The 103730-nt window shown below is 63.9% G+C and carries 70 protein-coding genes (1 of these 70 only partly in view); 39 read left to right on the forward strand and 31 right to left on the reverse strand.

Annotated features, from left to right (window positions below):
- The 3 genes in view from CVS27_RS03535 to CVS27_RS03545 are tightly spaced (at most 59 nt apart) and all read right to left on the reverse strand, a layout consistent with a single transcriptional unit that may run on beyond the window.
- Window positions 1–638: the start of an FAD-dependent oxidoreductase gene (locus CVS27_RS03535; RefSeq protein ID WP_103464353.1), read on the reverse strand. The gene continues 877 nt to the left of window position 1, outside the view; only the first 638 of its 1515 coding nucleotides appear in the window; the start codon lies at window positions 636–638; its stop codon lies beyond the left edge, outside the window.
- A 32-nt stretch (window positions 639–670) separates the two neighbouring features.
- Window positions 671–2755 (reverse strand): molybdopterin oxidoreductase family protein, encoded by a 2085-nt coding sequence (locus tag CVS27_RS03540; protein ID WP_103464430.1) that lies wholly within the window; start codon window positions 2753–2755, stop codon window positions 671–673.
- Between the two features lie 59 nt (window positions 2756–2814).
- The gene (locus CVS27_RS03545; RefSeq protein WP_103464354.1) at window positions 2815–4221 is read right to left on the reverse strand and encodes an MFS transporter; all 1407 of its coding nucleotides are present in this window, start codon (window positions 4219–4221) and stop codon (window positions 2815–2817) included.
- A 316-nt stretch (window positions 4222–4537) separates the two neighbouring features.
- Between CVS27_RS03545 and CVS27_RS03550 the strand changes: the two genes are divergently transcribed.
- Window positions 4538–5947, forward strand: coding sequence for an MFS transporter (locus CVS27_RS03550; RefSeq protein WP_103464355.1), 1410 nt, complete (start codon window positions 4538–4540; stop codon window positions 5945–5947).
- A 157-nt stretch (window positions 5948–6104) separates the two neighbouring features.
- On the opposite strand, the gene CVS27_RS03555 is transcribed toward CVS27_RS03550, so the two are convergent.
- The 14 genes from CVS27_RS03555 to CVS27_RS03620 all read right to left on the reverse strand — a co-directional run bounded on the left by CVS27_RS03555 (window position 6105) and on the right by CVS27_RS03620 (window position 25049).
- Window positions 6105–7907, reverse strand: a complete 1803-nt coding sequence (locus CVS27_RS03555; RefSeq protein WP_103464356.1) for an acetyl/propionyl/methylcrotonyl-CoA carboxylase subunit alpha — start codon at window positions 7905–7907, stop codon at window positions 6105–6107.
- 134 nt (window positions 7908–8041) lie between these two features.
- A complete protein-coding gene (locus CVS27_RS03560; protein WP_103464357.1) occupies window positions 8042–8389 on the reverse strand; it encodes a winged helix-turn-helix domain-containing protein in 348 nt (115 codons plus the stop codon).
- Complete coding sequence (locus tag CVS27_RS03565; protein ID WP_103464358.1) at window positions 8386–8829, reverse strand: hypothetical protein; 444 nt, start codon at window positions 8827–8829, stop codon at window positions 8386–8388. The genes CVS27_RS03560 and CVS27_RS03565 overlap by 4 nt, the downstream gene beginning before the upstream one ends.
- A gap of 186 nt (window positions 8830–9015) precedes the next feature.
- The gene (locus CVS27_RS03570) at window positions 9016–9630 is read right to left on the reverse strand and encodes a Maf family protein (protein ID WP_103464359.1); all 615 of its coding nucleotides are present in this window, start codon (window positions 9628–9630) and stop codon (window positions 9016–9018) included.
- A gap of 92 nt (window positions 9631–9722) precedes the next feature.
- On the reverse strand, window positions 9723–10133 hold the full coding sequence (locus tag CVS27_RS03575) for a DUF779 domain-containing protein (protein ID WP_103464360.1): 411 nt from the start codon (window positions 10131–10133) through the stop codon (window positions 9723–9725).
- Window positions 10134–10252: 119 nt separating this feature from the next.
- Complete coding sequence (gene adhP / locus CVS27_RS03580) at window positions 10253–11263, reverse strand: alcohol dehydrogenase AdhP (RefSeq protein ID WP_103464431.1); 1011 nt, start codon at window positions 11261–11263, stop codon at window positions 10253–10255.
- Window positions 11264–11439: 176 nt separating this feature from the next.
- Window positions 11440–12963: an acetaldehyde dehydrogenase ExaC gene (exaC, locus tag CVS27_RS03585; protein ID WP_103464361.1), complete on the reverse strand. Its 1524-nt coding sequence runs from the start codon at window positions 12961–12963 to the stop codon at window positions 11440–11442.
- Between the two features lie 1923 nt (window positions 12964–14886).
- Entirely contained in the window at window positions 14887–16116 is a 1230-nt protein-coding gene (locus CVS27_RS03590; protein WP_103464362.1) for a sigma-54-dependent transcriptional regulator family protein, read from the reverse strand.
- 226 nt (window positions 16117–16342) lie between these two features.
- Window positions 16343–19012, reverse strand: coding sequence for an MMPL family transporter (locus tag CVS27_RS03595; RefSeq protein ID WP_103464363.1), 2670 nt, complete (start codon window positions 19010–19012; stop codon window positions 16343–16345).
- Window positions 19013–19085: 73 nt separating this feature from the next.
- On the reverse strand, window positions 19086–19727 hold the full coding sequence (locus CVS27_RS03600; protein WP_243400033.1) for a TetR/AcrR family transcriptional regulator: 642 nt from the start codon (window positions 19725–19727) through the stop codon (window positions 19086–19088).
- A 193-nt stretch (window positions 19728–19920) separates the two neighbouring features.
- Window positions 19921–21348 carry a dicarboxylate/amino acid:cation symporter gene (locus tag CVS27_RS03605; RefSeq protein WP_103464364.1) on the reverse strand — a complete coding sequence of 476 codons (1428 nt, stop codon included), beginning with the start codon at window positions 21346–21348 and terminating at the stop codon, window positions 19921–19923.
- Window positions 21349–21478: 130 nt separating this feature from the next.
- On the reverse strand, window positions 21479–23224 hold the full coding sequence (locus CVS27_RS03610; protein WP_103464365.1) for a DUF885 domain-containing protein: 1746 nt from the start codon (window positions 23222–23224) through the stop codon (window positions 21479–21481).
- A 38-nt stretch (window positions 23225–23262) separates the two neighbouring features.
- Window positions 23263–23469: an acyl-CoA carboxylase subunit epsilon gene (locus CVS27_RS03615; RefSeq protein WP_103464366.1), complete on the reverse strand. Its 207-nt coding sequence runs from the start codon at window positions 23467–23469 to the stop codon at window positions 23263–23265.
- Window positions 23466–25049, reverse strand: coding sequence for an acyl-CoA carboxylase subunit beta (locus CVS27_RS03620; RefSeq protein ID WP_103464367.1), 1584 nt, complete (start codon window positions 25047–25049; stop codon window positions 23466–23468). Before CVS27_RS03620 ends, CVS27_RS03615 begins: the two co-directional genes overlap by 4 nt.
- A gap of 271 nt (window positions 25050–25320) precedes the next feature.
- On the opposite strand from CVS27_RS03620, the gene CVS27_RS03625 reads away from it, so the two are divergent.
- Genes CVS27_RS03625 through CVS27_RS03635 form a run of 3 tightly spaced genes read left to right on the forward strand, consistent with a single transcriptional unit; the run spans window position 25321 to window position 28013 of the window.
- Window positions 25321–26355, forward strand: coding sequence for a biotin--[acetyl-CoA-carboxylase] ligase (locus tag CVS27_RS03625; protein ID WP_165788245.1), 1035 nt, complete (start codon window positions 25321–25323; stop codon window positions 26353–26355).
- Window positions 26348–26893, forward strand: a complete 546-nt coding sequence (locus CVS27_RS03630; RefSeq protein WP_103464369.1) for a PH domain-containing protein — start codon at window positions 26348–26350, stop codon at window positions 26891–26893. The genes CVS27_RS03625 and CVS27_RS03630 overlap by 8 nt, the downstream gene beginning before the upstream one ends.
- A 40-nt stretch (window positions 26894–26933) precedes the next feature.
- The gene (locus tag CVS27_RS03635; protein ID WP_243399657.1) at window positions 26934–28013 is read left to right on the forward strand and encodes an adenylate/guanylate cyclase domain-containing protein; all 1080 of its coding nucleotides are present in this window, start codon (window positions 26934–26936) and stop codon (window positions 28011–28013) included.
- Here CVS27_RS03635 and CVS27_RS03640 read toward each other — a convergent pair.
- Both CVS27_RS03640 and CVS27_RS03645 read right to left on the reverse strand, forming a co-directional pair.
- Window positions 28010–30043: an HNH endonuclease signature motif containing protein gene (locus tag CVS27_RS03640; RefSeq protein WP_103464371.1), complete on the reverse strand. Its 2034-nt coding sequence runs from the start codon at window positions 30041–30043 to the stop codon at window positions 28010–28012. The two genes, CVS27_RS03635 and CVS27_RS03640, sit on opposite strands and share 4 nt — an antisense overlap.
- A gap of 113 nt (window positions 30044–30156) precedes the next feature.
- Window positions 30157–31548, reverse strand: coding sequence for a reverse transcriptase family protein (locus CVS27_RS03645; protein WP_103464372.1), 1392 nt, complete (start codon window positions 31546–31548; stop codon window positions 30157–30159).
- 287 nt (window positions 31549–31835) lie between these two features.
- Here CVS27_RS03645 and CVS27_RS03650 point away from each other — a divergent pair, with 287 nt between their 5' ends.
- The 15 genes from CVS27_RS03650 to CVS27_RS03720 all read left to right on the forward strand — a co-directional run bounded on the left by CVS27_RS03650 (window position 31836) and on the right by CVS27_RS03720 (window position 64583).
- Window positions 31836–32240: a VOC family protein gene (locus tag CVS27_RS03650; protein ID WP_103464433.1), complete on the forward strand. Its 405-nt coding sequence runs from the start codon at window positions 31836–31838 to the stop codon at window positions 32238–32240.
- A 269-nt stretch (window positions 32241–32509) separates the two neighbouring features.
- Window positions 32510–34444, forward strand: coding sequence for an Ig-like domain-containing protein (locus tag CVS27_RS03655; RefSeq protein WP_103464373.1), 1935 nt, complete (start codon window positions 32510–32512; stop codon window positions 34442–34444).
- A 59-nt stretch (window positions 34445–34503) separates the two neighbouring features.
- Window positions 34504–38664 (forward strand): Ig-like domain-containing protein, encoded by a 4161-nt coding sequence (locus tag CVS27_RS03660; RefSeq protein WP_133162871.1) that lies wholly within the window; start codon window positions 34504–34506, stop codon window positions 38662–38664.
- 168 nt (window positions 38665–38832) lie between these two features.
- Window positions 38833–44943: an Ig-like domain-containing protein gene (locus CVS27_RS03665; RefSeq protein WP_103464375.1), complete on the forward strand. Its 6111-nt coding sequence runs from the start codon at window positions 38833–38835 to the stop codon at window positions 44941–44943.
- Window positions 44944–45048: 105 nt separating this feature from the next.
- Window positions 45049–46020 (forward strand): AAA family ATPase, encoded by a 972-nt coding sequence (locus CVS27_RS03670; RefSeq protein ID WP_103464376.1) that lies wholly within the window; start codon window positions 45049–45051, stop codon window positions 46018–46020.
- Window positions 46021–46081: 61 nt separating this feature from the next.
- The gene (locus CVS27_RS03675; protein ID WP_103464377.1) at window positions 46082–47413 is read left to right on the forward strand and encodes a DUF58 domain-containing protein; all 1332 of its coding nucleotides are present in this window, start codon (window positions 46082–46084) and stop codon (window positions 47411–47413) included.
- Complete coding sequence (locus CVS27_RS03680) at window positions 47410–49857, forward strand: transglutaminase domain-containing protein (protein ID WP_243400034.1); 2448 nt, start codon at window positions 47410–47412, stop codon at window positions 49855–49857. Before CVS27_RS03675 ends, CVS27_RS03680 begins: the two co-directional genes overlap by 4 nt.
- Window positions 49858–49883: 26 nt before the next feature.
- Window positions 49884–51365 carry an RDD family protein gene (locus tag CVS27_RS03685; RefSeq protein WP_503092323.1) on the forward strand — a complete coding sequence of 494 codons (1482 nt, stop codon included), beginning with the start codon at window positions 49884–49886 and terminating at the stop codon, window positions 51363–51365.
- Complete coding sequence (locus tag CVS27_RS03690) at window positions 51362–52360, forward strand: PP2C family protein-serine/threonine phosphatase (protein ID WP_103464378.1); 999 nt, start codon at window positions 51362–51364, stop codon at window positions 52358–52360. Before CVS27_RS03685 ends, CVS27_RS03690 begins: the two co-directional genes overlap by 4 nt.
- A complete protein-coding gene (locus tag CVS27_RS03695) occupies window positions 52353–54434 on the forward strand; it encodes an FHA domain-containing protein (protein ID WP_103464379.1) in 2082 nt (693 codons plus the stop codon). Before CVS27_RS03690 ends, CVS27_RS03695 begins: the two co-directional genes overlap by 8 nt.
- A complete protein-coding gene (locus CVS27_RS03700) occupies window positions 54431–56134 on the forward strand; it encodes a serine/threonine-protein kinase (protein WP_103464380.1) in 1704 nt (567 codons plus the stop codon). The genes CVS27_RS03695 and CVS27_RS03700 overlap by 4 nt, the downstream gene beginning before the upstream one ends.
- A gap of 42 nt (window positions 56135–56176) precedes the next feature.
- Entirely contained in the window at window positions 56177–56881 is a 705-nt protein-coding gene (locus tag CVS27_RS03705) for an FHA domain-containing protein (protein ID WP_103464381.1), read from the forward strand.
- The gene (locus CVS27_RS03710) at window positions 56878–61314 is read left to right on the forward strand and encodes a type VII secretion EssC family protein (RefSeq protein WP_103464382.1); all 4437 of its coding nucleotides are present in this window, start codon (window positions 56878–56880) and stop codon (window positions 61312–61314) included. The genes CVS27_RS03705 and CVS27_RS03710 overlap by 4 nt, the downstream gene beginning before the upstream one ends.
- Window positions 61315–61446: 132 nt before the next feature.
- The gene (ligA, locus tag CVS27_RS03715) at window positions 61447–63744 is read left to right on the forward strand and encodes an NAD-dependent DNA ligase LigA (RefSeq protein ID WP_103464436.1); all 2298 of its coding nucleotides are present in this window, start codon (window positions 61447–61449) and stop codon (window positions 63742–63744) included.
- A gap of 2 nt (window positions 63745–63746) precedes the next feature.
- The gene (locus CVS27_RS03720; RefSeq protein WP_103464383.1) at window positions 63747–64583 is read left to right on the forward strand and encodes an inositol monophosphatase family protein; all 837 of its coding nucleotides are present in this window, start codon (window positions 63747–63749) and stop codon (window positions 64581–64583) included.
- Between the two features lie 24 nt (window positions 64584–64607).
- Here CVS27_RS03720 and ppgK read toward each other — a convergent pair whose 3' ends face one another.
- From ppgK to CVS27_RS03745, 5 genes are all read right to left on the reverse strand, one after another.
- Window positions 64608–65378, reverse strand: a complete 771-nt coding sequence (gene ppgK, locus CVS27_RS03725; RefSeq protein WP_103464384.1) for a polyphosphate--glucose phosphotransferase — start codon at window positions 65376–65378, stop codon at window positions 64608–64610.
- Between the two features lie 168 nt (window positions 65379–65546).
- A complete protein-coding gene (locus CVS27_RS03730; RefSeq protein WP_103464385.1) occupies window positions 65547–67220 on the reverse strand; it encodes a glycoside hydrolase family 13 protein in 1674 nt (557 codons plus the stop codon).
- 66 nt (window positions 67221–67286) lie between these two features.
- On the reverse strand, window positions 67287–68207 hold the full coding sequence (locus CVS27_RS03735; RefSeq protein WP_103464386.1) for a carbohydrate ABC transporter permease: 921 nt from the start codon (window positions 68205–68207) through the stop codon (window positions 67287–67289).
- Between the two features lie 11 nt (window positions 68208–68218).
- Window positions 68219–69151: a carbohydrate ABC transporter permease gene (locus tag CVS27_RS03740; protein WP_103464387.1), complete on the reverse strand. Its 933-nt coding sequence runs from the start codon at window positions 69149–69151 to the stop codon at window positions 68219–68221.
- Between the two features lie 19 nt (window positions 69152–69170).
- Entirely contained in the window at window positions 69171–70442 is a 1272-nt protein-coding gene (locus tag CVS27_RS03745) for an ABC transporter substrate-binding protein (RefSeq protein ID WP_103464388.1), read from the reverse strand.
- Between the two features lie 156 nt (window positions 70443–70598).
- Between CVS27_RS03745 and CVS27_RS03750 the strand changes: the two genes are divergently transcribed.
- Both CVS27_RS03750 and CVS27_RS03755 read left to right on the forward strand, forming a co-directional pair.
- The gene (locus CVS27_RS03750; protein ID WP_103464389.1) at window positions 70599–71822 is read left to right on the forward strand and encodes an ROK family transcriptional regulator; all 1224 of its coding nucleotides are present in this window, start codon (window positions 70599–70601) and stop codon (window positions 71820–71822) included.
- A gap of 39 nt (window positions 71823–71861) precedes the next feature.
- Window positions 71862–73208: a CoA transferase gene (locus CVS27_RS03755; protein WP_103464390.1), complete on the forward strand. Its 1347-nt coding sequence runs from the start codon at window positions 71862–71864 to the stop codon at window positions 73206–73208.
- 174 nt (window positions 73209–73382) lie between these two features.
- Here the strand turns inward: CVS27_RS03755 and CVS27_RS21205 are convergent, their stop codons facing one another.
- Complete coding sequence (locus CVS27_RS21205; protein WP_243400035.1) at window positions 73383–74306, reverse strand: hypothetical protein; 924 nt, start codon at window positions 74304–74306, stop codon at window positions 73383–73385.
- Window positions 74307–74602: 296 nt separating this feature from the next.
- Here CVS27_RS21205 and CVS27_RS03765 point away from each other — a divergent pair, with 296 nt between their 5' ends.
- Both CVS27_RS03765 and CVS27_RS03770 read left to right on the forward strand, forming a co-directional pair.
- A complete protein-coding gene (locus CVS27_RS03765) occupies window positions 74603–75100 on the forward strand; it encodes a GNAT family N-acetyltransferase (RefSeq protein ID WP_103464391.1) in 498 nt (165 codons plus the stop codon).
- 141 nt (window positions 75101–75241) lie between these two features.
- Window positions 75242–75619 (forward strand): RidA family protein, encoded by a 378-nt coding sequence (locus tag CVS27_RS03770; protein ID WP_103464392.1) that lies wholly within the window; start codon window positions 75242–75244, stop codon window positions 75617–75619.
- Between the two features lie 30 nt (window positions 75620–75649).
- Here the strand turns inward: CVS27_RS03770 and CVS27_RS03775 are convergent, their stop codons facing one another.
- Window positions 75650–78130, reverse strand: coding sequence for a bifunctional lysylphosphatidylglycerol flippase/synthetase MprF (locus tag CVS27_RS03775; RefSeq protein ID WP_243400036.1), 2481 nt, complete (start codon window positions 78128–78130; stop codon window positions 75650–75652).
- 126 nt (window positions 78131–78256) lie between these two features.
- Between CVS27_RS03775 and CVS27_RS03780 the strand changes: the two genes are divergently transcribed.
- From CVS27_RS03780 to CVS27_RS03825, 11 genes are all read left to right on the forward strand, one after another.
- Window positions 78257–79591 (forward strand): LssY C-terminal domain-containing protein, encoded by a 1335-nt coding sequence (locus CVS27_RS03780; RefSeq protein ID WP_103464393.1) that lies wholly within the window; start codon window positions 78257–78259, stop codon window positions 79589–79591.
- 86 nt (window positions 79592–79677) lie between these two features.
- Window positions 79678–79974 carry an Asp-tRNA(Asn)/Glu-tRNA(Gln) amidotransferase subunit GatC gene (gene gatC, locus CVS27_RS03785; RefSeq protein WP_103464394.1) on the forward strand — a complete coding sequence of 99 codons (297 nt, stop codon included), beginning with the start codon at window positions 79678–79680 and terminating at the stop codon, window positions 79972–79974.
- A gap of 3 nt (window positions 79975–79977) precedes the next feature.
- Window positions 79978–81516, forward strand: a complete 1539-nt coding sequence (gene gatA / locus CVS27_RS03790) for an Asp-tRNA(Asn)/Glu-tRNA(Gln) amidotransferase subunit GatA (protein WP_103464395.1) — start codon at window positions 79978–79980, stop codon at window positions 81514–81516.
- The gene (gatB, locus tag CVS27_RS03795) at window positions 81516–83024 is read left to right on the forward strand and encodes an Asp-tRNA(Asn)/Glu-tRNA(Gln) amidotransferase subunit GatB (RefSeq protein ID WP_103464396.1); all 1509 of its coding nucleotides are present in this window, start codon (window positions 81516–81518) and stop codon (window positions 83022–83024) included. The genes gatA and gatB overlap by 1 nt, the downstream gene beginning before the upstream one ends.
- Window positions 83025–83372: 348 nt before the next feature.
- Window positions 83373–86450, forward strand: coding sequence for a glycoside hydrolase domain-containing protein (locus tag CVS27_RS03800; protein ID WP_103464397.1), 3078 nt, complete (start codon window positions 83373–83375; stop codon window positions 86448–86450).
- Between the two features lie 441 nt (window positions 86451–86891).
- Window positions 86892–87770, forward strand: coding sequence for an ABC transporter permease (locus CVS27_RS03805; protein WP_243400048.1), 879 nt, complete (start codon window positions 86892–86894; stop codon window positions 87768–87770).
- A gap of 38 nt (window positions 87771–87808) precedes the next feature.
- Window positions 87809–88747, forward strand: coding sequence for a carbohydrate ABC transporter permease (locus tag CVS27_RS03810; RefSeq protein ID WP_103464399.1), 939 nt, complete (start codon window positions 87809–87811; stop codon window positions 88745–88747).
- Between the two features lie 36 nt (window positions 88748–88783).
- Window positions 88784–89356 (forward strand): twin-arginine translocation signal domain-containing protein, encoded by a 573-nt coding sequence (locus CVS27_RS21210; protein WP_243400037.1) that lies wholly within the window; start codon window positions 88784–88786, stop codon window positions 89354–89356.
- Entirely contained in the window at window positions 89298–90470 is a 1173-nt protein-coding gene (locus CVS27_RS03815; RefSeq protein WP_243400038.1) for a type 2 periplasmic-binding domain-containing protein, read from the forward strand. Before CVS27_RS21210 ends, CVS27_RS03815 begins: the two co-directional genes overlap by 59 nt.
- Before the next feature lie 100 nt (window positions 90471–90570).
- On the forward strand, window positions 90571–91569 hold the full coding sequence (locus CVS27_RS03820) for a LacI family DNA-binding transcriptional regulator (protein ID WP_103464400.1): 999 nt from the start codon (window positions 90571–90573) through the stop codon (window positions 91567–91569).
- A gap of 88 nt (window positions 91570–91657) precedes the next feature.
- Window positions 91658–92824 carry a Gfo/Idh/MocA family protein gene (locus CVS27_RS03825; RefSeq protein ID WP_103464439.1) on the forward strand — a complete coding sequence of 389 codons (1167 nt, stop codon included), beginning with the start codon at window positions 91658–91660 and terminating at the stop codon, window positions 92822–92824.
- A 141-nt stretch (window positions 92825–92965) separates the two neighbouring features.
- On the opposite strand, the gene CVS27_RS03830 is transcribed toward CVS27_RS03825, so the two are convergent.
- Window positions 92966–93973 carry a LysR family transcriptional regulator gene (locus CVS27_RS03830; protein WP_103464401.1) on the reverse strand — a complete coding sequence of 336 codons (1008 nt, stop codon included), beginning with the start codon at window positions 93971–93973 and terminating at the stop codon, window positions 92966–92968.
- 115 nt (window positions 93974–94088) lie between these two features.
- Here CVS27_RS03830 and tdh point away from each other — a divergent pair, with 115 nt between their 5' ends.
- The 3 genes from tdh to CVS27_RS03845 all read left to right on the forward strand — a co-directional run bounded on the left by tdh (window position 94089) and on the right by CVS27_RS03845 (window position 97377).
- Window positions 94089–95138, forward strand: a complete 1050-nt coding sequence (tdh, locus tag CVS27_RS03835) for an L-threonine 3-dehydrogenase (RefSeq protein WP_103464402.1) — start codon at window positions 94089–94091, stop codon at window positions 95136–95138.
- 82 nt (window positions 95139–95220) lie between these two features.
- Window positions 95221–96429, forward strand: a complete 1209-nt coding sequence (locus tag CVS27_RS03840; RefSeq protein WP_103464403.1) for a glycine C-acetyltransferase — start codon at window positions 95221–95223, stop codon at window positions 96427–96429.
- A gap of 165 nt (window positions 96430–96594) precedes the next feature.
- Window positions 96595–97377 carry a hypothetical protein gene (locus tag CVS27_RS03845; RefSeq protein ID WP_103464404.1) on the forward strand — a complete coding sequence of 261 codons (783 nt, stop codon included), beginning with the start codon at window positions 96595–96597 and terminating at the stop codon, window positions 97375–97377.
- 84 nt (window positions 97378–97461) lie between these two features.
- On the opposite strand, the gene CVS27_RS03850 is transcribed toward CVS27_RS03845, so the two are convergent.
- Window positions 97462–98442 carry a formylglycine-generating enzyme family protein gene (locus tag CVS27_RS03850; protein ID WP_103464405.1) on the reverse strand — a complete coding sequence of 327 codons (981 nt, stop codon included), beginning with the start codon at window positions 98440–98442 and terminating at the stop codon, window positions 97462–97464.
- Window positions 98443–98560: 118 nt separating this feature from the next.
- On the opposite strand from CVS27_RS03850, the gene CVS27_RS03855 reads away from it, so the two are divergent.
- Complete coding sequence (locus tag CVS27_RS03855; RefSeq protein ID WP_103464406.1) at window positions 98561–99649, forward strand: NAD(P)/FAD-dependent oxidoreductase; 1089 nt, start codon at window positions 98561–98563, stop codon at window positions 99647–99649.
- A gap of 3 nt (window positions 99650–99652) precedes the next feature.
- Here the strand turns inward: CVS27_RS03855 and CVS27_RS03860 are convergent, their stop codons facing one another.
- Both CVS27_RS03860 and CVS27_RS03865 read right to left on the reverse strand, forming a co-directional pair.
- Window positions 99653–100297: a LysE family translocator gene (locus CVS27_RS03860; RefSeq protein ID WP_103464440.1), complete on the reverse strand. Its 645-nt coding sequence runs from the start codon at window positions 100295–100297 to the stop codon at window positions 99653–99655.
- A 111-nt stretch (window positions 100298–100408) separates the two neighbouring features.
- Window positions 100409–100963 (reverse strand): isochorismatase family protein, encoded by a 555-nt coding sequence (locus CVS27_RS03865; RefSeq protein ID WP_243399652.1) that lies wholly within the window; start codon window positions 100961–100963, stop codon window positions 100409–100411.
- Between the two features lie 112 nt (window positions 100964–101075).
- On the opposite strand from CVS27_RS03865, the gene CVS27_RS03870 reads away from it, so the two are divergent.
- Window positions 101076–102296, forward strand: a complete 1221-nt coding sequence (locus CVS27_RS03870) for an amidohydrolase family protein (RefSeq protein ID WP_103464441.1) — start codon at window positions 101076–101078, stop codon at window positions 102294–102296.
- Between the two features lie 191 nt (window positions 102297–102487).
- On the opposite strand, the gene CVS27_RS03875 is transcribed toward CVS27_RS03870, so the two are convergent.
- A complete protein-coding gene (locus CVS27_RS03875) occupies window positions 102488–103453 on the reverse strand; it encodes a type IV toxin-antitoxin system AbiEi family antitoxin domain-containing protein (RefSeq protein WP_103464408.1) in 966 nt (321 codons plus the stop codon).
- Between the last annotated feature and the right edge of the window lie 277 nt (window positions 103454–103730).

Raw genomic sequence — 103730 nt, forward strand, 5'->3', positions numbered from 1 at the left:
CCGCTGCTGCGCAGGGCTGCGGCCAGGGTGTGCCCGGCCCCGGCGTCGATGCTCCGCGCCAATGCGTGCGTGCCGTGGTGAACGACAGTCACGCTGGCGCCCTCATCCTGCGCCGCCAGCGCCGCCTCCAGGCCCAGAATTCCACCGCCCAGCACCACCACTTTTGCCTTGCGGTCGACGGCGTCGCTCAGCTGGGCGGCGTCGGCCAGATCCCGCAGCGCCGTGACGCCCCGGGGCAGCGCAACCCGGGCGGCCGGGTCAGGGTTGAGACCGTGCAGGGGTGGCACCACGGGGCGCGCGCCGGTGGCGAACACCAATTTGCTGTAGCGAAGGGAGGTGCCGTCCGCCAACCGCACCTGTTGGCGGGCCCGGTCCAGGCGCAGCACCCGCGTGCCCAGGTGAACGTTGACGCCCGCCGCCACAAGTTCCGCGGCATCCGAGAGCGCAATGGCTGCAGCGGTGGTGCGCCCCACGCCAAGATCGGCCACCAGCACGCGGTTATAGGCGGCGGCAGATTCCTCGCCGATGACGGTGAGCGCCACAGCGCCGCTGCGGACGGCGGGGAGCAGCTGGTCCACGAACCTGGCGGCAACAGGCCCATAGCCCACAACAACTATGTGCAGGGGTGTGTTCGTCATGGCTCCTCCTTCAGTAGTGCTTCGGTGGTGCTTCAGTTTTGCGACAGTGCTGTGACGGTGACTGCGCTTGCCTTGAATTCGGGCATCCCCGAGATGGGGTCGATGGCCTGGCTGGTCAACAAATTCGCGTTCTCGTCCTGGGCAAAATGAAAGGGCAAAAAAACGGTGTCGGAGCGGATGGCAGTGCTGTGTTTGGCCTGGCACCGCACCGTTCCGCGGGTGTTGGCAACGGTGACCATGCCGCCGTCGGAAATTCCACGGGACGCCGCAGCCAGGGGATGGATGAGCAGTTGGGCGCGGGGCACGGCGCCGGCCAGCTCGGCCACGCGGCGGGTCTGGGCCCCGGATTGGTAGTGCTCCAGCAGCCGCCCCGTCACCAGGGCCAGCGTTGCACCGGTGAAAAGCGGGTCCCGCGCCGGGTCCGCGGAGGGGGAGACGGGCGTCAGCACCGCGCGGCCGTCCGGGTGGGCAAAGGCGTCCAAAAATAGCCGGGGCGTGCCCGTGCTGCCGGCGGGGTAGGGCCAGTAGGCAGGCTCACCGGAATCGAGCAGCGCATAGTCAATGCCGGAGTAGTCGGCCAGACCCCCGGCGGAAGCGGCCCGCAACTCGGTGAAGACGGTTTCGGGGTCGGCGCTGAAGACGGACGGCGCGTTGAGCCTGCAGGCCAGTTCAGCCATGATCCACAGCTCCGAACGCGCCCCCAGGGGCGGGGTCAGCGCGGCCCGACGGCGCAGCACCCGGCCCTCCAGATTGGTCATGGTGCCCTCCTCCTCGGCCCATTGCAGGACCGGCAGCACCAGATCCGCCTCCTGCGCCGTCTCCGACATGAAGAAATCACACACCACCAAAAAATCCAGGGCACGCAAGCCTTTCAGCACCTGGCTGGCGTTGGGGGCCGACACAGCCACATTGGCCCCGTGAATGAAGAAGGTGCGCACCCCGTTTGGCTTGCCCAGCGACGCCAAGAGTTCGACGGCGGGAAGTCCCGGCCCCGGGATCAGCGCCGGATCCACGCCCCACACCTTCGCCACATGCTTCCGGGCTGCGGGATCGGTGATCTTGCGGTAGCCGGGGAGCTGGTCGGCCTTTTGGCCATGTTCCCGGCCGCCCTGTCCATTGCCCTGACCCGTCAGCGTGCCGTAACCGCTGTTGGCGGAGCCGGGCAGGCCCAGGATCAGGGCCAGATTGATGGCAGCCGTGGCGGTGTCCGTGCCGTCGACGTGCTGCTCCACGCCGCGCCCGGTCAGGATGTAGCTGCCGCCGCCGCGTGCCCCTTGTGCCAACAGGCGTACTGTTTCGCGCAGCAGGTGCACGGGAACGCCGGTGATCGATTGGACTCGTTCCGGCCACCACTGGGCCACGCTGCGGGCCACGGCCTGGTAGCCCGCAGTTCTGCTGGCAACGAAGCCTGCATCCGCAAAACCGTCGTGGATGGCGATGTGGCTCAGGCCTAGCAGCAGGACCAGATCCGTGGCCGGGACGGGCGCCAGGTGCAGGCCGGCGCCGTCGGCCGTGAAATCTGCAGTGGCCGTGCGCCGGGGGTCCACCACCACCAAGCCGCCGGCAGCGCGGGCACCCTGGAGGTGCTGGATGAACGGGGGCATGGTCTCGGCAACATTTGAACCAAGCAGCAATACGGCGTCGGCCCTGTCCAAGTCCTCGAGCGGAAACGGCAGGCCCCTGTCCAGGCCAAAGGCCCTGTTGCCGGCGGCGGCAGCCGAGGACATGCAAAACCGGCCGTTGTAGTCGATCCTTGAGGTGCCCAGGGCCAGCCGGGCAAACTTGCCCAACTGGTAGGCCTTCTCATTGGTCAGCCCGCCACCGCCAAACACACCCACGGCATCCGGGCCATGGCTTGCGCGGGTCCGCTGCACCTGGTCCGCAATCAGGTCCAGTGCCAGTGTCCACGGCACCGGGCGGTGAATTCCGTCCCGGCCCCGGAGCAGGGGAGTGGTGACCCGTTCGGGATGGCCCAGCAGGGCTGCCGCTGTCCACCCCTTGCGGCACAGCCCTCCGCGGTTGGTGGGGAAGTCACGGCCCGTGATGACGGGCCCCGGCGTGGCTGGTGTTGGGGCTCCCGCTCTTGCTGGTCCTGTCGCGGCCGGCGTCACCGTCATGGCGCACTGCAGTGCGCAATAGGGACAGTGGGTGTCCGTGGCGTTCGAGGGCACCGTCACTAGACGCTTCCCAGCTTGGCGGCGGAGGAGGGGCGCAGGTACACGGCCCAGGTCACTGCCATGAGCACCAGATACGCGGCCACAAAGGCGAGGAAGGCGTTCTCGTAACCACCTGTGGCCTGGCGGGAGGCGTTGAGGACCTGCGGAACCAAGAATCCGCCGTAAGCGCCAATCGCGGAGATGATGCCCAGCGCGGCCGACGCCTTGCGGGCGGCACTCATTTTGCCGCCGTCGTCCGACTTGGACCGCAGCGCGAACACCATGGGGATCATGCGGTACGTGGAGCCGTTGCCGGCGCCTGCCGCGGCGAAGAGCACCAGGAACAGGATCAGGAACAGCCCGAAACTGCCCAGCGGGAGGGTGAGGAGCTGGGCCAGTGCCGTGAGGGCCAGGACGCCGAAGCAGGCCACTGTGACCCGGGCACCGCCCCAGCGATCGGCCAGTTTCCCGCCAAAGGGACGGGCCAGGGAACCCACCAGTGCGCCCAGGAAGGCCAACGAGATGATGGCCGGGCCAATGGGGATGCCCACGCCGGAGCCAAAGGAATCCACAATCAGTTTCGGGAAAACGGCCGCAAAGCCAATGAACGAGCCAAACGTGCCAATGTACAGCAGTGCCAGAATCCACAGGTGCGGTTCGCGCAAGGAGGCCAGCGAACCGGCAATGTCCGACTTGGCGCTGGCCAGATTGTCCATGTACCTCCAGGCACCCCACGCGGCGATCAGGATCAGCGGCACCCACATGAGCCCGGCAAGCGGGAGTCCAAGGGTGCCGGCGGCGAGGAAGGTGACTGCCAGCGGGACCATGAATTGTGCGACGGCGGCGCCCAAGTTCCCGCCCGCGGCGTTTAGTCCCAGCGCCCAACCCTTTTCGCGGGCCGGGAAGAAGTAGGTGATGTTCGCCATCGAGGAGGCGAAGTTGCCGCCACCCAGGCCCGCCAGTGCCGCAACTGCCAGCATGGTGCCGAACGGAGTGGTGGGATCGCTGAGGCACCAGGCCATGCCCAGTGTGGGTATGAGCAGGAGCAATGCCGAGATGATGGTCCAGTTGCGCCCGCCAAATTTCGCCACCATGAAGGTGTACGGGATGCGCAGGGTGGCTCCCACCAGGGATGGGATGGAGATGAGCCAGAACAGTTCTGCAGAGCTGAAGGTGAAGCCTGCGCCGGGCAGGAACACCACCACTATGGACCACAGCTGCCACACCACGAAGCCCAGGAACTCGCAGGCGATGGACCACCAAAGATTGCGCCTGGCGATGGCCCGGCCCGCGGTTTCCCATTGCGCCGTGTCCTCGGCGTCCCAACCGTGCAGCCACCGTCCCGGTGTGCCCGTCAGTGCCGCGCCGGTGGTTCCGGCGCTGGTTCCGGCCTGAACCATTGAGCCGTTCATGTTCTCTACAGACATGACATGCCTCCCTCTTCGCTTCGCTGTGTGATCGTCGCTGTGTTTCCAACCCTGTGTTTCCAACCCTGTGTGATCAACGTTAGGGAGGCGGCGTTTCGGGGGCCGTCACCGGGTGTGAAATCGTTGTGACATTTCCCTATCCACGCGCGGCCCGGCGTTGTTAGGCTGCGTCTGCAACGCACCCGAATGTCCAAATAGTGGCGCTAGTTGTCCAATGGGTGGACGCTACCTATAGAGTTGACGGTCGCACAAAGTATCGCCAACGCCTTGTATCGGTTCACAAATGTCTGACAGGGCCCTTAGAGAAAGCCGAACCATGAGCACTCCCCAAAAAGCGGAGACAGTGGAGATTCCACAAGCGAATAGCCGAGGACGGGTCATCGTGGCCAGCCTTATTGGCACCACTGTTGAGTTCTACGACTTTTATGTTTATGCCACAGCAGCGGTCTTGGTCTTCCCGGCCCTGTTCTTCCCCAATGCCGAGGGCTCCGTTGCCCTGCTGAGCTCCTTCGCCATCTTCGGTGTGGCGTTCATTGCCAGGCCGCTGGGATCCATTGTGTTTGGCCACTTCGGTGACAAGTTTGGCCGCAAGGGCACGCTGGTGGCGTCCCTGCTGACCATGGGCATTGCCACCTTCCTCATTGGCTGCCTGCCCACGGCTTCGGTGCCGGGTTGGACTTTCTGGGCACCGGCCCTGCTGGTGGTCATGCGATTCATGCAGGGCCTGGCCCTTGGCGGCGAGTGGAGCGGTGCAGCGCTGCTGGCCACCGAAAACGCCCCCGCGGGCAAGCGAGCCATCTACGGCACGTTCCCGCAGCTGGGCGCACCCATTGGCTTCATCCTGGCCAACGGCATCTTCTTGGCCCTGAGCCTTGGCCTGACCACTGAACAGTTCACCTCGTGGGGCTGGCGCATTCCGTTCCTGCTCAGCGCCGTCATGGTCATCATTGGCCTGTACGTCCGCCTGAAGCTGGTTGAAACCCCGGCCTTCCAGAACGTGATCGACGCCGGCGAAGTGTCCAAGCTGCCCGTTGGCCGGGTCTTCAAGACCAGCTGGCGCCCCCTGATCATTGGCACCTTCGTCATGCTCGCCACGTACGTGTTGTTCTACCTCATGACAACCTTCACGCTTTCCTACGGCACAGCTCCCGCCACCCTTGAGGCCGCCAAGGCCAAGGCCCAGGCAGCCGGCAAGCCCATGAGCGCCGACGCCATCGCCGCCTGGGTTCCCGGCCTGGGCTACACCCGCAACGAGTTCCTGATCATGCTCATCATTGGCGTGGTGTTCTTCGGCATCTTCACCCTGGTTTCGGGCCCGTTGGCTGAGAAGTTTGGCCGCCGCAAGACCCTGCTCTGGGTCACCGGAGGCATCCTGGTCTTCGGTCTGACCTTTGTGCCGCTGTTCGGTGCCGGCATGGTGGGCGTCATGGCCCTGTTGATCATCGGCTTCACCTTGATGGGACTCACCTTTGGCCCCATGGGTGCCCTGTTGCCTGAACTCTTCCCCACCAATGTGCGCTACACGGGATCGGCCATCAGCTACAACATGGCCAGCATCCTGGGAGCGGCCGTGGCCCCGTTCATCGCCGTTGCCTTGTGGCAGAGCGCCGATGGCAGCCCCGTGCTGGTAGGCGTGTACCTCTCCTCCATGGCAGTGCTGACCTTGATAGCCCTGTTCATCATGAAGGAAACCCGCGACCTGGACTACACCACCAACGTCAGCTGACCCCTCCTCCGATTCCAACGCTCCTGCAATAGTGGGGGTGTTTTGGCAGACGCTCCTTCAGAAAAGGGGCACAAATGCGAAACGCTCGCTCACCAATTTCCATTGGTGAGCGAGCGTTTCGCATTTACGCCCCATATGTGAGCGAGGGTTGGTCTGGTTAGTCCTCGATGGTGGCCAGGACTGCTCCTGCGGCGACGGTGTCACCGGCTGCTGCACTGAGCCCGGTCACGGTACCTGCCTTGTGGGCCGTGAGGGGCTGCTCCATCTTCATGGCCTCCAGCACCACAATAAGGTCACCCTCTGCCACGACGTCCCCATCAGCGACAGCCACCTTCACGATGGTGCCCTGCATGGGGGAGGCCAGCGCGTTGCCGTTGGCGGCCGCCGGGCCAGCACTGCGGTTGCGACCGGCCTTCTTGGCCTTCTTGGCGCCACCACCGTTGGAAACGCTGCCCACAGCGAACTGTGCCGGCAACGTCACTTCAAGCCGCTTGCCACCCACCTCGACGGTGACGCTTTGGCGCGTTCCGGCGTCGTCCGCGGCACCGGAAACACCTGAGAGGTCGAAGGCGGGGATGGTGTTGTTGAACTCGGTCTCGATCCAGCGGGTGTGCGTGGTGAACGCGGCGCCGTTGGCCGGGGCGAAGGCGGGGTCAACGACCACTGCGCGGTGGAAGGGCAGCACGGTGGGCAGGCCGCCGACCTGCATTTCCTCCAGTGCCCGGCTGGAACGCTGGAGCGCCTGTTCGCGGGTGGCCCCGGTGACAATGAGCTTGGCCAGCATGGAGTCGAAGTTGCCGCCGATGACCTCGCCGGCGGTGATGCCGGAATCGACGCGGACACCGGGGCCCGTGGGCAGTGTCAGCGTGGTGACGGTGCCGGGGGCCGGCATGAAGCCGCGGCCCGGATCTTCGCCGTTGATGCGGAACTCGAAGGAGTGGCCGCGGACTTCGGGGTCGCCGTAGCCCAGTTCCTCGCCGCGGGCGATGCGGAACTGCTCGCGCACCAGGTCAATGCCGGTGACCTCTTCGGAGATGGTGTGCTCCACCTGGAGGCGGGTGTTGACCTCGAGGAAGGAGATGGTGCCGTCGGTGCCCACGAGGAATTCGCAGGTGCCGGCGCCAACGTAATTGGCTTCCTTCATGATGGCCTTGGACGCTTCATAAAGGCGCTTGTTCTGGTCATCGGTAAGGAACGGTGCGGGGGCTTCCTCCACCAGTTTCTGGTTGCGGCGCTGCAGGGAGCAATCCCTGGTGGAGACGACGACGACGTTGCCCGCCGCATCTGCCAGGCACTGGGTTTCCACGTGGCGGGGGGCGTCGAGGAAGCGCTCCACGAAGCACTCGCCGCGGCCAAAGGCTGCGACGGCTTCGCGGACTGCCGACTCGTACAGTTCGGGGATTTCTTCACGGGTGCGGACAACTTTAATGCCGCGTCCGCCGCCGCCATAGGCTGCCTTGATGGCCAAGGGCAGGCCGAACTCTTCAGCGAAGTCCAGGACTTCCTGGGTGGAGGCCACCGGGTTCTTGGTGCCGGGCACCAGGGGTGCGCCAACCTTTTCGGCAATGTGGCGGGCCTGGACCTTGTCACCCAGCGCGGCGATGGCTGCGGGGGAGGGGCCAATCCAAATCAGGCCGGCGTCGATAACCTTCTGGGCGAAATCGGCGTTTTCGGCCAGGAAGCCGTAGCCGGGGTGGACGGAGTCGGCGCCCGACTGCTTTGCGGCGTCGAGGATCTTCTCCATGACCAGGTAGGAGTCTGCTGCGGTTGACCCGCCGAGCGCGAAGGCTTCATCGGCCATGCGCACGTGCAGTGCGTCCCGGTCCGGCTCAGCGTAGACAGCAACGGAGGTGATGCCTTCGTCGCGGGCCGCCCGGATGATGCGGACGGCAATTTCACCGCGGTTGGCGATCAGGACTTTGCTCAGCTTTTGCGCACTGGCGGACTGTGAAATGCTCACACGAGACTCCTTCTATTCTTCACAGAGCCTAGCGTGACTATGTGGAATTTCCTCACACATCATGCCTATTATGCGTGTGCGTGACGGTTCTTTTGTGGAGAACCTACAAAATGGTCTTAGTTAGTCCCCGGCCATTAGTCCCCGGCAATGAGGCGCAGTGTGGCGATGTGGTGTTCCCATGCCTGATGCCCGACGGCGGTCAGCTTCACCGAGGTGCGGGGAAACTTGCCCACAAAGGCCTTCTTGACCTCAATGAAGCCAGACTTTTCAAGCGTGGAGAGCTGCTTGCTGAGCACGGAGTCGCTTACCTGGATGGTGTTGCGCAGGTCCTTGAAATCCATGGTTTCGGTCCTGGCCAGGGCCGCGGCAATGGAAAACCTGACGGGCTGGTGCAGCACTTCACTGAGTTCGTGGCGGGGGTGCTGGGTTCCCTGCTGTTCCTGCGGGGCTGGGCTCTCTGCTTGGGCTGGCTGCTTACTCATGCGCGCAACTCGCGGAATGCTGCGGCGACGCCGGTTGCCGCGAGGATGACTGCGGCACTGATGTAGTAGGCCAGGCTGCCGTTGGGAAACGCCAGGGCTCCCGTGGCGATGGCGGCTACGTAGAGCGCGAAGTACGCGATGAGCGATGTGGCGAATCGCTTGGAGAAGCCGGCCTTGGTGGTGCGCAGCATAAACGTCCAGGTGAAGGCTGTGATCATGGCCCAGACGCCCACGCTCATGGCCAGCAGCGGGGCCCCGTAGTCGGTGTGGGCAACAATGTGAAAGCCGATCATCATCATGGAGCCGATGATGGCCAGCGAGTTGAACACCATGGCGGTTGGCCAGCCGGCGGCACTGGTGGCCGTGCTGCCGATGCCTTCGGCCCGGGCGAGGAGCTCGCGGGCTTCTGCGGCCGAGGGGGAGCTGTTCTGCCGAGTCATGGACATGCCTTTCGCTGACGTTGTGTTGCCTGATGACACAACTATATGAAAGTACTTTCCATTCCGTCAAGTAGTTTCTGTGGCGTCCCTGAAATTATGCGTGAAACCCGCTGTGGGTTCTGCGCATAAATGCGTATGCGCAGAACTCACGGTGGGTTCCACGCCTACGTTCATGATTTTGGCCGCTCAGGCCCACAGCTCCGTGATGGAAACGCCCGTTTTGGCCAGCAGCCGCCGCAGCGTGGAAATGGACAGCCCAACCACCGTATGTGGGTCACCATCCACGCCGCTGATGAACGCCCCGGCCAGACCGTCAATCGTGAATCCGCCCGCCACCTGCAGGGGTTCGCCCGTGGCAACATAGGCGAGAATTTCGGCGTCGGACACGTCCTCAAAGTGGACCACGGCGCTGTTGATCTCGCCGTGCGCAACTGATTCCCGGCCGGCAGCGTTGATGAGCCAGTGGCCGGTGTGGAGCACGCCCGACTTGCCGCGCATGAGCTGCCAGCGTTCAAGGGCGACGGCGGCCTCCCAGGGTTTGCCGTACGGCTCGCCGTCGAACTCAAAGACCGAATCGCAGCCCACCACGAGTCCGTCGGACATGCCAGCGGCCACGGCCTCGGCCTTGGCACGGGCCAGGAGCAGCGCTGTTTCGGCGGGGGTCAACGGGCCGGCGGCGGCACTGACGGCGTCCTCATCCACGTCCGAGACAAGAATGCTGTGCACAATTCCGGCGTCGGAGAGCAGTTTGGTGCGGGCGGGGGACTTGGAGGCCAGAACAAGGCGTGCGGGTGTGGTCATGATTCAAGCTTAGGCTCGGTTGTTGCGCGGAACGTTTGAAAGAGCGCCTGGCACTGATTTTGGCGGTTCAACAGCTGTGCCACAGATCGGAGTTACTGCTGGGAGGCGGGCACGAAGCCGTCCACCAGCCGGGAGCGGATCAGGAAACGTTTGCCCTCCGGCACCTCGACGGAGAAACCGCTGCCCCGGCCGGCCACCACATCCACCGTCAAGTGGGTGTGCGACCAATAGTTGAACTGTTCCTTCGACATCCAAAACTCCACGGGCCCGCACCCGGGGAGCTCAAAGAGGCCCAGCAGGATGTCAGCTTCTGCCGTGATGAACTCGCCCGCCGGGTAGCACATGGGGGAAGAGCCGTCACAGCAGCCGCCGGACTGGTGGAACATGAGCGGGCCGTGGATGCCCCACAGTTTTTGCAGCAGTTCCACGGCCGTGCCGCTCAGGGCAACCCGGGACTGTGTTTCGCCCGGGATGGTGATGGCGGCATCCAAAACTTGGCTCATGGTGTGGCTCGATTCGGCAATTGCATTCGACGGGCAAACTGGGACAAATGGGTGCGCCGGGCACCTGCGGAAGGTGCCCGGCGTCGTGCTTGGTAAGGCCCTAAGGTGAGGGAGCGTGCCTAGTAGGCGATGACCACTCGACCGTCAATCGCACCGGCCTTCATCTCCTCCAGCACCTCGTTGATTTCGCCTAAGCTGCGGGTGGAGACGGTGGGGTGGATCAGGCCGCGGGCGTAGAAGTCGATGGCCTCGGTCATGTCCTGGCGGGTGCCCACGATGGAGCCGCGGATGGTCAGGCCCTTGAGTACCACTTCAAAGATGGGCGCCGGGAAATCGCCCGGCGGCAGACCGTTGAACACGATGGTGCCGCCGCGGCGGGTCATGCCGATGGCCTGGCCAAACGCTGCCGGGTGGACCGCCGTGACCAGCACGCCGTGGACGCCGCCGGTTTGGCGCTGGATGGCCTCCACCGGGTCCTCATCCCGGGCGTTGACGGTGATTTCGGCGCCGTGCTTGCGGGCCAAGGCCAGCTTGTCCTCGGCAATATCCACGGCTGCAACACGCAGGCCCATGGCCACGGCGTACTGGACAGCAATGTGCCCCAGCCCGCCAATGCCGGAGATGACAACCCACTGGCCCGGGCGGGCCTCAGTCATCTTCAAGCCCTTATAGACAGTGACGCCGGCACACAGTACTGGCGCAATCTCCACGGGGTCGGCGCCCTCGGGGATGCGCGGGGCGAACTCGGCATCGACCAGCATGTACTCGCCAAAGGAGCCGTCCACGCTGTAACCTCCGTTTTGCTGGGACTCGCACAGAGTTTCCCAGCCGGTGCGGCAGAATTCACAGTCGCCGCACGCGCTCCACAGCCAGGCGTTGCCCACACGGTCGCCAACCGCCAAGGAGGTGACGCCGTCGCCCAAGGCAACCACTTCACCCACGCCTTCATGGCCGGGCACGAACGGCGGGCTGGGCTTGACGGGCCAGTCACCTTCGGCAGCGTGCAGATCCGTGTGGCAGACGCCGCTGGCGATCAACTTCACTAGAGCTTGGCCCGGCCCGGGGGTGGGCAGCGGGTATTCCTCAATTCTGAGGGGTGCGCCGAATTCCTTGACAACTGCTGCATGCATCGTGGTCATGTGGTTCTCCAATGAACGTGGTGATGACGGGCGTGCGCCGGGCACCTGGGGCAGGTGCCCGGCGTCGAGCGTGGAAAAGGTGCAGGAGCGTTCCCGAAAAACGCCCCGTTAGTGAGCGAGCGTCGGTGAAAACAGCCCCGTTAGTGAGCGAGCGTCGGGAGGGGGTTTTAGAAGAAGCCGAGTTTGTCCTCGCTGTAGCTGACCAGCAGGTTCTTGGTCTGCTGGTAGTGGTCCAGCATCATGGCGTGGTTTTCGCGGCCGATGCCGGAGGACTTGTAACCGCCAAACGCTGCACCGGCGGGGTAGGCATGGTAGTTGTTGACCCAGACGCGCCCGGCCTGGATCTCACGGCCCGCCCGGTAGGCCACATTGCCGTTGCGTGACCAGACACCGGCGCCCAGGCCGTAGAGGGTGTCGTTGGCGATGTGCAGCGCGTCGGCGTAGTCGTCGAACTTGGTCACCGCGAGCACCGGGCCAAAGATCTCCTCCTGGAAGATGCGCATGTCATTGGTGCCTTCGAAGATGGTGGGCTTGACGTAGTAGCCGCCGGCCAGATCTCCGGGCAGGATGTTGCGCTCGCCGCCGGTGAGCAGCGTGGCGCCCTCCTGCTTGCCAATGTCCATGTAGGAGAGGATTTTCTCCATCTGGTCGTTGGAAGCCTGGGCGCCGATCTGGGTGTCGGTGTCCAGTGGGTTGCCCTGGATGATTGCCTCGGTGCGGGCCACGGCGTCGGCCATGAACGCCTCATACATGGAGGCCTGGACCAGGGCGCGTGAGGGACAGGTGCAGACCTCGCCCTGGTTGAAGGCGTAGAGCGTGAAGCCTTCAAGGGCCTTGTCGTAGAACGCGTCGTTCTTGTCCATGACGTCGTCGAAGAAGATGTTGGGGCTCTTGCCGCCGAGCTCCAGCGTGACAGGGATCAGGTTCTGCGACGCGTACTGGCTGATGAGCCGGCCCGTGGTGGTCTCACCGGTGAACGCGATTTTGCGGATGCGCTTGCTGGAGGCGAGCGGCTTGCCGGCCTCCACACCGAAGCCGTTGACCACGTTGATGACGCCGGCGGGCAGGATGTCGGAGAGGAGTTCCATCAGGACCAGGATGGAGGCGGGTGTTTGCTCCGCTGGTTTAAGCACGACGGCGTTTCCCGCGGCGAGTGCCGGGGCCAGCTTCCATACGGCCATCAGGATGGGGAAGTTCCAGGGGATGATCTGGCCCACCACGCCGAGCGGCTCATGGAAGTGGTAGGCCGTGGTGTTGTCATCGAGCTGGGTCAGGCGGCCCTCCTGGGCGCGGACCACGGAGGCGAAGTAGCGGAAGTGGTCTGCCGCGAGCGGGATGTCGGCGTTGAGGGTTTCGCGCACGGCCTTGCCGTTGTCCCACGATTCGGCCACGGCCAGGAGCTCAACGTTTTCATCGATCCGGTCTGCCACCTTGTTCAGGATGGCTGCACGTTCGGCGGCCGATGTCTGCCCCCAACTCGGGGCCACCTTGTGGGCTGCGTCCAGGGCGAGTTCAATGTCCTCGGCCGTACCGCGGGCCACCTCGCAGAACACCTTGCCGGTGACGGGTGTGATGTTTTCAAAGTATTCACCCTTGACGGGGGCAACCCATTCGCCGCCAATCCAGTTTTCGTAACGGTCCTTGAAGGTGACCTTTGAGCCTGGCTGGCCGGGCTGTGCATAAACAGTCATTGTCTAAACTCCTCTGCGTGGGGGACGTCGATGTCCTTGCCCAGAACAGTACGGGGAGTCACGTTGCAAGCACGTTGCAAGGTCCGGGGCCCACTAGTCTGGGATGCTTCTATAACTGTCAAGGGTTGACCGGGTCATGCCATAGGGGACTAGCCCGGTAGCCGGCTACTGATCCCGGGAGTTTAAAGAAGAAGTGGCCAACCAATCAAGGCGGTTAGCCACCTCCCAGAAAAGAGAATACACACACGCACTGACACGCAACATATACCCACCGTTCGCGGCCACCACCAGGCAACCCCAGTGAAAGGTTCCCTGACCGCGTGACACCACCAACTCACCCGGCCCGGCACCCGGACAACCAAATATCTCCTCACAAGAACCACCGCGGCCTAGAGGCACACACAAAAATTTGCACCAGATCCCCAGCAACGTCTTAAGCGCCGCGTGTCCGGCCAGCAGCGATCACTAAGGCAGATGACTACGATGACGTGCCGCTAAACCAATGCGAGCCACAAGGTAGATCCCGAGCCAACCGCAAAAGGCGACCAAACTCAACCGTCCGAAGACGACTTGACGAGATTTCGGAGAGTGGCTATATTTTTTCTCGTAAGAAAAAGAGAACGGAAGTTCCCCCGCCCAAAGTAGTTGAAGTTGCTTGTCTAGGGGGAAGCGCCGTTGCAGCAAATCTGGCCGTCAAGCAGTAGGAGACGGACACAAGCAACACCAGCAGTATGTGGTTGTCGACAGCTTGAGATGACCACAGCAGTACCAGCAGTACCGGACCGTCAAACAGTAGGAGACGGACACAGCAACACCAGCAGTATGTGGTTGTCGACAGCTTGAGATGACCACAGCAGGACCCGGAAAGCGTGGTCGTCGGACAGCTTGAGACGACCACAGCAGGACCAGCAGTACCGGACCGTCAAGCAGTAGGAGACGGACACAGCAACACCAGCAGTATGTGGTTGTCGACAGCTTGAGAAGACCACAGCAACACAAGTAATGGCAATACCAGCATTATGAGAAGTGCCCGTAGTACCGGACCGTCAAGCAGTAGGAGACGGACACAGCAACACCAGCAGTACGTGGTTGTCGACAGCTTGAGACGACCACAGCAGTACCGGACCGTCAGGCAGTGGGAGACGGACACAGCAACACCAGCAGTATGTGGTTGTCGACAGCTTGAGACGACCACAGTAACGCACCTTATGGGGCGGGCAAAGCAAGTGCATCGGTATGCATTCCTTGCCCGCCCCGCACCTTTTTTGCTATGGGTTGCGTCGCTACTCGGTCGGCATTCTCAACAGGGGTGGGTAGGAACTGAACCCCCAATTATGGGCGTTGCCAAAGCCGCTACCTGGCGATTGAACAGGTCCAGAGCAACGATGCTCATGTCTCCTCCAATATCGACGGTTACTGTCAGTCATGTGACGCATCGAAAGGGTTACCGCTTGGCAGGTCTGTAATGAGCCACGCCAGTGTTCATGGCGGGCAGGCTTCTTATCAAGCCAGGGCAGTAGACAGAACCGATGCTGAACTTGGCCCGGGCGGACATATCCAAGACAGCGCACTCACCCCAAGCGGAGGAGGCAATTCCATGGGGAATGAGACTGTTGTTCTGGTGCTGGGTTCCATCGTGGCAACTGTGGTGGTCGTGCTGGCCGGCTGCGTGCTGCTGAAGAAGATGGCCGGCGTCCGCACCTGGCGGATGTAGCTGGCCGTGGTTCCGGTGGCGACGGCACTCATGCTGTGGGCCAGCCTGAAGCTCTGGTGGATGTGGGACTTGGGGTGGGCGCCCGCGAAGGACCGTGCCGCGCAGATGCAGCCCGCCATCCCATCAAACTGACCCGCAGAAAACGGCGAAAAAAGCCGATTTGGTGGCGATTTTCGGCGTTTTCTGCGGGTCAGTTGGAAAAAGGGAGGCTACCGCGCCAGGGCTTCCAAATGAGCCACGACGGCGGAGCGCTTGGGTGAGCGCGGCGGCAGGACACGCAGGGCACAGCGCCAGGCTTCGACGTCGTCCGCTGCCTCGGGAAGCTGCAGGTACGTCAGCAGGACTTCGGGGCTGGCGTCGTTGAGAATGGCTTCGCGGAGCTGGATGGCCAGCCGGGTGCGCAGGCCCTCGATCTCCGGGGCCGCCGAACGCGGCATGACCTCGCCGCGGTAAATGTTCAGCGCCAGCCGGTGCGCGCCGCGGTCCAAGTAGTTGTGCACCTGCTCGGCATCCACCACGAGCGTCCGGGGCAGCCGGTACGGGCGGGATTCCGGCACAAGCGTGGGGGCCTCCGCCGCCAAAAGCTTGCGCAGGCGCACCATCTCGGCCCGGATGCTGGTCAGCGAGGTGCCCTCGGGGTAGACCTTGTCGGAGAGTTCCTCAGCGCTGAGACCCTCGGGATGCAAGGCCAGCACGGCAAGGATTTCGGTGTGGCGTTCACTGAGGGTCAGTGCCTGGCCGGAAACATGCAACAGGCCCTGGTCGCGACCCAGGACCTGCAAGCTGTCACGGTAGAGCGGCTTGTTGGAATTGCCGTGCTTAGGAGCCGGATGCTGCACCCGCTGTTCCAGCCGCTCGATGCGCAGCTGCGCCTGTGCTGCAGCCACGGTTGCCTGCACCAGGGACAGCGTGTTGGCACCCACGGCGTCGGGCCCGCCCGTGATGTCCACGATGCCCAAAATGGCCCCCGAATCCGGGTCGTGGACGGGAACTGCGGTGCAACTCCAGGAGTGGACGGCGGGATTGAAGTGTTCCTGGCCAACAATTTGCACGCTCCGGCCCAGCACCAGGGCCGTGCCCGGGGCGCTGGTGCCAACAACGGTTTCTGACCAGTCGGCGCCCATGGCGAAGTTGATGTGCTCCCCCTGGCGGCGGGCTGAGGGATCGCCTTCCACCCACAGCAGCCGCCCGTGCTCGTCGCCCACAGCGATCAGCAGGCCGGTGTCGCGGCTGGGTTGGACCAGCAATTTGGAGATGACGGGCATGATCGCGGCCAGCGGGTGATCGCGGCGGAATTCGGCAAGCTCCCGGCTCTCCCACACCACCGGAGGAGTGAGGCCGGCGGGCGTGCTCAGGGCATCCATGGAGCGCTGCCACGACTCGCGCACCAAGGGCCGCAAGGCTGGCAGATCGGCAAGCAGGGGGTGCGTCGGGGGCATCAACTCTCCAAAACCACAGCGTCATTGGTAGGAACAGCGTCATTGGTGGGAACAGCGCCATTGATGGGATACGGCCCGCAGATTTGCGAAGATGTGCCGCAGATCACCAGTCTAGACCAGCTGGCTGGGGACGGGTCCGCCGTCGCATCGTCACTGGACAGATAATGCCGCTTCCACGGTGGGAAGCGGCATTATCTGTCCAGTGACGCGTTGCGGTGCCAGCGAGCTAGCGCGAGGGTTCCCGATCCCCGCTCAGTTCCCGCGCATCGGCAGGGGCGTCGGTGAGCGTGGCCAGCTTGGCGCCCTCCACATCCACATCCGGCAGGATCTTATCCAGCCAGGCCGGGATCCACCAGGCAGTTTTGCCCAGCAAGTGCATGGCGGCCGGAACAATGGTCATGCGCACCACGAACGCGTCAATCAGCACGCCAAACGCCAGCGCAAAGCCCAGCGGCCGCACCATGGTCAGGTGGCTGAAAATGAAACCGGAGAACACACTGATCATGATGATCGCGGCCGCCGTCACCACCGGGGCAGCATGCTTGAACCCGGTGCGGACAGCCTGCTTGGCGTCCTGGCCGTGGACGTACGCCTCACGCATGCCGGAGGCAATAAACACCTGGTAATCCATGGCCAGCCCGAACAGCACGCCAATCAAAATAATCGGCAGGAAGCTCAGCACGGCTCCCGGGTTCTCCACACCAAAGACGCCAGAGAGCCAGCCCCACTGGTACACGGCCACTACGCCACCAAACGCAGCAACGAGCGAAAGCAGGAAACCGGCGGTTGCCAGCAGCGGCACCAGGATGGAGCGGAACACCAGGATCAGCAGAATCAAGGAAAGTCCGACGACGATGGCCAGGTAAGGCGGCAGCGCCGCTCCCAGCTTCTCCGAGACATCAACGTTGGCGGCCGTCTGGCCGGTCAGGCCGATGGTCACGTCAAGGTCGGACTTGATGGTGGAGCCCTGCTCACGCAGTTCATGGATCACCTGGACGGTGCCTTCACTGGCAGGACCCTCGGCCGGGATGACCTGGTACACGGCCGTGCGCAGGTCCTCGCTGAGCATGACGGGAACGGCAGCCTTCACATTGGGAACCTGGCGCAGCTGATCGGCAACATCGAGGTTCAGCGTGGTGGCGCTGGTCTTGTCCAAGCCCGCTGGCAAAGAGCCGACCACAATGATGGGCCCGTTCATGCCTTCGCCAAAGTTCTTGCCGGTGATGGAGTACGCCTGGTAGGCGCTGGAATCTACGGGCTCCGAACCGCCGTCGGGCAGGGCCAAGCGCAGACCTGTAGCCGGTATGGCTATGACAGCCAAGGCCAGCACAGCGCTGATGAGGGCAACCACGGGGTGCTTGGTGACCAGGCCACCCCAACCGCGGGCGCTGCGGGCAACATCTACGGCTTCATCGGCGGCAGCCTTGCCACTGGCATCCAAACCTGCCAGCTTGGCGTCGTGCGCAGCAGTAGCGGCCGCATTCTTGACCCAAACACGCTTGGAGATGAGGCGGGTGCCAATCAAGGACAGCAAGGCAGGCGTCAGGGTCAAGGCGATGAGGACTGAAACGGCAACGGTTGCGGCCGCGGCCAAGCCCAGAATGGCAAGGAAGGGCAGTCCCGTGACCGAGAGTGCCGCCAAGGCAATGACAACCGTCAAGCCAGCAAAGGTCACTGCGTTGCCTGAGGTGCCGGTGGCCTTGGCGATGGATTCACGCATTGCCAAGCCGGCGAGGAGCTGCTGGCGGTGCCTGTTCACGATGAACAGCGAGTAGTCAATGCCAACAGCCAAGCCAAGCATCAGGGCCAGCATGGGGGAGATGGAGGACATTTCAATGACTGTTGTCAGGGCCATGGTGCCGCCCACACCAATGCCCACGCCAATAACGGCCATGAGCAGCGGCAGGCCGGCGGCAACAAAGGTGCCCAGCATGATCAACAGGACAGCTGCTGCCACGGCAATGCCCACAACCTCTGAGACTCCGAACAGCGAGGAGACGTCCTCGACAATTTCCTTGCTGTAGGAGACAGTGATTCCGCTGGAATCCAGGGTGTTGAGCTTTTCCTGGACCAGTTCACGGTTTGCAGGTGTCACGGCGTTCATTGACTCGGAGAACTGGATCTGGCCGATGGCGGCCTTGTTGTTTTCAGAAACAAAGAGCACTCCCGCTGCTGCGTCTGCCATGCGCTGGCCAGCCGTGAGCTCGGCCTTCGTGGCGGCCAGGGTGGCCTGCCCGGCGTCGAACTTGGCCTTTCCAGCCAGGTAGGCATCTTGGCCGGCCTGCCACTGGGTTTTTTGGGCGTCCAGCTGGGCCTGGCCCGCGGCGATTTGCGCGGCGGCACCGGCTGCTTCCGGAGAGCCGGCCGGCAGTGCTGCGGCTTGGGCCTTCTGCGTGTCCAACTGGGTCTGGGCTGCGTCCAGCTGGGCCTTGCCGGCGGCCAACTCCGCGGCTGCGGCATCCAGTTTGGGCTTTTCGGCAGCGGCCTGCGCCTCGCCGGCAGCCAACTGCTTGGCGCCGTCGGCCAGCTGTGCAGCGCCTTCAGCCTTCTGGGCAGTGGTCAGGAAAGGGTCAATGACGCCCTTGACGGTTGGCACGGTTGTCACTGTTTCCAGTGCCCCCGTGATGGCTTCTTCCTGGGCCTGGGTGAACGGTTCGCCGTTGGTGGTGGTGAACACCACCGCGCCGGTGCCCCCGGATGCCTCCGGCAGGTCAGCCTGCAGCTTATCTGCCATCTGCTGAGTTTCGGTGCCGGGAATCTGGAAGTTGTTGGACATGGGGCCCATGAACAGGGCCGCGGCACCGCCCACCATTCCCATGATGAGAGCCCAGGCGGCAATCACCAGCCAAGCGCGGCGGGCGGAGAACCGTCCAAGTTTGTAGAGCCAGAGGGCCATGATCGTTCCATTCTCTAAAGGTGCCGGCGCGGGCGGGGCGCAGGCTGTTGTGCTGTGCGGAGCGCAGAAAAGACTAGCTGCTGAAGCCGTTGCGGATGTGGGAAATGGTGCTGTCCAAGAAGGCACGCAAATCAGCCAACGATTCGTCGGTGATGTTGGTTCCATGCTTGTGGAACCAGACTTGGAACGCCGCCCGGCAGCTGCCGGTAACGGCGCCCACTAGGGCGTAAAGGTAAAGTTCATCGGTATCCGGGGGCAGGCGGTGCCTGGCAACTTCAGTGATTTTGAGGCTGCATTCCTCCCAGGCCTGGAGCTGGAAGCGGCCCAGCTGGGGGTCCTGAGTCAGGGCGAAAGTCTCGGCCAGAATGGCCAGGTTGCGGGCGCTGCCCACGGCTGACAGGGCGATCTGGGCGGATTCGAGCACCGGTTCGTCGGCTGGCCGGGCTTCCAATTCCAAAATGACCTGGTCCAGGTAATTTTGGGTGAAGCTGGCAACGGCCGCTTCCACGGAGGAAAAGTAGTTGAAAAAGGTGCGCCGGGAGACACCGGCTGCCACGGCAACGTCGTCAACGGTGAAGGAGCTGAGGTCGCCGCTGCGCAGGAACTCGAGGGCGGCATTGGCAATCGCGTCCCGGGAGGCGGCCTTGTTCAGTTCGCGGCGGGAAGGTTGCGGATCAGCCAGCGGCTGTTGGGTGGGAAGCGCAGAAGAACTCACATCTCTACACTAAGTACAAGTTTGCACTTAGTGCAAACTGTTTGGCGGGCGGTCTGCAGGAACCTGTCCGCCACACTGTCTTCGGCGAACACAAAAATCCCGCCCAGGTGACGATCTGTTGATCGGCTCCGGGACGGGAGTTCTGTACTGCCAGCTAGCGAGCTGTTACACATCAGGTGCTGCTGCCAAACGGTTAGGCGTTGGCAGCCTGACGCTTGGGATCGACGTCGTCGGCGCTGTTGGCTGCGTTCAAGTCGGCCAGCAGGTCATCGCTGTCGTCGGCAAAGGGGTTGCCGTTGCGGGGGGCGTTGTACAGTTCCTCATTCAGGATGCCCTGGCGCTTGGAGACGATGGTGGGGACCAGCGCCTGACCGGCCACGTTCACTGCCGTGCGGCCCATGTCCAGGATGGGGTCAACGGCAAGGAGAAGTCCGACGCCGGCCAGCGGCAGTCCCAGCGTTGACAGCGTCAGCGTGAGCATGACGACGGCGCCGGTGGTGCCTGCTGTTGCCGCTGAGCCCAAAACGGAGACCAGAACAATGAGCAGGTACTGGCCCAAGTCCAACTGGATGCCGAAGAACTGTGCCACGAACACGGCCGCGATGGCCGGGTAGATTGCCGCGCAACCGTCCATCTTGGTGGTGGCGCCCAACGGCACCGCGAAGGAAGCGTAGGCGCGGGGCACGCCCAGGTTGCGTTCTGTCACGCGCTGGGTCAGCGGCAGCGTGCCGATGGAGGAGCGGGAGACGAAGGCCAGCTGAACTGCCGGCCAAACACCTGAGAAGTATTGCTTGATGGACAGGCCGTGGGTCTTGATCAGCACCGGGTAAACCACGAACAGCACCAGGGCCAGGCCCACATAGATGGCCAGGGTGAACTTGCCCAGCGAGCCAATGGTGGTCCAGCCGTAGGTGGCCACCGCTGTTCCGATCAATCCGACCGTGCCGATGGGAGCCAGGCGGATGATCCACCACAGCACCTTCTGGATGACGGCCAAGGCTGAACCGTTGAGCTTGAGGAACGGATCCGCTGCCTTGCCAACCTTCAGTGCCGCAATGCCAACCACAATGGCAATGACAAGGATTTGCAGGACGTTGAAGCTGACGCTGGTGGTCAGGGCGCCCGATTCGGCGGCCTTCGTGGACGCGCTCAGGCCCAGGAAGTTGGAGGGGAACAAGCCGATGAGGAAGGCCCACCAGTCGCCGGACTTGCCGGTGTATTCCTTGGGCGTTGCCGTTCCAGTGCCGGCACCGGGCTGGAAAAGCACCCCGAGGGCGATGCCGATGGTCACGGCAATCAAGGAGGTGATGGCGAACCAGAGCAGGGTGTTCCATGCCAAGCGGGCGGCGTTGGTGACTTCACGCAAATTGGCAATGGAGGAAACCACTGCCGTAAAGATCAACGGCACAACGGCCGCCTTGAGGATGGAGACGTAGCTGTTGCCAACGGTGCTCAGCGTTGTGACCAGGCCGTTGGGATCCGTTTTGGGATCCCCGCCGAGCTGGCGGGCAATCAAGCCCAGGATGAGGCCGGCGAGGAGGCCGGCAATGATTTGAACGCCGAAGGAGCTGGCCCACCTGGGCAGCTTCGACACTTTGTTGGTGCTCGCTGTGGAAGTCATGGTCCAACGGTAGGCGCGGGACAATATCACTATGAAATTTGTGTGTCCTCTTGTTACGCATAGCAATTTCAATTGTTACGCGCGTTACCCACGTTGCCCGAACGCCGTCCTTTTTGGCCCAAGGTCGCGGCTAGCCGTGAAGCAGCGCCATCTTGAGGGTGTCCAAACCCACTGAGCCAAGATTCAAGGCTTGGGTGTGGAAGTCGCGCAGGGAGAAGGAAGCGCCGTCGCGCTGGGCACGGGCGTCGCGGATGTCCTCCCAGAGGCGCTGGCCAATCTTGTACGACGGCGCCTGGCCGGGCCAGCCGAGGTACCTGTTGAACTCAAAGTCCAGCTGGCCGGCGGAGATGTCGAGGTTTGCGCGCAGGAACTCCAGCCCCTTCTCAGGGGTCCAGTTCCCGGTTCCCCACGGGGCAGGAATGGGCAGTTCCAGGTGGACGCCAATGTCAAAGACCACCCGTGCGGCGCGCATCCGCTGGCCATCGAGCATGCCCATCTTGTCGCCCGGATCGGCTAGGTAACCCAAGTCATCCATGAGTCTTTCGGCGTACAGGGCCCAGCCTTCGCCGTGGCCGGACACCCAGCACACGTTCCGCCGCCACTCGTTGAGAAGCCCCGACTGGTAGATGGCCGTGGCCACCTGGAGGTGGTGGCCGGGAACGCCCTCATGATAAACAGTGGTTGTTTCGGCCCAGGTGGTGAAGGAATCCTCGCCAACGGGGACCGACCACCACATCCTGCCCGGACGGGAGAAATCTTCCGACGGGCCCGTGTAGTAAATGCCGCCGTCCTGGGTGGGTGCAATGCGGCATTCCAGGGTGCGCATGATGTCCGGGATGCTGAACTGTGTGCCGGCCAGCTCAGCCATGGCCGTGTCGGAGAGTTTCTGCATCCACGCAGTCAATGCCTCGGTGCCCTGGAGCGCCCGGGCGGGGTCGGAATTCAGTACCGCCTTGGCTTCCTCGATCGAGTCGCCCGGCTTGATCTGCTCCGCAACGGCTTCCTGTTCGGCGATGACGCGTGCCAGCTCCGCCACACCCCACGTGTACGTTTCCTCAAGGTCAATGCTTGCACCCAAGAATTGCCGGGAGGCCAGTGCATAGCGTGCCCGCCCCACGGCATCGGCCACGGGTGCCGAAGGGAGCAGTTCCTCACGCAGGAAATCCACCAAAGTTCCGTAGGCGGTTCGCGCCAATTCCGCGTTGGCGAGCAGCGCGGTGGCGAGACTGGCAGGGAGGGAAGGTCCGGCGTCGTGCGGGGATGCAGAGTCCGGGGATGGGGTATCCGGGCCCGCGGGATCGAGGGCAGCCTCACGGGCCAGGGCAGCAAAGTAGCCCTCGGTCCCGGCATGCCGCTCACACTGCTCAATGACTGTCAACACCTGCCGCCGGGCGGCCACCAAACCGCGCCGTGCACCGGCCCGCAGGGATGCAAGGTAACCGTCAACGGCGCCCTGAACATTGGCCAGGCGGGCGGAAATATGCTCCCAATCGGCCACAGTGGCAGTGGGCATCAGGTCAAAAATGGCCCGAATCTCCTGCGCGGGGGAAGCAATATTGTTCAAATCCGCCAGCAACCAGCCGCTGCTGTGGAGCTCCAAATCCAGGCCCAGACGCTCATTCATGGCGTGCAGTGTCACCTGGTCCACGGAATCGGCCGGTTCCAGCGCTGCCAACGACGCCAGGGCAGCCCGCGTTGCCTGCTCAGCCGCCGCCAAACCGGCGGGGGATTGGTCGCGATACTCACTTTCACGCCCCGGCCGGCCCAACGAGGTGGCAAAGCCCGGGTCGAGCTCCAGCAGCGTCTCGGTGTAGGCGTTGGCAAGCTGGTCAATGGCAGTGGCGGCCCTGGTGACGGGCTGTGCGGGCAAAGTCATGCCCCGAGCCTACCGCCTTGTTGCTTATCAGCTGGCAGTTAGCGCCCCGAGCGACGCCAGGCACCAGCGCCGGGTTTGGGCGGCAACTTCAGGAGTGTCCGCCGGGCCCAATGCCGGCTGGGAGTTTTGGCTTCCGACTCGCCGGCGCCAACCTGCAAGGCAAGCACGACGGCGGTAACGGCCGCGAGTTCCTCGGGCGTGGGATCGCCCTTGGTGACGGTAAGCAACGGCTCGGCCGGGATCACAGCGGGATGTTCCCGTGCTTTTTGGCGGGCAGGCTGGCACGCTTGTCACGCAGCGCGCGCAGGCCCTTGATGAGCTGGATGCGGGTGTCGGAGGGGGCGATGACGGCGTCCACGTAGCCAAGCTCGGCGGCCTGGTAGGGGTTCAACAGCTCGTCCTCGTAGTTGCGCACAATCTCGGCACGGCGGGCTTCAACATCGCCACCCTCTGCTGCCACTGCTGCCAGGTCGCGGCGGTACAGGATGTTGACGGCACCCTGGGCGCCCATGACGCCGATCTGGGCTGTGGGCCAGGCCAGGTTGAGGTCTGCGCCGAGCTTCTTGGAGCCCATCACAATGTACGCTCCGCCGTAAGCCTTGCGGGTGATGACGGTCAGCTTGGGCACGGTGGCTTCGGCGTAGGCGTAGAGCAGTTTGGCGCCGCGGCGGATGATGCCCTGGAATTCCTGGTCCTTGCCGGGCAGGAAGCCCGGCACATCCACCAAGGTGATGATGGGGATGTTGAAGGCGTCACAATTACGGACAAAACGGGCCGCCTTTTCCGAGGCGTTGATATCCAAGGTGCCGGCGAACTGCATGGGCTGGTTGGCCACGATGCCCACGGTGTGGCCCTCGATGCGGCCGTAGCCGATCATGACGTTGGGCGCGTACAGGGCCTGCATTTCCAGGAAATGGGCGTCGTCCACGATCTGCTCAATCACTGCACGCATGTTGTACGGGTGGTTGGCCGAGTCAGGGATCAGCGAATCCAGGGCGAGGTCGCCGGCGTCGAGCTCCAATTCCTGCTCATGCTCGGTGACAGGGGCCTCTGCGAGGTTGTTGGAGGGCAGGAAGTCAAGGAGTTCGCGGACAAACTCAATGGCGTCGGCCTCGTCGGTGGCGAGGTAGGTGGAGGTGCCCGTGGTGCTGTTGTGCTGGCGCGCGCCGCCCAGGGTTTCCATGTCCACGTCCTCGCCCGTGACGGTCTTGATGACGTCGGGGCCGGTGATGAACATGTGGGAGGTCTTATCCACCATGACAACGTAGTCGGTCAGGGCGGGGGAGTACGCTGCACCGCCGGCGCACGGACCCATGATGAGGGAGATCTGGGGGACAACGCCGGAGGCGTGCACGTTGTTGCGGAAGATGTCTGCAAACATGGCCAGCGAGGCCACGCCTTCCTGGATGCGGGCGCCGCCGCCGTCGTTGATACCCACTACCGGGCAGCCGTTCCGCAGGGCAAATTCTTGGACCTTGACAATCTTTTCGCCATTGACCTGGCTCAGCGAGCCGCCGTAGACACTGAAGTCCTGGCTGTAGACGGCGATGAGGCGGCCATCCACTGTGCCGTAACCGGAGACGACGCCGTCGCCCAGGGGCTTCTTCTTCTCCATGCCAAACGCCGTGGAGCGATGCACGGCCAGGGCGTCGAACTCGACAAAGGAGTCCGGGTCAAGGAGCAGGTCAATGCGTTCCCGGGCAGTGTTGCGGCCCTTGGCGTGCTGCTTCTCAATGGCAGCTTCCCCTGAGGGCTTTTCCGATTGGGCCATCCGGTCGCGGAAATCGGCAATTTTGCCTGCTGTCGTTGAAAGGTCGTGGCTCATTGGTACTCCGGCTCAGTAGGTGGAAGCTGGCAGCCCTCGCAGTAGGAACCGCACAAAAGGGCAAACTCTTAGTTCATTCTAGTAACGTATTCCGGCCTTGCGTGTGTAGGAACCCTACAAAGTCGACAGTTAGCAATGGCAGGTTCCTCCACCCCATGGCACCTTGCACCCCGTGATGCCGTGGCGTCTGCCCGCCAGCTGTCCGCAGCTCGGCTGGAGGCTGCCAACCGCGCAGACATGAATGTCAGTGGTGCCGGATAAGATTGAGGCCATGACCGGCGCGCCACAAGCACTTAACCAGCCTGCACTGAAGGCTGCTTTGTTGCGCCCCCAGGGATACTTCGGGCGGGTGGAGATTGTGGGCACCACCGGATCCACCAACACCGACCTGGCCGGCAGTGCTGGCGACCCACATCAGCTGTGGCCGGATTTGAGCGTTTTGATAGCCGACGCCCAAGAAGCCGGCAAGGGCCGGTTGGGCCGGACATGGGTGGTCCCAGCCGGGGCGGCCATGATTTCAAGCGTGTTCCTGCGCCCGGGTGACCGGGCGCCGTCAGCTGCGGGCAGACCCGGATCAGGCGCAGGCAGTGCACCCACTTCTGATGCACTCAGTTTTGGTGCACCTGCCGCTGGCCAACCCGCAGGCGGTGCGCTCCCCTTTGACGCACATACTTCTGGCGCATCGGCTTTCGCCCTCACCGGCTACGCCTGGCTATCCATCCTGGCCGGCGTGGCACTGTGTGAAGCGCTGCGGGTGCACACCTCCGTCCCCGCGGCACTGAAGTGGCCCAATGATGTTGTGGTGAACGGGCGTAAACTTGCCGGCATTCTTGCCCAGCTGGTTCCGTTCACCACGGGTGGGCCCGGCGTGGTGGTTGGCGCAGGTGTGAATGTCAGTGCCGACGCCCACCAGCTCCCAACGGATCGTGCCACCTCGCTGCTTCTGGAAGGCGCCATCCCGGAAGCCCTGGACAGGAATGTGCTGCTTCCGGCGTATCTGAACACTTTTGCCGCCCTGTACAACGAATTTGTTGCGGCAGCCGGTGATGCGGCAGCGCCCCTTATTGGCGGTGTGGGGGGTGGGCGCAGTCTGCTGGAGCTGGCAGCACAGCACATGAGCACCTTGGGCCAGGAAGTTCGGGCGGAACTGCCAGGTGGCGCAATGCTGCACGGTACTGCGACGGGGCTGGGCAACGACGGCAGTTTGTTGATCCGTGACGCCGCAGGAACATTTCATACTGTCAGCGCCGGTGACGTTATTCATCTGCGCCGCACAGAAACCGATGGCACGCTGAACTATGCGTAGTAGCTGGTTGGAGCAGGGGGAGCAGGTTCTCATCGACACCCGGCCCCATGCCCGGGTTCTGCTCTGGCCCATCACGGTGGGGTTGATGATGATCCTTGGCGCGTCCGCCACTCTGGCCAAGTTGCAGCCGGGGCCCTTCGCCGAATGGGCTCCGCAGTCCGGGCCGGTGCGCGAACCAGCCATTGTGCTGCTGGTGACGGCTGTGGTCCTGCTGTTGTTGGCCTATCCGGTGCGGCGCACGCTGAGGTGGGCCTCCACACATATTGTCCTCACCAATCAGCGGCTGGTGGTTCGCCATGGACCGCGGCGCCGAAAGGCCCACTTCCATGTCTTGGCACACATTCAGGAAGTGCGTCCCGTGCAAAATTGGCGGCAGCGGCTGGTGGGCTCGGGGGACCTGCAACTGCATATGTACCGCGGTCAGATGCGGACAATAAAGGAAGTACCTGTCGTCAAAGAGTTCAATAGTGAAACTCAACAGGCCTGGACGGCAGTATTTAGGGCATCCATTCAGCAAACACCCCAGCAAGGGGACTAGGCTATTGACGAACTTACAAGAGAAAAGGAGCTGCGCCAGCTTGGAAGAGACCACTGACCGGCCCGAGCCGCTGTTGCCTCCTGCCTCACGCAACCAAACCAAAGCCCTGGAAACTCAGCTGTTGGGCGGCGAGCGGACACTCAAACGCCGCGACGTTGCTGCCGGAGTTGGCGTATCACTGCTTTCTGCACGCAAAATTTGGCGTGCCATGGGCTTCCCCAATATTGGCGATGAAGACGTGGCCTTCACCGAGCGCGATCAAGAGGCGCTGCAGATCGTTGTCACCATGGTCCGTGAAGGCTTGTTGACGGAAGAAACAGCCATCTCCGTCACCCGTTCCATCGGTCAAATGACTGACAGGATGGCTGTCTGGCAGATTGAGGCGCTGGTTGAGGATTTGGTGGCGGAGCATGGCGTCAGTGACGCCGAGGCCCGACGCGCAGTGGTGTCCGAACTGCCAAGCCTGATTGCCCCGCTGGAAGAACTCTTGATTTATTCCTACCGGCGCCAGCTCAACGCAGGCGTTCAGCGCCTGGCCGTGCGTGCCGAGTCGGGCCTGGCTGCCAGCGAGTTGGGGCGCGACGGCGATGAAGACGACGCGCCGCTGCCCCTGGCCCGAGCCGTGGGTTTTGCCGACCTGGTCAGCTACACCTCACTGTCTCGGCGCATGAATGAAAAAACCCTGGCCAAGCTGGTGCAGCGTTTTGAGAACGTTTGTGCCGAGATCATCAGTGTTGGTGGCGGCCGGCTGGTGAAGACCATTGGCGATGAGGTCCTGTTCAACTGTGAAACACCCGTTGCAGGCGCCCAAATTTCCTTGGCTCTGGCCGAGGCCATGGCGGCTGATGACTTCCTGCCCGAAGCCCGTGTGGCCATGGTCTGGGGCCGCGTCCTGTCACGCCTCGGCGATATTTATGGCCCCACCGTGAACCTCGCTGCCCGCCTGACGTCGTTGGCTGAACCGGGCACCGTGTTGGTTGACTCCGTGACAGCCTCGGCGCTGACCAACGACGACAGGTTCATCCTGACCCAGCTGCCCGTGGAGAACGTGCGCGGTTTTGGTGAAATTGCCCCCGTGCTGCTCCAGCGTGGCAAGGGCCAGGGCCTAGTAGTCGACTAAGCAGCCTTCTCCGGCGGCTCAGATGGCCCATTCCGCGACAGCCCGTGGTGGTAGTTGTTGCGGCGGGCGCGCTGAGTGGGGTCGAGCCGAAAGCTGGGGATGTACCACGGCACACCCTCGTGAAACTCGATGGTCCAGTGGCCGCGGTGCACAAGCTGGTGATGCAGGCTGCACAGAAGGGTGCCATTGGAGATGCTGGTCTCGCCGCCGTCCTGCCACGGGATGATGTGGTGGGCGTCGCACCAACAGGCGGGGGCTGTGCAGTCAGGGAAGGTGCAGCCCATGTCTCGGGCCAGCAGGATCTTGCGTTGCGCCGCAGTGAATAAGCGTTGGGTGCGCCCCACATTGAGGATGTCCTGGCCGTTGCCCAGAACCATGGTGGTGACATCGGCGTCGCAGAGTTCCACCTTGAAGAGTTCCAGCGGCTGGGGCCCGCCATAGGGCAGAAACGCTATTCCGCCTGCACCGCCAGCTGCGGTTCGTCGCTGAAGATCGGCCTCGGTGGTGCTGATGAAAAGTTGGGATTTCAGACCGCCGTTCAGCGGCAGTTTCCCCGTGCGGGCTGCCAGTTTGACGCAGTCGATCAGCCCATCGAGGAGTTTTTGCCCGTGGCTGCGCCTGTCCGCCACCGCCGAGTCGGTGCTGTTGGGATCGATCGGGTCCAGCCCGGGGAGGTCTTGCTCGTAGCCGGGCTCGGGCACAGGGATCCCGTTGACAAGGTGCGGCCACGATTCCGGAGGCGTGCCATCCGCGCTGGCAGTTTCGCCAGACGCCCAGGCGGGGACTGGGCCCTGCGGTGGTGGCCAGCTATTGGACGGAGATGCCTGTCCGCCTCCAAACGCCGCGGACATGGTGGAGATGAAGCCCTGCAGTTCCATTTGGCCGGGCAGCTCCTGCACGCCAGTCGTCATTGCCGAGCCGCTGGCCGAGCCGCTGGTTGCACCAACCCCGCTGGCCGAGCCGCTGGTTGCACCAACCCCGCTGTCCGCACCGCTGGCTGTGCCAACCCCGCTGTCCGCGCCACTCCCGCTGGATGCGCCACCTCCGTTGGCGGGGGCGCTGGCCGCACCACCCGCCGCGCCCGCCGCTTCAGCTTGATCCGTGAGCGGGTCCACAGTGCTGATGTCCACGGTGTTCGTGTTCACAGAGTTGATGTCCCCATGGGTGTTGGGGTTGGTGGCCCAGCCTATGGCGGACATCAGGGTTTCGTATTGGGGGACGCTCAGGTGCCCGTCAAAGTGGACCAAACCGCGGCGGGGATGCCGGAAGAAGATGCCCTGCTTGGCCAGGAGTTCACCGTCGCTGGGTTGCTGTCCATCCGGGTCCAGAAGGTTCACTGCCCTGGTGCCGATGCGGCGCAGGAAATCCGGTGGCTCATCCTTGGCGTAGTTGGTGAGGGTGGTTTCGAGGTCGTGGGCGCTTTCCTCGGGAATTAGACCGGCAGCCGAGAGATGGCGGGCGTCGTCGGCGAAACCGGAAACCACCAGGGCCTGCTCCACGGAGAGCTCCCCGCTGAAGAACGCCGATCCCAAGATGGGCTGAGTGGGTGGGGTGATCACCGTGGTGAGGACATCTGTGACAGGAAGAAAGTGCTCGGCCAAGCGCAGGCGGCGCGAGGCCTCGGCGGCACCCAGTTTCAGGGAGCTGGTGAGCAGGGCAACGGGCTTGGTGAATCCGGCGTCGCTAAACCGGGACGCCCGGGTGCGTGCGGCGAGCTCTCCGGCCACCTGTACTTGCAGGGCGGAGAGGATATGGTCCAGCTGCTCCAAGGATTGTCCCCAGCTGATGGTCTGGGTATCGGTGAGGCCCGCCAAATCCACGCCCAGCGGCACCTCAACCAACCGAGCCTCAACCAGTGGCGTCCCATGCAACGGTGCCTCAACCGTGGATCCCTCAGGAGCGGCGGGAGAACAGGCGGGAGAATCGGCCAGCGCGGCGGCAAGGCGGAGAAGCTGGTGGATGTGCTGCCCCACCGCTCTCTGAGACCTTGTGGATCCGGGATTTCCCGGCGTCCTTGCCGTTGCTTCCATACCTTAATTTTAGGGCAAGGCACCGACATTCTTGAAAGATATATACGAGTGTGTGGATAAACTATGCCACTTACCCGTACTGTGTATGACTGAAAACCGCCCAGACGGCCGGGCTACCAAACAATCCGCTCAAATAGGGCACGCAACGTGGCCCCTCGGCCGGGATTGACGCTTGAAACCCAAGCCACGCGCCCCATCAGGTGTGCCCGGAAATTCGCCTGGCCGTCACGGTTCTGGCCCTCGGGCCCAAGAGATACGCAGTTGTGCAGCACGGCTTTCAAGGCATCGAAGTCACCCCGGGTGACGTTGGTGTGCTGGTTGACCACCACCCCTGTCACGCTCTGCCGCACCCCGGCCCTGTGCACCCGGGTCTTCAAACGGTTCAGCGCGTGGCCCTCATCGGCCACAATCCGGGCAGCCCCTCGGACAAACGCATCGGCGCGCCGGGCCAGTTCAGAACCCCCGCTGAAGGCGAGGTCGTCGGCGTAGCGGGTGTAGCCGGCGTCGAACGCGCCAGCCCATCCCGACAGTCTCGAATCCAGCCGGCGCAGCGCCAAGTTGGCCAGCATGGGCGAGGTGGGCGCGCCCTGCGGCAGGTGCGGCAAGGCCAGGGCCTTGCGCAGCGCAAAGCGGTCCGCGGAGTCGCCGCCGGGTGGCATCTCGGCGATGACGCCACCTGGCACCGCATGCGTGCACAGCCCCGTCAGCCGGTGTGCCACCGCCTCCGTGAATCCGGCTTGGCGCAGCACGCCAAACACCTTGCCCGGGGTGACATGGGCAAAGAAGGCAGCCAAATCCAGGTTCACCACCACCTCGGCGCCGGTATGCGCCCGGGCACCACTCACGGCGCTGCGTCCGGGCACGAAACCGTGCGCGGCGTTGTGCAGCGGGATGGGTGCAAGCAGCTCGTGCAGCACGGTACGTTGGAGCGCGCGCAGCCGCGGCTGCGGAATTTCAAGAAGCCTGGGCACCTTCCCGGGACGGCTGCGCCACTGGTACCTGTAGTGCTGCAGCCGCTTGCTCGTGGCCGTCCGGTTCCACTGCCGCGGATCGGCAAACCACTCAAGTTCACCGATGCTCAGGCCCAGTAGCCCGGCCAGCCCGGCCAGCGTGTCGAGGTGGGGCACCCGGGCCTCGCGGGCCACAGCAGGTTGCACCACGTAGTGGGCCACGATGATGGGCTTGCGCGCCTTGGCGGCCTTTTCAACTGCCGTTTCAAACGCTTCGCTGTGAAGCACGACGGCGACCAACTCACGTGGGGCGTCTGCCGGGCGCCGGTGGTAGAGGCCCAGAATGTGCTCGGCCAGCGGCCCCAGCCAACGCCGTCGAGCACCCAAAACGCTGGCCGCTGCGCTGATAAGGGAGGGCTTGGACCAGTCCTCGGCTGCCAGGAAGGCATGGGCCAGCGCCGTGGCAATCGCCTGGGGCGTGGGCCGAGGATTGCGCGCCAGAACGGCGGCGGAGAGGGTGGGGATCATGGCTGCGACGGCTTCGATGATGACCAATCTGTCTGTTTGGGCGCTGCGCTTCGCGGAGCGTAGCGGCGCGCCCAAGGCGCATGCTGGAGGTACGTCTTCGTCCCCCGGGGTAGCCCCGGAGAGGGTGGGTCACCAAGGTGACTCCCCATCTCATCGACGAAGCCGTCGCATCCTGACACACTAGCGCAGCGGACGTGTGCCGGGAGCAATGTTGCGGGTCTGTTTTTGAGTTGATGTGTGCCGCCAAAACGGTGCGGATCTGATGGCCCCGGCGTAGAATGGGTGCCATTCCTCCTCTAAAGGCGATGATTGCAATGTCCCTTGCATCCAGTCCCGCAACAACCGTTCTGCCAGTGGCCAATGGGGCCCGTTCCCGAGACTATTATGCCGAGTCCCTCGGCTTGGAATTCCGTGGGCAGTCGGCCGACGGAAACCTGATTTTTGCTCTGGAAGGCTCTGCCACCCTGGCGCTCATGGAAGATCCTGCCGCGGCCCCCTCAGTGCACACTGTCATGAGCTTCGAGGTTGCGGACATTGAGGCCTCGATTGGCGACCTGGGCACCCGCGGCGTGGTCTTTGAGGACTACGACCTGCCCGGGCTCAAAACAACTGACCACATCTGCATCCTCGGCGCCGAAAAAGCCGCCTGGTTCAAGGACCCCGATGGCAACATCCTGTGCCTGCACGAAGGCACGCCGGCCGAACTGACCGGCAAATAGCGAGCTGACCGGCACGTGTGCGGCACGAAGGCGCCGCCCACCCCTAACTCTTCGCTGCCCGCTTCCCACGGCCTACTGCCGCTGCCCACTGCCGCTGCCCACTGGCCCCGCCCGCAGCCCGCTTCCTACTGCTCTCTGCCTCGCCCGACATGTTTAGCCCATCATTTGGATCAATCCGATAGGATTCTAAGGGCGCCTCCCTTTGCGTAGGCCCAGAGTCAGTTTGGACCCGCATTCTGGCTTAGGAATCGGATGAATAAAGGCTATTCATGGCATTGAGCGATCTCTTCACCAGGTCAAGCAACAAAAAGCAGGTCTTCACGGCGTCGGCTGCGATTGTGCTCTCGGCCGCAGTGGTGACTGGGGCAGTGGTGTACCCGGGGTTCACCACAGCCGATGTTGACCTCAATGACGGCAGCGTCTGGGTCACCAACCGTGTTGACGGCCTGGTGGGCCACCTCAATGACCAGTCCAAGGTTCTTGACGGCGGGTTCACGGCCACCACCACGAGCTTTGATGTGGTCCAAAACGCCGACAACGTCTTCATGAGCGCCGACGGCGGCAATCTCCTGAATCCCGTGAACATCCCCATGATGGCCATGGCCTCGGAGACAAGTCTTGGCGGCGGCACGGCAGTGTCCCAGGGCACCGGCATGGTTGCCTTGACCGACGCCGGCACCGGCAAAGTGTGGGCCGTGGCCAACTCGAACGTTCCCAGTTTTAATGACAAGAGCACCGTCCCCATCCTCACGGGCCTGCGCAACCCGGTTTCCGTGACGGCCCCGGATGACACCATCTACACGGTTGACGCGGAGTCCGGTGAGCTGATTTCCACGGTGCTGGACGACGCCGGCAAGGTCGCCTCCCAGGAGCGGGCCAAAGTTGAGGGGCTGGCTGGGGCAAAGGACCTCCAAGTCACCGTGGCCGGTGGCAAGGCTGTTGCGTTCTCGCCCGAATCCGGAAAGCTGTTCCTGCCCGGCGGCAAAACCGTGGACATCCCGGACTCTGCCGGCGCACGCCTGGCCCAGCCCACGGACCAAGGCAACTTTGTGGCGCTGGAAACCTCCACTGCCTTGTTCACCCAGCCGCTGGACGGCTCTGCTGCCCAAGTATTGCAACTGGGCAGCACCGGAAAAGCCGTGGCACCCGTGGTGCAGGACGGGTGCGTCCACGCAGCCTGGTCCGGCGCCAACAAGTACGCCCTGTCCTGCGGGGGAGCGGGCGATCTTATTGACATTCCCAAGGCCGGCGGCACATCACTTTTCGTCTTCCGCAAGAACCGTGACGTGGTGGTCCTGAACGACATCAACTCTGGAAACGTCTGGCTGGTCAACCAAAACATGCTCCTGGTGAACAACTGGGATGACCTCAAAACTGACCTGAAGAACGCTGACAACGCCGACAAGGATTCAGCCGACCCCAACGTGGTCAGCACACTGCCGGACCGGACCAAACCCAACCGCCCGCCGGAAGCTCTGCCGGATGAATTTGGTGTGCGCGCAGGAAAAACAACCATCCTGCCGGTGCTGTTCAATGACTCCGACCCTGATGGTGACGTGCTCACGGTGGAGGCTCCCGCCGTCGACCCTCCCATGGGCGCCGTCCAATCCATTTATGGCGGGACCGGGCTGCAGATCAACGTTCCCCAAGAGAGCACGGGTTCGGGCCAGTTTGGCTACATCTCCAATGACGGCCGCGGCGGTACCTCCCGTGCCAGTGTCAATGTGCGCGTTGTGCCGGCTGGCGAAAACACCCCGCCCAAGGTTTTGCGTGATTCCACCATGGTGGTGGAGCTTGGCCAAACCATGAGCCAAAACGTTCTTACCGACTGGATTGACCCCGACGGGGATGACATTTTCCTCACCGGTGCCGTCTCCGACGACAAAAGCGCCGTCATCAAGACCACCCCCGACGGCGAACTGAAGTACACCGACGACGGCGAAAAAGACGGCCTGAAGTCCATGACCATCACCGTTTCCGACGGCATGGACAGCACGGAGAAGAAGGTAAAGGTCAACGTCAAGACACCCGGCACGGTGCCTCCTGTGGCCAACGCTGACTTCTTCCGCGCCGTGGTGGGCCAGCCCATTGCGCTCTCGCCGCTCAAAAATGATCAGGACCCCTCCGGCGGCACGCTGCGCCTGGCCAGTGTGTCCAAACCGGCCAATGCCACCGTCTCCAAGATTGCCGACAACGGCACCTGACCTTCACACCCAGTGCCGCCGGGCCCGTGTACCTCGATTACCAGGTGACCAACGGCCCCATGAGCGCCACCGGCCTGATCCGCGTTGACGTGGTTCCGGCCGAGCAACAGGGCCTTCCTGTAGCCGTGAAGGACCTGGCCATGCTGCCCGCCGGCGGTTCGGTGCTGGTGGACGTGCTGGGCAATGACATGGATCCGGCAGGAGGTGTGCTGGTGACCCAATCCGTGGATGTCCCCGCCGGAGCGCCCGTGACTGCCACCATCATTGACCGCAACGTCATCAAGTTGAGCGATGTGCGCGGCCTGAACTCCACCTTGAGCATCAAATACACCATCTCCAATGGCGCAGGCAGTGCAGTGGGTGAGATAGCCGTGATCCGGATCCCGGCGCCCGACAAGCTGCTTCCTCCGCGTGCCGAGGATGATTCTGCCGTGGTCCGGGTGGGGGACATTGTCAGCATTCCCGTGCTGGCCAATGACACCGACCCCAACGGTGAAGTCCTCAAGGCACCTGTGGTGACGGAGACGGGGGATCCGGAAGCGGGCAAGTTGTTCGCCGACCAAAACCAGCTGCGCTACATAGCGGGCCAGACACCCAAAAAGGTCACTGGCATCTACAAGGTGGCCAACAGCTCCGGGCAGTTTGACTCCGCCACGGTGAATATCACCATCGTGGCTGCCGATCCCGAGCACAACCTGCCGCCGGCACCGAAGAACATCACGGGACGCGTGATCGCCGGGGATACTGTCAAGATCCCCGTCACCCTGAACGGTATTGACCCTGACGGCGATTCCGTGGAGTTGGTGGGCATCGACAAGGCACCCAAGCTGGGCACCGCTGAGACCGGCAACGGCTACATCTACTACACGGCCGGTGGAAGCTCCGCCGGCACCGACACCTTCACTTACCGGGTGCGGGACAGGCTGGGTGCCGAGGCCATGGCCCGCGTTGACGTGGGCGTGGCCCCGCCGCTCACCATGAACCACCCGCCGGTCACCGAGGATGACTTCATCACCATGCGTCCGGGCCGCAAAGTGGCACTGGATGTGGTGCTCAATGACTCAGATCCCGACGGCGGCCAGCTGGGACTTGTCAAGGACGGCTTCAAGGGCCCCGAGGCCATGGCGCCCTCCATCACACCCAAGGGCAAGGTGGTTCTGACAGCGCCGCAGGAACCGGGCATTGCCACCACGATGTACACCGTGGCGGACAAATTCGGGGCCAGGGCCACCGGCAACATTCGCATGACGGTCACCCCGGACGCCCCGCTGAAGGCGCCGCTTGCGCGCGATGACAGAGTGACTGTCAAGCAGATGCTGGGTAAAAACACCGTTGACGTGCCGGTACTGGACAACGATGCTGACCCCGACGGCGTGACCGAGGCACTGGCGGTGGCCGTGGAGTCCGCTCCCGGCAAGCCGAACACCACTGCATCCGTCACCTCCGCCGGTGCCGTGCGCGTGGTGCTCGAAGCCGGGGAACAAATGATCCCCTACACCGTCACCGACCAGGACGGGCTCAAGGCAACGGCCGTGATCTGGGTGCCGGGGTTGGACAAGCAATACCCCGTGCTGAAGAAGAATGACGTCATCCGCGTCACCGCCGGGCAAACCGCCACCATGAAGCTCGCCGACTACGTGCAGGTTCGCGAAGGCCGCAAGGCGCGCCTCACCGAAGCAGCCAAAATCTCCCTGCTGGGTGCCTCGAACGAGAACGTCATCATCGGCGACGGTGAAGGCATCACCTACGCGGCGGACATTAAGTTCTACGGCCCCGGTTCCATCACCTTTGAAGTGACCGACGGCGCCGGTCCCGACGATGCCGCGGGCCTGAAATCAACCCTGACAGTCATGACCCTGGTTGACCCGGCACCGGCCAGCCAAACTGACAAAAAGGAACCCGAAAAGAAGAAGAACACCCCTCCCACCTTCACCGGTTCCACGCTCGATGTGCCGCAGCAGGAAAAGGCCAGCCTGGACGTGGGGCCCATGGCCTTCGACATTGATCCGGGCGACAAGGACAAATTCAAGTACGCCCTGGTGGGTGGTGCGCCGGCTGGCTTCGCCGTCGACTTCAAAGGCACCGTCTTGACGGTTTCCGCCAATGATGACACCCCTGTGGGTGCTACAGGAAACCTCAAGGTGCAGGTGAGCGACGGCAGCAACGACCCTGTTGCGGCCGACGTGGTACTGACGGCAACGTCCTCTTCCGAACCCTTGGCGGTGGCCAATGAGGACATTGTGGTGGACGCCCATGCGGGCCGTGCCGAGGTCGTCAAGGTCCTGACCAACGATGTGAACCCGTTCCCTGACGCTCCACTGAAGGTGATGGACACCTCGGTCGAGACGGGGAGCGCCGGAATTATTGTCACCCACGTTGACGACTCCGTCACTGTCAACACCGATCCCGACTACAAGGGAACTGTGGTGGTGCGCTACACCGTCGCGGATAAGACCAAGACCCAGGACAGGTATGTCAACGGCCGCATCCGCATCACCGTCAAGGGTAAGCCCGACGCTCCGAGCAAGCCGCAAATCGTTGAAGAAAAAGATGAAGCCGTCCTGCTGACGTGGGACCCGCCGGCGGACAACGGGGCACCCATCACCAAATACGCGGTGGCCTGGGCGGGTGGGGCGCAGGACTGCCAAACCAACACCTGCACCATCACCGGACTGAACAACACCACGCCGTACAAGTTCAAGGTGACGGCCACCAACGGCGTCGGCACCTCAGCGCCGTCGCCGGAGTCGGTCACGGCGACACCGGACCGGATGCCCGACGCGCCAGCTGCACCGTCCACGGTTTTCGGTGACAAGAAGGTGGACGTCAGCTGGGTTACCCCTGTGGGCAAGTTCTCCGCCGTGACCAAATACAACGTGGAAATCTCGCCGGTGCCCGCCGGCCAAAACGGCCAAAAGACGGGCGTCACGGGGAATACCTTGCCTTGGTCGGGACTGGAAAATGGCACTGAGTACCAATTCAGGGTTCAGGCTGTCAACAACGCACCGAAACCCTCCGAGTGGGGCGCGTACTCGGCATCAGTGATTCCTGCTGGACTGCCGGGCGTTCCCGCCACGCCAACAGTTCAAACGCAGCCCGCCGTGGGCAGCAACAGTCAGGTCAGCGTCAGCTGGGGCGCATCCTTTGAAAACGGTGACGCCATCAGCAAATATGACGTGGAACGCTCAGGCGGCGGACAAGGCGCCATCACGCAAACTGTGACGGGCACAAGTGCCACATTCTCCGTGGGCACCTCCACCCAGGGCTACCAGTACCGTGTCCGTGCCACCAACAAGGCGGGTACCACTGCCTTTGGTGGAATGTCGGAACCGCAACGGGCGGTCGGTAAAATTTCGGCAGTTCCGCCCGCACCCGGTATGACGCTGGTGGGAACCGGCGGCGCCGGTGGCCAGGTCCAAGTGACGTATCAGGCGCTGGCGGAGTCACAACTCAACGGGTACGCAAGCTCCGAAGTCGAATACTGCATCACCTTGTCCACGGCGGGCCTCAGCTGTGGTGTGTCCTCTGGGGTTACGCTCGCTGCGCCCAACGGGCAAGCCGTTTTTGCCAACGTATACGTGCGGCCAGTTTCCAATACCAATGACAGGGGCCCGTCCTCGGGTGCCTCAGCGACCATGACACCGTACGGTGTGCCAAACCAAGTGGGCGTGAATGGCAGCACGGCCGGCCAGGGCGACAAGACTGTGCGCTGGAGCTGGAATGTGCCCAACAACAACGGCAGCGGAATCACCCATTTTGAAAGCAGGCTCAACGGTGCCGGCTGGGAGAGTCGTGGCATGGCCACGAGCTACTCCACGGGAACCGGCGGCTACGGTGACACGGCAACATTGAACGTGCGGGCCTGCAACGCCGGTGGTTGTGGCGCCGGCTCCGGACCCGTGACATCCAGGGCCGGTGCCGCCCCGGACCCGCCCGTGACCGAAGTGCGGGTTGAGGCTGGCACCTGGCACTCCTGCACCATGGGTCCGAATGGTGGAGGAGTGTTCACGAACGATCCAGCCACCTGCGATGGATCTGTGTCGCCCGGTGGCAACGTCAACCTTGGTGGGAACTGGCTGGACTACGCCGACGACTGGGTGCAGGTCTCCGGTTGCCGCGGCAGTTGGTATGTCATGTCAAATGGTCCTGTTGCTGGCCGCTGGGTCCGTAGCGACACCGTTGATGTGCGTGACCGCAACGGCGGCAACATCCGCTGCTAGCAGTTGCCGGGAGCAAGGGGGAGCGTGCCGGCACGGGCACAACTCCCCATTGCTGTCAGTGCTGCCGTCGGCAACACTGACAGTGGTTCACTAGACTTTTTCCTGGTCCACAGTTTCCACAGTTTTATCCGGCTGACTCCAACAAATCGGCCGAGCTAAGGGTTTGTCATGGCTTTAAACGTTTTTGCCCGCAAGAATTCCCGCGTCTTCTCCGTCTCCGCCGCGGCCACCGTTGCTGCGGCAGTGGTCACCGGCGCGTTGATCTATCCCGGATTCAGCACCGCCGATGTTGACCTTAACGACGGCGGTGTGTGGGTGACCAACCGCAGCATCAACATGATGGGCCACCTCAATGTCCCCTCCAAGGTTTTGGACGGTGGCTTCACGGCCACCTCCCAGGGCTTCAACGTGCTCCAGGACGCCGGAACAGTCTTCATGGACAACGACTCCGGCACCCTCCTGAACCAGGTGGACGTGCCGGCCATGACCCTGACCCAGGACACCGCCCTGGGCGCCGGCAAGGCAGTGTCGCTGGGCAGCGCCATCACCGTCATAACCGATGCGGCAGCCGGCAAGGTGTGGGCTGTGCCCACCTCAGCGGCAGCAACGTTTGATGAGAAGACCACCAAGCCCATCCTGACGAAAATCACCAACGCCAAGGCCGCCGTCGCCCTTTCCACGCACGACGGCGTGAGTGACGTCTTTGTCCTCGACCCGGGCAAGGCACAGCTCACCCACGCGAAAATTTCCTCCGACGGCAAGGTGGTGGACGCCGCCGAGGAAGCCATGGAGGGCGTGCCGGATTCGGGCAAGCTGGTGCTGAGCGTGGTGGGGGACAAGCCTGTGGTGCTTGACCCTGACACCGGCACGGTGTTCCTGCCCGGCAACAAGCGCGTCACGGTGCCCGAGGCCAAGGGGGCCAGCTTGCAGCAGCGCAGTGAAAAGTCGGATTTTGTGGCCCTGGAAACGGGCAACGCCCTGGTGCTCCAGCCGCTCAATGGTGGCTCGGCAAGCAGCACTGATGCCGGATCCCTGGGCCGTCCCGTGGCCCCTGTGCAGCAAGACGGCTGTGTCCACGCCGCCTGGAATGGCTCCAACACCTACCTTTTCCACTGCCCCGGTAGTAACTCCAAGCCCATCAGCGTGCCCAAAGCCACGGCGGCCTCGGATCTGGTGTTTAGGAAGAACCGTGACGTGGTGGTGCTCAATGACATGGCCGGCGGGGACGTGTGGCTGGTCAACCAGAACATGCTGCTGGTCAACAACTGGGATGACCTGACGGTGGATCAAAAGAACGCCGAGAACGCTGACAAGGACTCCTCGGATCCCAACGTGGTCAACACGCTTCCGGACAGGACCAAACCCAACCGGCCGCCCCTGGCCGAGCCGGACCAGTTTGGGGTTCGTGCCGGCAGCACCACGCTGCTGCCTGTGCTGTACAACGATTCCGATCCCGACGGCGACGTGCTGACGGTGCGGGACAGCGCCGCCTCCATCAAGGCCGGCACCCTGCAAACCGTCTACGGCGGCACAGGCCTGCAGCTGGTGGTGCCCGAGGGTGCCCCCGCGGGAACGGAAACCTTCGGCTACACCAACGACGACGGCCGCGGCGGCACCGCCAAGGGCTCCGTCAGTGTGCGCGTGGTGCCCGACTCTGAGAACACCGAACCCATCTCCATGCGTCCCACCACCATGGTGGTGGCACAGGGGCAGACCATCAGCCAGAACGTCCTGGCTGACATGATTGACCCCGACGGCGACAGCATCTTCCTCGTCGGCGCCACCTCGGGAGAGGAAACCGGGCAGGTCAAGTTCACCCCGGACGGCGAATTGAGCTACACCGACGACGGCTCCTCCAACGGTCTGCGCACAGTAATCATTGAGGTCTCCGATACACGTTCCATCGTGGAGAAAAAAATCAACATCAGCGTGAAGCCGGCCGGGGGAGTGCCTCCCGTAGCCAACGCCGACTATGTTCGTGTGGTGGCGGGCCAAAAAGCTATTGTGGCACCCCTGAAGAATGACCAGGATCCGCTGGGCGGGGAACTGCGCCTGGCCAGTGTGGACAAACCCGCCACCGGCAGCGTTTCCGCCATTGCTGACAACGGCACCTTCACCTTCAGCTCCGACACCCTGGGCGCCAGCTATTTGACGTACCAGGTCACCAACGGCCCGCAAAGCGCCACGGGGTTGATTCGCATTGACGTGGTCCCGGCCCAGGCCGAGCTGGCACCCATTGCTGTGAAGGACATGGCGCTGCTGCCAGTGGGCGGGACCACGCTGGTGGATGTGCTGGGCAATGACACCGATCCGGCTGGCGGAGTGCTGGTGGTTCGCGGCGTTGACGTGCCGGAGGAAGCCGGCGTCTCAGTCACCGTGCTGGAACACAACGTTATTAAGATGACAGATGTGCGCGATCCCCAACTCCCTGTCACCATCCACTACTCGGTCTCCAACGGCCAGGGCACCTCCGTTGGTGCCATCTCGGTGGTGCGCATTCCGTCAGCGCCAACCCTGCAGCTCCCGGTGGCGCGCCCCGACGTGGTCGATGTCCGGGTGGGTGACGTGGTTCGCATCCCCGTGCTGGCCAACGATTTTGACCCCAATGGTGACACCTTGAAGCACCCGGAAATTGTCGAAAGCCCTGCCGCAGAAACAGGCAAGCTGTGGGTGGACCAAAACGCCCTGCGCTTCCTCGCTGCTGACACACCCGGGTCCGTGACAGCCATTTACAAGGTCACCAATGAGTCCGGCCAGTCGGACTCGGCCACGGTGACCATCAACATCATTGCCCAGGACCCCGAACGCAATCTGCCCCCGGCACCGAAAAACGTTGAGGGCCGGGTCATTGCCGGCGGCCAAACCAAGATTCAAATCCCGCTGGACGGCATCGACCCGGACGGCGATTCGGTGCGCCTGGCCGGGATCGACATTCCGCCCTCGCTAGGTACCGCCGTGGCAGGCAATGGGTTCATCCTTTACACGGCGGCGGGCAACGCGGCCGGGACTGACACCTTCACCTACAAGGTCAAGGACCGTCAGGGCGCGGAGGCCATCGGCACCGTTGAGGTGGGCATTGCGCCGGAGGACTCCAACAACCGGCCGCCCAAGGCTGCCGACGATTTCATCACCCTGCGCCCGGGCCGCGCCGTGGCACTCGATGTGGCGCTCAATGACAGCGATCCCGATGGCGACAAGCTCTTTGTTGTCAAGGACGGCTTCAGCGGGCCCGAAGAAATGAAGCCCTCGGTCACCGACCTGGGACGCGTGCTGCTGACCAGCCCGGCTGCGGCGGGCATCGCCACCATGGGCTACACGATCGGTGATCAGGCCGGTGCCACGGCCACCGCCGACATCCGCATGAGCGTCATCCCCGATGCGCCGTTGCGTGCGCCCATTGCCCGCGATGATGAAGTAACGGTGCAGGAAGCGCTGGGCAAAAACACCGTGAACGTGCCCGTGCTCAAGAACGACGAGGACCCGGATGGGGTTGCGGAGAATCTTAGCGTGAGCCTGACGCTGCCCAACCCGAACATTTCCGTGAACGCCGACGGAACGCTGCGCATTGCCCTCACGGCCGTGCCGCAAATGGTGCCCTACACGGTCACCGACCAGGACAAACTGCAATCCACGGCCATCGTCTGGGTGCCCGGCTTGGATGCCCAGTACCCCGTGCTGACCAAGAATGAGGTCATCAAGGTTAACGCCGGGGAAACCGCCGTCGCCGCCCTGGGCGACTATGTGAAGGTTCGCGACGGCCGCACCCCGCGGATCACGCAGGTGGACAAGATTAAGATGCTCGGCGCCGCTGGCACCGACATGGTCACCCCGGACGGTGCAGGGCTGCGCTATGCTTCCGCCCCTGATTTCTACGGTCCCGGATCCATCACCTTTGAGGTCACCGACGGAAGCGGCCCGGAGGATCCGGAAGGGTTGAAATCGACGCTGACCATCATGACCGAGGTGACCCCCGCCCCGGCGAAGAACCTGGCCCCGAAGCTTCAGGGCACTTCCATGGTGGTGGCCCAGCTGGAATCCAGCACAGCCAATCTGAACTTGCTGGCCAGCGATCCCGAAAAGGATCCGCTGACGTTTTCCCTGGCCGGGGACAATCCGGCCGGGTTGAAGGTTAAGCTCGACGCCGGCATCCTCACGGTTGACGCGGGGAAGGAAGCGGCACTGGGCACCACCTCGACCCTGGGAATTTCCGTGACCGACGGCCGCAACCCGCCCGCCACGGCAGCTGTCACCGTCAATGTCACCTCCTCGACCAAGCCCAAGGCCGTGGCCAATGACGATTCCGTCCCGGACGCCCACGCGGGCCGCCTGGAAACGGTGCCCGTCCTGGCCAATGATGTGAACCCGTTCCCGGACACCCCCCTGAAAATTGTGGAATCGAAAATGACGACCGGCGCCGCGGGCACCAAGGTGGCTGTGGACGGGGACAAGGTCACCGTTGAGGCTCCGGAGGACTTCACCGGCAATGTGGTTATCAGCTACACGGTTGCTGATAAGACCGGCGACGACGCACGGCGGGTGGTGGGACGGGTCACCTTGAACGTGAAGGGTAAGCCCGCCGTTCCCGCCGTACCGCTGGTTCAGGAAGTCAAGAGCCACACTGTGTTGCTGAAATGGGGCACCCCCGTTGACAACGGTTCGCCCCTGACCGGCTACACGGTTAAAAGGAGCGACGGCGTCACCCAGGAATGCGCCACCAACACCTGCTCCATCACGGGCCTGGCCAACGCCAAGCCGTACACCTTCACCGTGAATGCCAAGAACGCCGTGGGGGAGTCGGCCTTCTCCAAGGCCTCGGCATCCGCCACACCCGACACGCAGCCAGACAAACCTGCCGCTCCCGTCGTCGTGCGTGGAGACAAGCAGCTGGACGTCAGCTGGGTGACACCTGTGGGCGAATACTCGCCTGTGAAGTCCTACAATGTGCAGATCTCCCCGGTTCCGGCCGGCCAGAACCCGCAGCGCCCGGCCGTGGGCAACAAGCTCACCTGGCCCGGGCTGGTGAACGGCACCGAATACACCTTCCGGGTGCAAGCCGTGAACAATGCGCCCAAGCCATCCGACTGGAGCGAGTACGCAGCCAAGGCAGTGAAACCGGCGGGCAAGCCGTTCACTCCGGCCGCACCCACCACTGCCTTGGTGGACACGGTGGGCAACCAAAACCAAATGCGGGTCAGCTGGACCGAGCCCAACCTCAACGGCGGTGAGCTGAAGAATTACACGCTCATCACGTATCTGGATGGGAAGCAGACCGACTCCATCACCAGCACGGCGACCAGCCAGACCGTTTCGCTGCCCAACGCGGCGGCCAGCTACACCTTCAAGGTGGCGGTGGCCACGGACGTTGAGCCCTCGGATCTTAGCCCGGCCTCCGCGCCGCGGCGTTCTGTCAGCCAGCCCGGGCAGCTTGGCCAGCCCACGATCGCCCCGGCCAACACAGGCGGCGCCGGCGATAGTGTGAGCGTCACCTTCACGCCACTGAGTGGTGCTGCCCTGGGCGGTTCCACCCCCGGGGAGATGAGCTACTTTGCCAATGTCACACCGGGCGGCAAGAACATCCCGGTGTCACCGGGCGGCACGGTTCCCGCCAGCAACGGCGCCGGTACCTCCGTCACGGTCTATGCCAAGTCCTCGGCCTTCGCCAGCGCTGGGAGCGCGTCTGCGGCGTCGAACGCGGTAACGCCCTATGGTAATCCGGGCACTGCAGGCCTCAGCGGGAGCAACGGGGCGCAGGACAGCCAGAATGTGTCCTACAGCTGGAGTTTCCCCGGTGGCGCAGTGGATGCCAAGAACGTTCAGATCCGCATCAACGGCGGCGGGTGGTCTGCCAAGGGAAGCAATGGCAGTGACTCCTTCAACACCGGGGGCTACAGCACCCAGGCTGTTATCGAGGCGCGTACGGTCAATTCCATTGGGCAGTTTGGGCCCGTCCAGACGGTGCGGCCCCAAAGTGGTGCCAAGACGCCGCCGCCACCTCCGAAGCCCACAAGCTGGACAGTCCATGCAACTCCCTACAGGAGCTGTTTGGAATCAACCACAGGAAGCGACCACTACACCGACACCGGCACAACACAAACGTGTACGTCCCAGTGGCTGCCGGCAAATACCCCAGTTGAGGTCAATTGCTGGAAGTACTGGACAGGTTCCACGAGCGGCAACCAGTGGTACCACATCACCACCGGTGGCTATGGCAGCTACAGCTATTTGTCAGTTCGCTCGACGAACGTGGCGTCGATCCCCTCGGGCATGCCGCAGTGTTAGGGGCCGTAAAGTCCCCAAATAGTGAGTAACGCCAATTAGTGGATAAACTACTTCAGGTTTCCTGCAGCCACTGCAGGGATCAACAAGATTGAAAGAGGATGAACTATGTCCATGACGCCGGAACAGGCCACGTGGTTTGCAGGAACGTTTGAAAAGCTGGTTGCCAATGTTGGCCAGGCCATCTTGGGCAAGTCCCACGTTGTCAGTTTGACCCTGGCCGCCATGCTCGCCGAGGGCCACGTCCTCTTCGAGGATGCGCCGGGCACGGGAAAGACCATGCTGGCCCGGGCCATTTCGGCAACCGTGAAGGGCACCAATTCGCGCATCCAATTCACCCCCGACCTGCTGCCCTCCGATGTTACGGGTGTCATGATCTATGACCAGAAGAGCCAGGTATTTGATTTCCACAAGGGCCCCATCTTCGCCACCATCGTGCTGGCCGATGAGATCAACCGTGCCTCGCCCAAGACCCAGTCGGCGTTGCTTGAGGTCATGGAAGAATCCCGCGTGACCATGGACGGCACCACCTATGAGACCGGCCGTCCGTTCATGGTGCTGGCAACCCAGAACCCCATTGAGCAGGCAGGCACCTACCGCCTGCCCGAGGCGCAGCTTGACCGCTTCCTGGTCAAGACCTCCATCGGCTACCCGGACCACGCCTCCACGGTACAGCTGCTCTCCGGCTCCGGGCAGCGCGATAGGACCTCGACCCTGCAGGCCATCATCACACCCACCGCCGTGGCCGAAATGGCTGATCTGGCCTCCACCACACACACGGACGCCGCTGTGCTGGAATACATTTCACGCCTGTGCGAGGAGACCCGCAACGCGCCGGAAACCCGTTTGGGCGTCTCGGTCCGTGGCGCCATTGCCATGGTTCGCATTGCCAAGGTGTGGGCAGCAGCCAAGGGCCGCAACTACGTTCTGCCCGACGACATCAAGGAGCTTGCTCCTTATGTGTGGACGCACCGTTTTGTTATGGACCCGGAAGCGGAATTTGCCGGCGCCACCCCCGAAGTTGTGCTGAGCCGGGTGCTGGCCGAAGTTGCTGCACCGCAGCAGCGCGCCTCAGCCTGACGCCGGCAACAACGCGTTTCGCAGCACGTCCAGCAACAGCACATTGAGTCAAAGGTCAATCATGAGCATGAAGTCCAGCGCTTCGAAGGTGGGGGAGTTCCTCTCCCGGCCCTTCCACAGCGACGGCACCCCAACACGCCTGCACCCGGCGTCGTTGACGCGTGAAGCGTCCAAGGTGGCCGGTACCTATCTGGGCCCGGGGTGGGCCAAGGCCATGGGTTGGCTCAAACGCTACGTTGGCCCGGTGCTGGCCACCATCAGCACCCTGGGTTTTGTAGTGCTGGGAACTGCTGTGCTGCTGTGGATCCTCGGGGCAAGCTATGGCTGGCAGGAAGCCAAAGTGGCTGCCCTGTTGGCCACCGTGCTGTTGCTGATTGCCATCGCCTTTGTGCTGGGCAAGTCCATGTACGCGGTCAAACTGGACTTGGCACGCACGCGCGTTGCTGTGGGCGAGCACGCGGTGGGCAGCATTGCCGTGGAAAACACCTCACCGCGCACGGTGCTGCCGGCAGCCTTGGAACTGCCGGTGGGCCTTGCCACGGCACTGTTCCATTTGCCCACGATGAAGCCGGGGGAGATCCACGAGGACCTCTTCACCATCCCCACCACCCGGCGCGCAGTCATCACCGTTGGCCCGGTCCGCTCGGTGCGTGCCGACCCGCTGCACCTGCTGCGCCGCCAGGTTCTCTGGACTGATCCCACAGACTTGTTTGTGCACCCCCGCACCACCTCCCTGGACGGGCCCGCAGCCGGGTTCCTGAAGGACCTCGAGGGCCTCACCACCAAGGACCTGTCCAACTCAGACATTGCCTTCCATGCCCTGCGTGACTACGTGCCGGGGGATGACCGCCGGCACATCCACTGGAAAACCACTGCCCGCACGGGCAAGTTGATGGTGCGCCAGTTTGAGGAAACCCGCCGCTCCCACATGGCCGTGGCCTTGTCGGTGAACACGGACGAATATGAGAACGACGACGATTTCGAGTTGGCCATTTCGGCGGCAGCCTCGCTGGGCCGCCAAGCCATCAAGGAACACCGCGAGCTCAACGTCATCACCCAGCGCGGACCCATTCGCTGCGAAACCGGCAAGAACCTGCTCGATGACATGACCAGATTGCTGGGCTACAACCGCCGCGGCACCTCGGTGGATCTTGCCCGAACGCTCACGGATGCCGTCCCCAACGCCTCAGTGGTGTTCTTTGTGGTGGGATCGAAGGTGACACCGGCACAATTGCGCAGCGCAGCCGCCTCCGTGCCGCCGGGTGTTCGTGCCTTCGCCGTACGCTGCTTTACCGGGGCGAAATCCGCCCGCGCCAACATTGCCGACCTTACGGTCCTGACCCTGGGTGACTTGAGTGATCTGTCCATGGTGCTGAGAAAGGCCATCGCATGAACGCCCGCAGGAGCGCGGTAGCGCAGCCGCAACGTAAGTCCTCAGCCTTTTCCGGCGGGCGGCTGTGGTGGCATTTCATGATCGACGGCGCAGTGCTGACAGTGCTGCTGGGCCTTGGCGTCCTGGGCTTTGGCCCCACCTTTGGCCACGATCCCCACTACCTGCTGGCGGGCTTCGGTGCCATTGTCATCGGCTTGGCAGTGGCGGCCGCCGGGGCGCACTGGCGCCTGGGCCTGGTCACCATGATTGGTCTCGCATTCGCTGTTTACATGATCTTCGGCAGTGCCCTGGCGGCGTCGAGTACGGCAATCATGGGCTTCATTCCCAGCCTGGCCTCCCTGCGCGGACTCCTGCTGGGGATCATGCTGTCATGGAAGCAATTGCTGACCCTGGCCCCGCCCGTGGGCATCAGCGTTGAGGTCATGGTGGTTCCATACCTCAGCGCTTTTGTGGCAGCTGTGGTTGCCGGCACCCTGGCGTGGCGGCTGCGCAGCGCCTACTGGGCCATGATCCCTGTCATTGTTTTGTTCATTACCGCCATCCTCTTTGGCACAGCCCAGGTGTTCCTGCCCGTGCTGCGTGGTTCCCTGCTGAGCATCGCCGCGATCGCCTGGCTGGCCTACAGGCATGAAATGCGCCGGCGCGAAAATGCCGGCAGCATCTCCGCCAACCAGCAAGTCCACGACGCCTCCGGGGCACGAACCTCCCTGCTGCGCCGCATCGGCCTGGCCGCAGGAGTCATTCTGGTGGCTGGGGCGGTCACCATGGCTGCGGCGCCGGCACTGACCAGCAGCGCCAGCCGTGAGGTGTTGCGTGACACGGTCATTCCGCCGCCGGATCTGCACGATCTGCCCTCGCCGCTGACCAAGTTCCGCGACTACGTCAAAAATGAAAAGGAAACAGTCCTCTTTGACGTGACAGGCCTGCCCAAAAATGGCCGTGTCCGCGTTGCTGCCATGGACAACTACAACGGCGTGGTGTTCAACGTGGACCCCAACAGTTCGGCATCCTTTTCCCCCATTGGTGACCCCTCGGCACTGGGGAGCGCCAGCGACGGTGGGGGAACCGGCGTCGACCTTGTCATTGACGGGTACCAGGGCGTCTGGATTCCCAGCGTCTCCGTGGCGAACAGCCTGCGTTACCAAAGCGCCAGCGGCCCAACCCCCACCCTGTACCTGAACAAGGATTCCGGTTCGGCGCTGAATCTTGACGGCGTTGCCAAGGGCGATTCCTACAGCATGGACGTGGCGTTCCCGAGCGTTGACGGCAACAAGCTGGCGGGCTCGGACTTTGGTTCGGTGCGCCTGCCCAAGCTGGAAAACGTTCCCGCGGTGGTGGGCACCAAGGCCAACGACATTGTGGGTGAAGCAGACACGCCGTTGAAGAAGGTTCAGGCCCTGGAAGGCGCCCTGCAGCGCGAGGGCAAGTTCAGCAACGGCTTGGAAGGGCAAACCCCCTCCAATTCCGGCCACAGCGCCGCGCGCGTCACCAAGCTGCTCAGCGGCAAGGAAATGGTGGGCGACGATGAACAGTACGCCACAGCCATGGTGCTCATGGCCCGCCACCTGGGCATTCCGGCCCGCGTTGTCATGGGTTTCTACCTGGATGAGAAGGACCCCAACAATGGTGCGCCGAGTATAAAGATGAAGGGATCGGACGTTCACGCGTGGGTTGAGGTGAACTTTTCCGGTCTGGGTTGGGTGCCTTTCAATCCGACGCCGGACAAGGATCACGTGCCCAACCCGCCGGAACCGCAAAACGCGTCCAAGCCCAAGCCGCAGGTGCTCCAGCCCCCGCCGCCGCCGCAGGAACCGGCGGACCTTCCCCCGGACAGCGCTCCGGACGCCCTGGACACCGATGGCAAGAAAAACAATCAGGCCGGCATCCTTGGCCAGATTTTGATGATCATTGGTGTGGCTGCCATCCCCTTGATCATCATTGCCCTGCCGCTGGTACTGATTGTGGCGTTGAAGACCCGGCGCCGCAAGAAGCGCCAAACCCAGGGCCTGCCCACCGACAGGGTCAGCGGTGGCTGGTCCGAGGTCCTGAGCCTGGCGACGGACCTTGGCGCTGGCATGGACACCAACGGGACCCGCCGCGAGAGTGCAGTTTTGCTCAACGACGCCTTCCCCGCCAGCTCAACAACCACTGCGTTGCTGGCCGAGCGTGCAGACGCCGCCATCTTCGGCCCGGGCCAGCCCAGCGAGGAACAAGTCGCCATGTACTGGCAAAACGTGGAACATTCGGTCAAGGGCATGAGCGAGTCGGTAGGATTCTGGAAGCGGCAACGGGCAAGGTTCTCACCGAGGTCGTTACTGGCCGATGCCCAGGCCCGGGCCAGGCGCAAGGCACTTACGCGCGATGCACAGGGCCAGGAGCAATCATGGCGTTCGCGTGGTGTGGCACTAAGCTCCAAACTGTCTCAGCTGTTCAAGAAGTCATAAGAAGTCATAAGAAGGGTACTAAGTACATGGCGCAAAAAGCGGCCGAACCCTGCCGGAATTGTGGAGCCGTGCTCTCTCCGGGAGCGGCCTTCTGCACACTGTGCGGTGCCGCGGTGAACAACCGTGCCGCCTCATCGGCACCTGCTTCGGTGCCTTTGGGTGTGCCTGGTGCAGGGTCTCTGCCGGGCATTGTGTCCGTGGGCACCACGCAGACGGGCCCTTTGGTGGCCCCGCGTGAGCGCGAGGTTGATCCCCGCATCGCTGCCGCCACAGCCTTGGTTCCGGGCGGAGCCGGACGCCGTTTGGCGGCGAAACTCATTGACGGGGTGCTCCCCGGCATTCTGCTGGGCGTGGCCGCCGGCATTGGGGCCAGCAAGATCGCCGTCACCCAGGTTGGCGAATTTGCCCAGGTGAACCTGAGCTGGCTGCTGATCCTGACAGGCATTGCCAGTGTCCTCTCGCTGGCCTATGGCATCTGGCTGTGGCTCTGGGAAGCCAAATCCGGCAAGACACCCGGCAACATCATGGTTGGCCTGCGCACCACCAACATGGACGGCGGCCCGGCCGGTGTGCTGGCCATCTTCCTGCGCAACGTGGTCATTGCCGTCAGCTCCATTGTTCCCACTCTTGGTCCGCTCCTGGTGGTCATTTCCAACACCTGGGACGCCAATGGCAAGCGGCAGGGCTGGCACGACAAACTGGCCCACACCCTGGTTTTCAACGTCAAGGCTGGCCGCGACCCCCTGGAAACCGGTGGGATAGAGGAGCGGGCCAACTTTGTGCCCGCGGCCGTTCCCACCCTGTCTCCTGTCACCTCGCCGCTGGCTCAGCGCCCGGCAAGCGAAGCAGCGCGAAGCGCAGTGGGCAACAGCGCAGCTGGCAACAGCACGACTGGCAAGAGCGCAGCTGTGCCCGGACCAGCTGTGCCGGGAGTCCAAGGCCAGCAGTTCCAGGGACCCATCACCTCTGTTCCGGGCGCTGCCACCGGTGCCGCGCCGCTAGTGCAGCAGCCGCAGCAACCACCGTCTCAGCCAATTCAGTTCAGCCAGGCCTCCTCCTTTGCCCCGCCGCCGCCAGCAGTCCGGGAGACAACCACCAAACCCTACGCCGGGCAGCCGCCAATCGGGCTGCTCGATGACGACGCCGGGGACACCCGTGTGCGCCCCATCCCCGCCGCTGTGGGGCTCCGGCTGACCTTTGATGACGGCCACACCGAAGACATCACAGCCGTGGCGCTCATTGGCCGCAACCCCGCCGGATACGATGGTGAGATGATTTCTCGCCTTGTGTCAGTTCAAGACTCCAGCAGGTCCGTCTCCAAGACGCACCTGCATGTTCGGGCCAGTGGTGAGGGCCTGTGGGTTACCGACAGGAACTCCACCAACGGCAGTGCCATCACAGCCGTGGGCGGGGGCAGGACTGCGCTGAACGGAGGTACCCCGGCTTTGGCCGGCATTGGTACCCGGGTGCATTTCGGCGACAGGTCATTTGTGGTGGGGCGTCCATGAGCGCTGGTGAGGGTACCCCGGCCCGGGACAGCTTGGCCCACGGCGCCCCCGGCGTCAGCCTGAGCTTTGGCTTTGGCACCGACAGGGGGTTGCGTAGGGAACTCAACGAGGACTCGTTCCTTGCAGCCGATCCCTTATTCACAGTTGCCGACGGCATGGGCGGGCACGAGGCTGGCGAGGTGGCCAGCCGCGAATGCATCCAAACCCTGAGTGAGCAAAGTGTCCTGATGGCCAGTTCCCGCCAGGCAACGGCGTCAGACCTGGCGCACGCCTTGCACCTTGCCGATGCCAGGATCCGCGAACTCACCAACGCCCGGGCCGGCACAACTCTCTCCGGGGTGGTGCTGGTTGAAGAGCGTGGTGTGCCGTATTGGCTGGTCTTCAATGTTGGCGATTCCCGAACCTACCGGCTCAGCCAGGGAAACTTTAGCCAGGTCAGTGTGGACCATTCCGAGGTGCAGGAATTGGTGGACGCCGGTTTCATCACCCCCGAGGAAGCCCTGACCCACCCGCGGCGCCATGTGGTGACACGTGCCCTGGGTACCGGAACTGACACGGAAGCTGACTTCTGGCTGATCCCGGTCGAAGAAGGCGACAGGATTCTGGTGTGCTCCGACGGGCTCTCCGGAGAGTTGAGCGACACCCAAATTCACCGTGCCCTGAGCACCCTGCGCCACCCCCAGGACGCCGTGGATTCCTTGATCCAGGCGGCCCTGCGCTCCGGCGGACGGGACAACATCACTGTGGTTGTTGTCGATGCCAGCAACGTCAACGGCGGCGTCGGCGGGGAAACCCTGGGCAAGGCGAGCATGGCATCCACTGTCGCAGAGGACACCCTGCCGCGCATGACGGCGGCACAGGAAGTCATTCCCGGCGCCGTGGCGGACACCCACCCCACAGAAGTTCTGGAATCCATTCCCAAGGAATTTCTGGCGCCCGGGCAAGAATTGCCCACACGCGTCAACGCACCCCTGCACGAGGAGAATCATGGTTAGCACCACGTACAGCACAGGTTCATGGTTAGGCATTGTGCGATCGGGCTCGGTGATTGTGCTTAAGGGGCACACCGAACAGGTAATCGTGAGTGCACTGTGGGAGTTCCTGGGGCAGGAGCCCACCATTCACGGTGTCCTCAACGAGGTCACACGGCAGTTCGGCACGGAGCTGACAGGGCTGCCCGACTTTGCCATTGTGGTCCAGTCCGACCGTTTGCACGCCATTTTGCGTGGCGACATGACCTTAGTGGCGCAGACTGGCGACTCCTCGGAGATGGTGTCAGGCCGGGACGTCACCACCTGGAGTGAGCGTTCGCTGCCGCTGCCCGAATCCTTTGAACTGACCCTGGCGCAACCCACAGAGCCGGCCAAACCGTCCCTGCTGCTGCCCGTGGGCGAGGCTGTCATCTTGCTGCAATCGCTGCGCATGGAGCTTGCAGAGGCAGTGCTTGCAGAGCCTGTGTTTGCCGAGGCAGCGCTTGCTGAGACGGCGCCCGCCGAGACTGATTGGTTGGATCAATTCGTTGAGTCGGAGCAGGACGCCACGGAACTGGCGCACCCCATCGCCGATCTTGCCGACGGCGGGCCCGTGCAGGACGAGGCCGACGACGTCGAGGTGAACGATGCCGAGGTGGCAGGCGCCGCGGTGCACGACGCTGGGGCGAACGATGCCGTGGTGACTGACGACATGGTGAATGGCGACGGGGCGGAAAACGCCGAGGTGGACGATGCCGAGGACGACGACGACGCCTATGCCAGCTTTGCCATGGCCGCCGAGGCCGCCGATGCTGAGTGGAACGCCCAGCTTGCCCCCATGGCGGCGCTGAACGAGGCAGACCTGAACCTGACCATCCGCCCCGACTTGTCCGAGGAAGAGTCCTCGGAGCCGGAACCTTTCCACGCTGAACCCCTCGACGATGGGCAGCCGGCCTTTCACGAATCGTTGACTGAAGACGTGGCAGTGCTCATCGACGCCGCCGAGACAGCCAGCTATGACGGCCAAGCTGACGCCGCCGGCACGGCCCTTGCCCACGGCCTCACTTCCGAGGAGCATGCAGCCGCAGAGCCGGCTGGCAATGAGCCGGAATCCGAAGGGCACCTCGCCGGGCAAGAGACTGCCGAGGACGGATTCACCACCAACTACGACCACTTGTTCGGCCCCACAGTGGCCAGAAGTGTTGAGGACGCGGCCGTTCGTCTCGATGACGACGGCCAGGCGATTGCGCACGGCGTCCAGGAGGCGCAGCTGCCACCGCTTCCGCCCCTGCCGCCCGTGGCGGGCCTTGCCGAGGAAGTGGCTGCAGACCTCAGCGCCGCTGCCCCCGCGCAGAGCGCCCAGGAGCAATGGCAACCCGAAGGCTTGTTGATCGACTCCGTGCCGTGGGCCAAGCAGCCGGACGCCGGCTCTGAAAGCGGTGCCGGTTTTGAAAGCGGTGCCGGTTTTGAAGGCGGTGCCGGATTTGCTGCGGGCACCGAAACAGGCGCATCCGCCGATCAGCCCTACGATCCCGACCACGACGGCCATACCGTCATGCGCGGTGACGTCAGTGACGTCACCGGGGCCAGCGGCGAAGAAGCTGGCGCACCGGCGCCGCTGGAGTCGCGCCCGCCCACCGGACCCATGGTTTTGGCGCGCATGTGCCCCCACGGCCACGCCAACCCGCCGAGCCGCTCCGAGTGTTCGGACTGCGGGGCTGGAATCAACTCCGAACCACGCGAAGTGGGCCGGCCGCGCCTGGGCACCATGCACATTTCCAGCGGTGAAGTGGTTGCACTGGACCATTCCTTGATCATTGGCCGCCAGCCCTCCGTCTCCCGGGTCATGGGCGGAGCCATGCCACGCCTGGTGCAGGTCAACAGTGGAAATGACGATATTTCGCGCTCCCATGTGGAGGTCCGCCTTGACGGCTGGGATGTGCTCCTGGTGGATCTGAAGGCCACCAACGGCACGGTGCTGGTCCGTGAAGGCCAGGCGCCGCGCCGGTTGAGCCAAGGTGAGCAGGCCATCTTGCTCAACGGTGACATCGCCGAGCTGGGAGACGGGATCTCCTTGCTCTTTGAAGGCCTGCTGTGAGTAGCAAGCGTGTTCCCGCCGCGCCCCCGGTGCTTCCTGGCTACAGGTTCGTCTCCGTGCTGGGCTCCGGCGGATTCTCCGATGTGTACCTCTATGAGCAGGACAGGCCGCGGCGCAAGGTTGCCGTCAAGGTCCTGACGGCCGATCTGAAGACCAGTGGGGCCAGGGCCAGTTTTGAGTCCGAGGCCAACCTCATGGCCCAGCTTTCCGCGCACCCGTACATTGTCACCATCTTTGAAGCCGAGATCACCGATTCCGGGCACTCCTACCTGGCCATGGAATACTGCTCCCGGCCCAGCCTTGACATGCAGTACCGGCAAGGCCGTTTCAGTGCTGACAAGGCCCTGGAAATTGGCATCCAGGTTGCCTCGGCCGTGGAGACAGCCCACAGGGCTGGCATTGCCCACCGGGACATCAAGCCGGCCAACATCCTGGTCACCGACTACAACAGGCCGGCGCTGACCGACTTTGGCATCTCCGGAACCATGGATGCGGTGCAGGCCGACGGCGGCGGCATGTCCATTCCGTGGTCGCCGCCGGAATCCTTTGGCTCCGGCGCCACCGACGGCATCAAGGTGGATGTTTGGGCGCTCGGCGCCACCATTTACACGTTGCTGGCCGGGCATTCGCCCTTTGTTATTCCGGGGGCGGACAATTCCCAGCGAGAATTGATTGCCCGCATCAACGCGGCCCCCCTGCCCGCCTTGGGCAGGGCAGACATCCCGGCCGAACTTGAGCTGGTCCTGGCCACCGCCATGGCCAAGTCACCGGCCTCGCGGTACAGCAGCGCCAAGGACTTTGCCCGCGCCCTGATGCGCATCCAGGCTGACATGAACCTGTCCGTCACCCCCTTTGAAGTGCAGGAAGAGATTGTTGCGGCGGATTTTCGTCCCGACGACCATTCCGAGCCCACACGAGTTCGCAGCGTCGTTTCCATTGACCCCGATGCCAGCACCTCCAACCCCACGTTTCCCTCACGTCAAGCCAACAACACCGGCGGCGGGGCGTCCGCGGCTGCTCCGCACATCAACGCTTCTCCGCACGTCAACACCGTGCCGGGCGAGACCGGGTCCACCACCGGCCTGAACCGCAACGGCCAAACCCTGCCGTCGGCGGGCCCGGCCACCCCGGCAGGGCAAGCTGGTGCGCCCTCCCTTGGTGCACCGTCGCTTGGTGCGCCGTCGGCGCAGTGGAACCACCCCGTGCTGGAATCCACGGTGCCGCGCAGCGATCAGCTCCGCCCGGCCCCCGGCGAAGCGCCGGCGTTAAGCGCACCGGCAGTGCCCAGCAAGAAACGGCTGTGGCTGGGATTGGGCTCGGGGCTGGTACTGGTGGCCGCCGTCGTGGTGGGAATCATGGTTTTCGTGGGCGGAGGGGCGCCGGCAACGGTGGATCCGCAGGCGCAAAAGACCTCGCCCCCGCCCACGGCCCTGATAGTGGGCGCGGAGGTCCCGCCCGTTAGCGACCTGGCGGCCGCACCAAAAAACGGCGGTTCCGAGTGGAGCTGGAACAACCCGGATCCGCAGGAGGGCGACAAATACTTGTGGGCCTCCGTCAGCGCCGTGGATACCGGAACGTTCAAGCCCATCACCGAGAACCGGGCGTTTGTGGTGGACGATCCCAACGGCCAGAGCTGCATATCGGTGAAGCTTGTTCGCAAGAACGGCCAAACCTCAGCGGAGTCCAAGAAGTGCTCCTAGATTCTTTTTAGTCATCAGCAATAAACCCAGGGGGCTGCCGTCATGGCGGAATTAACAATTGATTTTTGTGGCGAATGGTACGAGCCGGCGCCGGAAGAAGTTTTTCGGATTGGCCGTGAGGGCGACATTGAAGTTGATGACAACCCTTATTTGCACAGGAAGTTCCTGGAAGTCAGCAAATATGACGGCATTTGGTGGCTGACCAACGCCGGCACCATGCTCTCGGCCACGATTGCTGATGCCGCAGGCGGCATGCAGGCGTGGATGGCACCGGGCGCGCGCATCCCCTTGGTCTTTAGCCAGACAAACGTGATTTTTACCGCCGGCCCCACCACGTACGAATTCTCGGTTCACTTGGAATCGCCGTCGTTCATGTCCCAAAGCCGCGAGGACGACTCTGCCGGTTCAACCACCATTGGGCCCGTAGTCTTCACCGAGTCCCAGAAGGCGCTGATTGTGGCGCTGGCCGAGCCCATGCTGCGCCGCGGCGGGACCGGATTCAGCGCCATCCCGTCCTCCGCGCAGGCCGCCAAGCGCCTGGGCTGGGCGCTCACCCGCTTCAACCGCAAACTGGACAATGTGTGCGACAAGCTGGACCGCGTGGGTGTTGTTGGCCTGCGCGGCGGCGGCGGAAAACTGGCTACCAACCGCCGTACCAGGCTGGTGGAACATGCAGTGACCTCCCACCTGGTCACCCCCGATGACCTGCCACTGCTGGACGCCCAACGAGGAATTGATGTGCAATGAGGATCCGGCTGACGCTTCGGCGTGACCCGCAGGAGGCAAAAAATCTGGCCGTCACGGTTGACGGCCTGGCCTCGGTGGGGGACATCGCCACCGAACTGTACCTGTCCGATCCCGCCCGCAAGGGGGCTGCCGCCCCGCCAAACCTTTCCCTGCTAGTGGAGGAATCCGTGGTGGGCGGGGTGCGCGGACGCACCCTGCCGCCGGAGAGCAATCTGCAAGAATCCGGGCTGCGCCCCGGCGCCACGGTGTCCCTGACGCAGGTCAGCGAAACCTTTGCCGTGCCCCAACAGGACCGCGGGCCAGCAGCTGCCACCTTGCGCGTCACGGCCGGGCCGGACCTGGGCCGCGAGTTCGCCCTGCCGCTGGGTACCAGCTATGTGGGCCGCGACTTTGACGTTGACGTTCGCCTCAGCGATCCCATGACCTCAAAACGGCACGCCCGCATCACCATTGGCGAAACGGTGGAAATTGCCGATACAGGCTCCGCCAACGGCCTCATGATGGAAGGCACCCAGATCTCCCGGGCAGTGCTGGGCTCCTCGGATGAGGTGACACTGGGGGAAACCACCATTTCCGTGGTGGGCCTGGGCCGGCGCACCCAATCCGGGCCCACGGGCCCCTTGGTGGAATTCAACCGCTCGCCCCGCGTGGTGCCGCACTTTGCCATCGAGGAACAAATCCTTCCCTCCGGCCCGCAACGGCCCCGGCGCGAACGCTTCCCGCTGGTCATGCTCATCGCCCCCGTGCTGATGGGCGGTGTCATGTTTGGCGTGACCCGGAGCCCGTTCAGCCTCATTTTCATGGCCATGATGCCGCTGATGATGATTGGCGGCTACCTGGATCAAAAAGCCAACGCCAAGCGTGAACTGAAGGATTCCATTGAGCAGTTCCGCGGGGCCATTGCCGAGTTCCGCCGCCAAATGACTGCCCGCCAGCAAGTGGAGCGGGCCGTCAGGCTGGCGGAAAGCCCGTCAACGAGCGAAACCGTTGACGCCATCTACAAGCTGGGTCCGCTGATGTGGACCCACCGCCCCGAACACTCGGCATTCCTGTCGTTGCGCTTGGGCGTGGGCCGCCAGCCCTCACGCACTCCTGTCAAGGCACCGGCGGATAGCAATACGCTGCCCGAGTACATGGCCGAAATCCAGGACGTCAAGACCGAGTTTTCCGACATCGACGCCGTGCCTGTTGTTGCCGCGTTCCGCACCAGCGGCGCCGTGGGCGTTGCCGGGCCGCGCGGGGTAGTTGACGATGTGGCCCGTGCCCTGGTGCTGCAGGCCGTGGGCCTGCATTCGCCGGCGGAACTTGCCGTAGCCGCCATGACATCCACGGAATCCAAGCAGCGGTGGGAATGGCTGCAGTGGCTCCCGCATGTTGGTTCGGTGCATTCGCCCTTGGCCGGGGAACACCTGGCCTCTGGCACCGGCGCCTCCAGCGTACTCCTGGCCGCGCTGGAAGATTTGTTGGTGAACCGCGGAGTGAACATGGCCGCCAACGGCGCCGCACACCGCGGCTCCCTGGATCGCGCCAAGGTGGAGATTCCTGCACCCGTGGTGCCGGCCCTGCTGCTCATTATTGAAGACGACGTCAAAGTGGACCGTGCCCGCCTGAACCGGCTCACCGAATACGGTGCCGACGTGGGTGTGCACATTCTGTGGGTTGCCACCTCCATCGAGGCGCTGCCGGCCTCCTGCCGCGACTTTGTCCATGTGGCCGAAACCGCCACCACGGGCCAGGTCCGGCTGGGCCAACTGACGTATCCCGTGAGCTGTGAAAGCGTCAGCGACGAGCTGGCCGCACAGCTGGCCCGCATGCTGGCACCGGTGGTCGATTCCAGCAAGCCGGTGGATGACGACTCCGATCTGCCCCGCAGCGTCTCCTATGTTGCGCTGGCAGGCCACGATCTGGTGGAAAGCACCACAGGCATTGCGGACAGGTGGCTGGAGAACAACTCCGTGGCCTCCCGCGCCGTGAAGAACCGCAAACACCAGGGTTCCCTGCGCGCCCTGGTGGGGTCCAAGGGTGTTGAACCCATGTACCTTGACCTGAAGACCGAAGGCCCGCACGCCCTGGTGGGCGGCACCACGGGTGCCGGAAAATCCGAGTTCCTGCAGGCTTGGGTGCTGGGCATGGCTGCCGCCTACAGCCCCGACCGGCTCTCCTTCTTGTTTGTTGACTACAAGGGTGGGGCGGCCTTTGCCGACTGCGTGCAATTGCCGCACACGGTGGGCCTGGTGACGGACCTTTCCCCGCACCTGGTGCGACGCGCCCTGACCTCCCTGCGGGCGGAACTGCACCACCGCGAGCACCTGCTCAACCGCAAAAAGGCCAAGGACCTGCTCGCCATGGAGCGTGAAGCGGATCCCGAGACGCCGCCGTCGCTCATCATTGTGGTGGATGAATTTGCCGCGCTGGCCAAGGAAGTGCCGGAGTTCGTTGACGGCGTGGTGGACATTGCCGCCCGTGGCCGTTCGCTGGGCCTGCACCTGATCCTGGCCACGCAGCGCCCCTCGGGTGTCATCAAGGACAGCCTGCGCGCCAACACCAACATGCGCATTGCCCTGCGCATGGCCGATGTTGACGATTCCGTGGACATTCTGGGGGAGCCGTCCGCCGCGTACTTCAGCCCATCCATTCCCGGCCGCGGCGCCGCCAAGACCGGGCCCGGCCGGATCCAGGGGTTCCAGACCGGCTACGCCGGCGGCTGGACAACACGGACCCCGCAGCGTCCCCGCATTGACATTGTGGAGATGGACTTCGGTGCCGGAAACCCGTGGGAGCAGGAACTTGCCAGTGCCCCCGTGGCGGAGTCGGGCGGCCCCAATGACATTTCCCGCGTGGTGGCAAATATTTCCCTGGCCGCGGTGGAACTGGGCGTGAAGCCGCCGCGCAAGCCGTGGCTGAGCGAGTTGTCGGAAGTCTATGACTTCTCCAAGCTGCCTACTGCACGCACCGATGAGCAGCTGCTCCTGGGCGTCATGGACGATCCCGAACACCAGGCCCAGCCCACGGTGTTCTTTGAACCCGACAAGGACGGCAACATGGCCATCCTCGGTGCCAGCGGTTCGGGCAAGTCCGCAGCACTGCGCACCCTGGCCGTTGCCGCCGCCATCACCCCGCGCGGCGGCCCCGTGCAGGTGTATGGGATTGACGCCGCCTCCAACGGCCTGCAAATGTTGGAGGTGCTCCCGCATGTTGGCGGCATCATCAACGCCGAGGACAACGAACGGGTGGGGCGCCTGCTGCGCTACGTCCGTGGCCTGATCGAGGAACGGGCGCAGAGTTTTGCGCAGGTCAAAGCTGGCAGCATTGCCGAGTACCGCCGCCTGGCCAACAAGCCCCACGAGCCGCGGATCATTGTCATGGTGGACGGCCTGGCCGCTTTCCGTGAACTGTATGAATTCCGTGCGGGCATGAACCAGTTTGAAACCCTGCAGCAAATTGCCACCGACGGCCGTCCCATGGGTGTGCACCTTGTCATTGCCGGGGACAGCCCCAAGTCCCTGCCGGCGTCGTTGGCGTCCTCCGTGCAGCGCCTGCTGGTGCTCCGCCTGGCCACCTCCGACGACTACTCAAACCTTGGCCTGCCCCGCGACGTCCTGGGCGCTGCTTCGCCTCCCGGCCGTGGCATGATCGACGGCGGCGAAGTCCAGTTGGCCATTTTTGGCGGCACCTCCAACCTGGCCTTGCAGGCCCGGTCGGTCGCCAGCCTGGCCGAGACCATGCGCCGCCAGGGCGTGGCGCAGGCTCCGAGGGTGGAAGCCCTGCCGGAGATGCTGGACCTGAATGTGCTCCCGGCGGCAGCTCCGGGCCACGTGATCATTGGGGTGGACGACTACAACCTGGAAGCCGCGGGCCTGGAAGCCAGCGGCGCGCTCATGCTCACGGGACCGCCGTCGTCCGGGCGAACCACAGCTCTGGTCACCTTGGCCGAAGCCCTGAAACGTTCGACGCCGGGCACCCGCCGCGTGTACTTCGGCTCGCGCCGCTCCGCCATCGCCAAGCTGCCGGTGTGGGATGAATCGATTGTCACCGCAGCGGCGCTGGAACCGGAATTGCAACGCTTCATTGACCTGGTGGAAAGCGAAAGCCAGCCCGTGGCCTTCTTCATTGAGGGCGTCACGGAGTTCACCGATTCCGAGGCGGAAATGGACCTTGCCACCTTGATCAAGGCAGCCATCAAGGCCAACGCCTTTGTGGTGGGCGAGTCTGAAACGTCCACGTGGTCCGGTGCCTGGAGTTTGGCCGGGCTGTTCAAGGCCGGCCGCCGCGGCCTGCTGATGAACCCCGGGGATGTGGAGGGCGACACCTTGATGAACACCTCCCTGGGCAGGATCTACCACAACAAGTTCATCCCGGGGCGTGGTTACGTGGTGGGCCGCGGCAAGGCCTTCAAGCTGCAGGTGGCCAGCACCATGGACCACGAGCGGTAGTTCGCGCCCGCCGTGCCGGGTCCCGGGCCTTGTTGGGAGCCCGCGGCGCCCCGTTCCGCTTGTGGCGCCCCGTTAACGGGGCGCCACAAGCGGAACGGGGCGCTTTTTCGTGCGTCGGCGCGTCATTGCGTAATCGCCTACTCGTGGCAGGATAGAGGCGTGAGCAGCGAGCCAGAAGAAACCCAGCCAATCCCCGCCGACGCAGACCGGGAGCGCTACGGCGTCCTGGTGGATTTGATCCAAAAATACCGCGCGGCGTACTACAACGACGACGCCCCCTTGGCTTCCGATGCCGAGTTTGACGTGCTGTACACCGAGCTGGAGACCCTCGAGGCCCTGCATCCGGAACTGATCACCAACGATTCCCCCACCCAGACGGTCGGAGGTGAAGCGTCCGTGGCGTTCGCCGCCGTCGACCATCTGGCCCGCATGTATTCCCTGGAGGACGTTTTCTCCCTCGAGGAGCTGGAAGCCTGGTTGCGCAAGGCCGAAGCGTCGGTTCAGAAGCAGCACGGCCTGGCCCCGAAGTGGCTGACCGAGCTGAAGATTGACGGCTTGGCCGTGAATCTGCTCTACCGCGACGGCGTGCTGGTTCGCGCTGCCACGCGCGGCGACGGCTTCACGGGTGAGGACATCACCCACAATGTGGCTACCATCAAGGACATCCCGCAGCGCCTGCACGGCACCGGTTTCCCGGCCGAGGTGGAGATCCGCGGCGAAGTGTTCATCGCCTCCAAGGACTTTGCCGAGCTGAACGAGAAAATGGTGGCCGCGGGCAAGGCGCCCTTTGCCAACCCGCGGAACTCGGCGGCAGGTTCGTTGCGCCAAAAGGATCCCGCCGAGACGGCCAAGCGGCCGCTGAGCATGTACGTGCACGGCATTGGTGCCCGCGAGGGACTGGAAACCACCAGCCAGTCCGAGACCTACGCGCAGCTTATGGAGTGGGGCATGCCCACCAGCCCCTACTTCAAGGTGCTGGACACCCTCGAAGAAGTGCTGGAATTCATCGCCCACTACGGCGAGCACCGGCACGATTTGATCCACGAGATCGACGGCATTGTGGTCAAGGTTGATGATTTTGCCACCCAGCGGGCTCTTGGCAACACCTCCCGGGTGCCGCGCTGGGCCGTGGCCTACAAGTACCCGCCGGAGGAAGTCCACACCAAATTGTTGGACATTCGGGTAAATGTGGGGCGCACCGGCCGTGTGACCCCGTATGCGGTCATGGAGCCGGTGAAGGTGGCTGGTTCCACCGTGGAAATGGCCACCTTGCACAACCAGGACGTGGTCAAGGCCAAGGGCGTGCTCATTGGCGATGTTGTGGTGCTGCGCAAGGCCGGGGATGTGATTCCGGAGATCGTGGGCCCCGTGGTGGCGCTGCGCACCGGGGACGAGTACGAATTTGTCATGCCCACGCACTGCCCGTCCTGCGGTACTGAGCTGGCGCCGGCCAAGGAGGGCGACATTGACATCCGCTGCCCCAATGCCAAATCCTGCCCCGTGCAGCTGACCGAACGCGTGGCGCATCTGGCCGGCCGGGGCGGCTTCGACATTGAGGCCCTGGGCTATGAGGCTGCTGCTGCCCTGACCAACGGTGCGGGCCCGGACCCGGCGGAGCACGACGGCGTGATTGCCCCCAGCGGCCCTGGCGTGATCACCAGCGAGGCGCAAATCTTCCAACTGGCCGAGAGCTACCCGGATCCTGCCCTGCGCGAGGCGCTGGCCGGGGTCACCGTGTGGCGTGAAATCCGGGCCAAGGGAGCCGGCACCGGCAAGTTCCAACTGGTCCCGTATTTCTACACCAAGGCCACGGCCAAGAAACCCTCCGTGCCGTCCAAAACCACGGAGAAGCTGTTCAAGGAACTGGACAAGGCCATGTCCCAGCCGCTGTGGCGTGTTCTGGTGGCCCTGAGCATCCGGCATGTTGGCCCCACGGCGTCGCGCGCCCTGGCCACACGCTATGGCACCATGGACGCCATCCGCACGGCCCTGAAGACTGAGGATGCGCGCGAGCAGCTGGCCAACGTTGACGGGGTGGGCGCCATCATTGCCGACGCACTTATCGAGTGGTTTGCCGTGGACTGGCACCTGGAGATCGTTGATGCCTGGGCTGCCGCCGGTGTGGTCATGGCTGACGCCGTGGATGAATCCACCCCCCGCACCCTGGAGGGGTTGACCATTGTGGTGACGGGCACGCTGCCCAACTTCAGCCGGGACGAGGCCAAGGAGGCCATCATCACCCGGGGCGGCAAGGCCTCGGGTTCGGTGTCAAAAAATACCTCGTACGTGGTGGCCGGTGAAAACGCCGGCACCAAGCTGGACAAGGCCGAATCGCTGGGCCTGAAGGTCTTGGACGAGGAAGGTTTTGCCCGACTGCTGGCCGAGGGGCCGGCTGTTGAAGAATCAAGCACAGAAAACTTAGGGGAGTAGCCATGCACCAGAATCGCATTGACGAACTTTTGGAAGTGGCCTTGCGCGCGGCCGCGGCGGGGGCGGCCGTGCTGGCCGTCCGGGATCCGGCAGGGTTCGGCGCCACGGAAAAGTCCTCCGATGCTGACTGGGTGACGGCCTTTGATGTTGCCGCCGAGAACGCTGTCCGCGCCGTAATTGCCGATGTGCGTCCGCATGACGTCATCACGGGCGAGGAGCTGGCGCCGGCACTGCCTGCTGAGCCGTCGGGCTACCGGTGGAGCATCGACCCGCTCGACGGGACCATGAACTTCATCCGCAACATTGCCTACTACGGCACCTCGGTGGCTGTTGCCGGGCCCGACGGCGAATGGCTGGCCGGCGTTGTCAACGCACCCGCCCTGCGCCGGATCTACTTCGCCTCCCGCGGCGGCGGTGCCTGGCTGGATGAAACCCGGGCCGACGGCGTGTCGGCCGTGCGTCAGCTGACGGGCCCCACCGATGCCAGGGGCGGGACCCTGCTGTCCACGGCGTTGACGTATGAGCCGGCCATCCGGCGTCGTCTGGTCTCCGAACTGGATGCGCGGATGGACCACTTTGGGGACATGCGCCGCCTGGGCTCGGCCTCTTTGGAACTGTGCGCCGTGGCCGAGGGCGGGGTGGACGCCTACCTGGAGTACGGCCTCTTTGAGCATGACTTTGCCGCCGGTGGCTTGATTGCCGAAGAGGCAGGCGCTTGGGTGAGTCGCCCGGTGCTGAGCCCGGCCGTCAACGGCCTGCCCACGCGCGAGGAAGTCCTCGGGGTGTGGACAGCCGCCTGCGTGCCCGGGCTGGAAGGCCACTTCGCCCCGGAGCAGTAGGCCCGGCTTAGGTCACAGCGTTCCTTAGCGCAGGGTCAACGCCGCCCCCACAACGCCTGCCGTGTTGTGCAGGAGCGCCGGGCGCACAGGGGTGTCCAAACGCAGCTGCGGCAAAAATTCCTCATGCCGCACCGAGATGCCGCCGCCCAGAATGATCAGCTCGGGGGAGAAGAGGAACTCCACATGGGCCAGATAATCCTGCAGCCGCAGGGAGTATTCCTGCCAGCTCAGGCCGTCGCGTTCGCGGGCCACGGCTGAGGTCCTGGCTTCAGCTTTTTCCCCGCCGATCTCCAGATGGCCCAGCTCAAAATTGGGCACCAGGGCCCCGTCCACCACCAGGGCCGAACCAATCCCGGTGCCCAGCGTCAGGACCAGAACCGCCCCGTGCTGTCCCTTTCCTGCGCCCATGGCCGCCTCGGCCAAACCGGCGGCATCGGCGTCGTTGATGACCAGGACGTCCCTGTTCAGGGCTGTGCCAAGCAAGTCGTTGACCTGCCGGCCTATCCATTCATCGCTGATGTTGGCCGCCGAGCAGGCTGTCCCGCGGCGGATGATGGCGGGGAAGGCAACACCCACGGCAGCGTCCGGCTCCGGCGACTGGTCCCAGCCTTGGACGTCCGCCACCACTGCTTGGAGGGCCCGTGCCACGGCGTCGGGTGTGGCGGGGTTTGGTGTGGGCAGTTGGGCCATGGGGCTGGCCAGGTTTCCGGTGTCCGTGTTGACCACACCGTACTTGATGGCGGTGCCGCCAATGTCGATGCCCAGGCGCAGGGCTTCGCGGGTTGTTGATTCCATGGAAAATCCGTTCAAGGGGCTAATGCGCGCTGCCGCTCACCCCGGATGCTGGGGTGGGCGGCAGGCTCGCGGGAGGAACGAGGTCCGGGAGGGCGTGGTTGGGCCCACGCCCGCGAGGGGCCCCTTTGATGGGTCGCTAGCGACCCATCAAAGGGGAGCGGGTGGGGACTAAACGAGCCAGGCCGTGGCGTTGGCGGGCAGCTTGCCGCCTGCCAAGGGAACGCTGCTCACGGCAACAGTTCCTTCGGGAAGCTCGACGGCGGTATCGCCAAAGTTGGTCACGACATTCCAGCCGTTGGGACGGGCAAAGTGCAGCACGTCCACGTTGGCGTTGGCAATCCAGTCCAGTTCCTCACCCGTCTGCAACTGGCGGCGCAGGGCCAGGGCGTCGCGGTAAAGGGTCAGGGTGGAGCCGTCCACGGAGTCCTGGGCGGATGCTGCGTGCTCAGCAAACCAGGCCGGCTGTGGCAGGTGCGCGGCGGCCTCGCCAAAGCCAAAGGACGTGTCAGTGCTGGTCCAGGGCAGGGGCACACGGCAGCCGTCGCGGCCCACTTCGATGCCCGTGTTACGGAAGAACGCCGGGTCCTGGCGGTCGGCGTCGGCAATGTGGGCCACCTCGTGCAGGCCCAGTTCCTCACCCTGGTAGAGATACGCCGAGCCGGGCAGCCCCAGCATGAACAGCGTTGCGGCGCGGGCGCGGCGCAGCCCCAGCTCGCGGTCCAGCTCGGATTCCTCGCCGCCGTTCAGGAGCCAGTCCTTGCCGTCCTGGGTCTTTTCCGCATCGGCCAGCTTGGGCAGGCCGTAGCGGGTGGCGTGGCGGACCACGTCGTGGTTGGAGAACACCCAGGTGGAGGAGGCGCCGGTGGCGGCGGACTCGGCCAGATTCTTGGTCACGATCGAGACGAAGGATTCGGCCTCAAAGTCTGCCATGAGCAGGTCAAAGTTGAAGGCCTGGCCCAGGCTGGTGGGGGACGCATAGCGGGCGCGGCGGGACTGGTCCACCCAGGCCTCGGCAACGGCTGTGCGCGGCGGGTTGTACTCGTTGAACAGTGCACGCCATTCGGCGTAGATTTCGTGGACCTGATCGCGGTCCCACAGCGGGTTGGAGCCGTTGTGCAGCTTCTCCAGCCTGCGCAGTTCGGCCTTGTTCGGCAGCGGCTCGGAGAGGTCCTTGGAGAGTGCATGGGCCACGTCGATGCGGAAACCGTCCACACCCCGGTCGGACCAGAAGCGCAGGGTCTTCAGGAAATCGTCACGGACTTCGCGGTTGTCCCAGTTGAAGTCGGGCTGCTCGGAGGCAAACAGGTGCAGGTACCACTGGCCGTCGGGCACCTGGGTCCAGGCCGGGCCGCCAAAGATGGAGCCCCAGTCCGACGGCGGCAGCTCGCCGTTGGTGCCCTGGCCGTCGCGGAAGATGTAGCGGGCCCGGGCCGCGGAACCCTTCTCGGCGGCGAGGGCCTCCTGGAACCAGGCGTGCTGGTCCGAGGAGTGGTTCGGGACAATGTCCACAATAATCTTCATGCCGGCGTCGTGGAGGGCTGCGGCCATCTCGTCAAAGTCGGCCAAGGTGCCCAGACGCGGGTCAACGTTGCGGTAGTCGGCAACGTCGTAGCCGCCGTCGGCCAGTTCGGAGGGGTAGAACGGGCTCAGCCATACGGCGTCCAGGCCCAGTTCCTTCAAGTACGGCACCTTGGCGGTGATGCCCTTGATGTCCCCGAGGCCGTCGGCGTTGGCGTCGTGGAAGCTGCGCGGGTAGATCTGGTACACGGCTGCCTGGCGCCACCAATGGGGATCGGCGGCCAGAGTGTCGGCGTTCAGCACGGAGAGCGGGGAAACGGTCATGGTGTATTCCTTCGTGTGGGGTGGTTTGGGAAGCGTTGAAAAATGGGGGAGGGCTATTTCACTGCGCTATTTCACTGCGCCGCGCATCACGCCGGACATGATCCAGCGCTGGGCGAACAGATAAACCAACAGGGTCGGCGCCAGGGCCATCAGGTACGAGGCGAAGGCCAGGGAGTAGTTGGTGTTGAACTGGCCCTGGAACAATTGCTGGACCACCGGCAGGGTTTGCAGTGCGGGGTCGGCTATCAGCATTTGGGGGAGCAGGAAGTCGTTCCAGGAACCCAGGAAGGCGAAGATGCCTACCGTGGCGCTCATCGGCGCAAGGAGGGGGAAGATGACCTTGCGGAACGTCTGCCAGGTGCTGGCGCCGTCGAGCCTTGCAGCCTCCTCCAGCTCCACCGGAATGGAACGCAGGAAGGCGATGAACAGCAGCGAGTTGAAGGAGATGCCACCCACAATGTGGATGAAGGCAACACCTAGCGGGTTGTCCAGGCCAAACATGGCCGTCTGCTTAATGAGCGGCAGGATGACCACCGGGAACGGCACAAACATGGCGGAGAGGAAGTAAATGTAGGAGAGCCGGAAGAACTTCTTGTCCCAGTTGCGCACAATGGCGTAGGCCACCATGGAGCTCGCGGCCAGGGCACCCAGCACGGAGATGACTGTGATGAACGCCGTGGACATGAAGGCGGCAGGGTAGTTGGTCAGCTCAAACGCCTGGGCGAAGTTTTCCCAATGCGGGTCCGTGGGCCAGGCAAAGCCGGTGCCGGAGGCAGCTTGTTCGGGGGATTTCAGGGCCATGCTGATGGTGAAGTACAGCGGAACCAGGATGGTCAGTGATGCCACGAGCAACAGCGACGTCATCCACCAGTTGATCTTGTAGCCTTCGCGGTTGATGCGCCGGGTCCTGACGGGGCGGGGAGCGTCCAGTTTCGCCGGACCGTGGAGTTCCGGGCGCAGAGCAGTCACTTTTGATGCGGTTGTCATTGTTGGTGTCATTAGAGTGAAACCTCCCGGCGGCGCAGGATTTGCAGCTGCAGCAGCGAAATGATGAGCGTGATGATGAAGAAGATGATCGCGTTGGCCATTTGGTACGAGTAGTCGCCGCCGGAAAAACCGGAGAAGATGCGCATGGCAACGGACTGGGTTGCCGTGCCGGGGCCGCCGCCGGTCAAGGCGACAATGACTTCATAGGTGCCCAGGTAGCCCTTGAAGCCCAGGATGGTGTTGATGACAACGTAGCCTGCGATCAGTGGCAAGGAGATGCTGCGCAGCTGGCGCCAGGGCCCGGCCCCGTCAAGGGAAGCAGCCTCATAAACGTCCTCGGAAATGCTCTGCAGGCCGGCCAGATAGATGATGGTGGCACCCGGAGCTGCCTGCCAGACGGTGACAAACACGATGGCTGCCCACGCCCACTGCTCGTTGGCCAGGATGCTGGTGGCCAGGGGCGCAATGCCCAGGGCTTCGGCAATGCCGGGGAGTGTGTTGGAGAACAGGTAGTTGAACACGTAGGCGATGATGAGCCCGGAGAGCACCATGGGGATGAAGTAAATACCGCGGATGCCAGTCTTGAACTTGATTTTCGAGTTCAAGCCCAAAGCCAGCAGCAGGGCCACCACATTCACCACAACGGTTGCCACAATGGCGAAGAAGAAAGTGAACGCGTAGGACGCCAGGATTTCGGGGTCTGAAAAAATGTTTTGGAAGTTCCGCAGGCCCACCATTTTCCAGTCGCCGTAGCCGGCGTAATTGGTGAAGCTGAAGAATCCACCAATCAAGGCCGGAATGGTGCTGAAGATGGCGAAAAGGACCAGAACCGGAACGATCATCCAGTAGTAGGTGGGGTCAACCTTGCGTTTCTTGTGGTTGATCTTGAGTGCTGTGTCGCTGGCAGCTGGGGCAACTGTGCGGACGCTGGCTGGGGCAGTCATGATTTTCTCCTTTGAAGATCTAGGCGTTGCGGGCGGCAACACGGTGCCAAGAGTCGTCGAGGGTGGTCAGGAATGCGTCAGTGTTTTTGTTCAGCGCCAGCGTTTGGAAATAGTTGTTCAGGGTGATGGCCGGCGGGAAGTAGTTGGTCACGTTGAGGTAGTACTTGCCGTCCGTGATGAACGGTTGCAGCCCCGCGACTTGTTCATTGGTGGTCTTCTCCGCGTTCTTGAGCGGGGAGAAAGCAGAGAACTTGTTGTTGTACGCGTTGACCACGGCCGGCTCCATGAGGTAGCTGACAAAGCGTTTTGCCGCGTCCATCCGCGGTGTTGAGCGGGCTATGGAGAACGTCATGTCCAGGGTGACCTGGGCCTGGGTAACGCTTGGGTCCTCGCTCATGGGCAAGGGAAAGGTGCCGAGCTGGATGGCGGGGTTGATGGTGGTCAGCTCCGAGAGCGCCCAGGGGCCCTGCATGTACATCGCCGAACCGCCCTTGGCGAAGGCCGCGTTCCCGTCCGTGTAGGCACGGCTGCCGGCGTCCTTTTGCATAAACCCGAGCACCTGCAGGAACTTCTCGGTGGCAACTTTGAAGTCTTTGGTGAAGGAAACGTCCGGGTTGTTCTTCAAATCCGCAGCTGTCGTGGGCATGCGGGAGAAGAAGTCAGCCAAATCCACTGTGCCGCCCGAGACGTAGCCATAGGGTTGGCCCAGGGTCCAGGAGTCCTTGAAGGTTCCATAAATCGGGGTGATTCCGGCCGCCGTGAACGTCTGGCAGGCGGCCAGGAATTCACTCCACGTGGTGGGCACCTTCACGTTGTGCTGGGCAAACAAGTCAACGTTGTAGATGACACCGGCCGCGGCCAGGGAGAACGGCAGGGCGCTGAGTTCGCTGCCGTTGTACTGGCCAAAGGAGTTGATCAATTCCAACGCCTTGGGATCAGCCATGGACGCTGCGGGAAGATCGGCGAGGTTGGCGAAGATGCCCTTTTTGGCGAAGTCGGCTGTGGTGACCGAGTAGGCGTTGGTCACCACATCGGCGGGGTTGTCGCGAATCAGGCCGGGAACCCAGTTGCCGCCGTTGAAGTCCTGGACCACACGGATGTCGGGGTTTTTGGCTTCGAAGTCCTTGATGAGGCCGTTGAAGTAATCCACCACCTCGGGCTTGCCCTGCTGCAGGCGGATGGTGGTGACGGCGCCTGCCTTGGCATTGCTGCAGGCAGGCAGCGCCAGGGCTGCGGCGGCGATGCCTGCCGCCGCCAGTATGCTGCGACGGCTGATGGCGGAGGCGCTCACAGGGCTAAGCCTGGGGCGGAGAGTGAAACGGCCTTCATCAAAAAACTCCCTTGTTCTTTTGGACTGAGGTGGAACAGTTGCAACGGGTTGCGGGTTACCCAACGGTAATGATTTACACTCTATATTTAGACTCTAAATTTATGCGCTGTTAGTATTATGTACATCACACGGCCGGACGTCAAGGGGCAACTTTTGGAACTCACAGCGAACACCCCCCAGCAGTTGCGCCAGACAAACATGAGTGCCATCTTGAGTGTCATGCGCCGCTCCGGCGCGTTGACCGGCACGGATCTCATCGAGGCCACGGGGCTGGCCCGGGCCACGGTGATAGCCGTGTGCGATGACTTGATCCAGGCAGGCTGGGTCCGTGAACTCCCCGCCCAGCGCACGGCGGTGCAAAAGGGCCGGCCCGCGAGGGTGTTTGAATTTGATGCCGCGGCAGGGGTTGTGGTGGGACTGGACTTTGGCGTTGCCAAGACCACTGCCCTGGTGGCGGATCTGCGCGGCAACATCCTGGCCAAGGCCACCGAGCGCTTGGTTGAGTTCACGGCTCCGGACGCCGAACGCCTCGCCAGCATCGACAAAGCCATCCGGACAGCCCTGGCGAGTGCGGGCGTCACCCATGAGGCCGTGCTGGTTGCCGGGCTGGGAATTGCCGCGCCCGTTGACCGGGCAGGCAACATTCCCCACAGCCAGCCCTTCTGGGAGAACTTTGACATTGGCATCCAGGAAAATCTGCGCGATCGGTACGGCTGGCCGGTGCTGCTGGGCAACGACGCCAACCTGGCGGCCATGGCCGAGCGCTGGATAGGCGTGGCGGCCGGCAGCGATGACCTGGCCGTCATGCTGGCAGGTGAACGCATTGGTTTCGGTTTGATGGAATCCGGGCGGCTGCTGCACGGTGCCTCGGGGCGCAGCGGCGAAGCGGGCCTGCTTCACTTGGTGCACGGGGTCGGAACACCGGAGGGTATTGCCGTGCTGGCCCGCGACATGGCCCTGCTCGCCTGCAAAAAGGGCCTGCCCAAAACAGTCCTGTCCACTCTGGCCGGCGACATCACCGCCGAGGCGGTCTTTGCTGCAGCGGCTGGCGGTGATGCAGTGGCTGCACGGATACTCGATGACATTGCCAAGCGCATGGCCCGGGTCATCTCCTTGATAGCCACTTTCTTTGATCCGGAGCTGGTGGTCATTGGCGGCGCCGTGGCGGAGTCCTCGGCCGTCCTGCTCAAGCCGCTGCAGGCCGAGCTGACAACGCTCATGCCCAACCCACCGAAGGTTGCTGTCTCCACGTTGGGTGACGCCATCGTGACACTCGGTGCCGTCCGCCTGGCCTTGGACTATGTGGAAAAGCATGCGCTGGAGCTGGTTCCGCGCGCGTAACCGGCGCCGTCATGCCTGCGGCGGGCGTACTGTGTTGCCATGGACGTCAGAAACGGAATCTTCCTGCCGCCGGAGGGCATAACTGTGACCGGGGCCGGGACGCTGCCGGCAGCCTTTGATGTCTCGGGGTTTGCTGTTGCAGCCATGGGGGAAGCCGCCACAGCCATAGCCCGGCTGGCCCGGCATCATGGCGGCGCCCGTGCCGACATTTCCATCGACAGGGACCTGGCCTCCCTGTGGTTTGGGCTTTCCTTCACGCCCGTCGGCTGGGAGCTGCCGCCGATCTGGGATGCCATCGCCGGGGACTACCAGTGCGCCGATGGCTGGATCCGTCTGCACACCAACGCCCCGCACCACCGCGCCGCCGCCGTGAAAGTCTTGGGGCTGGGGGCCGACGCCAACCGCGCAACCGTTGCGGCCGTCGTCGAGCATTGGAACGGGCAGGAGCTGGAGGACGCCGTGGTTGCTGCCCAGGGCTGTGCTGCGGTGATGCGCTCGCCGGAGCAGTGGCGGGACCATGCGCAGGGGCGTGCCGTGGCTGGCGAACCCTTGATTGCGTGGGGTTCTGCGCGAGCTTACGACGCCGGAACCTCCGCCCGCGTCCGGCTCGCCAGTGCCGGGCGGCCGCTGGCAGGGGTGCGGGTGCTGGATTTGACGCGGGTCATTGCCGGTCCGGTGGCAACGCGGTTCCTGGCCATGTACGGGGCGCAGGTGCTGAGAATCGACCCGCCCGACTGGGAAGAGCCGGTGCTGGAAGCGGAGATGACGCTGGGCAAGCACTGCGCCCGGCTCGATCTGAAGTCTCCCGAGGGATTCGCCAGGCTGCACGAGCTGCTGGCCGGGGCGGACATCCTCATCCACGGCTACCGCCCCGACGCGCTGGAGAACTTGGGGTTCTCGGACGAAGAATTGGCCCTTCGGTATCCGCAGCTGGTCAACATAGCCCTGGACGCTTACGGCTGGAGCGGGCCCTGGGCCAATCGCCGGGGCTTTGATTCGCTCGTGCAGATGAGCTGCGGCATCGCCTCCTCGGGGATGACTGAATTTGGCGCTAGCAAGCCGTTTCCGCTGCCCGTTCAGGCGCTGGATCATGCCACCGGCTACCTGTGTGCGGCGGCGGCCGTCGACGCCTGGCGGGAGAGCCTGGGCGGCTCCGTGCGCACTGCGCGGCTGTCTCTGGCCAGAACCGCCGTGGAACTGGTGCTGACCCGGCCGTCGGATCCCGCTGCGCCGGCGCCTGTTCTTGGTACTTTTACGCAGATTCCTGAGGAAACGCGGTGGGGTCCTGGCCTGCGTTTGCCCGCTGCCATCCGGATTTCAGGGCTTGAGCCGTTCACCGATGTGCCGGCCCGGGGGTTCGGCTGGGCGCTGCCCGCCTGGCCATAGTGCCGGATTCCGGACCGGCTGGATTCGGTACCTCCTGAATTCCTGGATACCCGGAATCCAAACTGCAGCTGATGCGGGTGCCGCCGGCGTCCCCGAATCCAAACTGCAGCTGATGCGGGTGCCAGACCCGGGGACCCGCATCAGCTGCAGTTTCAATGTGGGCAGCGGTCCGGATCAGCCGCGCCATCCGTGCTGCCGCAGTGCGCGTTTGAACATGTCGACCACATGGGCGTCGCCGCGGCGCATATCCGCCTTGTACACCTTGACCTGCAGCCATCCACGGGCAGCTGTCCGTTCATCACGGGTGCTATCAAAGAGCTGCTTTTCCGGGGTCTTGTGCACCTCGCCTTCGTATTCACCGCTGGTTTTGAATTCCTCGCAGGCAAGGTCTGGCGATACTTCCGGACTGCCCGCAATGGCGTAGTTGGTGGTGAATTCGGGCAGCCCTGCACGCTGCAACATTAAGCGCAACCGGGTTTCCGGCGGGGAGTCCACACCAACCCGCATCAGCTCCACGGCAGTCCTGGCGGCTTGGAGGCCCCGGATGCTGCGTTTGCCGGCGATATAGGAAGCCAGCGTTTCTGCCGGGACCACAGGGAACTTGGGTGGTTCAAAATAGCGGTCATGCTCACAGACCAGGAAGTCCGCCACGGCCACCAGATCATTCAGGCCCAACAGGGTGCCCAGATCCAGAAACGTTCGTGCGGGCGTGGTGACCGGCACGCCGTCGATCATCATGATCTCCTCGGGCTCCAACGCGTTGTTGTGGCCGATCACGTTCCGCCGCCGCGCCTGCGCCGAGTGTGCTGGCCGGGTGAGATGAATGGTCCGGATTTCATCGTCGAACCACGGCAGCGGCATGCCGTGCAGTTGAGCCGCCGTGACATGGGAGATGCAGCCCGACCCGCACAATGCCGTATAGGGGCGCACCCGGTCAAGCAACTGTTGCATTTTGCCGCGAGGCACCCGGATCTGCCGGCTGGGGATGGACAGGTCTTGTGCCCGCAACCGGCTGCGCGTGGCGCCGGCGGCCAAGCCCTCACTGAACGTGAAGGAGCGCCGAGGGAGGCTTCCTGGGAGCTGGGGTCGGGCGACCATGCATAAAGTCTGACCCAAATTCCCGAACCGTGTGGGAAGTTATCCACAGGGCAGCGGCGGGGTCTGCTCGTGAGGGAAATCGAAACAGCAGCTAATGCGGGTGCCGCCGCTTTCCCGGAATCGAAACTACAGCTGATGCGGGTGCGCAGGCCCGAGACCCGCATCAGCTGCTGTTTGGAATTGAGGCAGGGCAGGGAATACCGGAAATTTCCGCCCCGGTAGCGGAATGCGCAAGAATTGGAACGCGGGGGCCGCTGACCCTCGTGCCGTTCGCCAGGAGTAGGAATAAGAAACGCATGAACTTGTTGGTCCGTCCCATCACCGAAGCCGATTACGACGCCGTAGCCCGGGTCACTGCCGACGCCTACCTGGGTGCCGGATACTTTGCCAGCGCGGACAATCCGTACATGCGCCACATTCTGCGGGTCCGGGAGCGGGCAGCCGTGGCGCCCATGATTGTTGCTGAGCGCGACGGTGAGGTCATTGGCTCGGCCACCCTGGCAGTTTACGGCGATGAATGGGCTGACATCGCCCTGGAAGACGAGCTGGAGTTCCGTTTGCTGGTGGTGGATCCGGCAGTGCAGCGCAGCGGCGCCGGCAGGGCCATGGTGGAGCATATCCTGGCGCAGGCACGTGCCGCAGAAGGCATCGCGGCCGTCAGCCTGACCACCGGCGATGACTGGCACAGCGCCCATGCGCTCTACCAAAATCTTGGCTTCAGCCGTGCCCCCGAACGCGACTGGCCCATCCCGGAAAACGGCAAAATGCTGCGCGTTTACCGCATGGAACTCTAGGGGCCCGCGGCGGCCCCGCATCGCAGGCAACCGTCCGAACCGTCGAAAAGCGCAATGAACTCTGCAGGGGGGATGTCCTGCCCTTATAGTGGTGGCTCCACTATCCGGGCGCAAGGCCCCACGACACTAAAGGACATCCACGTGCGCAAAATCTACGGTTCCGGCTCCAGCTGGGAAAAGACCCTTGGCTACTCCCGCGCCGTGCAGGTCAATGACACCCTGTACATCTCCGCCACCTCGGCTGCGGGCCCCGACGGGACGGTTGTTGGCGAGGGGTTCTACGACCAGAGCGCATACATCCTGACCAAGCTCGACGCCGTGCTGGCGGAGGCGGGATTCTCCTTTGCCGACGTGGTGCAGACCAAGATCTACCTGACGGACATCAGCGCTTGGGAAGAGGCCGGCCGGGCCCACGGTGAGGTCTTTGGCGAGATTCGCCCCACCATGGCCCTGGTCCACGTGCTGCCGTTCCTTGACGCCGCCATGAAGGTCGAAATCGAACTCGTCGCCCAGCGCTGACGGGCCCACCATCGGGCGCGGGCCGGGCGCTTATTTGGCCAGGGTCCGCGCCAGCGCCCGGTAGTCCTTGGGCCCCATGTCCGGGAGATACGCCTTGCCAATGGCCACGCCAATGGCCGGGAGTTTGAGTGGGTCGGCAAAGGCCATGTGCATGGTTTGGTATTCGGGATTGAACTTGCTCTTGAACTTGAACAGCGAATGAAAGCCGTAGGCCGGTTCCAGGGTGTTGGCGAGAGTATCCAGGAGCAGCGTCATCGCGGTGGATTCGGCGGGCGTTTGGCCGTCAGTCAGCGGTTTGGTGGCCAGTGGCGCCCCGGACAGCGAGAGGACTTCCACGCCGTCGTCCTTCATGCGGAACGCTGCCGCCGCGATGACAAACTCCATGATGCCGGGAATGGCGTTCTCGCCCCGGCGCATGAAGTCCAGCGTGTAGCCCACTGCCTTGCCGTCGCGGTAGCTGGGCAGCCAGCTGGTGATGGCCTGCAAACTGCCGTCATTGCCAATGGCCAGCAGCAGTTTTACTTCGGGATCCTTGAGCTCGTCCATCCCGCCCAGCGTGAAGCCCATTTCGGGCAGTTCCTTCTCCGAGACCCACTGTTCGCTGATGGTGTTGATGCGGGTGGCCATCAACGGCGGCAGCTCTGCCCATGAGCACCAGAGGGTGGTGACACCTTCCCGGGTGCCGCGGTTGCTGGCCGAACGGACTTTTTGCCAGTGCTTGCCGGCCAGGTCAAAGGTGGGCGGGTGCATGAGCGTCTCCTCGCCCACGGGCATGGTGGACCAGTTCAGGGCCGCGAAGGTGGGCAGGGTGCGCCCGTGAACGCTGTAGAACACCGGAACCCAACTGTTCGCATCGCAGAAGGCAACGAATTCGCGGATGGTGGGGTCAACCCGGTGATCCAGGGCGACGGGGTCCGAGAGAATGATGGCGATGCCGTTGATCACGCGGTAGGCGACGCCGGATTCGCCGTCGTTGCTGAACCAATAAACGTTGCCCTTCCACGTGCCCATGAAGCTCAGGGTGCCGCCACCGCCGCGGCGCAGCAGCTCCCGGAAACGTTGTTCGTCATCGACGGAGCGCTCGGTCTCGGTGGCCCGCAGCAGCTTGATGCTGGCCAGCACAAACACGATCCAAAACACCGGGCCCACCCACTGGAACAGGAACAGCACCAACGGGGCAGTGGGTTCGGCGACAGTGCCCAGCATGGGTTGCAAGCCCCCGGGCATGAAGCGCTGCACGGTGGAAGCCAGAACGGCACCTGGGGCAACACCGCCGGGGATGGCCACGGCGGCTACCAGGTACGCCAGTGCCAGCACCACGAAGCTGCCTGCCACGGTGACGGTGAACCATCGAACGCTGCGCCGGGGTGCGCGAATCTGGAATTGGCGCCGGGTGATCACCAGCAGCACGATCAAGGCCAGGGGCAGCAACAGGGCCGCCATCAGGTCCGCCAGAAGCTCACTGACCGCCAAGAGGTCGCCAGGTGTTGCGTCGGTGGAGTCCAGCGTCAGGTTCAGATCATCCGCGGACGGGGCTGTGAAGGGCAGCACGGAAATGGCTGCGTTGCTGGCAATGGCCAGGATGAGCGCAAAGCGGCGGCCGCGGCGCAATCCACCAGCCGCCACCAGCAGCAGGACCAGTGGCGACAACGCCAGCAGTACCTGGCCCAAGCCCTGACTGCCAGCGACGCTGGTGCCGAAGAACAAACTCACAAATGACAACGGACCGGACCCGCCTGGAGGCAGCAGCGCGGCGAGAGGCCCCAGGGCAGAGATGGCGACGACGGCCGCCACCAGGGACCGGGTCTCCGCGTGGGAACTGCGACGGAAGCCCAGGAAGAACGGGCCCGGGCGCAGGATGGCGCCCAGGAGCAGACCAAGCAGCCCGGCCGTGAGGCGGTAGAAATTGTTTTGGTCGCCGCTGTATAGAACAAACATGAGCACCGTGGCAAACGTGAACAGGCGTATGCGCCGCCGCCACAGCGTGGGGGCAAACGCGCTCGCCGTGACCAGGGCGCCCACAATGCCAATGGTGGGGTCGCCGGTGAAAATCTCCTGCGTGTATTGCGCCCAGAGTTCCCCGACGCTGGCACCGAGCCACTGCAAGCCAATGCCCACAGCGATGCCCAGGGCACCCGTCAGCACGAAGGCCAGGGCCGTGCGGCGGCTGCCGATGAGACGCTCGGCTGCTGCCAGCGCGGTCAGGGAGAGCAGCACCACCACGGCGAGTTGGGCCGGGTTCTCGGCAACAAAGAGCGCAGTCAGCGGCGTCCACCACAGTCCCTCACCGATGGTGTTTGAAACTCCGGCGGCCCACCACGGAGCATCCTGCCCGGAGGTTGGAAATTTCCACAGGGTGCCTGCCATGGCTGCCGTGAGCAGGGTGATTGCCGCGAGCGCCATGCTGATGGGGGACCTGCGCAGGTAGCGCCCCAGGGCGAGCCGCAGCGCGGATGGTGGTGGGGGGATGGTGTCCGGGACGGGTTTTCCTGCGGCGGACGGCTCAGTCACGGGACCTCCAAGGGGGACTTTTGCATCACACTACGTGTCAACAGGGCCCCAGTCCAGAGCGGGAGGTATTGCCATGGGCCTTGACATGCGGGGTGGTTTTCGCCAGACCCGGTCTAAGATGACCACATGAATCCCACGCGGTCAGCGGACCCCGGCTTGATCAAGAAGTCATGGCGCAGCAAGTGGCCAACCCGGCGCAGCTCCGCCAACGCCATGGTGGACAACGTTGTTTTCGTCTTCAGCGGTGTTGCTGCCCTGTGGCTGGCATGGCTGGTGCTTCAGGAAGGTTTCGCCTGGGGCTGGTATCTGGCGCTGTTCTTTGTCCTCTTCTGGGTGGTGCTCGCCTATCTGGTGTTGCCCCGGCTGCACAGGATCCTCACCTCCATCTACGTCCCGGACTATTTCATTGGCCGGGCCCGGACCAGTGATGGTTTGCTGGGGGACCCCATCAACGTGGCAGTGGTGGGAAGCGAAGCCCAGATCCATGAGGCCATGACACATGCTGGCTGGATCCGCGCCGATGAGATCACCTTGGCCTCCAGCCGCCGCATCATCACTTCCACGCTTTTCAAGCGCAGCTACGACGAGGCACCCGTGAGCCCCCTGCTGCTGTTTGGCCGGCAACAGGACTTGGCTTACCAGCAGGAAGTTGCCGGCAATCCCGCCAAGCGCCACCATGTGCGTTTCTGGCGTTGCCCCGAAGGATGGATGCTGCCGGGCGGGCACCAGGCAGACTGGCTGGCTGCCGGCACCTTTGACAGGGCCGTGGGTTTCTCCCTGTTCACCTTGCAGATCACCCACAAGATCGACGCCGACACTGACACCGAACGCGATCACATAGTGGCGACGCTGGCCAACAGCAATGCCGACATCGGTGTTCGGGTCATTGACGACTTCTCCACCGGTTACCACTCCCGCAACGGGGGAGGCGACACCATTGTCACGGATGGGAACCTGCCCGTAGTGGATGTTGACAAGGTGGTTGTTCCGGCCGATGGGAACGCACTGGGCCCGGACCTTGAAGCCCGCAGGGCAGCCAGGGCAGCGCGCCGCCCGGTTTCCACGGCCCTGGGCGTGCTCCTGATGCTGATTCGGGTGGTGGTGGGTGCTGTTTCAGTGGCCATACTGTTGGGTGACCGTGCGGAGATCCTGGATGTTTCGGCCGCCAGTGTAAGCGCCGACGAGACTGCGGCCCTGGATATTTTTCTGCTGGTGATCGCGGCACTGGCTGCCCTGGGCATTGCCCTCTACCTGGTGCTGGCCTACCTGGTCTTCAGGGGGAGCAACTGGGCAAGGATTGCCGCCATGGCGTTCAGTGCGCTGCTGGTAGTGGTTTCGGCGCTCGATTTCATCGACGGCGAGTCCATCACCTTGAGCACCAACATCTTTGGGCTGCCACTGGACATTTTGGTCCTTCTGGCGCTGTCCGCGCGCAATTCCAGGCTGTGGGCGCGGAGATAGGCATCTCATGGCAGGCGGGTTTTATCCTGCGCTGTGACCGATAAGCTAGGAGTAAGACAACTTTTGCTATTAAACAGGGGAGATCCATGGCTGCGATCAACCGTGACGACGTGGCGCATTTGGCGCAACTGGCTCACATCGAGATGAGTGACGACGAACTGGACCGCATGGCCACTGAACTGGCAGTGATTGTGGATTCGGTCAAGAGCGTCAGTGAGGCTGCCGGCGACGACGTTCCCGCCACCTCGCACCCGATTCCGCTGACCAACGTCATGCGTGAAGACGTGGTGGGTCACGTGCTGACTGTGGACGAGGCCCTCTCGGGTGCCCCGGATTCCGCCGACGGCCGTTTCAAGGTGCCCGCAATTTTGGAGGAAAGCTAAACCATGACTGCCAACGAACTGATTCGTTCCAGCGCGGCCGAAATGGCCGCAAAACTGGCCGCCGGCGAGATCACCTCCGTCGAGCTGGTCCAGGCACACCTTGACCGGATTGCCGCCGTCGACCATGGAGAACGCGGCGTCAACGCGTTCCTGTACGTGAACACCGAGGAGGCGCTCGCAGTAGCTGCCGACGTCGATGCCCGCCGCGCCGCCGGTGAGGAGCTCCACGAGCTGGCCGGCGTGCCGATCGCCATCAAGGACCTGATCGTCACCAAGGGCCAGCCCACCACGGCGGGTTCGAAGATCCTTGAGGGCTGGATGAGCCCCTACGACGCCACAGTCATCAAGAAGATCCGCGCCGCGCGCATGCCGATGCTGGGCAAGACCAACCTGGACGAATTCGCGATGGGATCCTCCACGGAGCACTCCGCCTACGGCCCCACCCGCAACCCCTGGGACCTGGACCGGATCCCCGGCGGCTCCGGTGGTGGCTCCGCTGCAGCCGTCGCCGCCTTCGAGGCTCCGCTTGCCTTGGGCACCGACACCGGTGGCTCCATCCGCCAGCCCGGCGCCGTCACCGGCACCGTTGGTGTGAAGCCCACCTACGGCGCAGTGTCCCGCTACGGCGCCATCGCCATGGCCTCCTCGCTGGACCAGATCGGCCCCGTCAGCCGCACCGTCCTGGACTCCGCCTTGTTGCAGGAAGTCATTGGCGGGCACGACCCCCAGGACTCCACCTCGCTGACCGACGCCTCCACAGGCCTTGCCGCCGCCGCCCGCCTGGGCAATGTGAAGGGCATGAAGATCGGCATCATCAAGGAGCTGCACGGCGAGGGTTACCAGACCGGCGTCGAAAACCGCTTCAACGAATCCCTGGAGCTGCTGCGCGGCGCCGGGGCCGAAATTGTTGAGGTCTCCTGCCCCAACTTCGGCTACGCACTGGGCGCCTACTACCTGATCATGCCCAGCGAGGCTTCCTCCAACCTGGCCAAGTTCGACGGCGTCCGCTTCGGTGCGCGCACCCTGCCCACTGAGGGCCCGCTCACCATTGAGCGCGTCATGGGCGCCACCCGCGCCGCCGGTTTCGGCGATGAGGTCAAGCGCCGCATCATCCTGGGCACCTACGCCCTCTCCGCCGGCTACTACGACGCCTACTACGGCTCGGCCCAGAAGGTGCGCACCCTGATCCAGCGTGACTTCGCCGCCGCGTTCGAGCAGGTTGACGTGCTGATCTCCCCGACGTCCCCCGTCACGGCCTTCAAGCTGGGCGAGAAGCTCGATGATCCGCTGGCCATGTACCTCAACGACGTCGCCACCATCCCGGCGAACATGGCCGGCGTCCCCGGCCTGACCCTGCCCGGCGGCCTGGCCGATGAAGACGGTCTGCCCGTGGGCATCCAGCTGCTGGCACCCGCCCGCGAAGACGCCCGCCTGTACCGTGTTGGTGCCGTCCTGGAATCCTTGTTGGAAGCCCAGTGGGGCGGCCCCATCCTGGACCAGGCGCCCGCACTTGCCAGCACCGCAGCCGAGGAGGCTAACTAATGCATGTTGACACCATTTTGAGCTTCGATGAAGCCATGGAAAAGTACGACCCCGTTCTGGGTTTTGAGGTTCACGTTGAATTGAACACCAAGACCAAGATGTTCTCTTCGGCACCGAACGCCTTTGGCGACGCCCCCAACACCAACGTCAACGAAGTGTGCCTGGGCCTGCCCGGCGTGCTGCCGGTGGTGAACAAGAAGGCCGTTGAGTCCTCGATCCTGATCGGTCTGGCGCTGAACTGCAAGATCGCCCCGCACAGCACCTTTGCGCGCAAGCAGTACTTCTACCCGGACACCCCGAAGAACTTCCAGACCTCCCAGTACGATGACCCCATCTGCTACGACGGCTGGATCGACATCGAACTCGAAGACGGCACAGTTTTCCACGTTGAGATTGAGCGCGCCCACATGGAAGAGGACGCCGGAAAGCTGACCCACATGGGTGGCTCCACGGGCCGCATCCAGGGAGCCGACTTCTCGTTGGTGGACTACAACCGTTCGGGTGTTCCGCTGGTGGAAATTGTCACCAAGACCATTGAAGGCGCCGGTTCCCGCGCACCCGAGCTGGCCAAAGCCTATGTTGCAGCCATCAGGGAAATCGTCAAGAACCTGGGCGTTTCAGAGGCCAAGATGGAGCACGGCAACGTCCGTTGCGACGCCAACGTCTCCCTGCGCCCGCACGGCCGGGAAAAGTTCGGCACCCGCACCGAGACCAAGAACGTGAACTCGCTGCGCGCCGTCGAGAACGCCGTGAAGTTTGAGATCCAGCGCCATGCTGCGGTTTTGGATTCCGGTGTGGCCATCACACAGGAAACCCGCCACTGGCACGAGGACACCAAGTCCACCACCTCGGGGCGCCCCAAGTCCGACGCCGACGACTACCGTTACTTCCCGGAACCGGACCTGGTGCCCATTGTCACCACGCCCGAGTGGGTTGAGGAACTGCGCTCACGCCTGCCCGAGCCGCCCGCCGAGCGCCGCAAGCGCCTGCAGGCCGACTGGGGCTACACGGACCTGGAATTCCGCGACGTGGTCAACGCCGGCCTCATGGACGAAATCGAAGAGACGGTCGCTGCCGGTGCCTCGGCTGCCGCAGCCCGCAAGTGGTGGATGGGCGAGATCGCCCGCCGCGCCAAGCTGGCCGATGTGGACCCCGCAGCGTTGGGCGTCAGCCCCGCCGTGGTGGTTGAAATTGAGAAGCTCATTGCCTCCGGCGCCATCAACGACAAGCTGGCCCGCAAGGTGCTCGACGGCGTCCTCGAGGGTGAAGGGACGCCCGCCGAGGTTGTGGCCAAGCGCGGGCTGGCTGTTGTCTCCGACGACGGCGCCCTGCAGACTGCCATCGATGAAGCCCTGGCAGCCCAGCCCGACGTTGCGGAGAAGATCCGCGGCGGCAAGGTGCAGGCTGTTGGTGCCATTGTTGGCGGCGTCATGAAGGTGACCCGCGGACAGGCCGACGCCGGCCGCGTGCGCGAACTGATCCTCAAGACGCTCGGCGTCGAAGGGTAACGCCCTCCCAACGCTCGCAAGCTCGCGGCTGGGCCCTCGGGCGCGTGGGCCCAGCCCTGCCGCGTCTCTCGGCGCCCCGTTCCGCTTGTGGCGCCCCGTTAACCGGGTGCCAGAAGCGGAACGGGGCGCCGACTCGCTTCACGAAACGGCCCCCGCGCCCGTCCCCGCTTTCGCGCCCCTTCCAACAGGCGCGAAAAGCGGGGACGGGCGCATTTTTCATTGGGCCCGGCGGTTGGGCTCTGCCCCAAGTGTCAATGTGAGTAATTATGAACTGTAATAACGCTTTGCAGTCATGAAAATTCAGACAAGGATTGGGGGACACCCCTCAATCAGCTTGGAGCTACTCCCATGCCCACTCCGGCGCTTGCCACGTCCGCCCCGTCCAACCTCGCCACCCCGCCGCGTCTGCATCCCGAACTGGAATGCGGCGTGGGGGAGTGGGACAAACTCCTCTACGGGAACCATCGGATTGTGGTGTCCGTGGCGGATCTGCTCCAGGGTGGCCGCGCCGCCACCGTCACCCTGCCGTGGCGCCGCCACGATGCCACTCCGGCCGACGTTGACGTCATTGTGGTCTCCGCGGCCACGGGCTTACGGGTGCGCAATGTGGTGGCCGGGGAACGGAACCGGGCCCATGGCACGTTCACCTTTGAGCCAGTCGACGGTGCCGGCAGCTACTACTTTTACTATCTGCCGTATGCCATGGCCGGCCACGCCCACTACCCGCAGGCCCAGTACCTTCCCGCCCGTCCGACGGCGGACCCGGCCTGGGTGGCAGCTGTTTCCCCGAGCGTGTTCTCGGCTGAGCAGGGTTTGAGCGGCAGTCACGCCCCGGCCGCCGTGGCGCTCCGCTACGAGGCAGCGAGCGAGTGGGACACCTTTGCCCCCATGAACTTTACGGCCACGGATGCCGAATTGGCGGCCCTGCACGCCAGTCACGACGGCGCGGCTTTCATGCTCTTTGCCCAGGACCGCCGCCACCCCATCTCCATGAAGGGCGCCATAGCGGCACACTGGGCCATCACGGGCCCGGCAGCCGTGGCCGGGGCAGCAGCCAAGGAGCTCGCGCTCCAGGCCGAGCCGGGGGAGGAATTCATCATCGCGTTGGGGCTCCATGCCTGCGCCGAACTGGCAGGGGTCACGGTGACCATTGCCGCCCAGACCGGCGGCACCCCCATTCCTGCACGCTGCATCAACACCGCCGGGATTGACCGCCTGGGCCGGCCCTTCAGCAAGACGTTGGCTGTGGCCGACGGTTCCGTCCAGGCGCTGTTTGTGGTGGTCCCCGTTCCTGCAAATGCCGCCGGATCCACCGTGGAGGCCGTCATCACGGTGACGAGTTCCGCAGGCACCGCAGAACTGCCCGTGTGCCTTGAGGTGGCGGAGGTAGCCGAACCGGACATTGCCGCCGGCGGCTTTGGCGACCCCCGCGAACTACGGCGCCTGGCCTGGCTGGATTCCACCCTGGCCCAGAACGACGAACTCGTGGCGCCGTTCACCGCCGTCAGCCTCGATGAATCCAGCCGCACGCTGAGCATCCTGGGCCGCACGGTTGAGCTCGCCCCCAACGGGCTTCCGGCGCAGCTGTACTCCACCTTCACCTCTGCCGTGACGGCCATTGACGGACCTGCCCGTTCGCTCCTGCTCGAACCACTGGCCTTACTGCCGGAGTTGGTCCAAGGCCCAGTGGTTTGGGATTTCTCGCCGCTCGCGTTCACCACCCACGGCCCGGCCAGGGTGGGATGGGAGTGCTCCTGGACCAGTCGCGACACGCCCTTGTGCGTCACGGTGGAAGGCCAATTGGAGGCCGACGGCGCCGCCGAGTTTGCCGTCCGCCTCACCGTCCCGCACGGGGCTGAGACCGTTGGGCTGGGAAACGTTGCACTCACGATGACCCTGGACCCCGAATCCGTGCCCTACGCCATGGGGCTCGGTGTACCCGGCGGCACCCGCCCGGAAAGCATCGACTGGAGCTGGGAGGTGGCCACCAGGAACCAGGACTCCCTGTGGCTCGGGGACAGCAACATCGGCGTGCAGCTGGCCCTGCGGGACGACAACTACGAGCGCCCGCTCAACACCAACTTTTACCGCGAGAAGCCACTACGCGCCCCGGACTCGTGGGCCAATCCAGGGGTGGATCCCACGGTTGCGGGCGTCACGCTCAGGGAGGCCGGCAGCGCGAACGGAAGCGCCGCCGTCGTGCTGCAAGCATTTAGTGGCGGACGGACCTTGGAAGCGGGGGAGAGTCTGAACTATGGCTTCCGTCTGCTCCTGACCCCGTTCAAGCCGATCGATCCGGCCCGCCAGCTGCGCAACCGGTACTTCCATGGCCAAGGTAGTGTGGCGGACATTGCGGCGACCGGTGCCAGCGTCATCAACATTCACCACGCCACGGCCCTGGCGCCCTTCATCAACGACCCGCTGCTGCACGCCGACGCGCTGGCTGCGTACACGGCGCAGGCGCATGCGGCCGGGCTCAAGGTCAAGGTCTACGACACGGTACGCGAGCTGACGGGGCACAGCCCGGACTTGCTGCCCATGCTGTCGCTGGGGCAGGAAATCTTCAGCGACGGACCCGGCAAGGGGCACATCTGGCCGCAGGAGCACGCCGGCGCCAACTACGTCTCGGCCTGGTACGCGCCCACCGTGGATGACATTGCCGTGGTGACGGCGGGGGAGTCGCGCCTGCAAAACTGGTACATCCGAGGGCTCGACGAGCTGGCGCGCAGGACCGGCCTGGACGGCATCTACCTGGACGACATCGCCTACGACCGCCAGGCCATGAAACGGGTGCGCAAGGTGCTGGCCGCCCGCTGCGCAGACCCGGAAATCGACATCCATTCGGCCAACCAATTCAACGACAAGGACGGCTTCGCCTCCTCCGCCAACATGTACATGGAACAGCTGCCGTACACGGACCGGCTGTGGCTGGGCGAGTACTTTGACTACGACAACACCGACCCCGCGTACTGGCTGGTGGAGGTCTCCGGCATCCCGTTTGGCCTCATGGGCGAGATGCTGGAGGGTGGCGGAAACCCGTGGCGCGGGTTGGTGTTTGGCATGACAGGCCGGGCCCCGCGCGTGGACAACCGGGCACTGTGGGAACTGTGGGCTGAGCATGGCCTGGCGGAGGCGCCCATGGTGGGGCACTGGGCTGTTGATGTGCCCGTGCGCACCAGTCACCCCGAGGTGCTGGCCACGTCCTGGATCACGCCGTCCGGATTGGTGACAGCCCTGGCCAGCTGGGCGCCGGAAACGGTTTCGGTGACGCTGGAATTTGGTCCCGGGTTTGCGCACCTGGCTTCTGCATCTGTGGTTGCGCCGGCGGTTGCAGGCTTCCAGGAGGCCGCGGTGTTTGCGCCCGGGGCTGCCATCACGGTGGAACCGCGTCGGGGAGTTGTGCTGGTGATCGGCGGGGCAGCTTGACGTCACGGAACCCGAGGCCGCCCGCCACTCCCGGGTAGTGCTGGCACGCCTGACGCACGGCCGAAGCGCGGAGCGGGGCACATGGAAAATGACGATTGGTGATCTTTTCTAGGAATTTCCAGCAAAATCTTGCAACTTTGCCAAAGACAGTTTATCTTTGTTAAACGGTTAACAAACTGTGGCGCGCATCACAACCTGGGGGTGTGGTGGTGTTCCTGACTGTGCGCAGACCGAAAACACCGACTTACTGAACGAGGAGATTCCATGAGCCAGACCACACGTCAGGCGCTGTCGGGGCGGGAGACCGGCGGCGACGCCACGCCCACCCCCGCCGCCGCCGCGAGAGGCGGCAGGGGAAACAAGCGCAGTAAGAATGCCGCGCAAAAGTCCGGTGTGGTGGCCAAGGTGCCGTTCAGGATCCGCTGGGCCCGGGACAAGCAGATGATCCTGATGATGATTCCCGGGGTGTTGTTTCTGGCCCTGTTCTTTTACATCCCCATCCTTGGCAACGTCATCGCGTTCCAGGACTACCAGCCGTTCTTGGGCATCACCGGCAGCGACTGGGTTGGTTGGCAGAATTTCGTGGACCTGTACTTCAACCCGGACTTCTGGGTGGCGCTGCGAAACACCGTTGTCCTGGCCGTCTGGCAGCTGGTGCTCTTCTTCCCGGTGCCCCTGGGCCTGGCCCTGATTGTGGACTCCTTGATCAGCACCAAGCTCCGCCGCTGGTTCCAGTCGCTGGTTTACCTGCCGCACTTCCTGTCCTGGGTGCTGGTAATCGCGTTGTTCCAGCAAGTGCTTGGCGGCGCCGGGCTGGTCAACAACACCCTGCGTGACCTTGGTCTGGACACCATCCCGTTCATGACCAACCCGGACACGTTCCCGCTACTGGCCACCATCCAGCTTGTCTGGAAGGACGCCGGCTGGGCCATGATCATCTTCCTGGCATCGCTGGCAGCCATCGACGGTTCACTGTACGAGGCCGCCGCGGCAGACGGTGCCGGACGCTGGCGCCGCATGTGGCACATCACCTTGCCCGGCCTGCGTTCCATCATCGTGTTGCTGCTGATCTTGCGCATTGGTGACATTCTCAGCGTTGGATTTGAACAATTCCTGCTGCAGCACGACGCCGTTGGTGCTGGTGCGGCAGAGGTGCTGGACACCTTCACCTACTTTGCTGGCGTGGTTGGCGGTGGCTGGAGCATTGGTGCCGCGGCCGGCCTGGCCAAGGGCGTGGTGGGTGCCCTGCTGATTTACGCGGCCAACAAGGTGGCTCACAAGCTGGGCGAACCCGGAATCTTTCAGAAGAAGGTCGGCTAGTTGGGGCCCGCCCCGACTAGCCGAAAAAGGAGACAACCATGGCTTTAACAACTCACGAACGGCGTGCAGCCAAGCGGCGCAGCAGAGGGTTGACGTACAACCCGGGCCGGCCCGTATGGAAAGAGCCGGCATCCCCGCTCTACAACTCCATCAAGGCCATCATTATCGGCGGCATCTCGCTCTCCATTGTCATCCCCATCCTGCTGGTGGTCTCCACCTCGCTGGCCGATGACAAGCAACTGATCGCAGCAGGCGGCTACGTACTATGGCCCAGCAATCCCAGCTTTGCCGCCTACCAGGCAATCTTTAGCGGCGAATTCATGCTCCGGGCCCTGGGGGTCAGCGCTTTCATCACAGCCGTTGGAACCTTCCTGGCCCTGTTCATCACCATCACCATGGCCTATGCCACCAGCCGCCCCGTCCTCTTTGGCCGCCCAGTGCTGATGCTGGTCTTGTTCACGCTCCTGTTCGCACCAGGGCTGATCCCCATGTTCTTGATGGTCAAGCAGCTGGGGCTGCTGAACACGATCTGGTCCCTGATCCTGCCCGGCACCTTCGCAGCATTCAACTTCGTGGTCATGAGGTCCTTCTTCATGAACATCCCCGTGGAGTTGCTGGAGGCTGTCCGGATCGATGGAGCCAGCGACTTCATGATCCTGCGCAAAGTTGTGCTGCCCCTGTCCAAGGCCGTCATCGCCGTCGTTGGCCTGTTCTACGCCGTTGGTTTTTGGAACGCCTTCTTCAACGCGTTGCTGTACATCAACGACCAGACGTTGTACCCGGTCCAATTGGTGCTGCGCAACTTCGTTGTCCAGGGCGGCTCCATGGCCGACGCTATCGGTGTGACGTCCTCACCACCCCCGCAGTCCATGCAGATGGCAGTTGTGGTTGTTGCGCTGCTGCCGATCCTGCTGGTTTACCCGTTCCTCCAAAAGCACTTCAACAAGGGCGTCATCACCGGTGCCATCAAAGGTTAGCTAGTTAGTTTTTACACATAATGAAAGAGGTTTAGCATGAAACGGTCTAACAGCATTGTGGGTGGCGGTGTCTCACGACGCAACTTCCTGGGACTCGCCGGCATATCAGTGGCCGCGGTGGCCCTGACGGGCACATTGTCATCATGTAGCAGCAGCAACAAGAGCGGCGGCGGGGCGGAAGCCTCCAAATCGGTCACACTGCCCACCTACAAGGAATTTACCGGTGTTACCGCGGATCTTCCGGGCAATGCCAAGGGACTCGAAGCGGGCTTCATCAACATGCCAAAACCGGTGGCCTCCACCACCGCCAAGCCGCTGACCGGCCCGGTCAGTGTCCTCTCTGAAACCTTCGAAGTGATGGCCCCGGCCATGGGAGACAACCCCTTCTGGCAGCGCCTGAACGAGGCGCTGGGCGGGGAATTCAACATGCAGATCGTCGAAGATGTGGGAGACGGTTACCCGGCCAAGTTCGCCACCATCCTGGCCAGCGACACCCTGCCCGACCTCATGTGGATCCCGCCGAACCAGGGCATCCCCCAATGTGGGCCCCATGCTCGAGGCCAAATTCCAGGACCTGACCCCCTACCTCTCCGGCGACGCCGTGCTTGAGTACCCCAACCTGGCCGCACTCAAGCCGGAATCCTGGCGGACCGCCGTCGTCAATGGCAAGATCTGGGGTGCCCCCATCCCCAGCACACCCTTTGGCCAGGTCATGGTGGGCAGCCACGCCACCTGGGAAAAGGTGGGCGGCCTGAACGCCACGGACGCCGAGGAATTCTTTGACAAGCTCAAACAACTCAGCGACCCGGGCAAGAAGCAGTACGCCCTGGAGCCGGCCTATGTGAACGTTCTGCACATGATCACCGAATGGTTGGGTGCCCCGAACAGCTGGGCCGTCAACGAGGACCGAACACTGACCCACCTCTACGAGACGGATCAGTACACGGCCGGTCTGGAATACGCCGCCAAATTGTTCGCAGCGGGTGTTTTCTACCCGGATGTGAACGTCACCAACATCAAGGCCAAGATCGCCAACGGTTCCATCGGAGCAATGGTCACTTCCGGCCCGCGTGACGTTGGAACCTTCCGTGCCCTTGACCCGAACCTTGAGATCGACATCCTGGTTCCCTTCAGCTTTGATGGCACCATCACGCCTACCTACGACATGGGTTATGGCACGGTGGGGTTCACCGCGTTCAAGAAGACTGATGAGAAGCGCATCAAGGAACAGCTGGCGCTGGTCAACTGGCTCTCGGCGCCGTTTGGCACCACGGAGTACCTGCAAAAGAACTTTGGTACAGAAGGCAAGGACTTCACCTTCGACGCCGACGGGAACCCGATCCTGACCGAAGAAGGCCTCAAGAACGTCCCCGGTGTGCAGAGCGCCCTGAACATCATGTCCGCCCCGGAGCGGGTGAACTTCAACCCCGGCTTCCCGCGGGACACGAAGTACACCCATGAGACGGAGATCAAGCTGCTCGAATTTGCTTGGCGAAACCCCACTAACGGTACGTTCTCTGATACAAATGCAAAGGTGGGGCCAAAAATCACCAAGATCGTGCGCGACAAGACCATCGACATCATCACCGGCCGCGCCAAGGTTTCCGAGCATGCTGACGTGTTGAAGCGTTGGAAGGCAGAGGGCGGCGACAAGATGCGTGAAGAGTACCAAGCGCAGCTGGACCCGCAGGCCCCGGTCTTCAAGCTGCAGCCCATCAAGTAACCAGCACGCCAGATAACCCGTGGGTTGCCGGTACGCCGCCGCGGCGTGCCGGCAACCCACACCATCCACAGTTCCAACCGGCAGCAAGGAGGCAGATGAGATGATGCGGCCCACCATTAAGACAGTGGCTGCGGAGGCAGGTGTCTCCACAGCGACGGTTTCCTACGTCCTGGCCGGACGCACCAAGGGAAACGGTTCCGGGATTTCACCGGCAACCGCCCAGCGCGTCCACGCTGCGGCAAGCAGGCTGGGTTACCGGCCCAACCAGGCGGCCCGGACCATCCGGACTGGCAAGTCCAACCTGATGATGCTCTCTTTGACCATGCTTTCGGACCCTTGGTCTTTGTCGGTCAGCAAAGCTGTTGGTGCAGCGGTTGCCCCCGCCGGCATCACCCCCATGATTCTCGCCGACACGGATTGGCGCACGGCCATCAAACGCCAAGGCGCCGACGTCATCTTCATCGATGCTGCGGAACGCCCGGGCGACGCCGAGCTCCTCGCCGAATTGGCGCTGAGCAACAACTTGGTGGTCTTCAGCGAAACCTTGGAACCGCAGGGCTTCGATGTGATCCGGTCCTTGGCCGGAGACTCCATGGACCATGCCATGGACCACCTGACAGCCAGTCACACCAAGGTGGCGGCACTGACCACCTCCGGCAGCCTGACCGCTTCCGGCCCCACGAGGTACCGGGCCTACGTGGCCGGACTTGAGCGGGCCGGCATTGAATTCCGGCAGGACTATGTGGCCACCTTCGAGAAGGACGAGGTGAGTGCCTACCAGGCGGCCGTCGCCCTGCTGCAGGTGCCCGACCCGCCCACTGCCATCTTCGCCACCTCCGACTTCGCGGCGATCGCAGCCGTTCATGCCGCCGAGCGGCTCAGGTTGGCGGTGCCCGATGATGTGGTGGTGATGGGTATTGGCAACACCATGGCCGGCGAGGTCATGACGCCTTCGCTGACCACCATTGGCCCCACCGATTTTTACGCCGGCCTGGCAGATTTCCTGGTGGAACGGGCTCAGGACCCCACCAAACCGCATCAGGTCCTGGAATTTCCTTGGCGACTTTTTGTGCGCGATTCCGCCCCGGGCGCCCCCTAATTTTCGATTTTTTGATGAACAAGAGAGAAGTTGTGTTGTGACAGATTTGGTTCAGGCCGTGCCAGACAATGAGCAGGCCGTGCGGGATATGCGTATTGGGATTGTTGGTTTTGGGTTGCGGGCGTCGCTGTGGAAGCAGGTGCACAAGCCGGGTCAGGGTTCTGCTGTGGTGATGGTGTGTGATGTTTCCGAGCGGGGGCGTGCCGATGCTGCGGCGAAGATTCCCGGCGCAGTCATCACCTCCGATTTGAACGAGTTGTTGGCGGCCGGGCTGGACGCTGTGTTGGTGCTGACGCCCGACAACCGTCACGCCGAGGTGGCCGTGCAGACGCTCAAGGCTGGCATCCCCACCTTCTGTGAGAAGCCTCTGGATGTGACATTGGAGGCAGCCGACGCGATTTTGAGTACAGCGTTTGAGACCGGCACCCGGCTCTATGTGGGCCACAATATGCGCCACATGCCGGTGGTGGTTCAGATGCGTGAGTTGATCCAGTCGGGCACCATTGGTGAGGTGAAGGCTGTGTGGTGCCGCCATTTTGTGGGTAACGGTGGCGACTACTACTTCAAGGATTGGCATGCCGAGCGTGCCAACACCACGTCCCTTTTGCTGCAAAAGGGTGCCCATGACATTGATGTGATCCACTGGTTGGCCGGTGGTTACACCAAGCGGGTCTCCGCGATTGGGGACTTGGCGGTGTATGGCGATGTCACCTCGCGCAGGGACAACACGGATCGGCGCATGGGGGACTGGTTCTCACTGGAGAATTGGCCGCCCGCCGAGCAGACGGACCTGAACCCAATCATCGACGTCGAGGACATCTCCATGATGCAGATGGTGCTGGACAACGGCGCCCTGGCCTCCTACCAGCAGTGCCATTTCACCCCGGATTACTGGCGCAACTACACGGTCATTGGCACCAAGGGCAGGATTGAGAACTTTGGCGACGGCCCCGGGGACGTTATTAAGGTTTGGAACACGCGCAGCCAGAACGGCTATGTGGCCCCGGACATGGAGGTTGAGATCCGTGACGGCGACGGCGGACATGGCGGCGCTGATCCCTTGCTGATTGCGGAGTTCCTGCGCTTTGCCCGCGACGGCGGCGCCACCGAGACCTCTCCGATCGCGGCCCGCGCCTCGGTTGCTGCCGGTGTTCTGGCCACCCAGTCGTTGCGCTCCGACGGCGGCGCCCTGACAGTGCCCGAACTCCCGGCCGAGCTCGTGGCGTACTTCAACGCCGGCCAGCCGGCCCGCTAACTCAACGCCCGCTCACATCCGGGCTACTTGCGCCGAGGGCGTGCCAAACTGGCCACGGCGTATGAAATTTCATGCGCCGCGGCCAGTTTGGCACGCCCTCACTGCGTTGGAGGGTGGTACCGGCGATTGAGCCTGTCGAAATTAGTCGCCGGTCAGCTCCGCCATGACTTCCGCCAACGCTTTGGCCACCATCATGACGGATTCGCGTTTCAGGTTTTCCGGGCGCACCAGCAAATCGATGCGCCGCTTGGTGTTGATCCCGGCCAGTGGGCGCAGGGCGACGCCGGAATTCAGGGCCGGGCTTGAGGTGTACCGGGGGAGCAGGCCAATCACATCGCCCGTGGACACGAGTGCCGCAACCGTCGAGTAGTCGTTGATCCTGTGCACCACATTCACGGGCATGCTCGCCATGGCACCCACCGCCACCAGCACATCCGCGGGGGAGTACCCGCTGCGGCTGGTGACCCAGGGATAGTTGACCACATCCGCCGGGGTCAGGGTTTCCTTCCCCGCCAAGGGGTGGTCAATCGCCAGGGCCACGTCCAGGGGTTCATGGGCCAGCGGGATGACCTTGATCTGCTGCTCGGGCCAGGGCGGGCTGTGGTCCATCCGGTGTGCAAGAACTAGGTCATACTTCGCGCACAGCGCCGGGAAGTCGTGCTGGGCCACGTCTTCATCGCTCAACCTGACCCGCGGCGCACCGCACCCCGGCAGTCCCGCCGGGGTGCCGCCGTCGTCCGCGGCATCGGTACTGCCATCCGTACGGCCGCCATCCGTCCCCGCGCCGGAAGAGGGCGCCCGCATCTGGGCCAGCCGGCTGACCAGCGGTGCGAACAACGCCTGCCCGGCGGAGTGGAAGCCGGAGATGGACACCGAACCGTGGCGGTCGCTCTGGTACGCCCCGATCGCCGCGTGCGCCTTGGCCATCGCGTTGATGACATCGGCGCCGGCATCCGCCAGCACCTGGCCGGCCTCGGTGAGGACCAGGTTGCGCCCGTCCTTGCGCGTGAGCGGGGTGTCCACTTGACGTTGCAGCAGGGAAATTTGTTGGGATACGGCCGAGGAGGTGACGGACAAGGTCTCGGCCACGGCCTTGACGCTGCCCAGTTCGCCCAGTTCACGCAGCATTTGAAGTTGATGAAGTTCCACGCCACCACACTACCATTTAGCAAATACTTAATCGTCAGTGGAGAAATTATCGATTGTGCTAAACGGTTTTGGCGGCTGTAATGGAAAGCACACCACCACCAAAGGATTGCCCGCCATGAAAGCACTGTACAAGTCCGGAGCACACGCCGGGTTCGAACTCGTTGAACGCCCCGAACCCGAAACCGGTCTGCGGGACGTCAAAATCAAGGTTGCCACCACTGGCCTGTGCGGCACCGACCTGCACATCCTGGCCTGGGACGCCTGGGCTGCGGCCACCATCAACGCCCCCCTCATCGCGGGCCACGAGTTCTACGGTGAAGTGGTGGAAGTGGGTGCCGAGGTCAATGACGTCAAGGTGGGGGACAAGGTCTCCGGCGAAGGCCACGTGGTGTGCGGCATGTGCCGCAACTGCCGCGCGGGACGGCGCCACATGTGCATCAACACCATCTCCGTGGGCGTGCAGCGCGACGGCGCGTTTGCCGAGTACGTGGTCATCCCCGAATCCAACGTCTGGGTCCACCACGACCCCTCCATCACCCCCGAACTGGGCGCCATCTTTGACCCGCTGGGCAACGCCGTCCACACCGCGCTGAGCTTCGGCCTGGTCGGCGAGGACGTGCTCATCACGGGTGCCGGACCCATCGGCCTGATGGCCATCGCCGTCGCCCGCCACGCCGGTGCCCGCAAAATCGCCATCACAGACGTCTCCGAACCGCGCCTGGCCATGGCCGCCGCCATGGGTGCCGACCTGGCCGTCAACGTCGCCACCACCCGACTGAAGGAAGCGCAGCTGCAATTGGGCATGCGTGAAGGCTTCGACATCGGCCTGGAAATGTCCGGCCACCCCACGGCCCTGCCGGAGATGATCGACAACATGAACCACGGCGGCCGCATCGCCATGCTGGGCCTGCCGAGCTCAGCCATCGACATCAACTGGGGCAAGGTTGTCACCCACATGCTCACCCTCAAGGGCATCTACGGGCGCGAAATGTTTGAGACCTGGTACGCCATGAGCGCCATGCTCTCCTCCAACCCCGTGCTGCGCAAAGCCGTCGCCGGTGTTGTCACAGACGTCCTGCCCGCCACAGAATGGGAGCAGGCCTTCGAAATCGCCAAGTCCGGCCGCGGCGGCAAAGTTGTCCTTGACTGGTCAGTCTTCTCCTAGCACCTCCATCTTTCCCAGCACGACGCCGGGAGCCAACCTTCCGCCGTCGTCCGCACCTTCCCCCACGTACCCAAGGAGTCCCATGTACACCGCCATGAAAGATGCGCTCACCGCCGAGCTGGCAGAGATCCGCACCGCCGGCCTGTTCAAGACCGAACGCCAAATCACCTCCGCCCAGTCCAGCCACGTGCAGGCCGGCCCGCTCGACGGCGCCACAGCCCCCGTGCTGAACTTCTGCGCCAACAACTACCTTGGCCTGGCCGACCACCCCGCCATTATCGACGCCGCCAAGACAGCCATGGACGAGCGCGGCTTCGGCATGGCCAGCGTCCGCTTCATCTGCGGCACCCAGGACCTGCACCTGCAGCTGGAATCGGCAGTCTCCGCATTCCTGGGCACCGAGGACACCATCCTCTTCTCGTCCTGCTTTGACGCCAACGGTGGCGTGTTCGAGTCCCTGTTCGGGGCCCAGGATGCCATCATCTCCGACTCCCTGAACCACGCCTCCATCATTGACGGCATCCGCCTGTCCAAGGCCGCCCGCTTCCGCTACGCCAACCAGGACATGGCGGACTTGGAAACCCAGCTGCAGGCAGCGGCTGCCATGAATGATGGCGCAGGTGCCCGCCGCACCATCATCGTCACCGACGGCGTCTTCTCCATGGACGGTTTCCTGGCCCCGCTGGAAGCCATCTGCGATCTGGCCGACAAGTACGACGCCCTGGTCATGGTCGATGACTCCCACGCCGTGGGCTTCATGGGCGCCACCGGAGCAGGCACCCCCGAGCACGCAGGAGTTTCGGACCGTGTGGACATTTACACCGGCACCTTCGGCAAGGCACTGGGCGGGGCATCCGGCGGCTACGTTGCCGGCCGCGGCGAGATCGTCGCCATGCTGCGCCAAAAGGCCCGCCCGTACCTCTTCTCCAACTCGCTGGCACCGGCCATCGTGGCGGCAACCCTGAAGGCACTGGAACTGGTGGCGGGCTCCGGCGAGCTGCGCACGCGCCTGTTCGAGAATGCCAACTTGTTCCGCAGCCGCATGACCGAGGAAGGCTTCGAACTGCTGCCCGGCGAGCACGCCATTGTCCCGGTCATGTTTGGTGACGCTGTGGAAGCTGCCCGCGTGGCTGATTCCATGCTGGATCATGGTGTCTTTGTCACGGCGTTCAGCTTCCCGGTTGTTCCGCGCGGTGCAGCCCGCATCCGCGTGCAGCTCTCGGCAGCCCACAGCGCCGACGACGTCGAAGCCTGCGTCCGCGCGTTCGTCGCCGCCCGCGGGACCAAATAGGCGGCAGCGGCTGCAAGCGGGGTCATGGCCGTGAACTTATGCGCAGAACCCACGGTGGGTTCTGCGCATAGGTGTTTATGCGCAGAACTCGACCTGGGTTCCACGCATAGGTTCAGGACTCACCGTGCGCAGCGGTAAATTGCGTGCCCATGGCAAGATGAAACCATGACTTTTGCCTGGGACATCCGTGCGCGCGTGCAGTTTGAGGGCGACGCCCACGTCATTGAGGACAGCTGTGGATTCAATGGCCCCAATGCCTGGATTATTGACGGGGCCACCACCTTGCTGGAACCCCTGGGGCTGCCGGCGGCCTCGAATCCGCAGTGGCTGGCGCATGAGCTGACCGCCGTGTTGGCCAAGGCGCCCCATGACCGGCACGGGGCGCGGGCACTCATCACGGGGGCGCTGGCCGCGATCGACGCCACGGCCGCAGCCCTGGTGGGGGACGAGCATGTCAGGTTCCCCAGCGCGGCCCTGTCCGTGGCCCAGCTCAATGACTACGGCGTGGAAATCGCGAGCCTGGCTGATTGCACAGTTGTGGTGCGCACGTCCGACGGCGCCACCCACCTGGTGCGGGCCGAGCTCGCCGACGCGGGGATCAGCGCCGTCGAACCTGTCGAACGGCTGGCACAACTCAAGCTTGATAGGGAGTTGCGCAACACCCCCGGCCGGCTCTGGGTGGCACGGCGCGAGGCCGAAGCGGCGGACCACGCCCATGTGGTGCAGCTGGGTGCGCCCGAGCTCATGGTGATGGCCACCGACGGAGCCTGGCGCGCCGTCGACCTTGGCCTGGTGGCGGGACCTGCGGAATTCCTGGCCCGCACCAGCAACACCGCCGATGCGCTGGGGCTGCTGCATGAGCTGCGCGTTCACCAGGGCCGCATTGGCGAGGTGGCCGACGACGCCACCATTCTCGCCCTCGCGCCAAACTCCGCCCCCCGTCTGTGACGCAGTCGTTGCTGTAAATCGAGGAAAGTAAGCGCTTTCCAAAGCAACAAGTGCGTCACAGTTGGGGGACGGACGGGGCAGAAGCTAGGCCGCGACTGTCCTGAACCCCAGGTTGCCGCTGGCGGAGTCGGGGGTGTTCGCACTCCTAGCGGCCAGCCGGTAGCGGTTGCAATAGGAGTCGTGGCACAGGTAGGAACCGCCGCGCATGACGCGGCCACGTCCCACGGTGGGTCCTTCGGGATCCATCATGGTGCCCTTGGCGAGGCAGCCCTTGTAGTACTTGGGCAGGAACCAGTCGGCACACCATTCCCACACATTCCCGCTGGTTTGGTACAGCCCGTACCCGTTGGGCTCAAAGCTGTCGACGGGTGCCGTGGTGAGGAAACCGTCGTCGAGCGTGTTCTCGGTGGGGAAGGTGCCCTGCCAAATATTGCAGTTATGCACAAGTCCGCCGGCCGGATCGGTGCCGTGCAGTTCATTGCCCCACGGGTAGCGGGCTTGCTCCAGTCCGCCCCGGGCCGCGTACTCCCACTGGGCCTCGGTGGGCAGGGCCCGCCCCGCCCAGGCACAGTAAGCCAGGGCGTCCGTGTGGGAGACCTGCGTGACGGGATGGTTGGGGATGTCCTGCCACGATGACAGCGGCCCGGCCGGGTGTGCCCAGTCTGCGCCGCGCACATTCAGCCACCAGGGTGTACCAGCAGCGGGCCCTAAAATATCGGTCTTCCGAGCCTGCACGGCCAGGTGGAATACGGCCGAGGTGCCGTAAAGCTCCGATTCGCTCCGGTAGCCGGTGGCGTCAATGAACGCTGCGAAGGAGGCGTTGCTGACGGCCATGGTGTCGATGCTGAAGGCGGACATATCAACCTGGTGGACGGGGGTTTCGCCGTCGGCCGGGTACCCCTCATCAAATGGATCACCCATGGCAAAAGTGCCCGCCGGAATGGAGACCTCTGCAAGAGCGGCGCCGGCCGTGCGCGGTGGAACACTGAGCAAAAACGTCTGCGGGGCCGCTGGGGTGTGAGCGTGAAGTTCGGGTCGGCCGGCAGGACTGCAACAACTGTTCATGGGCTCTCTTTGTGCGTGGGAATTGCAGGGGAAGTAGTGGGCAAGCTTGGAATTCCTTATAGTCTATGTGCCCGTCGCGAGTTGGCGGTGGCGGCGCACAGTGTGCCAAGATGGCGCCATGGATGCGCAGGTATTGATCATTGGTGGCGGGATTGCCGGACTGTCCCTGGCCTGGCGGTTGGCCCCGTCGGTGTCGGTGGTTGTGGTGGAGGCCGAGGCGTCCCTGGCGTTTCACAGCTCCTCGCGGTCGGCCCGACAGATGCAGCCAAGCTACGGCCCGGCACCCATCCAGGAACTGACCCGGCGCAGCATTGCCATGGTGCGTGAGATTTCCGCCAGCCTGGCTGCGCCCATTCTCAAGCCCCGGCCGCTGATCACTGTGGGCTCCGAGGCAGAGGTTCACGCCTTGGCTGCCGGGAATGCGAATCTGGTGCCGCTGGGCCACGGTGAAACCATGAAGCTCAGCCCCGACCTGCGCCCGGAGACGTTTGCGGCTGCCGTTCTGGATGACACGGCCATGGAGGTGGATGTGCCGGCGCTCGTGGAGTTCTACCGCAGCCAGGCCGAGGCCGCCGGTGCCGTGCTGCTGACGGAGGCGCCCGTCACCGCAGCAAGTGGGCTGGTCCACGGTTTTGCGGTGGTGGCGGGGGAGCACACCATCACTGCGGGCATTGTGGTGAACGCTGCCGGGGCCTGGGCTGACCGGGTTGCCGCCGTGTTTGGGGTGCGCCCCCGCGGTTTGGTCCCGCACCGGCGCAGCGTGGCCATAGTTTCCACCACGACGCCGGCCAACCCTGCCGGTCCCATGGTGGAGCCCGCCGACGAGTCCTTCTACTACCGGCCCGACGGCGGGCACCTGCTGATCTCCCCGTGCGAGTCCGTGCCCACCGAGCCCGGGGACGCTCACGTGGCGGCGGCGGACATCGCCGAACTCATCCATCGCATCAACGCCGTGACCAGCTTGGGGATTACCGGCGTCGAACGTTCATGGACGGGGCTGCGCACCCATCCGGCGGACGGCCTGCCGGTGGTGGGCTTCGACGGCTCCGTGCCTGACTTCTTTTGGCTGGCCGGACAGGGCGGTTACGGCATTCAAACCTCGGCCGCCCTGGCCACCGTGGCCGCCGGGCTTCTCACGGGGGAGCCAGCAGCAGGTGATGCCGCCCTCGCGGCGGCGCTGAGCCCGCAACGAGCCAGCCTAGACTAGGTCCTAGCTCGTGGCGCCGGAGGCCATGACACCCACACCGAGCACGGCAAGGATGCCGCTGCTGATGCGTTCAATGAGCGTGTTGACCTTGGGTTTGCGCAGCCATTTCATGGCCTTGTACGCCACAAACGCGATGATTGTCAGGTACAGGGTGCCGATCACGGCCAGGGTCAGGCCCAGGACCATGGCCATGGCCAGGGTGTTGCCGCCGTGCGGAATGAACTGTGGCACCACGGCCAAGTAGAAGAGGCCTACCTTGGGATTGAGCAGCGTGGACACCAAACCCGAACCAAAGGCCGCCTTGGTGCTGTAGCGCAGCGGTTGCTGGCCGTCATGTCCGGCGGCCATGCCTTCCTTGGCTGCCTTCCGGGCTTTCAAAAAGGACGATACACCCAGGTAGAGCAGGTACAGCCCACCGGCAATCTTCAGCCACCGGAACACCTCGGCCGACTGTTCCAGGATGGCGGCCAGGCCAACGCCCACCAAGGCGGCCCACACCAGCGCGCCCACGCCTGATCCCGTGGCGGCGGCAATGCCGGCGCCGGCACGGTTCAGGGAAATGCGCAGCACCAGAAAGGTGTCGGGGCCGGGAATCAGGGCGAGCATGAGGCACAGGCCGGCAAAGGCCAACAGGGAAACGGCAGTCATGAAATCCATTGTCCGCTCTGGGCGCCCCCAGCCGCAAGACGACCCCTGCCGCCGGTGTCTGCCATGCCGGACACCGGCGGTTTTGCTGTTGGCTGGCAGTTTTGCTGCCGGCTAGGCCAGAGCCACCGCAAGGTGCGTGGCGATGCCGTAGCTGCCTCCCGGGTAGTCAAGTCCGCTGAAGTACTGGTTGGTGTGCGCCACTATCTGTTCACCCGTCACCGGAACCCCGCCAAATTCGGTGTCCTCGGTGGTGTGGCAGTCGCTGACCAGGACAAGGTCGTAGCCCTCGATGGCCGCGCGGTGGGCCGTGGTGCGCACACAGTAGTCGGACTGCGCGCCGGCCACGATGAGCCTGCCCACGTCCAGGCGCGCCAGCTCCGCAGCGAGTGTGGTGTCCTCGAAGGAATCCCGGTAGCTCTTGAACACAAGCGCGTCGCCCGGCTGCACGGGCAGGGAGGGGTCCAGCTCCCAGCCGCTGCTGTGCCGGGGCATGTCCGGCTCCTCGTGCTGGACGAAGATGACCGGAAGCTGCGACGCACGCGCCCGGCCAATGAGCACAGCGGTGCGGGCCAGCACCCCGGTCGTGTCAACACACTGTGCCAGCACGTCCTTTTGCAGGTCGATGATCAACAGGGCAGTTCCGGGACGCTCAAGGTGTTGGTTCACCCCAGCAGTATTGCATGGAGGAGCCCCACAGAACAGGGCCGGGTCTGCCATGCCAGACGCAAACCGCAGCGCAGGCACCCGGCCCGGCCCTCCGGCGTCGTACTCTAAGGGCATGAGTGAACTGATCACCAACATCGGTGAATTGATGACGCAGGACCACGAGCAGGGCACCCGGCGCAATGCGGCGGTGGTGCTGGAGGGGGAGCGGATTGCGTGGATTGGCGACGCCGTGCACGCGCCCGCCGCCGACACCGCCACCGACGCGCAAGGCAGGGCCGTCCTGCCGGGCTGGGTGGACTCGCACAGCCACCTGATCTTTGCCGGAGACCGGACGGCCGAATTTGAGGCGCGCATGGCGGGGGAGAGCTACAGTGCCGGTGGGATTGCCGTCTCGGTGAACGCCACCCGAGCGGCCAGCGACTACGACCTCACCCGCATGGCGATGGGTCGGGTGGCGGAGGCGGTGTCGCAGGGCACCACGTATTTGGAAACTAAAACCGGATACGGCCTGGATGTGGAGCATGAGCGGCGCAGCGCCCGGATCGCCTCCACCGTGGCCGATCAGGTCACTTTTCTGGGTGCCCATCTGGTCCCGGCGGGCATGGACGCCGACGCGTATACAGAGCTGGTGTGCAACGGGATGCTCGACGCCGTGCGGCCGTACGTGAGCTGGGCCGACGTGTTTTGTGAGCGCGGCGCCTTCAACCCGGAGCAGTCCGCAGCGGTGCTTGCTGCCTGCCGCGATGCCGGGCTGGGGCTGCGCGTTCACGGCAACCAGCTGGGCCACGGCGACGGCGTGAAGCTTGCCGTGACGTTTGGCGCGGCCAGCGTGGACCACGTGAACTACCTCAGCGATGCCGATGTTGCCCTGCTGTCGGATTCGTGGTCCGGCTGGGATGCTGCTGCGCCTTCCGGCAGTCGCGGCGTGCGGGGGACAGTGGCCACAGTGCTGCCGGCCTGTGATTTATCAACCCGGGCGCCGCTGGCCCCCGCCAAGCAACTCGTGGATGCCGGGGTGCAGATTGCCATTGCCTCGAATTGCAATCCGGGCACCTCCTACACCTCTTCCATGGCGTTTTGTGTGACAACGGCTGTGCTGCAGATGGGTCTGAGCGTGCATCAGGCAGTTCGGGCTGCAACGTATGGGGGAGCGCTGGCCCTGGGCCGGGAATCGGGTGCCGATGAGGACGGGCAGCGGGCCGTTGGCTCACTCGCCGTGGGGCACCGGGCGGACCTGCACATGCTTAAGGCGCCCTCGGCCACCCATTTGGCGTACCGCCCCGGCATTCCCATGACGGCCGCCGTGTGGCGTGCAGGGCTCCGCGAGGTGTAGCGGCCCGTTTGCACGAACAACGCGCCCCGTTCCGCTTCTGGATGGCTGCACCATGTGAAGAAGGCGCCCCGTTCCGCTTCTGGCGCCCCGTCAACCGGGTGCCAGAAGCGGAACGGGGCGCCGTTGTTGCGTGCTCCGCCGCCGTTCATCTACTTCTGTGGGAGGTCCGCTTGCCGGAGCAGCAGCTTGAATCAATCACGGTCCATCATTTCCGCCCAGGTCCACCGCACAAACCTGGCACCTTGGGCACGAATCTGGTCCTCCCGCCTCTTTTCGGCCATGATCCGTTGCTCAAGGGACAAACCGCCGCCCCAATCTTGACGAAGGTACTTTCCCAAGCCGTCAAATTCTCCGGCCGTCTGTTGCTCCTTGAACCAAAAGTCCACGAATGCGTTGTTGCCCTCACGCAGCACAAACCTTTGCTGCAGAACAGGGGCAGGGAAGCCCAACTCATGCATCCGGACCCGGCTCAGTGATTCGCCGGCGGACCCGGAGAGCCCGGAGCTGAATTCGATGACTGCCGTGGCCCTTTGGCGGGCGGCCCGTGAGGGCAGGAGGCTGGCTGCAGCCAGCAGCTCGTTGACCACCAGGGGCTGGCCCTGGGGCACCTCGTTGGACCATGAACATTCCTGATTTACCCCGCCCAGGTCTCCGGGACGCGTGAAGAGGTTGGTGCCGTTGGGCTCCCGGGCCGTGTGCAGGCTGGAATCACAGACAGCGACAGCGTACGGGAACCGCAGGGAGGAGATCAGTTGCATGGTGGTGGTCAGTTTGTCCGTCAGCAGGACAGGCCCACATTGGACCACGCCGGTGCTCATCTGGCCGCGGTGACGCTCGATGGTGTTTCGGCTGCGCCCACCATCGGTCGAAGCCGTGAGGACATGCAACCTCCTGGGTGTTCCCAGTATCCACAGTCCCCACACAAGGGCTGCGCTCGCGTGGCAGAAGATCGGTGCGGCATCGGTGAGGCATTGGAATGCCAGAGCCCACAGCCCGTATCGCGAGGACGGATCCAAATCAGCCCAGTCTTTCGAGCGAACATAGATGCCACGGCGAAGGCGGACCAGTTCACCCTTGTTGGTGAGTTTGGCGAGTTCGCGCGGGTCCTGGCCGATGCGTTCAAAGTCGGCTGCCCGGATCAAGCGTGGTGTGCCCATGCCATTCAGCGTGCCATTGCGTGCGGTGGTGCAACAGGGGCAAAACCGGATCTGTGGACAACTTTTTAGGGTATCCACAGGCTGGCATCACGAGCACGGGGCCGGAACAAGTGACGATCCGCCGGGGCTCACGAAAAAGGCGCCCCGTTCCGCTTCTGGCGCCCCGTTAACGGGGTGCAGAAAGCGGAACGGGGCGCCGCAGCGGAACGGGGCGCCGGTGTGGGTGATTAAACAAACTGACCCGCAGTAGTGGCTGAAAATAGCCCGTTTCGGGGAG

Origin of the sequence: Arthrobacter glacialis (assembly GCF_002909445.1) — a bacterium.
Classification (GTDB): Bacteria; Actinomycetota; Actinomycetes; order Actinomycetales; family Micrococcaceae; genus Specibacter; species Specibacter glacialis.

What these genes read in the sequence shown, in the direction of transcription:
- CVS27_RS03660 (WP_133162871.1), top strand. Translation starts at nt 34,504, where the DNA reads ATGAGCGCCACCGGCCTGATCCGCGTTGACGTGGTTCCGGCCGAGCAA.
- CVS27_RS03855 (WP_103464406.1), top strand. Translation starts at nt 98,561, where the DNA reads ATGGATGCGCAGGTATTGATCATTGGTGGCGGGATTGCCGGACTGTCC.
- CVS27_RS03870 (WP_103464441.1), top strand. Translation starts at nt 101,076, where the DNA reads ATGAGTGAACTGATCACCAACATCGGTGAATTGATGACGCAGGACCAC.
- CVS27_RS03590 (WP_103464362.1), bottom strand. Translation starts at nt 16,116, where the DNA reads ATGCCCCCGACGCACCCCCTGCTTGCCGATCTGCCAGCCTTGCGGCCC.
- CVS27_RS03665 (WP_103464375.1), top strand. Translation starts at nt 38,833, where the DNA reads ATGGCTTTAAACGTTTTTGCCCGCAAGAATTCCCGCGTCTTCTCCGTC.
- CVS27_RS03850 (WP_103464405.1), bottom strand. Translation starts at nt 98,442, where the DNA reads ATGAACAGTTGTTGCAGTCCTGCCGGCCGACCCGAACTTCACGCTCAC.
- CVS27_RS03690 (WP_103464378.1), top strand. Translation starts at nt 51,362, where the DNA reads ATGAGCGCTGGTGAGGGTACCCCGGCCCGGGACAGCTTGGCCCACGGC.
- CVS27_RS03565 (WP_103464358.1), bottom strand. Translation starts at nt 8,829, where the DNA reads ATGACTCGGCAGAACAGCTCCCCCTCGGCCGCAGAAGCCCGCGAGCTC.
- CVS27_RS03780 (WP_103464393.1), top strand. Translation starts at nt 78,257, where the DNA reads ATGAATCCCACGCGGTCAGCGGACCCCGGCTTGATCAAGAAGTCATGG.
- exaC (WP_103464361.1), bottom strand. Translation starts at nt 12,963, where the DNA reads ATGACTGTTTATGCACAGCCCGGCCAGCCAGGCTCAAAGGTCACCTTC.
- CVS27_RS21210 (WP_243400037.1), top strand. Translation starts at nt 88,784, where the DNA reads ATGAAACGGTCTAACAGCATTGTGGGTGGCGGTGTCTCACGACGCAAC.
- gatB (WP_103464396.1), top strand. Translation starts at nt 81,516, where the DNA reads ATGCATGTTGACACCATTTTGAGCTTCGATGAAGCCATGGAAAAGTAC.
- gatA (WP_103464395.1), top strand. Translation starts at nt 79,978, where the DNA reads ATGACTGCCAACGAACTGATTCGTTCCAGCGCGGCCGAAATGGCCGCA.
- CVS27_RS03605 (WP_103464364.1), bottom strand. Translation starts at nt 21,348, where the DNA reads ATGACTTCCACAGCGAGCACCAACAAAGTGTCGAAGCTGCCCAGGTGG.
- CVS27_RS03570 (WP_103464359.1), bottom strand. Translation starts at nt 9,630, where the DNA reads ATGACCACACCCGCACGCCTTGTTCTGGCCTCCAAGTCCCCCGCCCGC.
- CVS27_RS03730 (WP_103464385.1), bottom strand. Translation starts at nt 67,220, where the DNA reads ATGACCGTTTCCCCGCTCTCCGTGCTGAACGCCGACACTCTGGCCGCC.
- CVS27_RS03710 (WP_103464382.1), top strand. Translation starts at nt 56,878, where the DNA reads ATGAGGATCCGGCTGACGCTTCGGCGTGACCCGCAGGAGGCAAAAAAT.
- CVS27_RS03765 (WP_103464391.1), top strand. Translation starts at nt 74,603, where the DNA reads ATGAACTTGTTGGTCCGTCCCATCACCGAAGCCGATTACGACGCCGTA.
- CVS27_RS03800 (WP_103464397.1), top strand. Translation starts at nt 83,373, where the DNA reads ATGCCCACTCCGGCGCTTGCCACGTCCGCCCCGTCCAACCTCGCCACC.
- CVS27_RS03750 (WP_103464389.1), top strand. Translation starts at nt 70,599, where the DNA reads ATGTACATCACACGGCCGGACGTCAAGGGGCAACTTTTGGAACTCACA.
- CVS27_RS03610 (WP_103464365.1), bottom strand. Translation starts at nt 23,224, where the DNA reads ATGACTTTGCCCGCACAGCCCGTCACCAGGGCCGCCACTGCCATTGAC.
- CVS27_RS03845 (WP_103464404.1), top strand. Translation starts at nt 96,595, where the DNA reads ATGACTTTTGCCTGGGACATCCGTGCGCGCGTGCAGTTTGAGGGCGAC.
- CVS27_RS03595 (WP_103464363.1), bottom strand. Translation starts at nt 19,012, where the DNA reads ATGGCCCTCTGGCTCTACAAACTTGGACGGTTCTCCGCCCGCCGCGCT.
- gatC (WP_103464394.1), top strand. Translation starts at nt 79,678, where the DNA reads ATGGCTGCGATCAACCGTGACGACGTGGCGCATTTGGCGCAACTGGCT.
- CVS27_RS03625 (WP_165788245.1), top strand. Translation starts at nt 25,321, where the DNA reads ATGACCGGCGCGCCACAAGCACTTAACCAGCCTGCACTGAAGGCTGCT.
- CVS27_RS03755 (WP_103464390.1), top strand. Translation starts at nt 71,862, where the DNA reads ATGGACGTCAGAAACGGAATCTTCCTGCCGCCGGAGGGCATAACTGTG.
- CVS27_RS03640 (WP_103464371.1), bottom strand. Translation starts at nt 30,043, where the DNA reads ATGGAAGCAACGGCAAGGACGCCGGGAAATCCCGGATCCACAAGGTCT.
- CVS27_RS03675 (WP_103464377.1), top strand. Translation starts at nt 46,082, where the DNA reads ATGAGCATGAAGTCCAGCGCTTCGAAGGTGGGGGAGTTCCTCTCCCGG.
- CVS27_RS03840 (WP_103464403.1), top strand. Translation starts at nt 95,221, where the DNA reads ATGTACACCGCCATGAAAGATGCGCTCACCGCCGAGCTGGCAGAGATC.
- CVS27_RS03560 (WP_103464357.1), bottom strand. Translation starts at nt 8,389, where the DNA reads ATGAGTAAGCAGCCAGCCCAAGCAGAGAGCCCAGCCCCGCAGGAACAG.
- CVS27_RS03860 (WP_103464440.1), bottom strand. Translation starts at nt 100,297, where the DNA reads ATGACTGCCGTTTCCCTGTTGGCCTTTGCCGGCCTGTGCCTCATGCTC.
- ppgK (WP_103464384.1), bottom strand. Translation starts at nt 65,378, where the DNA reads ATGGAATCAACAACCCGCGAAGCCCTGCGCCTGGGCATCGACATTGGC.
- CVS27_RS03655 (WP_103464373.1), top strand. Translation starts at nt 32,510, where the DNA reads ATGGCATTGAGCGATCTCTTCACCAGGTCAAGCAACAAAAAGCAGGTC.
- CVS27_RS03720 (WP_103464383.1), top strand. Translation starts at nt 63,747, where the DNA reads ATGCACCAGAATCGCATTGACGAACTTTTGGAAGTGGCCTTGCGCGCG.
- CVS27_RS03620 (WP_103464367.1), bottom strand. Translation starts at nt 25,049, where the DNA reads ATGAGCCACGACCTTTCAACGACAGCAGGCAAAATTGCCGATTTCCGC.
- CVS27_RS03545 (WP_103464354.1), bottom strand. Translation starts at nt 4,221, where the DNA reads ATGTCTGTAGAGAACATGAACGGCTCAATGGTTCAGGCCGGAACCAGC.
- CVS27_RS03735 (WP_103464386.1), bottom strand. Translation starts at nt 68,207, where the DNA reads ATGACAACCGCATCAAAAGTGACTGCTCTGCGCCCGGAACTCCACGGT.
- CVS27_RS03705 (WP_103464381.1), top strand. Translation starts at nt 56,177, where the DNA reads ATGGCGGAATTAACAATTGATTTTTGTGGCGAATGGTACGAGCCGGCG.
- tdh (WP_103464402.1), top strand. Translation starts at nt 94,089, where the DNA reads ATGAAAGCACTGTACAAGTCCGGAGCACACGCCGGGTTCGAACTCGTT.
- CVS27_RS03650 (WP_103464433.1), top strand. Translation starts at nt 31,836, where the DNA reads ATGTCCCTTGCATCCAGTCCCGCAACAACCGTTCTGCCAGTGGCCAAT.
- CVS27_RS03875 (WP_103464408.1), bottom strand. Translation starts at nt 103,453, where the DNA reads ATGGGCACACCACGCTTGATCCGGGCAGCCGACTTTGAACGCATCGGC.
- CVS27_RS03685 (WP_503092323.1), top strand. Translation starts at nt 49,884, where the DNA reads ATGGCGCAAAAAGCGGCCGAACCCTGCCGGAATTGTGGAGCCGTGCTC.
- CVS27_RS03740 (WP_103464387.1), bottom strand. Translation starts at nt 69,151, where the DNA reads ATGACTGCCCCAGCCAGCGTCCGCACAGTTGCCCCAGCTGCCAGCGAC.
- CVS27_RS03820 (WP_103464400.1), top strand. Translation starts at nt 90,571, where the DNA reads ATGATGCGGCCCACCATTAAGACAGTGGCTGCGGAGGCAGGTGTCTCC.
- CVS27_RS03550 (WP_103464355.1), top strand. Translation starts at nt 4,538, where the DNA reads ATGAGCACTCCCCAAAAAGCGGAGACAGTGGAGATTCCACAAGCGAAT.
- CVS27_RS03575 (WP_103464360.1), bottom strand. Translation starts at nt 10,133, where the DNA reads ATGAGCCAAGTTTTGGATGCCGCCATCACCATCCCGGGCGAAACACAG.
- adhP (WP_103464431.1), bottom strand. Translation starts at nt 11,263, where the DNA reads ATGCATGCAGCAGTTGTCAAGGAATTCGGCGCACCCCTCAGAATTGAG.
- CVS27_RS03825 (WP_103464439.1), top strand. Translation starts at nt 91,658, where the DNA reads ATGCGTATTGGGATTGTTGGTTTTGGGTTGCGGGCGTCGCTGTGGAAG.
- CVS27_RS03630 (WP_103464369.1), top strand. Translation starts at nt 26,348, where the DNA reads ATGCGTAGTAGCTGGTTGGAGCAGGGGGAGCAGGTTCTCATCGACACC.
- CVS27_RS03680 (WP_243400034.1), top strand. Translation starts at nt 47,410, where the DNA reads ATGAACGCCCGCAGGAGCGCGGTAGCGCAGCCGCAACGTAAGTCCTCA.
- CVS27_RS03805 (WP_243400048.1), top strand. Translation starts at nt 86,892, where the DNA reads ATGATCCTGATGATGATTCCCGGGGTGTTGTTTCTGGCCCTGTTCTTT.
- CVS27_RS03810 (WP_103464399.1), top strand. Translation starts at nt 87,809, where the DNA reads ATGGCTTTAACAACTCACGAACGGCGTGCAGCCAAGCGGCGCAGCAGA.
- CVS27_RS03670 (WP_103464376.1), top strand. Translation starts at nt 45,049, where the DNA reads ATGTCCATGACGCCGGAACAGGCCACGTGGTTTGCAGGAACGTTTGAA.
- CVS27_RS03695 (WP_103464379.1), top strand. Translation starts at nt 52,353, where the DNA reads ATGGTTAGCACCACGTACAGCACAGGTTCATGGTTAGGCATTGTGCGA.
- CVS27_RS03815 (WP_243400038.1), top strand. Translation starts at nt 89,298, where the DNA reads ATGCTCGAGGCCAAATTCCAGGACCTGACCCCCTACCTCTCCGGCGAC.
- CVS27_RS03540 (WP_103464430.1), bottom strand. Translation starts at nt 2,755, where the DNA reads ATGACGGTGACGCCGGCCGCGACAGGACCAGCAAGAGCGGGAGCCCCA.
- CVS27_RS21205 (WP_243400035.1), bottom strand. Translation starts at nt 74,306, where the DNA reads ATGGTCGCCCGACCCCAGCTCCCAGGAAGCCTCCCTCGGCGCTCCTTC.